The organism is Streptomyces sp. NPDC002994 (assembly GCF_040611155.1).
Taxonomy (GTDB): domain Bacteria; phylum Actinomycetota; class Actinomycetes; order Streptomycetales; family Streptomycetaceae; genus Streptomyces.
The window spans coordinates 1-115,343 of sequence record NZ_JBEXNQ010000019.1; the positions used below are offsets into that span (position 1 = coordinate 1).

The 115,343-nt window shown below is 68.4% G+C and carries 84 protein-coding genes and 10 pseudogenes (1 of these 94 running past the window's edge); 38 read left to right on the plus strand and 56 right to left on the minus strand.

The features are described 5' to 3' along the window. Window positions 1-464: 464 nt before the first annotated feature. Entirely contained in the window at window positions 465-749 is a 285-nt protein-coding gene (locus ABZX79_RS24550; protein ID WP_355261554.1) for a hypothetical protein, read from the minus strand. Window positions 750-1,184: 435 nt separating this feature from the next. Between ABZX79_RS24550 and ABZX79_RS24555 the strand changes: the two genes are divergently transcribed. Then, a complete protein-coding gene (locus ABZX79_RS24555; protein WP_355261557.1) occupies window positions 1,185-1,409 on the plus strand; it encodes a hypothetical protein in 225 nt (74 codons plus the stop codon). Between the two features lie 15 nt (window positions 1,410-1,424). Here ABZX79_RS24555 and ABZX79_RS24560 read toward each other — a convergent pair whose 3' ends face one another. From ABZX79_RS24560 to ABZX79_RS24570, 3 genes are all read right to left on the minus strand, one after another. Then, window positions 1,425-1,853: a hypothetical protein gene (locus ABZX79_RS24560; protein ID WP_355261559.1), complete on the minus strand. Its 429-nt coding sequence runs from the start codon at window positions 1,851-1,853 to the stop codon at window positions 1,425-1,427. Between the two features lie 208 nt (window positions 1,854-2,061). Then, a complete protein-coding gene (locus ABZX79_RS24565; protein WP_355261562.1) occupies window positions 2,062-2,592 on the minus strand; it encodes an ATP-dependent DNA ligase in 531 nt (176 codons plus the stop codon). 95 nt (window positions 2,593-2,687) lie between these two features. After that, window positions 2,688-2,885, minus strand: coding sequence for a hypothetical protein (locus tag ABZX79_RS24570; protein WP_355261565.1), 198 nt, complete (start codon window positions 2,883-2,885; stop codon window positions 2,688-2,690). Window positions 2,886-3,633: 748 nt separating this feature from the next. Here ABZX79_RS24570 and ABZX79_RS24575 point away from each other — a divergent pair. Beyond that, window positions 3,634-4,188 carry a hypothetical protein gene (locus tag ABZX79_RS24575; RefSeq protein WP_355261568.1) on the plus strand — a complete coding sequence of 185 codons (555 nt, stop codon included), beginning with the start codon at window positions 3,634-3,636 and terminating at the stop codon, window positions 4,186-4,188. A gap of 3 nt (window positions 4,189-4,191) precedes the next feature. Here the strand turns inward: ABZX79_RS24575 and ABZX79_RS24580 are convergent. From ABZX79_RS24580 to ABZX79_RS24610, 7 genes and pseudogenes are all read right to left on the minus strand, one after another. Continuing rightward, window positions 4,192-4,921: pseudogene (locus ABZX79_RS24580) on the minus strand (transposase); the annotation flags it as partial. 32 nt (window positions 4,922-4,953) lie between these two features. After that, window positions 4,954-5,583, minus strand: a complete 630-nt coding sequence (locus tag ABZX79_RS24585) for a hypothetical protein (protein WP_355261571.1) — start codon at window positions 5,581-5,583, stop codon at window positions 4,954-4,956. Window positions 5,584-5,594: 11 nt separating this feature from the next. Beyond that, window positions 5,595-6,017 carry a hypothetical protein gene (locus tag ABZX79_RS24590; protein ID WP_355261574.1) on the minus strand — a complete coding sequence of 141 codons (423 nt, stop codon included), beginning with the start codon at window positions 6,015-6,017 and terminating at the stop codon, window positions 5,595-5,597. A gap of 110 nt (window positions 6,018-6,127) precedes the next feature. Next, window positions 6,128-9,835, minus strand: coding sequence for a hypothetical protein (locus tag ABZX79_RS24595; protein ID WP_355261577.1), 3,708 nt, complete (start codon window positions 9,833-9,835; stop codon window positions 6,128-6,130). 649 nt (window positions 9,836-10,484) lie between these two features. Beyond that, window positions 10,485-10,967, minus strand: coding sequence for a hypothetical protein (locus ABZX79_RS24600; protein WP_355261580.1), 483 nt, complete (start codon window positions 10,965-10,967; stop codon window positions 10,485-10,487). Continuing rightward, window positions 10,964-11,776, minus strand: coding sequence for a hypothetical protein (locus tag ABZX79_RS24605; RefSeq protein WP_355261583.1), 813 nt, complete (start codon window positions 11,774-11,776; stop codon window positions 10,964-10,966). The genes ABZX79_RS24600 and ABZX79_RS24605 overlap by 4 nt, the downstream gene beginning before the upstream one ends. 324 nt (window positions 11,777-12,100) lie before the next feature. Further along, window positions 12,101-12,493, minus strand: coding sequence for a hypothetical protein (locus ABZX79_RS24610; RefSeq protein ID WP_355261873.1), 393 nt, complete (start codon window positions 12,491-12,493; stop codon window positions 12,101-12,103). A 2-nt stretch (window positions 12,494-12,495) separates the two neighbouring features. Here ABZX79_RS24610 and ABZX79_RS24615 point away from each other — a divergent pair. Continuing rightward, a pseudogene (locus ABZX79_RS24615) lies at window positions 12,496-12,853 on the plus strand (transposase); the annotation flags it as partial. On the opposite strand, the gene ABZX79_RS24620 reads toward ABZX79_RS24615, so the two are convergent. Then, entirely contained in the window at window positions 12,846-13,331 is a 486-nt protein-coding gene (locus ABZX79_RS24620) for a hypothetical protein (RefSeq protein ID WP_355261586.1), read from the minus strand. The pseudogene ABZX79_RS24615 and the gene ABZX79_RS24620 overlap by 8 nt on opposite strands. A gap of 217 nt (window positions 13,332-13,548) precedes the next feature. On the opposite strand from ABZX79_RS24620, the gene ABZX79_RS24625 reads away from it, so the two are divergent. After that, window positions 13,549-15,588 (plus strand): hypothetical protein, encoded by a 2,040-nt coding sequence (locus ABZX79_RS24625; RefSeq protein WP_355261589.1) that lies wholly within the window; start codon window positions 13,549-13,551, stop codon window positions 15,586-15,588. Between the two features lie 653 nt (window positions 15,589-16,241). On the opposite strand, the gene ABZX79_RS24630 is transcribed toward ABZX79_RS24625, so the two are convergent. From ABZX79_RS24630 to ABZX79_RS24645, 4 genes are all read right to left on the minus strand, one after another. Beyond that, on the minus strand, window positions 16,242-16,823 hold the full coding sequence (locus ABZX79_RS24630) for a hypothetical protein (RefSeq protein WP_355261592.1): 582 nt from the start codon (window positions 16,821-16,823) through the stop codon (window positions 16,242-16,244). A 676-nt stretch (window positions 16,824-17,499) separates the two neighbouring features. Further along, entirely contained in the window at window positions 17,500-19,140 is a 1,641-nt protein-coding gene (locus tag ABZX79_RS24635; RefSeq protein WP_355261594.1) for an AAA family ATPase, read from the minus strand. A 266-nt stretch (window positions 19,141-19,406) separates the two neighbouring features. Further along, window positions 19,407-20,198, minus strand: coding sequence for a hypothetical protein (locus tag ABZX79_RS24640; protein ID WP_355261597.1), 792 nt, complete (start codon window positions 20,196-20,198; stop codon window positions 19,407-19,409). A gap of 257 nt (window positions 20,199-20,455) precedes the next feature. After that, a complete protein-coding gene (locus ABZX79_RS24645) occupies window positions 20,456-20,797 on the minus strand; it encodes a hypothetical protein (protein WP_355261600.1) in 342 nt (113 codons plus the stop codon). Window positions 20,798-20,844: 47 nt separating this feature from the next. Here ABZX79_RS24645 and ABZX79_RS24650 point away from each other — a divergent pair, with 47 nt between their 5' ends. Then, window positions 20,845-20,994 (plus strand): hypothetical protein, encoded by a 150-nt coding sequence (locus tag ABZX79_RS24650; protein WP_355261603.1) that lies wholly within the window; start codon window positions 20,845-20,847, stop codon window positions 20,992-20,994. A 60-nt stretch (window positions 20,995-21,054) separates the two neighbouring features. Here the strand turns inward: ABZX79_RS24650 and ABZX79_RS24655 are convergent, their stop codons facing one another. After that, entirely contained in the window at window positions 21,055-21,489 is a 435-nt protein-coding gene (locus ABZX79_RS24655; RefSeq protein WP_355261606.1) for a hypothetical protein, read from the minus strand. Window positions 21,490-21,689: 200 nt separating this feature from the next. Continuing rightward, window positions 21,690-22,166: a DUF6879 family protein gene (locus ABZX79_RS24660; RefSeq protein WP_355261876.1), complete on the minus strand. Its 477-nt coding sequence runs from the start codon at window positions 22,164-22,166 to the stop codon at window positions 21,690-21,692. On the opposite strand from ABZX79_RS24660, the pseudogene ABZX79_RS24665 reads away from it, so the two are divergent. The 3 genes and pseudogenes from ABZX79_RS24665 to ABZX79_RS24675 form a co-directional block, all read left to right on the plus strand. Further along, window positions 22,154-23,344 (plus strand): annotated as a pseudogene (locus ABZX79_RS24665) (helicase associated domain-containing protein); the annotation flags it as partial. The gene ABZX79_RS24660 and the pseudogene ABZX79_RS24665 sit on opposite strands and share 13 nt — an antisense overlap. A gap of 532 nt (window positions 23,345-23,876) precedes the next feature. Next, a complete protein-coding gene (locus ABZX79_RS24670) occupies window positions 23,877-25,232 on the plus strand; it encodes a hypothetical protein (RefSeq protein WP_355261609.1) in 1,356 nt (451 codons plus the stop codon). Between the two features lie 335 nt (window positions 25,233-25,567). Beyond that, entirely contained in the window at window positions 25,568-25,879 is a 312-nt protein-coding gene (locus tag ABZX79_RS24675) for a hypothetical protein (protein ID WP_355261613.1), read from the plus strand. Between the two features lie 912 nt (window positions 25,880-26,791). Here ABZX79_RS24675 and ABZX79_RS24680 read toward each other — a convergent pair. The 3 genes from ABZX79_RS24680 to ABZX79_RS24690 form a co-directional block, all read right to left on the minus strand. After that, window positions 26,792-28,609 carry a thiol-activated cytolysin family protein gene (locus ABZX79_RS24680; RefSeq protein WP_355261616.1) on the minus strand — a complete coding sequence of 606 codons (1,818 nt, stop codon included), beginning with the start codon at window positions 28,607-28,609 and terminating at the stop codon, window positions 26,792-26,794. Between the two features lie 103 nt (window positions 28,610-28,712). Continuing rightward, window positions 28,713-28,940: a hypothetical protein gene (locus ABZX79_RS24685; RefSeq protein ID WP_355261619.1), complete on the minus strand. Its 228-nt coding sequence runs from the start codon at window positions 28,938-28,940 to the stop codon at window positions 28,713-28,715. A 206-nt stretch (window positions 28,941-29,146) separates the two neighbouring features. Beyond that, window positions 29,147-29,323 (minus strand): hypothetical protein, encoded by a 177-nt coding sequence (locus tag ABZX79_RS24690; protein ID WP_355261622.1) that lies wholly within the window; start codon window positions 29,321-29,323, stop codon window positions 29,147-29,149. A 426-nt stretch (window positions 29,324-29,749) separates the two neighbouring features. Between ABZX79_RS24690 and ABZX79_RS24695 the strand changes: the two genes are divergently transcribed. Further along, entirely contained in the window at window positions 29,750-30,493 is a 744-nt protein-coding gene (locus ABZX79_RS24695; protein ID WP_355261625.1) for a hypothetical protein, read from the plus strand. 332 nt (window positions 30,494-30,825) lie between these two features. On the opposite strand, the gene ABZX79_RS24700 is transcribed toward ABZX79_RS24695, so the two are convergent. Further along, window positions 30,826-31,800 (minus strand): hypothetical protein, encoded by a 975-nt coding sequence (locus ABZX79_RS24700; RefSeq protein ID WP_355261627.1) that lies wholly within the window; start codon window positions 31,798-31,800, stop codon window positions 30,826-30,828. 391 nt (window positions 31,801-32,191) lie between these two features. After that, window positions 32,192-37,998, minus strand: a pseudogene (locus ABZX79_RS24705) (DNRLRE domain-containing protein); the annotation flags it as partial. Between the two features lie 480 nt (window positions 37,999-38,478). Here ABZX79_RS24705 and ABZX79_RS24710 point away from each other — a divergent pair. The 4 genes and pseudogenes from ABZX79_RS24710 to ABZX79_RS24725 all read left to right on the plus strand — a co-directional run. Then, a pseudogene (locus ABZX79_RS24710) lies at window positions 38,479-38,859 on the plus strand (class I SAM-dependent methyltransferase); the annotation flags it as partial. A gap of 139 nt (window positions 38,860-38,998) precedes the next feature. Continuing rightward, complete coding sequence (locus ABZX79_RS24715) at window positions 38,999-40,231, plus strand: phospholipase D-like domain-containing protein (RefSeq protein ID WP_355261630.1); 1,233 nt, start codon at window positions 38,999-39,001, stop codon at window positions 40,229-40,231. Window positions 40,232-40,744: 513 nt separating this feature from the next. Beyond that, a pseudogene (locus ABZX79_RS24720) lies at window positions 40,745-40,846 on the plus strand (transposase); the annotation flags it as partial. Between the two features lie 182 nt (window positions 40,847-41,028). Further along, window positions 41,029-41,634 carry a hypothetical protein gene (locus ABZX79_RS24725; protein ID WP_355261633.1) on the plus strand — a complete coding sequence of 202 codons (606 nt, stop codon included), beginning with the start codon at window positions 41,029-41,031 and terminating at the stop codon, window positions 41,632-41,634. Window positions 41,635-41,779: 145 nt separating this feature from the next. Here the strand turns inward: ABZX79_RS24725 and ABZX79_RS24730 are convergent, their stop codons facing one another. The 7 genes from ABZX79_RS24730 to ABZX79_RS24760 form a co-directional block, all read right to left on the minus strand. Next, entirely contained in the window at window positions 41,780-42,670 is an 891-nt protein-coding gene (locus ABZX79_RS24730; RefSeq protein ID WP_355261636.1) for a DUF6397 family protein, read from the minus strand. Window positions 42,671-42,778: 108 nt separating this feature from the next. Further along, complete coding sequence (locus ABZX79_RS24735; RefSeq protein ID WP_355261639.1) at window positions 42,779-43,192, minus strand: roadblock/LC7 domain-containing protein; 414 nt, start codon at window positions 43,190-43,192, stop codon at window positions 42,779-42,781. A 93-nt stretch (window positions 43,193-43,285) separates the two neighbouring features. Further along, on the minus strand, window positions 43,286-43,891 hold the full coding sequence (locus tag ABZX79_RS24740; protein WP_355261642.1) for an ATP/GTP-binding protein: 606 nt from the start codon (window positions 43,889-43,891) through the stop codon (window positions 43,286-43,288). A gap of 70 nt (window positions 43,892-43,961) precedes the next feature. Beyond that, window positions 43,962-44,381 (minus strand): DUF742 domain-containing protein, encoded by a 420-nt coding sequence (locus ABZX79_RS24745; protein WP_355261645.1) that lies wholly within the window; start codon window positions 44,379-44,381, stop codon window positions 43,962-43,964. A 32-nt stretch (window positions 44,382-44,413) separates the two neighbouring features. Next, window positions 44,414-44,857, minus strand: coding sequence for a roadblock/LC7 domain-containing protein (locus tag ABZX79_RS24750; RefSeq protein WP_355261648.1), 444 nt, complete (start codon window positions 44,855-44,857; stop codon window positions 44,414-44,416). After that, window positions 44,854-47,400, minus strand: a complete 2,547-nt coding sequence (locus tag ABZX79_RS24755; protein WP_355261651.1) for a nitrate- and nitrite sensing domain-containing protein — start codon at window positions 47,398-47,400, stop codon at window positions 44,854-44,856. Before ABZX79_RS24755 ends, ABZX79_RS24750 begins: the two co-directional genes overlap by 4 nt. A gap of 67 nt (window positions 47,401-47,467) precedes the next feature. Continuing rightward, the gene (locus ABZX79_RS24760; RefSeq protein WP_355261654.1) at window positions 47,468-48,241 is read right to left on the minus strand and encodes an MHYT domain-containing protein; all 774 of its coding nucleotides are present in this window, start codon (window positions 48,239-48,241) and stop codon (window positions 47,468-47,470) included. Between the two features lie 168 nt (window positions 48,242-48,409). Between ABZX79_RS24760 and ABZX79_RS24765 the strand changes: the two genes are divergently transcribed. Next, the gene (locus tag ABZX79_RS24765) at window positions 48,410-49,009 is read left to right on the plus strand and encodes a class I SAM-dependent methyltransferase (RefSeq protein WP_355261657.1); all 600 of its coding nucleotides are present in this window, start codon (window positions 48,410-48,412) and stop codon (window positions 49,007-49,009) included. A gap of 26 nt (window positions 49,010-49,035) precedes the next feature. On the opposite strand, the gene ABZX79_RS24770 is transcribed toward ABZX79_RS24765, so the two are convergent. Continuing rightward, window positions 49,036-49,941 carry an oxygenase MpaB family protein gene (locus tag ABZX79_RS24770; RefSeq protein WP_355261660.1) on the minus strand — a complete coding sequence of 302 codons (906 nt, stop codon included), beginning with the start codon at window positions 49,939-49,941 and terminating at the stop codon, window positions 49,036-49,038. Between the two features lie 155 nt (window positions 49,942-50,096). Between ABZX79_RS24770 and ABZX79_RS24775 the strand changes: the two genes are divergently transcribed. The 3 genes from ABZX79_RS24775 (at window position 50,097) to ABZX79_RS24785 (ending at window position 53,402) form a co-directional block, all read left to right on the plus strand. Beyond that, on the plus strand, window positions 50,097-50,339 hold the full coding sequence (locus ABZX79_RS24775; RefSeq protein WP_355261879.1) for a hypothetical protein: 243 nt from the start codon (window positions 50,097-50,099) through the stop codon (window positions 50,337-50,339). A gap of 93 nt (window positions 50,340-50,432) precedes the next feature. Then, window positions 50,433-51,236, plus strand: coding sequence for a hypothetical protein (locus ABZX79_RS24780; protein WP_355261662.1), 804 nt, complete (start codon window positions 50,433-50,435; stop codon window positions 51,234-51,236). A gap of 795 nt (window positions 51,237-52,031) precedes the next feature. Beyond that, on the plus strand, window positions 52,032-53,402 hold the full coding sequence (locus ABZX79_RS24785) for a tannase/feruloyl esterase family alpha/beta hydrolase (protein WP_355261665.1): 1,371 nt from the start codon (window positions 52,032-52,034) through the stop codon (window positions 53,400-53,402). 8 nt (window positions 53,403-53,410) lie between these two features. Here ABZX79_RS24785 and ABZX79_RS24790 read toward each other — a convergent pair whose 3' ends face one another. The 3 genes from ABZX79_RS24790 to ABZX79_RS24800 form a co-directional block, all read right to left on the minus strand. Then, window positions 53,411-53,953, minus strand: coding sequence for an MOSC domain-containing protein (locus tag ABZX79_RS24790; protein ID WP_355261668.1), 543 nt, complete (start codon window positions 53,951-53,953; stop codon window positions 53,411-53,413). A gap of 73 nt (window positions 53,954-54,026) precedes the next feature. Beyond that, window positions 54,027-54,209: a hypothetical protein gene (locus ABZX79_RS24795; RefSeq protein WP_355261671.1), complete on the minus strand. Its 183-nt coding sequence runs from the start codon at window positions 54,207-54,209 to the stop codon at window positions 54,027-54,029. 100 nt (window positions 54,210-54,309) lie between these two features. Next, a complete protein-coding gene (locus ABZX79_RS24800) occupies window positions 54,310-55,365 on the minus strand; it encodes an acyl-CoA desaturase (protein WP_355261674.1) in 1,056 nt (351 codons plus the stop codon). Between the two features lie 204 nt (window positions 55,366-55,569). Between ABZX79_RS24800 and ABZX79_RS24805 the strand changes: the two genes are divergently transcribed. From ABZX79_RS24805 to ABZX79_RS24835, 7 genes are all read left to right on the plus strand, one after another. Continuing rightward, the gene (locus ABZX79_RS24805; protein ID WP_355261677.1) at window positions 55,570-58,431 is read left to right on the plus strand and encodes a DEAD/DEAH box helicase; all 2,862 of its coding nucleotides are present in this window, start codon (window positions 55,570-55,572) and stop codon (window positions 58,429-58,431) included. Further along, a complete protein-coding gene (locus ABZX79_RS24810) occupies window positions 58,428-59,750 on the plus strand; it encodes an SWF or SNF family helicase (RefSeq protein WP_355261680.1) in 1,323 nt (440 codons plus the stop codon). Before ABZX79_RS24805 ends, ABZX79_RS24810 begins: the two co-directional genes overlap by 4 nt. A 63-nt stretch (window positions 59,751-59,813) precedes the next feature. Continuing rightward, window positions 59,814-61,067: a GAF domain-containing protein gene (locus tag ABZX79_RS24815; protein ID WP_355261683.1), complete on the plus strand. Its 1,254-nt coding sequence runs from the start codon at window positions 59,814-59,816 to the stop codon at window positions 61,065-61,067. Window positions 61,068-61,243: 176 nt separating this feature from the next. After that, window positions 61,244-62,713 carry an aldehyde dehydrogenase family protein gene (locus ABZX79_RS24820; protein ID WP_355261686.1) on the plus strand — a complete coding sequence of 490 codons (1,470 nt, stop codon included), beginning with the start codon at window positions 61,244-61,246 and terminating at the stop codon, window positions 62,711-62,713. A gap of 10 nt (window positions 62,714-62,723) precedes the next feature. Then, complete coding sequence (locus ABZX79_RS24825) at window positions 62,724-64,322, plus strand: APC family permease (protein WP_355261689.1); 1,599 nt, start codon at window positions 62,724-62,726, stop codon at window positions 64,320-64,322. Window positions 64,323-64,392: 70 nt separating this feature from the next. Continuing rightward, window positions 64,393-65,985 carry a GMC oxidoreductase gene (locus ABZX79_RS24830; RefSeq protein ID WP_355261692.1) on the plus strand — a complete coding sequence of 531 codons (1,593 nt, stop codon included), beginning with the start codon at window positions 64,393-64,395 and terminating at the stop codon, window positions 65,983-65,985. A 129-nt stretch (window positions 65,986-66,114) separates the two neighbouring features. Then, complete coding sequence (locus ABZX79_RS24835) at window positions 66,115-67,638, plus strand: aldehyde dehydrogenase family protein (RefSeq protein ID WP_355261695.1); 1,524 nt, start codon at window positions 66,115-66,117, stop codon at window positions 67,636-67,638. 160 nt (window positions 67,639-67,798) lie between these two features. Here ABZX79_RS24835 and ABZX79_RS24840 read toward each other — a convergent pair whose 3' ends face one another. Continuing rightward, window positions 67,799-68,173, minus strand: a complete 375-nt coding sequence (locus ABZX79_RS24840; protein WP_355261698.1) for a hypothetical protein — start codon at window positions 68,171-68,173, stop codon at window positions 67,799-67,801. Between the two features lie 62 nt (window positions 68,174-68,235). Between ABZX79_RS24840 and ABZX79_RS24845 the strand changes: the two are divergent. The 5 genes and pseudogenes from ABZX79_RS24845 to ABZX79_RS24865 form a co-directional block, all read left to right on the plus strand. After that, a pseudogene (locus ABZX79_RS24845) lies at window positions 68,236-68,436 on the plus strand (transposase); the annotation flags it as partial. Window positions 68,437-68,518: 82 nt separating this feature from the next. Beyond that, window positions 68,519-69,328: a hypothetical protein gene (locus ABZX79_RS24850; RefSeq protein WP_355261701.1), complete on the plus strand. Its 810-nt coding sequence runs from the start codon at window positions 68,519-68,521 to the stop codon at window positions 69,326-69,328. Window positions 69,329-70,063: 735 nt separating this feature from the next. After that, window positions 70,064-73,033 carry an AAA family ATPase gene (locus tag ABZX79_RS24855; RefSeq protein WP_355261704.1) on the plus strand — a complete coding sequence of 990 codons (2,970 nt, stop codon included), beginning with the start codon at window positions 70,064-70,066 and terminating at the stop codon, window positions 73,031-73,033. A gap of 168 nt (window positions 73,034-73,201) precedes the next feature. After that, window positions 73,202-74,740 (plus strand): GMC family oxidoreductase N-terminal domain-containing protein, encoded by a 1,539-nt coding sequence (locus ABZX79_RS24860; protein ID WP_355261707.1) that lies wholly within the window; start codon window positions 73,202-73,204, stop codon window positions 74,738-74,740. Window positions 74,741-74,866: 126 nt separating this feature from the next. Beyond that, window positions 74,867-76,345, plus strand: coding sequence for an aldehyde dehydrogenase (locus ABZX79_RS24865; protein ID WP_355261710.1), 1,479 nt, complete (start codon window positions 74,867-74,869; stop codon window positions 76,343-76,345). Window positions 76,346-77,541: 1,196 nt separating this feature from the next. Here the strand turns inward: ABZX79_RS24865 and ABZX79_RS24870 are convergent. From ABZX79_RS24870 to ABZX79_RS24890, 5 genes are all read right to left on the minus strand, one after another. After that, entirely contained in the window at window positions 77,542-78,144 is a 603-nt protein-coding gene (locus ABZX79_RS24870; RefSeq protein ID WP_355261713.1) for a hypothetical protein, read from the minus strand. A gap of 121 nt (window positions 78,145-78,265) precedes the next feature. After that, entirely contained in the window at window positions 78,266-78,568 is a 303-nt protein-coding gene (locus tag ABZX79_RS24875; RefSeq protein WP_355261882.1) for an N-terminal phage integrase SAM-like domain-containing protein, read from the minus strand. A gap of 953 nt (window positions 78,569-79,521) precedes the next feature. Then, entirely contained in the window at window positions 79,522-79,836 is a 315-nt protein-coding gene (locus tag ABZX79_RS24880) for a hypothetical protein (protein WP_355261716.1), read from the minus strand. Between the two features lie 96 nt (window positions 79,837-79,932). After that, entirely contained in the window at window positions 79,933-81,096 is a 1,164-nt protein-coding gene (locus tag ABZX79_RS24885; protein ID WP_355261719.1) for an esterase-like activity of phytase family protein, read from the minus strand. 124 nt (window positions 81,097-81,220) lie between these two features. After that, entirely contained in the window at window positions 81,221-81,415 is a 195-nt protein-coding gene (locus ABZX79_RS24890; RefSeq protein WP_355261722.1) for a hypothetical protein, read from the minus strand. A 55-nt stretch (window positions 81,416-81,470) separates the two neighbouring features. Here ABZX79_RS24890 and ABZX79_RS24895 point away from each other — a divergent pair, with 55 nt between their 5' ends. The 9 genes and pseudogenes from ABZX79_RS24895 (at window position 81,471) to ABZX79_RS24935 (ending at window position 88,329) form a co-directional block, all read left to right on the plus strand. Next, complete coding sequence (locus ABZX79_RS24895) at window positions 81,471-81,623, plus strand: hypothetical protein (protein ID WP_355261725.1); 153 nt, start codon at window positions 81,471-81,473, stop codon at window positions 81,621-81,623. A gap of 2 nt (window positions 81,624-81,625) precedes the next feature. Beyond that, window positions 81,626-81,781 carry a hypothetical protein gene (locus ABZX79_RS24900; protein ID WP_355261893.1) on the plus strand — a complete coding sequence of 52 codons (156 nt, stop codon included), beginning with the start codon at window positions 81,626-81,628 and terminating at the stop codon, window positions 81,779-81,781. A 70-nt stretch (window positions 81,782-81,851) separates the two neighbouring features. Beyond that, window positions 81,852-83,425: pseudogene (gene metG / locus ABZX79_RS24905) on the plus strand (methionine--tRNA ligase); the annotation flags it as partial. 375 nt (window positions 83,426-83,800) lie between these two features. Continuing rightward, window positions 83,801-84,768 (plus strand): annotated as a pseudogene (locus ABZX79_RS24910) (amino acid--tRNA ligase-related protein); the annotation flags it as partial. A 244-nt stretch (window positions 84,769-85,012) separates the two neighbouring features. Continuing rightward, the gene (locus ABZX79_RS24915) at window positions 85,013-86,014 is read left to right on the plus strand and encodes a winged helix-turn-helix domain-containing protein (RefSeq protein ID WP_355261728.1); all 1,002 of its coding nucleotides are present in this window, start codon (window positions 85,013-85,015) and stop codon (window positions 86,012-86,014) included. A gap of 202 nt (window positions 86,015-86,216) precedes the next feature. Next, a complete protein-coding gene (locus tag ABZX79_RS24920) occupies window positions 86,217-86,663 on the plus strand; it encodes a hypothetical protein (protein ID WP_355261731.1) in 447 nt (148 codons plus the stop codon). Window positions 86,664-86,925: 262 nt separating this feature from the next. Beyond that, window positions 86,926-87,171 carry a hypothetical protein gene (locus ABZX79_RS24925; RefSeq protein ID WP_355261734.1) on the plus strand — a complete coding sequence of 82 codons (246 nt, stop codon included), beginning with the start codon at window positions 86,926-86,928 and terminating at the stop codon, window positions 87,169-87,171. Beyond that, complete coding sequence (locus ABZX79_RS24930) at window positions 87,168-87,569, plus strand: hypothetical protein (protein ID WP_355261737.1); 402 nt, start codon at window positions 87,168-87,170, stop codon at window positions 87,567-87,569. Before ABZX79_RS24925 ends, ABZX79_RS24930 begins: the two co-directional genes overlap by 4 nt. 376 nt (window positions 87,570-87,945) lie before the next feature. After that, window positions 87,946-88,329: a BBE domain-containing protein gene (locus ABZX79_RS24935; protein WP_355261740.1), complete on the plus strand. Its 384-nt coding sequence runs from the start codon at window positions 87,946-87,948 to the stop codon at window positions 88,327-88,329. A gap of 26 nt (window positions 88,330-88,355) precedes the next feature. Here the strand turns inward: ABZX79_RS24935 and ABZX79_RS24940 are convergent, their stop codons facing one another. From ABZX79_RS24940 to ABZX79_RS25015, 16 genes and pseudogenes are all read right to left on the minus strand, one after another. Then, window positions 88,356-89,666 (minus strand): hypothetical protein, encoded by a 1,311-nt coding sequence (locus ABZX79_RS24940; RefSeq protein ID WP_355261743.1) that lies wholly within the window; start codon window positions 89,664-89,666, stop codon window positions 88,356-88,358. Further along, on the minus strand, window positions 89,663-91,552 hold the full coding sequence (locus ABZX79_RS24945; RefSeq protein WP_355261746.1) for a caspase family protein: 1,890 nt from the start codon (window positions 91,550-91,552) through the stop codon (window positions 89,663-89,665). The genes ABZX79_RS24940 and ABZX79_RS24945 overlap by 4 nt, the downstream gene beginning before the upstream one ends. 44 nt (window positions 91,553-91,596) lie before the next feature. Then, on the minus strand, window positions 91,597-93,963 hold the full coding sequence (locus tag ABZX79_RS24950; protein ID WP_355261749.1) for a CHAT domain-containing protein: 2,367 nt from the start codon (window positions 93,961-93,963) through the stop codon (window positions 91,597-91,599). Then, window positions 93,960-95,192, minus strand: a complete 1,233-nt coding sequence (locus ABZX79_RS24955) for a hypothetical protein (RefSeq protein ID WP_355261752.1) — start codon at window positions 95,190-95,192, stop codon at window positions 93,960-93,962. Before ABZX79_RS24955 ends, ABZX79_RS24950 begins: the two co-directional genes overlap by 4 nt. Continuing rightward, window positions 95,189-96,022 (minus strand): hypothetical protein, encoded by an 834-nt coding sequence (locus tag ABZX79_RS24960; protein ID WP_355261755.1) that lies wholly within the window; start codon window positions 96,020-96,022, stop codon window positions 95,189-95,191. The genes ABZX79_RS24955 and ABZX79_RS24960 overlap by 4 nt, the downstream gene beginning before the upstream one ends. Then, window positions 96,004-97,170: a hypothetical protein gene (locus ABZX79_RS24965; protein WP_355261758.1), complete on the minus strand. Its 1,167-nt coding sequence runs from the start codon at window positions 97,168-97,170 to the stop codon at window positions 96,004-96,006. Before ABZX79_RS24965 ends, ABZX79_RS24960 begins: the two co-directional genes overlap by 19 nt. Before the next feature lie 179 nt (window positions 97,171-97,349). Further along, window positions 97,350-98,012 carry a Crp/Fnr family transcriptional regulator gene (locus tag ABZX79_RS24970; RefSeq protein ID WP_355261761.1) on the minus strand — a complete coding sequence of 221 codons (663 nt, stop codon included), beginning with the start codon at window positions 98,010-98,012 and terminating at the stop codon, window positions 97,350-97,352. Window positions 98,013-98,346: 334 nt separating this feature from the next. Beyond that, window positions 98,347-98,541, minus strand: a pseudogene (locus ABZX79_RS24975) (IS5/IS1182 family transposase); the annotation flags it as partial. A 619-nt stretch (window positions 98,542-99,160) separates the two neighbouring features. Next, window positions 99,161-101,350, minus strand: coding sequence for a xanthine dehydrogenase family protein molybdopterin-binding subunit (locus ABZX79_RS24980; protein ID WP_355261764.1), 2,190 nt, complete (start codon window positions 101,348-101,350; stop codon window positions 99,161-99,163). Beyond that, entirely contained in the window at window positions 101,347-102,327 is a 981-nt protein-coding gene (locus ABZX79_RS24985) for a xanthine dehydrogenase family protein subunit M (protein ID WP_355261767.1), read from the minus strand. The genes ABZX79_RS24980 and ABZX79_RS24985 overlap by 4 nt, the downstream gene beginning before the upstream one ends. Before the next feature lie 9 nt (window positions 102,328-102,336). Beyond that, window positions 102,337-102,978, minus strand: a complete 642-nt coding sequence (locus ABZX79_RS24990; protein WP_355261770.1) for a (2Fe-2S)-binding protein — start codon at window positions 102,976-102,978, stop codon at window positions 102,337-102,339. Window positions 102,979-103,157: 179 nt separating this feature from the next. After that, complete coding sequence (locus ABZX79_RS24995) at window positions 103,158-103,403, minus strand: DUF5132 domain-containing protein (protein ID WP_355261773.1); 246 nt, start codon at window positions 103,401-103,403, stop codon at window positions 103,158-103,160. Window positions 103,404-104,045: 642 nt separating this feature from the next. Further along, the gene (locus ABZX79_RS25000; protein WP_355261776.1) at window positions 104,046-105,164 is read right to left on the minus strand and encodes an acyl-CoA dehydrogenase; all 1,119 of its coding nucleotides are present in this window, start codon (window positions 105,162-105,164) and stop codon (window positions 104,046-104,048) included. Between the two features lie 497 nt (window positions 105,165-105,661). Beyond that, window positions 105,662-105,886, minus strand: a complete 225-nt coding sequence (locus ABZX79_RS25005) for an MbtH family protein (RefSeq protein ID WP_355261779.1) — start codon at window positions 105,884-105,886, stop codon at window positions 105,662-105,664. Between the two features lie 529 nt (window positions 105,887-106,415). Further along, complete coding sequence (locus tag ABZX79_RS25010; RefSeq protein WP_355261884.1) at window positions 106,416-108,746, minus strand: ATP-binding cassette domain-containing protein; 2,331 nt, start codon at window positions 108,744-108,746, stop codon at window positions 106,416-106,418. 260 nt (window positions 108,747-109,006) lie between these two features. Then, window positions 109,007-115,343, minus strand: the 3' portion of a protein-coding gene (locus ABZX79_RS25015; protein WP_355261782.1) for an amino acid adenylation domain-containing protein. It continues 1,208 nt past the right edge of the window; the window shows 6,337 of its 7,545 coding nt (coding positions 1,209-7,545); its start codon lies beyond the right edge, outside the window; the stop codon is at window positions 109,007-109,009.

Genomic DNA, 115,343 nt, shown 5'->3' on the forward strand with positions numbered 1-115,343 from the left:
TCTACAACACAGACCGCCGCCCGCGACCAGTACGAGCAGCCCGAAACGGAGTCACGCCACCCCGCTGACCAGCCACTTCAAGATGGCGGAGCTTCACTGACGCCAAAATGCTCGCTCACACCTATTCGACGGAGTAGACCTCCGGCTTCGGATGGCCCACGGAATGACGCCACTGGTGCCGTTGGGCGTTGCACTCCGTGTCGGCCCTGATGTCAGAGCCGCGAGACTTAAGCGCCGCACTCGCAACGCCAGCTGTAGATCATCGGATTGCCGGGGCCGTTGGACGCAGTGTCTGGCTGCTGTGATGCAGCCCTGGCGAGGGCACGCAAAATGTACTTGATCATGGTTTGTCCCCCGCTTCCCAAACCGAAAGGCCGACAGCCCGGCAACGCCGCACATGTCTGCCGACGCCCCCTGTGGCCGCTCCCGCCACCGGTCAATATAGGCCGGGCCGTCCGTTCGCTCTACTCGGCGGCCAGGCGATCGCGCCACATGTAGCACCAGCGCCCCAATTCGTCCTTCGCGGGTCGCCCGCTGCTGATCCACTGCGCCCGTACGTACATCAGGTGGGATTCCCGGACCTCGACCCAACTGGGCACGGGTGACGGCAGCGCAGTGAACTCGACAGGCTCCGAGCCTGACACGCGGCTCACCAGGAAGAAGCCCGGCGGCAGCCCGTGCGGCCGCAGCCTAGCGGCGAAAACACGACCAGCCGCGGGGCCGTCCATCATGATCGCTTCCTGACTCATGCCAACCGACCCTATCGGCCCTACAACCTGGCAATGGCCCGACTCTGGGGAGGCGACAGGCTCCCAGCGGCGTGCCGGCCCCGACCGCCCGCGAAGGCGCGCAGACAGCATCGGAAGAAGGGGTCGCCGGGCCAACTCGGATGCAATCAAACTTCGACGGCACGCGGTCAAGGTTCGCTGGCACAGGACAGTGGTCGGGGTCGCCTGTGGCGCGGCCGGGGTCATGGTCGGGGTCGCCATGGTCACCCCGACCATGGCGACCCGGCCCGCTCCGCGGTCAGCACCCGAGCGGGTGATCTGCACCGGTTGCGGCCTGAGCCCGGCTTGCGCCCCAAGTCGACGATCCGGGGCACGACCACCTCAACCTCCCAGCCGCTCCTACTGCTTGCTGAGGGCTCGGTGCTCGTCGTGTCCGGCGCTGGGATACTGCCCGTCATGGATCAGTCGAGGGGGAGCGACAGTCGGCCGAAGGGCCCGTGGTGGTACCGGGTGCCGCCGGTTGCTGTCGTGGTCATCACGTACGCCGTGACCGGGGTCGTGATCTTCACCGTGGTGTCGGAGTCGGCGATGGCATGGGCTGGCGGCGGCTTGGCCCTCGGGCTGCTGGCCGCCTTCGTCCAGGGCGCGGCCAGGGCGGCGTACGACGAACGCCACCGATAGGCGGAACCTCGGGTGTTACGCGTGGTTCTGGGCGGCTGCGGCGGCGTCGGCGGCCCCGCCGGTCAGAAGGTCGACCGCAGCGCCGGGATGGTTGCGGGCGATGCCCCGAGACATGCCGTCCCACCGCTGCCGGGGACGGTCCGCAGGGAGTCCGTCGATGTCGTCGGGCGGCACGGGCGGCCACAGCCGGGTCAGCCACAGCCACGTCGCCACCGGAGAAGCACCGGGGCCTGGTACGGCGGCTGATGGGTCGGTATCGAGGCTGTGGGCCAGATGCTCCCCCACGACGGCCGCCGCGAGGTCGCGGACATGGGCGGGGCCCTGGGCGCAGTGCTGTTCCAGTTCGTCCAGTGGTACGTCGTCGACCGCGCGGCCGCTCTGGTCGGCGAGCGCTTTAAGGACCGTAGCGAGGACGCCGCGGATGCCGACGTAGTCCCAGTACATCTCCGTGCACAGGGCGCTCGGCTGAGGACAGCAGCGATCTGCCCAGCCCGCTCCAGGGCCCGGCTCCACCCTTCGGACCTCTGCTGGGACGTCATGGAGGGGACCCTACTGGGTCGGGTGAACCCGACCCAGTAGGGCCAAACCGCCCGAGGCGCGTGGGCGCGTACTGCGTCACGTGGGACAGGCCCCGGGCGCTGACCGGGACGATTCAGCCGGCCGCGGGGGTGGTGCCCTCGCCGAAGCTGGGCACGTCGTCGACCGTAACGTCTAGGCGGAGCCGGACGAAGCGCAACAGGTGGCGCCAGGCGCCCCGGTCGATAGCCGTGTCGGCGGCCACTTCCGCTACCAGCTCCGGCCGGACGAGAACGGCATCCAGGGACTCGCGCGAGCCCCACGCAGAGGAGAAACGCACGCCGGTCCACGGATGTTCGGGGGCGGCGGGGTGCAAATGGCCGGAGAGCTGGCGGGCCACCTCCGGCCCCAGCGGCACGGTCCGGCCGACCAGGCGCAGGACTCCGTGTTCATCACGGAGTCCGAGGAGGACAAGCTGGGGACGGTGCAGGCTGCCCGTCACAGCGCCGATGATCGCTTCGGTGGTGTTGCGCCGGCGGACTTTGAACCAGCCTCTCGCCGAAGGCATGTAGCGCTGACCGAGTCCCTTGATCACCAGCCCCTCCACCCCCGGAACTTCGGTCCAGGAGGACAGCCACTCCTGAGCGACAGCCGGGTCGGTGGTCATCGGGCACAGCGTCCATGGCGCTGTCAGACCCTGGTCGGCGAACAGAGCTTCCAGAATGGCGCGGCGGCGTTCGTACGGCCCGGTCAGCAGTTCCTCTAGGCGAGGCGGGTGCGAGCGACATCGGCGAGAGCCCACGGCGTGTACTTGCGGTACGGGCTGTTCCACCAAGTGTCGCTGTGCCAGCGCGCTGAAGCCGCAGCGATGACAGGCAGCAGGGCGCTGGGACGCTGCTGCCTGACTCGCTGTACGTACTCGTGATCCGTGACCAACCGCTCGTATAGAAATGCCGCCACGGATCAAGCGTGGCTGACCAGGTGCGCCTTTGTCGCAGGGATTATGCAACTCCGGGAGGTCAAGCGGCGCTGAATCCGTGGGGCCGGGCTGCCGCGCCATTCCACCCCACTGCGGGTCGACCAGGAGCGCCTGGGGGTCGGCGACGCCGGCGCCTTCGAGGAACACGATCAGGTCGGGTCGCTGTAGACGGTGCCGAGGACCTCGTCCCGGCCATGGCTGTGCACGGTGACTCTCCGGTCGGCGCGGTCGGTTGTGCACGATGCAGCGCACTCCCCCACCGGGTGGTGCGCACCGGATGCTGTGCACTCTGCCGTCGGTGCGCACTCGGTGCCGCGCCAAGTTCGACACGTCGTTCGACGCCCGAGGTTAAAGATTAAGTTAGATGTCGTATCGAAAGGGCACGGCCGACCGGGTATACGCCATTCCGCTTACTCCACCTGCCTGCGGTCGCCGTCCGTACAAATGTTTAGCTGCAGGTCGGAGCTTGGTCGCGAATTCGCGCCAGTGTTGGAGCACCGTAGGCATTGACCCTTATCCATCCACCGTGATGCCGGATCGTTCGTTATTTACTTACGATCTCAAGGCGCGATCGAGCAGTGAGACTCAGCCAGGATGTCTACTGATGAGGTTTTGATCGCAACGTTCGTGGCTGAAAGTGTCTTCCCGCAGGACACAGCACACGTGCGTCATCCAGGACGACAGGTTGGGCGTTGCACCGAGCGATGCCCTATGACTTGAGGGGGGAATATGCGCAAGCCGACTGTAGGTGCGCTCGGCAAGCAGGCCACGTCCATTGTCATCATCTCCATTGCAATGCTGGGTCTAAGTGCACCCAGCTCTGCCGCCGCTCCAGGGACAAAATTGTGTGCAGATTCGTCGACCAACGTCCGCGACATCGATCTCCCTGGCCAGAAGCCTGACACAAAAATTGCCGCTGACGTATGCGTTTCTCTTTCCGCTAGCGGTCACATCCAGGCCAGCACGACACTCACGTGGGCAATCCTCGAAGACCAGGTGCAGGACCGCTCGAAGCGATTCACGTCGTTCACGGTCACGACGCGGGCTGAGAAGAGGCAGACGTCGGATGGAGCGGACAACGTGGTGGCCAGCACCACATGCGACTTCACCAAGCAGCTCAACGATGCATGGGCAAATGCCACGGGACTTACCTGTGCTGCCACATCCGTAGCCTTTGACCCCTCCCAGTGGTGGTCATCGGACACCACTGTTGTCTACAACGTAGAAGGCGACAACAAGGGGGCTGTCACTTGGCAGCTCGGGGGTTCCCCGCTGATTCACTAGATTTCATGACGGGCCGCCGACGGAGTCGGCGGCCCGTTGGGCGAGCCGGTCGAGGGCGGCAGTGAGGTGGCTGGTCCAGGGCCAGTGCCGGGCGAGACGGAGGATCCGTCGGCGCCCGGTGGTGACGAGCTGCCCGGCCGCGGTGAACAGGCGGAGCCACAGGCGGCGGCGTTCCCGGAGCATGGCCTTGCCGGTCAGGGCGAGCATCGACATCCAGGCCAGCAGGTCCAACGCGATCTGGACGATCTCGAGCCAGATGCGGTTCTGGGTGGTGTGATGCAGGGGCAGGTTCCGCAGCCCGGTGGCCCGGGCGGCCCGGATGCGGTCCTCGGCCTGGGCCCGCAGGCGGTGACAGAGTTGAAGGTCGGGACCAGTCGGCCGGTGGTGTTGGTGGCAAAGTAGGTCAGCCGCATGCCGTCCGCGCCGGTGAGCCTCGACTGGGCTCCTTGGTAAGGCCGTTCTTTACGTACGATCAGCCGCACGGTCGGCCGACCGGGACATCGCCGGTGAGTTCGGCGGCCCAGGCACCGTCCCGGATCTCGCCGTCCGGCTCGACGGCCAGTGTCCAGGACCTTCAGCACGCGGCTGTGGATCGCGTCGGTGATCACCATGCCGACCGAGTAGGACAGCCACCGCCCCCACTGGGCGAGCCAGGCGACGAAGTCGCAGAGTCGGCGTGGATCGGCGTCTGCCGTCCGCGCCGGTACTTCTTCGGCAGCTGAGCGAGGGCCAGGTGGGTCTATTACTACCGCGGCCGAAACTCTGTCATCGTGGGACTCGGTAGTAGTCGACCGGCGGCAGGGTCAGCGCGAACACCGTGCCGTGCCGGCGGCGGATACCGCCCACGCTCGCCGCTGGAGGCTCGCACACGAACCGGTAGGCGTTAGCTGGTTGTGCGGGCTCGGGAACCTGTGAGCCTGGGTGATCCCAGGCAAGGGTGTGCCCCGCATGCGTCAGTGCATCTCCTTTGTCCTCATGGGTGTTGTCGTGGGTGAAGGGGATGCTGGACAAGGCATGCTCGCCGGCGGCGAGGATCCCGGTGATGGTCTCAGATGGTGACAGCGGGGAACTGTAGTAGGCCGTCAGACGCATCCAGCAGGCCACCCGGTAGGCAGGCCTCACCGGATTGAACAGGTCCCAGTCGGCCATTCCGCGGGTGTAGTGGTCCTCCACGACCAGGAGACGCAACACCAAAGGCGTGCTCTCCGCGTAGGCGTGGGCGATGGCCCGCAGCCGTGTCTCAGCAGCCTGCCGAGCCTGCTGCGCGGTGTCACTGTCCGCGAGTCGGTGGGCTCTGTAGCGGCTGGTCGAGCCAACAAGCGTCCACACACGGGCCACGACATTGAACATGGCGAGGAGCGGCCACGTTGCAGCACGCAGAACGAGAATTTTCATTGGCCGCCGGGTCAGGAGGACCGCTCCTTGGGCTGTGTGCTGGCCGGCATGAGCCTGGCTTGCAGGAGCGAGGCCCCAGTCGCGGCGGCGGACTGGACGGCCACCCACAGGACGGCCTCCCACGGGCCCGGGGTGGAGTCCACGAGGTGTCCTGTGGTCATTGTGGCCCACACGAAGGTGCTGATGACGATCGCCAGATGGTTGCCGCGGACTCCGGCCAGTCTGGCGCCGGCCCACAGGGCCAAGGGCTGACAGATAATGCCTGCCGCGTTGGCGGCCAGGTAGTAGGGGATTCCCGCGAGGGGGTTGCGTGCGCTGTCGGCTTCGGTGGCGTGGTCGATCAGCGTGTACATACCGCGTATCAGCCACCATGCGACGAGCGTGGCCGCGGCAGCCATGGAAGCCGTCTTCGCAGCCCGCACTAAATACGTCATGAGCACGATCATCTACCTGTCGACTGGTGGACTGCTATCCGTACAGCTACTCAACTCGAAGTGTTCTGGGGCGCCGCATCGTACGGCGCCCCAGAACTCGTAGCCGGCTGTTACCGCGCGAGGGCGTCCTGGAACGCCTTTGCGTAGTGCGCCGTTCCGGAGACCTTGGGGTGGAACGACTTCATCGAGTTCGGCTTGGTGTCAGCCCTGGAGTGCCCGGTGAGGACGATGCCGTGAATCGTCTCCGGGTCTCCGCAGATCGCCTGCCCGGCGAACGCAGCCCGCGGGTCGGCGAACACCGCATACGAGCCGGCGTCGCTGACGGCTCCCTTCATCTCGGTGGCGACGACGTCACCCATCTCGTTCAGCCACGGCGCCTCCTCGGTACCGATGCCGAGCACGCACGAGCCGCGCTTCTCCAGGAGCCTGGGGTAGCCCATAAGCACGATTTTCGCGTTCGGCGCCTTGTCGTGAAGTGCCCTGAGTGTCTTCACCAGGCGGGGCCGGATGACGTTGTGCGCCCATGCCGGCAGCCAGTCCTTCAGCGCGGGGGTGTCGGTGTCGTATGCCTGCCCGGTGTCGGGATTGCGGGCCTTGATCGACCCGTTCTGACACACATCAGAAATGGTCGTGATGCACTTCTTGATGACGTCAGCGAACGCCATGTCGTTACCGCCGATCGCCAGGGCGACCAGGGTGGTGTGCTGGTCCAGATAGCCCTGCTGAATCTGCGGCAGCTCCCCGGAGTCCGGCGTGATGCTGAGGATGTTGTAGTGACGGGCGCCGGAGCAGGCGGCGAATTGGAAGTCCATCCTGGCGCTCCATGAGTCCGCCAGTTCCCCGACCGAGAGCTGTTCGCCGGGCAGCGCAGCGCGGCGGGACCAGGCATGCCGGGAGCGGTGGCAGGTGTTCTTCCACTTGTCACCCGACACCTTGTTGTAGTAGTCGGACTCCGGGTAGTAGTCATCGCCCTTTGTGTCGGAAGCTCCTTCACCGGAGGCGTAGGAGTCGCCCATCCCGACCACCATGTGGTTCGGCTTGCCGGGAAGGGGCTGGAAGGCGACCGCGTCCCATGCGACGTCCTCGTCGGCGGTGCCGTCGGCGGTGGCGTTGGTGAGGGTGACCGTCGGTGTTCCGGTGAAGCGGAAGGCGCCGAGGCTGACCCACCGGTTGGCACGCTGCTCGACGATGCGCGCCTTGCTGGTGGTGTCGGCGCCGCCGATCACGTACGCCGCCTGCCGGGTATGGGCTCCGGTGTCCGGGAGATGCACCAGCACGCGGGCCCATTCGATGTTCTTGTCGAGGGTCCAGGTCCCCTTGACGGTCATCAGCCCGGAGTCCCCACCGAGGTGCGCCGTGTCGCGGGTGTGGGCGTACCAGAAGTGGCCGCCCTGCCCACCGCCGATCTGGTGCAGGTCTCCCTTGGCCTGGTACGGGCCCAGGCCGGGCCCGGTCGCTGCCGGGTTGGGGTAGAAGGTGAACTGGAAGTGCCCGGCGTCGGTGCCGCTGGACCCGCAGTTGCTGTAGGTGTCGGTGTTGTCGGGCACGGATTCCACGATCAGCGCGCCGGCGGGGGCAGCGCTGCACTTCGGGGTGCCGTACTCCAACCGGTACCCGCGGCCCGGCTCCTCGCGCAGCGTGACGTACTTGATGCTCTCGTTGCCGCACTCGGCGGCGCAATCTGGCTTCCACGTCACGTTCGACCCGCGCCACCAGTACTGCTTGTAGCACTCCGCGTCGGGGCAGTCCGGCGGGCTGGCCGCGTTGCAGTTGTTGGTGGCGTTGCAGAACGCGTGCAGTGGCGGCTTCACCAGGTCACGCTGCAGCTCGTTGACCCACCAGGCGGGCCGGAACCCGACGGAGGAGTACCCGGATTCGCCGGGCCAGTCCTGCCGTCCGTCGGTGGAGTAGGAGAGGCCGGTGTCCATGGACCAGGCGGACCAGCCCATCACCTTCTCCTGGTACGGCCAGTTCTGGGGCTTCGCGGCGTCGCGCGGGTCGGTCATGAACGGGTGCCGCGACGGCGGGTAGAACGGGTTCGCGGGGTTGTTGTACCAGCCGAGGCCCCACGGCTTGCCGTCACCCTTGTTCGGGTTGAAGCCGAGGTTGTAGTTCCACAGCGCGGCGAACCAGTTCTCCGGCTTCGACGGGTCGTCGTTGTTGACGGTGATGGTCTGCCCGGCGGTGTGCACCTGGTTCCACTTGTCCGCGAGGATGTACATCGATGCGGCGATGTTGACCGCGTAGTCCAGGGCAACGGCCTTCTGCTTGACCGGAGGCAGGGACGTCTCGCCAGGCTTCTCGTGCCCGGCCAGGCGCATGCCGTCGGTGACCTGGCCCACCCCGTAACCGCAGTCCGAGTTCAGCCAGCGGATCTTCCAGTACTCCTCGGACGTCTCACCCTTGTGTCCGTAGAATCCGGCGATCGCGGCTTGCGGGTTGCCCATCTGGCCGGGGATGGCACCTCCTTCGGCCTGCCAGAGGTTCGACTCCTGCGCGAGCACACCGAGCAGCACCTGGGCGGGAATGCGCCCGCCGCCCTTCAGCGTCGGGGCAGGGAACAGGCCCTGCGGGTCGACGGTGCCCAGCCCGGCCTGAGTGCGCCATCCTCCCTGCTTGATCCACTTGGCGCGCAGCTCGCCGCGGATCGCCATGTTCACCGCCCACTCGACCTGGTTCGGGGTCGGCTGCAGGGCGAGCGCCTTGACGTCGTTGCGGGGGATGGAGCACAAGCGGTCGGTGTCGACCGGAGTGGACGCCCGTGGGTCATCGGCCGCCGCGGCCCACCCGCTCCTGCCGGGTGCCGGGCGACTCGTGCCGGTGGTGGTGGGGAGGGCGGGTGAGAAGGACTCCTTCCCCGTGGCGCTGGTCGTGTCCGCCAGCGCCTGGGTGATCTTTTGACCGGTGGCGGTCGAGGTGCTCGTGATGGTCGGCGGCCCGGCATCGTCCGCGGGGCCCTGGGCGCTGCGCCGGGCGGCCGACGGTTCGCCCTTGGTGAAACCCTTCCCGGCATTCTGGATGTTGTCGAGACCGGCCCTCACACCCGGCATGAGGACCGGGTCGACGGCCAGCCGGCCCAGACTGGACACCTCGGCCTCCGCCGGAACGTTCAGGCGGGTCATGGTACTACCCGCCGGGCGGGCGTTCTTGGCCTGCCCGGTGAGGAACAGCCGGCCCTCGGTACCTTGCTTGAGGGCGAGGTCTCCGAGCTTGCCAGACGCCAGCGTCGACGGTTTCCCGCGCTCGGTCCACAGCTTCGCGCGGGCGGTGTCACCCGTGCGATCCAGGAACGCCACCCCGTCACGTGTGGGGCGGATCTGGAACGGAACACTGTCTGCCCTGGCCAGGGTGCGGGCCTTGCCGGAGGGGCTGAGGTGAACCAGATGCCGTCCCCGTGCGGCGACAAGGCCGCCATTGACGGGCACAGCAGATGTCACCTGTCCGTCCACTGAGGCGTCCGCGATGGTCTTGCCGCTGGTCGTCACGGTGACCAGGCGGGTCTTGTTGTCGCGGAACGCGGTGAACGCGGCAGTACCGGTCTCAGGGTTGCAGGTCGGGTCGAAGTAGGCCATCGACGCGGTGAACGGAAGCTTCGTCACCGTGCCGGTTTTCACGTCGACGACGGCGGTGAACGCGCCGCCCTGCATCAGGTCTGGCTTGTTGGCGAACGTGCGCGGCGCGTAGACGGCGGCCACGTGCTCCCGGTCCATCACGCACGCGTTCCCGATCCACGCGTCCGCCGGCATGCCGGGCTCTGCGAGGGTGGTGACTGTCCTCCACTGGTAGGCGTCCTTGCTGTCTGCGACGAGGATCTTCAACCCTCCAGCATCCGCCGCAGTGGTCACCGCCCGATCAGCAGAAGCCTTCCAGTCCTTGCCGAGTCTCTTGCCTGGATCCTGTACGCGGGCAGCCAGCTCCGACGGTTCGCTGCTCTCGGGTCCGGGCGACGATGGTGTGGGGGCTGCCATGGCCGGAACAGCCTGTATGAGCCCGGTCAGGACCGCGGTGGCCGCAAGGCCAGCGATCCCGCGGGCTCGTCTGGATATTCTCAACTCACTCCTCAAGTGGCGGTTTCGGGCATGGGTGATAAGACCGCCGCAGCCCTGTATGAGGAGGAACAAAGCAGGGGTCCGGCGGTCGACAGGGGTACGCCCTGCGGTTGGAATCGCCTCCGGGACGGCTCGAGGCTCACCAGCGCGGCCACGGGCATGCCCCGCCGTCTGCACACCCCCGGAATGTCGGCTGTGACACGTCAGCGTCGCTGTGCGGCCTCGACTCGGTCTAGGGTTGGGAAATCAAGCGGCTTGTGAGCACTGCCGCACTGCGCACATCCCGTGACCAGGCGTCCTTTCGACATGACATCGCGACACGTTGCCTGCCCCATTGACAGTTTGGGTGAGCGAGGGCGCCGCATGCCGCAGTCCGTACGGGGGCACGGACTGGGCAGCGACGAGGGCCAATCGATCGTCAGCTGGTGAACTGGAACGACGCGTTGTTGTTGTAGACGTTCCGGAACTGGTCGATGTGCTGGTACGGGCCCATCACGTCCTGGGAGCCCTTGTAACCACTGTTGTAGTAGACGCGAGCCATGTACTTGTAGTGGAAGTTCTCACCCGCTGCGGCGTTATTCTTCACTCGCTGCAGCGAACCCGGCCACGGACTGCTGACACCTCCGCTGCAGTACTTCAGCGGGTGGTCAGCTCCGTCCCCGGGACGGAGCGCATCGAAGTTGTAGATCGCGTGATGCATGTTCCGGTACGCGCCGTTCTGCCCGGAGTTGTACCAAAGTGTGAACTTGAACTTCGAGTAGCCCGGCTCCTTGCAGGCTTCCATGCTCTGGAGAGTGTCCGCATCGTTGCCGGGATTCGCCGCGCTGGCTGCGCCAGCGTTCGTGACGAACAGAGCGGCGGCCATGGCCGTGAGGGCAGTTGCTCTGCCGAGAAGCCTCATCGCACAGCCTCCTCAGACGTCGAGCGGGCCTTGGCGACGGCCGACTTAATCGCATCCTTCTGCAGCTTCAGGTGATCGAGGCGTCCGGCGATGGCCTTCTGCTGGATCGCGGCTTCCGCTTCGAACCAGGTCTTCTCCACGTGGTGCTGGTCTCGGCACCCCACGTCCGCTACCGCTGTCTGCTTCTCGGCCTCGCTGATCTCATCCGAGCCGGCACTGAAGCTGTCGCTGGCATCCAGGGGCTCACGGTAGGTGTAGCCCTTTGCCTTCATGCACGCCGACCACAGCGCGAACACCTTCTTCACCGCAGCGCTTTCCGTCGACTGCTGGTAGCTGCTGCCATTGATCTGGTTCACCAGTGGAGAATGCTGAACGCTGGCGCCTGTGTCGTCCGTTTTCGAGGCGCAGCTACGCAGGATGTCCTGGTCAGCGTTCATGGACTCGTCCGAAGCGAGCGCGGCTTCGTTTGCGGCCTGCTGCTCTGAGTCCGGGTGGTATCCGTTCTGCTTGGCCAGCGCGAGATCGTGGATGCCGTAGCGCCAGTCGGTCAGCGTTGTCCCGCCGACCGTTGGCAGGTCAGGCGCCGGCTGCCAGTCCGGGAAACCGGCGTCTGCCATGCATTGCTTGATCACGTCATCGCGGGAGGATGACATGAGACGCGCCTCAGCCTTGGTGGGCAGATAGGCCTCGACAGGCAACTTCCACGTCGCCGGGTCCTCGGGATCCCCGATGTACGCCTTAGCCGCCGGCTCCTGCGCCGCAGCGGGCCGGTCGGCGGCGGCAGACTGTTTGCCGTCCGAACCTGGCATCACCGCAAAGGCTGTGCCAGCCAGGCCCGCGCTGGGTGCTCGACAGCGGTCTACGCCGGCCCCGTCGCCCGCGCTCGAGAATGGTCTAGTCCACGCTGAGCGGTCCAATCACTCTAGGCACAGGAATAACTGAGCGACAGGTGAGGTGCCCTGGCATGGCGGGAAACGGCCCGCAACCGGAACGACGCCACCGACCGAACCCCGTGGAAGTTGTGCGCAGACAATGCGAGGGTTCCGGGAGACGGAAGATGACCATGCTCACATCAATCACGCACTGCTGGCTGGTTCCGATCGCTTCAGCAGTTTGCCTGTTGCAGTGGCGCGTCATCCGGCGGCGGGGGTAATGCCCTCACCGAATCGGGGCACGTCGGCCACCGTGGCGTCCAGGCGCAGCCGGACGAATCGCATGGGGTGTCGCCAGGCGCCACGGTCGATGGCGTTGTCGGCGTCGATTTCCGCGACGAGTTCGGGGACAACAAGGGTGACGTCCAGGGGTTCGCGGCTGCCCCAGGTGGAGGAGAAGCGGGCGCCGGTCCACGGGTGGTCCGACCCGGCGGGGTGGAGGTGTTCGGCGAGCTGGCGGGCGGCGTCCGGCCGCAGCGGCACGGTGCGGCCGACGGGGCGCAACTGGCCGTCTTGGTCGTAGCGGCCGAGGACGAGGATCTGGGTGCCCGTGATGCCGCCGATGATGGCTTCGGTGGTGTGGCGGCGCCTGATTCGGCGTCAGGACCGGAGCCAGGATCCTGATTGAGGTCGGCGACGGCAGCACCTTCCCGACCGCAGGCCACCTCGCCGCCTACGCCGGACTCGCCCCGGCGACCCGCAGTTCAGGGTCATCGATCCGCGGCGAACAGCCCTCCCGAGGGGAAACAAGCAGCTCAAACGGGCCTTCTCCCTCTCCGCGTTCGCCGCCCTGGGCGACCCGGCATCACGGGCCTACTACGACAAGAAGATCGCCCAGGGGAAGCACCACACCCAGGCCCTGCTCTGCCTCGCCCACGACGAGCCGATGTCCTCTTCGCGATGCTCCGTGACGGCACCTTCTACGAGTCCCGGCCTGCGGCCGCGGTCACATGACCAGCGGTTCAGCCAGAAGGACGACGCGATCGGCCTCGACATCGAAGCCGAGCACCGGATGGCCGTAGTCGCCCTCCGGATCCATCAGGACCGGCTTGCCCAAGAGCCGCCCGACCTCCCGGAGGAAGCCGCAGAACACATCGAGTCGTTCCTGGCCCTGCAACTCCCGCAGGTCGACGTCGAAGTCGATGACCTCGTCGTCTTTGAAACGGAAGATCGCCAGCACGTCGGGAGTCGGCCAGACCCGCAGGTCCGGGCACTCAGCGTCCGCCGGGCGGGACAGCACGGTCTCCGCCCGCGGCACCGGCAGCACCGTCTCGCCTTCGGAGTACTGGCACTTCCAGCCCCTGGCCTCGACAAGATCGAGGACCGCCTGCCAGTCCTCCACCGAACAATCCGGGACACGCACGTCCGGCAGCGACCCCATCAGGTCCGGGTCGAAGAAACAGCTCACGTCATCCCACAGAAGATCAGCCACACCGCCATGCTGCCCGGCTCCCCCATCCAACGCAGCCCCGTTTCCCTTGACCAAAGAGATAGGGGCACCCCCCCCCGGCCACCTCTTTTGTAGCTAACGCCGTTCAACCCGCATCTCCAATGAGCGGAGATGTGACGAAAACTGCCTGTTGACCGCGGTCAACAGGACGAGAACACAGGGTGCCTCTCAGGGACAAACACGCTGCTGAATGTCAGTGGTGGGCGCGATGATGAGCGCGATCGCCACGTCACCGCGCCGACTTGCGGCCGAAATCGAGGAGCCGCTCATGACCGAATCACGCCACCGCTTCCGGCTGTCATTCGAGCTCATCGCTTGTCTGGGATGCGGTGTGGACCGTCTTCGAGGCCAGATCTGCGCCGACTGCGGGAAGCGCCCGGCCTCGTGGGAGGTCGATCAACGTGCCATAAACCGTCGCGCTGCGGCCGATGCAGTGGCTACCTTGCTGAACAGCGCCGAAGCAACGCCAGGCATCGGGTCCTTCGGCCACGTGGAAATGGCGCAACTTCTGTCACGGTTCGAGACGTGGCTCTCCGCCTTCCTTTCAGCGGTGCGCGCGGTCAGCGAAGCGAAGCCAGGGGCCGAAGCCCTCCTGCGATCAGCTGTGCAGGATCTGGTCACCGGCGCAGCGCTGACGGCATCAGCACCTCGCCGTCGACCGTGCATCGCAATAGTGGACACGGCCCGAGAGCTCGCGGAGCGCCTCGTCGAGATGGCTCGCGCGTACCTGAAAGCACTCAGTGCCTCGGTACCCCTGGAGGCTCAGCGCCACGCCGCGACGGCTCAGCAGCATCTGGACGCCGCTGAGATCTGCCTGAAGCAGTACAGCGTGGCCATGGACCTATTGACTGCTCTCATCTACTCAGAACGCTTGGAAGACCAAGTGGTGGTGCTGCTACAGGACTCCATGAGCCGCCTCGGAGCCGCTGACTTGGTCAACCTAAGCGCGCGAGCGGAGGTCGAATTGAGCGACGCGACCGGTGCGGCACCTGGCCCCGGGCACGGCGTCGGCCTCCACTTCGCTCTGCAGGATGCAGCAGCCTGCACGTACGGAGACAGACGTCGCTTTCGACAGGTGGTCGTTGACAGCTACCGGCTCTTCGCGAAGAACCCTCAGTTGCTGTCCGCCATGGCATCAAGCCCACACTTCGTGACTGACCTCGAAGCCGCATTGCTCGACACCTTCGACGCTTCAGCCCAGGCAGCACACGCCATCGGTAGCGGCATATCTCGCCAGGCAGCCCGGTCCATAGTCACCATTGCGTCGAGCCTGGTGGAAGGCCCAGGTCAACTGGTCGCCATCGCACTGTTCGCCGGCACGGGACGCAAGACTCGTCCCTACGAAAAGCTGCGCCAGGACGACGCTACCGGCCTGATTCGCAGCGCCCGCGGCCATGAAGACTTGGATCCGCTGCTCACCGGATTCAATCTAGACCTGCGCAACGCTCACTCTCACGGACTGGCGCGGTACCAAGAAGACGGAGTTACGGCAGACATCAAGAGCGGGCCCACGTTCCTCGGGTGGGCCGATCTGATCGACGAGGTCCTTACCGGGTGTGAAAGCGCTATGGGCTGCCTGGTCGGATTGATGCATGCACTGAGCCAACTCGGAGTATCGGTGACCCGCGCCGATGGCTACCGTGCCATGGGGATCACAACGGGCAGCCTGCTCGGTGCAGCATTCACGGTGATGGGATGCTCCGAGGTGACTCTGGACGAGCAACCGGACTCGTGGACCGTTCATCTCTCCGCACCCTCCTCTACTCAGCTGACCGTTCTGATCGTTGGAATCGCCGCGCTCGTACCAGACGGAATCTCCACGCTCACTCTGGATGCCACTCGCCCCGACGGCCGACACGTGCTGAGCGGGCCGGCGGCCCTGCTGAAGCCCTTCTCGAACGCCCAAGATCCTGACGGAGACACATACGGGATCGCGATGGCACGCCTTCAGCGGATATGGACTCATAACGGAGAACCGTGCATCGGGGAGGCCATGGTGCGATGCTGGGCCGCACGTCAGGTCGCAGCCGCCTACCTGAAAGATGAGACCCGCAGCGTCCCGCGGCTCCGCGCGCTGCGGAGCCTCGCCCGTGACGTCGGCGACGCTGATCTCACGGATTCCCTCACCGCAGCAATTCGTTCAACCCGCTTGCGCGACGATGTTGGCTCCCACACCACGGCCTTGACGGACCGACTCGCCGTGTGGGGGAGCACCTCCTTTTCATACGACCCTGTGTAGCAGGCTGTGTTCGCTCAGCAGCAAGGTTCGAACGCCGCTTCCGCAGCCACATTGGCCGTAGTGCGGTGCCAATCGTCCCGGTAGCCCTGCGCCTCAGCAGCACAAGAGCAGAAGGTGCAGGCCAGGCAAGGTCTGGTCCTGCTACGCGCAGCTAAGAGCGGCTCCGTATTAACCGCGGTCAACACGGACGGGCAGCTGGCCCTCTCGGTCGATCTCCGGGCGTTGACCGCGGTCAGTTCCTGTAGTCACTCCTGACGCACCTGCAACACCTGTGCGAGCTGGCAGCAGCTCCAGCCGGCGGTGGCGGCCTGCTGGGCCCGCGTACGTGCGAAGTGCCGCGGGCCCAGCTCTTTTACGCTGCCAGTCCTGTCAGGAGGCCCACTCACCGTATGTGCGCCGCTGTCCAGACCGATATCTGAACAGGGCAGATGAGGGATCGCGCATCCGCCACGTTGCTCAGCAGGCGCTGTAGGCATTCTCCAGAAGGCTGGCCATACGCTCCTAACTCCGTGGCAGGCACCAGGGAGCGCTGTCCAGCACCGGCCTCACCGTGTTGACCGCGGTCAACACCTTTCCCTCAGCGCTTCGCTCGCAATCCTCACTGCACCGGTGCCGTGCCGCCCTTCGAGCGGGTTCGCTTTCTCACTCGCCGCCTAGTCGTCGACGCCCAGATCGGCACGCATGGACTGCTTCAGTGCCCCCAGGTAGGGCCAGACCTCCTGGTTGAGTTCACCCTCCAGGGTCGCCAGCTCCTCCGCGTACGTGGAGGGTGCCCCTCCGTACTTCCTGAGCTTGCCGTACGCGGCGTTCAAACGCTTCTTGGCCATGCTGGCGGCGCGCAACACCGCGTCCGGAAGGACCATCTGGGCTTCCGCGTAGCTTTCCCGAAAGGCCAGCCTGCCCGCCTCCAGGTTCTTCAGGGATGTGTCGACGTCCTGGCTGCGTTGAAGCGCGTAGAGATAGTTGGTCATCTCAGTCACGTACTGGCGTGAGGCAGTGTTCAGTGTGATGTAGCAGGCGCGCCGCCGTTCAAGGCTCTCGCGCTGCCATTGCCTGGCCTGCTCCGCCTGGAGCAGCTCCTCGGCATGACCGCGTTCCTCGCGCCGTTGTTCAGTGGCGGCCTGGAGCTCCATGTGCTTGGTGCGGTCCGCACGGTTCTGTGTCAGCAATGCGGCTCCCAACGTACCCCCCACGCCCACCATTGCGATCAACAAACCCACCCAATTGGCGCCCATGTGATGCCCCCCTTTGTGAAGTTGGAAGACCTCACCCCACGGCAGGTACTCCCTCCTTTACGCCTTTGCGAAACCCTTGGATCTCCCCCAGGCCGACACCGGAAGCGCTGAGGCAGGGTCCCATGCCTCATGCCTGTCAGACGGTGGATTCAGCAGGGGAGTCGGCAGCGGCATAACGGCGCGCTACTGCTAGATGCCGGTGTGGTGCACCTGAAGGTGATCCAGAGCGATCGAGTCGGTAGCCAACGTGGTCAGCAACTCCTGTGTACTTCTCTCCAGCCTGGAATCCCGCGTGGTATCGGCAAAAATCCTGCACCTCCGAGCAGGCTTCGCAGCCCTCCCAGTCGCTGTAAGGCGCGGTCTCCGGCCCGGGACGTCGCTGGAGTGGGAGGCGGCGGGACGTGGGTGATGTTGTCGGTCTGGAACAGATCCACCCAGGAGGCACAGAGTTTGGTAGCGGTAGTCGGTGTTGCCGTAGGCGGCCGACAGCAGCCGGGAGCGCATCCGGTACAGGTCTGTGCGGCGGGTTTCCATCGCTGTTCTCCTCCGGTTGGACGTGTCGTGCCGGGTTGAGCGGGTGGTATCCGGGACGGCCGGGCAGTCGCCGGCGGCCGCCCCGGACCGTCGTGTGTCTCGGATCAGGGCTGGTGGGTGGGGGCGGTCGATGGCTCTTGCACTATGAGGTCATCGACGTCCTGGCGGTGCGGGTCGTGGTACGTGTCGACGGCGCCGAAGTCGAAGGGCACCGCTGCCACGGCTCCGGGCTCGCCCAGTTGCTGGCGCAGGCGGGCGACGTCATGGTCGGCGTGGTGGCACTGGGTATAGGGGCCGATCCGGAGCAGCGGGCGACCGGGTCGGGTGATGTGGACGGCGTAGTGAGCCGGAGGCAGCGGTTACTCGGGCAGTTCCAGACCGAACGCGGCGTGGGTGAGCGTCCGGTAAGCCGGCTGCCAGATGCCGACGACGAGGTTGGCCTCGCAGCGCAGCCAGCCGGTGCCGAACGGGCGGCCATCGTCGTCAGGGTGGCGCAGGGACACGGCGATCGCGGTAGCGCTGTGGTCGTCACCGGGCCGGGGGTGGGCCCGCTCAATGAACGGGACGAACGGTCCGCGCGTACGTCCTGGCCGCGCTTGGACAGGGCGTAGACGTGGGAGGTGATCTTCGCCCAGGTACGGTAGTTCCCCCGCGCCACCGTGGCATCCGCCCACCCCACGTCAGCCGGATCGACGCCCTCCCACACGGCATGGAACATGGCCAGCGTCTGCGTAAGCCGGTCCTGGTCCAGGCCGGGGACCTGGTGCCAAGTCAGGACCCGCGACCGCAGCGCCGGTGCCCGCGCGATCACCCGTTCCGCACCCGCCCCGCACAGCACCAGCGCCGCGGCTGTCCCCGGCTCGTCCCACAACAGCCGCAGGTAGTCCAGCAACGGAGGGGACAGGCGCTGCGCGTCATCCAGGAACAGCACCCCCGGCGTTCGCAGCGCCTCCCCCAGAGCCCGGTCCGCCGGCCCCGCACGGTGAGACAGAGACCTGGGCGGCAGCCCCAACGCCTCCAGCAGCGACGCACGCATCTGCGGGAGGCCCGGCTTCACCCCAACCACCGCCCGCCACACCGGCACCCGCGAAGGAAGCAGATGCAGCGCCTGCTGCACCGCCACCGTCTTGCCCACCCCCGGATCCCCGAACACACACCCGATCCCCCGCGCCGCCGCCGTATGCCCCACCGCCTCCACCACCGCGGCAACCGGTCCCGTGGACACCACCCGCGCACCCGGCACGAACAACCGCACCCCGCCCCGCGACGGCAAACCCTCGTCCGCGTCCGCGGCGGCCACGCCCGGATCAGTCGGGGCGGTGTCGATCACCGGCAGGCCCTCGCCCGCCCGCTGCAGCTTCAGCTCGGCCAGAACCCGGTCATAGCGGCCGACCTCGACCCGGTTGTGGGCCGGACGCGCCGCCTCCAGCACCCGACCCGCACGCAGATCCCGCTGCACCACGCGGTGCAGCGTCCCCAGCGACGGCACACTCCCCGATGAGCCGTCGCCCGTCATCCGACGGTGCAACGCCGCGACATTTCCGCCGACCTCCGCCAGGACCGCCCACAGTTCATCGTTCAACTCGAACCTGTCCTGCCGCGGCTCAGGCTCCAACCGGCCCGCCCTCGCCTCGGACAACCACCGCCACACCGTACGAGCCGTCACCCCCGCAGCCTCGGCCATCACCCGCACATGCAGCGACGACACCGACCCCGAACCCTGATCCACCGCCAACAACCGACGCACCACCACACCCCGCGCCAGCCGACCATCCTCACCCATACCCGCCAGCACACCCGAAGACAGAAACCACGCACACAGGAATGAGCAAACCCATGACAGCCACCCACCACCCTGCTAACAGACCGATGCCAGCAGCATGGTCAGCCTGCGACAGCCAAGATCACCAACCCGTGCAGCACCGATACACCACAACCCCGACTTACATGCGGCCCGCAACGCAGCCCGATCCCCAGGAACACGCTGACGACCAACCGCTGCCACCACACCACCCAGTCACAAGCCAGAACGGCCCGGGAATGAACGCCTCAGACCCCCGAGACCAGTTCGGCCAGTGGGACGAAAGCCATCGCTGCTCCCGTAAGGAACGTCGGCAAGCCCAGGACGACGCAAAAGACGGTCTTGAGCGCGGAAGCCCCCGCATGGCCGTGCACGCGTGACCGATCCGGGTGGGACGGGTCATAGGTGATCTCGACGGACTCCTCGCCACCGAACATGCCCTCGTGCCGGTGGACGGTTCCGTCCACCGCCGTGAACGTGTAGACGTACCCGACGACGTCCCCGTCCGAGTTGACCGTGCTGTCCACCAACTCACCCACCACCGTGACGCCGCGCCGCGGCAGCACCAAGGCGTCACGGACGCTCGTCCAGAGCTCCACCACGCACATGGCACCCGGCAGCACGAGCAGTGGTGCCAACAGCCACATCAAGACGTCCTCGTCCGTGTGGTCACCGTCGGCGATGACCGCCGCCAGGACCAGGGCCCAGACGGCGGCCCCGACGAGCAGCCTTCGCTGGACCGCGTCCAAGCGCTTCGGTCGCGCCGGCAGGAACTCCACGACGACACGGCGCGAGCCATCGGCCCGGGGCTCATCGGCGTCCCTGACCGGAACGGAACACGCGACCGTCGCGGCGAACGCCTCCACCGCTGAAGCGTTGCGGCTCCGGACGGCATACGTCCGCGGCGGCGTACCGTCGGACGTCAGCGTCACCACCAGGGCCGCTCCACGCGACCCTCGGGCCTCGACCTTCTCGATCGCCGCCAGCGGGATCCGCTGCCGCACCCCTCCGCCGTCCAGTACCAGTTCTCCCGAATCCAACCGTGCGCGCGTCCCACGCCCGCGCAGCACCACGTCGGTCCGAGACCGTGTCTCGCCAGGTCCCCCCACGTGACGGACGATAGCGCCTATGTCGGCTCGCGGACCATCCTTCCCGTGACGCGGGGCAGATCCTGGTAGATAAAGAACAAGATGACCCTGTGACATCACAAGATCCCCGACAGAGCCCGTAATTCCCCAGGGATAAGTTCACGTATTTCCCCAGGTGCCCGTCTGGCTGGGGCTGGTGAGTCGTCTCGTCAGAGGTCGACGCGATGTTCGGCAGCCGATGGGTCATCGACGGAGCCGTAGCGCAAGACGACGTGTGCCGGGCGGAACGGCAGGTCGTTCAGAATGGGTGCCATGACGGCGAAGAGTGCATCGGCGTCTGGTCCGTAGGCGTAGAGGGCCACCTCGCCGCCTCCGTATTCGTTTCCGTCGAACTCGCCGACGTCGGCTTGCTCGATCGCCTCGGTCAGCAGGGACTGGGCCTGGCGGACGACCTCCCGCTGGCTTGGCTCGCCGAGGCCGTCATCGGCCAGTCGATAGCGGGCGAGCACGGCGTGCTCAACGTCGGTTTCTGATTCGTCTGTGTCTGACATGCGGAAACGATCTCATCCCGGACCGACATCATCGCTGGCCAGCCGTCTTGAAAGACCTCCGCACCCTCACCGCCCGCATTCGGGCCGACGCAGAAGGCCGGTACGCCAGTACGGAGCCCGGATGGCAGGCCGGAGTCGAGTGGACGCTGCGGTGGATCGAGAACACCGCCAGCCAGCTGACCGAAGGCAGGTCGTAGCAGGCAGGACAGCATCAGCGTGCCTTCGGTGCTGGGCCTGCTCTGGCCTCGTCGTGCGGGTCAGGTGCCGCTCTGGGCGACCGCCGCGCGGAACTCCTGCGTCATCAGCGCAACCGAGCCCCGCTTCACTGGCGCTGGGGCCGGCTCGCCCCACACCTTGTGCAGCGCAGCGTGCAGCTTGTCGTTCATCGCCTCATCGACCACGGCCCGGTACTCCTCGGGCACCTCGCGGGTGTCCTGAACGCCAACCATGGTGCCGTTACGGGTGCCGGTCCACCCGATCGTGGTGACCTTCCAGCCGAGCTGCTTGGCCGCCTTGCGCATCGCGGCCCGGATCAGCTCCACCCCACCCAGCCCCACAGCCTCCTCATCGTCCAGATTCACCTGGGTGTACCCGCCGTACTCGCCGGCGCCCTGCGGGCAGGCCCGGCGCAGCAGCGGGACGAGGGCCTCCGCCATAGCGATGCAGCGCGGGTCCTTCCCATACGAGGCCATCGTCAGCTCCTTCCCGGGCCCGTGAGGTGCGGCCACAACAGCTTGAGGTCACGGGCGACACGTTCCGCCAGGACGACGGGATCGTTCGCGCTCCATTGGTGAGCTGACCCGACGGTGCTTGCGCAGGTGCTGCAACCGCACGGCGAGCGCTTCACGGGCAGCCTGCGCGCTGGAGGATGGAGAGACGGTCACCGGGCTGCTCAGGGGGCCTGGACGGTGTACTTCTCGTGCGAGATGCCACGCTCCCACACCGTCTCGAACGCCGTGGCGCACAGCGCGGCCGCGGCCGGGTCGTCAGTGCGTTCCTTCCCGTCCGTCGCCCAGTCGCCGGCGCCGGTCAAGTGGTGGAACTGCACGACGCGGCCGTCCAGGAGCCAGAAGTCGTTGCCGGGCAGCGCGACGTCGGAGGCGTGACGGCGGGGCAGCCAGCGCACGTCCTCTCCGGCCTGGAGGTTGAGCGGGGTGATGGCGTGCTCGTAGCGGATGTAGTCGGTGACCGGCTCGGAGACGATCCTCGCGCGGCGCATCACCACGCCACGGGCGACCGCGCCCTGAACGAGCGGCATCCACTGCGGCCAGAACGAGCGGGCCGGATCGAGGTTCGGGACGCCGGTACGCAGGAAGTTCTCGAAGTCGTCCGTCTCGTCGCCCACCGCGTAGACGTCGCGCATCTCCAGATGAACGACTTGTTGAGCAGCTCGCCTCCCGCGCCCTCATCAGCGGCAAGCGCAAGGTCCACGTCCGGCGTGACGAGAACGGGCACATCGTCGGGGCCAGCGGCGAAGGCGACGGCGAGGACCAGGAGGCCGACGCACAGGCCGCCGCCGAGGCCGCCCTGCTCCACTTCTCCAGCCCGCGCGACGCCGCGACCATCGCCGCGTTCCTGCGCACCCGGGTCTACCGGCCGGAGTCCCTGGTGTGGCTGGAGGGATAACAGGCCCTCATCCGGTGGCGGGCCGAAAACGAGATCACCGGCGTCTACGCCGTGCCCTACGACGTCGAGGTCGAAGTCGGGGCGACCAAGGCGTTTCCGCTTGGCCGGTGGGTGCACCAGCAGAGGAAGGCCCTGCGGGCGGGTGAGCTGGAGGAGCGGCGCAAGACCCTGCTCGACGCGCCGGAGGCCGGGATGGTCTGCGAGCCGGGCGAAGAGGCGTGGGAGAACAAGCTCGCCGCGCTCCGGTCCTACCGGCGGGTCACCGGGCATCTCGCGCCGCGTCAGGACGCAGTGTGGGGCGAAGGCGAAGCGATGATGCCCATCGGGCAGCACATGGCCAACCTCCGCCGCAAGGGCGGCCTGGGGAAGGACACGGTGCGGGCGGCGGAGCGCGCGAAGCAGCTGGCCGCGGTCGATGAGGACTGGAACTGCCCGTGACCTCTGGACTGGCAGCGGCACTACCGCGCCTCGCGTGACCTGGTCGACGCCGACGGCGTCCTGCCGGCCATCGAACCCGGGGTGCTGTTCGAGGGCGACGACCTGGGCAAGTGGCTTCAGCGGCAGAAGAACCCGGGCACCTGGGCGCAGCTGTCGACCGAGCAGCAGGAGCGGCTGTCCAAGCTGGGCGTGAAGCCCGCTGAGGTGCCGTCTCCCGCCCCGGCAGCCACCCGCGCGACGAAGCCGAACAAGGCGCAGCAGACGTTCCAGCGGGGCCTGACAGCCCTCACGCAGTGGATGGAGCGGGAAGGCGCGGACCGGCCGGTACCGCGCGGCCACAGCGAAGAGATCACAGTCGACGGCGAGACGAAGCCGGTGATCGTGAAGCTGGGCGTATGGATCTCGAACACAAAATCGAGGCGCGACAAGCTCACGGCGGAGCAGCTGGCCGCACTGCGGGAGTTGGGCGTGGGCTGGGCGTAGAGCGATACGGCCCTGGCGCGGGACATCGGGATGAGCCGAATGCGCAAGCCATACTCCCACGGTGTCCGTCGACTTCGTCAGTGGCCTCCGCAGCTCTCCAACTCCGGACTCGTTGGTTCTGTCTCCCGTCGCACTCGGCCTCCAGCATGCTCTCGTCGGGTGGGTCACCATGCCATGCAGGAACGGTACAGCGGTGAGCCATTGGGGTGATGCGGCGGCTATTGCCCAATGGCACGCACTGGGCGGGGCAGCGCCTTGCGTAGGTTGAGCGCGCTTTACCTGCCCGTGTCCTGAGAAGCCATGGGCGCGCTGCGCTCTTTCGCGCCGACGTGTCCGGGCGCCGCTGTGAAAGGCTGCCATGCCGATCTTCCCCCGCCTTCTTCCAACGCGCAGGCGTGCCAACCGCCCGCTGGCACGGCGGCCGGGCCGCCTGGGTGCCCTTGCCGTAACGGCCGGCGTTCTGGCATCAACGGTCGCGATGTCGCCATCCGCCCCGGCCGCCGCAGCCGCACCCTTGGCACACCGTCCTATCGTGTTCGTCCACGGCTGGCACTCTGGCGGCACGACCTGGGACTCCATGAGGGAGGAGGCGCGGTTGGCGGGCTACGACCCCGAAAGGGAGCTGCGCGTCTTCGACTACTCGCGCATGAGCAATACCAGCGAGTCGGCGCCGATCGAGACCATCGCCGAGGAACTGGACCGTTTCATCACGGGCCATCGGCTGGTGGAGGATTCTCCCGACGGCACCGTCGACATCGTCGCCCATTCCATGGGGAGCCTGGTGGCCCGCCACTACCTCAAGTTCGGGGACGGGGCGCTCGACAAGGTCAGCAATTATGTGTCGCTGGCCGGTCCCAACCACGGGACGCTGCTGGCGGACCAGGGGCGCGAAGTGGCAGGCACCAGGCGAATTCTCGACGTCGCCCAGGAGATCATTGGCCGGAGAATCTTCCCTCGCTGTGACTTGCAGTGCACGCAGATGTCACGCCACTCCGAGTTCCTGACGCGACTGAACGAAGGCCCTGAGACCCCGCGCTCACAGGCCCGGCCGGGCTGGCCGCGGTACACGACGTTCCGCTCGAACGTAGGGGACGAGCCGGTGATCTACGCCAACTCCCGCAACAAGGGGTTGCCCAAGCTCGGCTTGTGCGACGAGACGGTCTTCGGCGTCTCCCGGAACGGACGCCTGGTACTGAACCCCCAGGATCCCCGGCAGGGCCTGGCAGACACCACGGCCCTGCACGGAGCAAAGAACCTCACCACCGGCTGCCTGAGCCACGGCGCCATCCCTGACGACCAGTGGACCCAGGACGAAGTACTGGACACACTCGCCGCACCGACCGGCGAGTACAGGGACGTCCGGCCGCCGGGAAGGCCAGCAACCCCCGTCCGCGGTTACACCGAGTGCAACGACCTCGAGAAAACCCGCAGCGCCGGGGGCAATCCGCACGGCATGGCGTGGGTGCAGACCTGCCTGCGCGTCCACTCCAATTACCGCTCCGTCACCCCCGTGGTGCGGGTACGCGGGTGCGGGCACGTCGGCCCGAGCTGGGACAACCCGCAGGCGTTGTTCTACGCTCCCGAGGCATACGGGGACAACATCCCCTGCACGGTGAACGGCGCCTACAGCGTCCGCCATCCCAACGGCTTCATCTCCCCCGCGACCCTCAGCGGAACCCTCCAGAGCAGGGCCGGCGAAGTACAGGGCGAATTCTCGGAAGACGGCGGGCACGGCGGGTACTACCTGTCCTGGCGTGAGCCGATCAGCGTGAACCAGAGCAATCCCCCCATGGTCGCCTACGACGGCCGGGACGCGGTGGTGTACGCCAACTGCTCGCCCGTGGCTGTGGACCTGGGGTGCAAGCCTGCCCACCCGAACCGCGCCTGACAAACGATTCCCCCAAAGTGATAGAGGTCCGTGCAGCACCACACGTGCTGCACGGACCCTCTTGCGACCGGGCAGCACACGCGCACTCCTCGGCCGCGCGGCCAGCGGCGTCGGATGAAGCGACGGCTTTGCCGTTCGTGTTCCGCCTGGCGCAGCTGCTCCGCTTCCTGTTCGTCTTCAGGCGTGCGGTGTGCGCGGTTTCATGGGTCCTTCATTGCTCTCACAAGAGCACTCGAAGCACCCGTATGGGGCAGCTTTCCCCAAGGGTGGAGAGAAGTCATCCATGGTTCGGAAGGCATTCCCGCAACGGTTAGTCCGAACCACCGGAGGACCTCATGACACGCTTTACCCGGTACCTCGCCTCGGGGGCAGTAGCGGCCCTGGCCGTCGCCGGTTTCTCGCTCGGCACCGCCCTTCCTGCCCAGGCCGACCACCGCTCCTGCATCGAGGACTACTACCCGATGTCGGATGACGATGACCCCGGCCCGACCGGGGGCCAGTCCGACGAGCAAACGGCCGTGGGACAGGCGTGTCTGGCCGGGAAGCTGGGTGCGCACACCCTGTGCGTGCACACCTTCACCAGCCGGACGAGCGTCTCGGAGGCAGACGCCATCAGGTCCTGCAGGAAAGCCGCCGAGGAGGAGTAGCAGGCTCTGTCCTCGCACGGCAGCCCAGACGTCGCGCGCCATGCGCGGGACGTCCGGGTCACCTGCTCTTCGCCAGGCTGTGGCGCAGGGCCGCAGTCCGTCCGGGGGATACCTTGGCCGCACCGCCCCGTCCAGGTGACGTGCTTCCAGGACGTGTTTGCTGCAGGCGCGACCGTGAAATCAAGTCCTGCGACCGGATACGGGACATGATCCAAGCGCTGGGGAAGAACTCGCGCGCGGACAGGGACGTTGTCCCTTGCCTTCGCCCCATTGCTGAATGGCTCCGTCCCCGGTCAGCGTGCTCGCAACAAACCCCTTCTGTGACAGGAGGCCACCCCGGCCACGGCGTGCGGTCTCCAGGAAGACCGACCGCCGGAGGCCGGCGAAGCTGGGTGGCGGGCCGGAGATCTTGGATCGTTCTCAAGGTCGTCCGGGCGGCCTTGGCCAACTCCCTGCCTGTGGCCAGGCTACCGAAGCTGGCGGTCCCGGGGGTCAGAAACAGGTACTGGGGGCGGGCAGGACGCGCGGCGTGCCACCGACGGAGGGCGCGGCCTGCGACGGCCCGGTCATCGAATCCGCCGGTCAGCGGTGCGTGGCGGTAGCGCAACGGCCTCCCGGTGCCCTGGGCGGTGAGGCCCTCGGGGAGTATCGGAGCAGGCGACTTGACGAGACAGGCGGTGGAAGACTGACGGCACATCGAAGCTCCGTTGGTTCAGGGCGACTTGGCAAGGTCACCCCGTTCAACCGGAGCTTCGTTGCGTGCGTGACGGGCCCGGCCGGACTGCTCTGGCCTGCGGACTCACGTGATCACCAGGACTTTGAAACAACCCTGGCGGCGGCGGTTCGTGTAGTACCCGTTCGAGCCGTTCGCGGAGTACTGCCGGATCCGGCTGGCTGAGACCGGGATTGGCATCATGCGACGATTTTGTAGTCGAATTCGTAGTCGACAGTCCCATTTTCCACTTTGAAGACGCCGGTGTGGTTGAAGACGCCGCCACGCAGATTCTCCTCGGGGACCGTGATTTCGAAATCCCCCCAGGCTGCTGCGTCCGTGTTCGGCAAGAAGACGGTGACGGAGATCTTGTATGGCCCCGGGTCCGTGGGTGGGCTCCAGTTCCAGCCCGAGTGGGCGGGATACTCGCTGACGCTTTTCGCGATGGCGGTTCCCCTGATTTTGGATCCCTTGAACTTCAATTCGACGGGTCCGCTGTCCGCTTTGGGGTTTTGGCGCCACGTGCTCGCGAATCGGATGGGCTCGATTCTGACGCTGGCGGAGCGCACCACTTCTCGGGTCACCGTTGTGAACTTCGCTGTTTCGCCCAGGCGTGCAATGTCACCGGTAGCCAGGCTCTTGAGCGTGTAAGACATCGGGAGATACTGGTCCATGGTGGGGGGAGCTGCGAAGTAGTCGCTGACTTTGCCCGTCTTGATCATGCTAGTGATGGCTGCCGAGTCTCCTCCACGCGTGATGATCTTGTAACTGGCGCTGCGCAGGACATTCTGGTATTCCGCCGACAGCTCGCCTTTTCCTTCGCCCACGATGCCGTCGTAGGAGGCCTTGACGGCGGCCTTGGCCAGCTTCACGTCTTCAGTGGTGGTGAGGGCGAAGATCAGCGACCTGCCGTAGGTTACCTCGGAGACATACAGCGGCGGGTTTTCGACCCCAATCTTGTGGAGGCCTTCAAGCCTCTTGATCTTCCGCTTCGTCAACTTGTCGGTGAACCAGTCACTCGGTTCGTCTTTGCCGACGCAAGACGCGGTGTAGACGCTGTGCAGGAAGCACACCAGAATCGTGTGCTCCTCCGATTTAGTTTCCAGTTTGGTGTTTCCTTCGGCGCTGAAGCCCAGATAGCGCGCTGACACGTTAGCTTCCAGGAGCGCGGATTCCAGCGAGTAGGCATCAACGGCGCTGTAATACATTTGCCCGGCGGCCGGCTTCTGTCCACGGATTTTGGACGCGATGGCTTCCTGTACCTCACTGGCGTCAGGTGATTCAATCGGACCGACCTTAATGGTGGGCAGGCTCATGGCGCTCAAGGTGAGCTTGATGGGGGTGCGTTGGCTGATCGAAAGTTCGGACAGCGCCCCCGCAGAAGCCGGCAGGCCTTGAACAAACGCCCCGGGCCACAGGAGGTCTGCGTTGGGATTGGCGATGACGAGATAGGCAGGCTCTTTTGTGAGATTGTACTCTCGGGCCTTGACCAGTACCACCTTCCCCTTGTCGTCGGTTTCTCGTTTTATAGTCGGCTTTCCGGCCTCCGTCTTCTCGCCTTTGGAAGTGGCCTGCTGGGCGATGGCTTTCCAGCTCTTCAGCTTCGTGACGTATTCGGTCATGTCTTCGGGCTCGTCTTCGGCAGCATCAGCCTCGACGGTGTAGTCGGCGAGCGGCTGGATTCCCCGCAACGCCGTGATGCGGAACACGGAGCGGGGACCGGCGACATCGAAAACGGCGGCGTCGGTCACGGTCAGACTCATGGCCTGGTCGTCGGCGCCGGCTGCCGCTCGCTGAAGGGCATCGACGGTCGCCCCGGCTTGTTTCTCCTGCACCGTGCCATCGACCTCGACCTGTCGGATCTCATACCGGTCAGCATCTGGCACGGTGCGCCACCGCAGCTCCCAGCCGCTGTCGTCCTCCAGGCGTCTGGCCCCCGCGCCGAGCAGCGGATCCACCACCTCGTCGGCGTCTTCGTCGGTGTCGAGCAGGCGGGGAGCACGGGCCGCGTCGTCCATAAAGCCTCCCTGGTGCGTTCCGTCAACGGGCAGCGTCCGGCAGTCGCGTTCCATCGTGGAACAGATGGACGCCGACGATCATCGTGCCCTCGGCCACTCGGGTTCATGACTCCAAAGCCTGGCAACCCACCGAATGGACGGCTGACCGGAAGCACGGTGCCCCCGGATACCCCTTGGACTCGATCGCCACTGTGCCGATGTCCGGCCGCGACAGCGTCACCTCGTACGGCGCGATGCCGGCGGCGCGCTTGGTCACCTCGGCAACGAGCTGGTCGACCTCCGCAGAGCTCGCGCTGTCCTGAGGGCCCGCGTGCAACACGGTGATGTGCATCCACTCCGGGCGCACCGGGTACAGCCGGGCTGCTCAGCCAGGGTCCGGTAGGGCTCGTACAGCTGCTCGCGGGCGATCTCCGGTGACGGGATGATCAGCCAGTGCAGGTCTTTGCGTCCCGGTGGCCAGGCGTGGGCACGGCCTTCGACCCGTGCAAAGAAGTCCATGCCCCAACCACCCTCTCCCGTCGGCGAATCCGCGCAATGCTACCGGGCGCGGATCTTCCCCGAAGGCGTACCGGGCAACCCGGGCCGCACGTACTGGCGGAAAGCTGACAGCCGGGCGAGTTCTTCGTCGCTGACGTTGTCGAGGCTGCCGTCGAGGTTGCCGACGCGGCGGAAGGAGCCGTCGGGGCGCACCACGTAGCGCCAGGTGAACGACATGCAAGGCCCCCCTTTCGGGGTGGAGCGTGACGCGAACGGCCACGATCCGCCCGCCTGCTGATCAGCGTCAAGGGGGCTGCACACGCGCCGGTGCCGGGCAACTGCCGCCCAGCGTGAGGGCGGGGTTCTCAACGTGGTTGGAGGTTGCGACCCCCAGGGCTGTTTCAAACTGATACCACGTCTGTGTCGTCAGCCACGCCTGGTAACCGGAAGAATCGCCCGAGGGTTGTTCTCGCCGTCATGGTCAAGCCAACCTTCGGCATCTTGGGGACCAAGACAGCTGAGTACGCGCCCGTTGATTGCCTGAATCCGGCATGGAAGCACCGTGCTGACCTGCCAGTATCCCTCATGACATGGCAGGTTCCCGGCAGGGGAGGATACGCCGACAGGCCGGGATACCCGGCCTCAGAGGGCTGGGCGGGCAAGATGACCGGACTGAGGGAAGTGACGGCCTTCCGGGCCGGGGCAAGGCGGGTCCTGGGGCTGCTGATGATCGTGGTGTCCGTGGCCCTGGCGGCGGGCTGCGTCCTCGCGTTCGCTGACTGGCTGCCCGGCAACGTCGCGCGGTACGAGGAGTACCGTGCGGCCGAGCGCTGCGCGGCCGACTCGACGCCGGATGTTTCGTGGGAGGACTGCCTGCGGGAGGTCGAGCTCAACATCGTGGACACGGTGGTCGACCGCGGGGGCAGGAACAGCGAGTACCGGGCGACCGTGGACAGCGAGCGGTTCCAGGGTGAGCTGGGCTTCGGCGATCCCGGACCGCTCCTGGAGACGCTCCAGGTGGGCGACAAGGCCGTCGCCACCGTCTGGCGCGGCGACATCGTCGCGCTCACCAAGGACGGGGTCCGGCAGAAGACCTCCGACGAGCCGCGCGACGAGCCTCAGATGATTGCCGCCGGAGGCGCGGGCTTCGGTCTGCTCGCGGTGCTCGGCCTCATCTTCGGTACGGCACGCCTCGTCGCGCCACGCAACCTCGGCACCTTCACGTGGAGCAGGTCCGGCAAGGTGCTGTTCTTTACCAACCTGGCAGCCACCTTCGGCGTGGGGCTGCCCGCGGTGTGGCTCGGCATTCCCTGGCAGCTCGTGACGCCGGCGATCGTGGCGGTCGTGCTGGGTGTGGGCATCTTCCTCCTGGGCATCCAGCGATCCGCCGAGGCTGGCGCGCGGTGACCGACCGGTGGGCTACGGCCGAGAAGCCCGCCCCGACCCCACGGCGTCTCCTCACCTGGCTGTCCATCACCCTGGCACTCATCGCCACGGCGTGGGACTGACCTGGTACTCGGGTTGGGTGGTGCCCGATGGACTCCGCTTCCTGGCGGGAACCCTCCGCATCGGGGAGCTGTCAGCCGCTGGCGGGCTGGGTGCCATGTCCGAACGGCGGCACATCGGTCACCGCGACGTCCAGGCGCAGCCTTACGAAGCGCAGCGGGTGGCGCCAGGTGCCGCGGGCAAGGCCACTGATCCTGGATATCCCAAGATCCCCGACAGAGTCGCTCCCTGCCTCAGAGGAGCGAGTGGTACATCGTCCAGAGGTTCATGATTTCCTCCTGGGAACAGCCGAGTTGCTCGGCTTGTCTGATGGCGGCTGGCACGTCATTCCGCCTTCCAGCCTCCGCCAGGGTGTGTGCGAGATTCACGGCAGCCCATGCGTCTCCGGCCTCTATGCCGGCGCGCAGTTCTGCCTGCGCCTCCAGTGGCCGCCCCAGATCCTCCAGGAGGTTTGCCAGGTTTAGGTGGGCGTTGACTTCGCCATACTGGATCGCCATTTTGTACTGGCTTTCAGCCTCGTCGAAACGGCCCTCGGTCCTGAGCCAGTTGGCGAAGTGGAAATGGGCTTCACCGTCTGCGTCGATGGCGTGCCGGAACATCTCCTCGGCGCTCAGCTGCGGGTGGCGGTCGCCGAATTTCACCAGATACTGGGCGCAGGCGAGGCTGGCGTCTTCTTCGTCGTGTTCCATGGCTTCCTGCACATGCTTCCAGGCAGCCTCGCCGTCTCCCAACTCGATCTCGACTTGCGCCAGGAAGGGCAGGATGGCGGTGTGGCCCGCCGCAAGGCTCTTGCGGAGCCACGGCAGCGCCTTATTGTGCTGCCCCTCTTCCTGGTAAAACCTTCCCAGGTTGCCGTACGCCAGCGTGTCACCGGACTGAGCAGCTTGCAGAAGCAGTCGTTCGGCGTCCTCGCTCCGGTTATCGAGCAACGACAGGAAGCTGCCGTAGTCGTTCACCGCGCCGGGAATGCCCTCGTCGACGGCGGTTCGATACCAGGTCTCTGCCTCTTTCTCGTATTCCTCGTCGCCGCTTACGCCGAGGATGTCTGCGAGTGCGAGAGCCACTCCCTTGCCTCCAGCGGCAGCGCAGGAGCGTAGGACTTCAACCGCTTCTTCTTCCTTATGTTCATCCACGAGCGTTTCGGCGAGCTCCAGTCCAGCCTTGCTGTCGCCGCTTACGGCAGCCTTTCGAAGCTGGTTCCTTGTCATGTTAAACATTCCTTACGGGGACATAACGTCTGCCGCCCGACATCGCTGTCGGGCGGCAGACGTTTCCACTGTGCTGGTGTAGTTGTGTCAGTCTATAACGGTCCTGACTGACTTATTGCCTTCCTAGCAGGCCTTGCCTGCTACGAGAATCCTAGCGGTATCCGAATCGAGCCATCCGGTAAGAGCGGTTGGCATTCCACGACTTCCACCCTGACTGGGATTGCTTTTTCCAGCCACCATGCCTTCCGGCATTCTGGTGCTTGTCTCTGTTCTTTTTACTCTTACCCTTGCGGTGTTCTTTCCTGTTTTTCTGGTTGAGCTTCTTCTTGCCGCCGTTGCGCATCAACCACCTGCCGCCGACAATCGCCCCCCGGAGGAGGACGCCCCAGACGCGTCCGTCGAGGTCCCACTTGTTGATGGGGTCGCCCATCGCATATTCGTACGCGTTTGCACTTCCACCGAATACCGGGTCGCTGGAAAGGAAGCGGCCAGTGGTGGAGTCATACAGGCGTACGCCCATCAGGGTGAGGCCGGTGAGCGTGTCACCTGATCGCTGCTTGGCGCCCAACCAGCTGTAGCGGGTGGCTTCCTGTCCTGCGCGCGGGTTGCCGTACTCGTCCGAGTCCAGCACGGTGGGCGCTGTGCCGTCCAGCGGAAGTTGGAGCGTGACGTCTCCGTGGACGTTCGTCAGCTGCAGCACCGTCCCGCCGGACTTACCGGTTACCGCGGCGATGTCGCCGGAGGTGGACTCGACGTTGCGGGACAGATCGCCAGTGGCGGTGTCCTCAACGATCCAGCGAGGGTTGTCGTCATCGCTGTCGTAGTGGTTGAGCTTGGATCCGGTCTGACTCCAGGTAGAACCGCTGCCGGTTTCGGTCTTCCAGGAGCGGAAGCGCAGCGCGGAGTCGAGCTGCCAAGTCTGGCGTCGGCCGTCTGCGGTCTGCTGATACGCGAGATCGTTGGCGTAGTAGCCGAAGGTTCCGTGACCGGGCAGTGTCGTGGTACGGCCGAAGGCGTCGTAGGTGTAGCCGGTGTCGACGAGACGATCGGCGCTGTCATACGTGTGGGTGGCGGTGGTGCCGCCGCTGGTGGGGCAGTCGGCGCCGGGGGCGCCGGGGGCGGTGTTCAGGCTCTTGCGGTTGGTGCGGTTGTCGAAGACGTAGGTGCGGCGTGTACAGATGGTGTCCGCGGTGTCTTCGACGCTGGTCAACCGACCGGTGGAGTCGTAGCGGTAGTTCTGGTCGGACCAGCCGGCGTGGCTGGTGACCTGCCCGTGGGCGGATGCGGTGATGGTGTCGGACGCGACGATGGTGTTGTCGCTGTCGCGGGTGTAGGTGCGCTCGGTGGCCGAGCCGGTGGTGTCCTCATTCTGCGTGAGGGTGTAGCCACCGGGCAGCTTCTCGCTTGTCAGTGAGCCGTCGGCGTCGTAGGTGGCCTGGAAGGCGCCAGCCACGGAGTCGGTGCTCTTGGTGACCAGACCGCGGGGTTCGGCTGCGTGGTCGTAGCCGAGGGTGACCGAGGAGGGCACGTTGTCGCTGACCTTGACCGGGCGATCGAGCAGGTCGTACTGGGTGGTGGTGACGCCATCGTTGGCGTCGGTGTAGGAGATCTGGCGGCCGAGCTTGTCGTACGCCTTGGTGATCGTGCCGCCGGTCGTCGAAGTTACCTTGACCGCCTGGCCGTTGGCCGGGTCGTACGTGGTGGTCGATTCGGGCACGGCCTGGCCGACACCGCCGGTGAGTGCCACCTTGGTGACGCGGCCGGCACTGTCGTAGGTGGTGGTCGTGGTGCGGGTGGTGCCGTTGGCGGTGTCGCTGGCCTTGGCGGTGTTGCCCCACCAGTCGTACTCGGTGGTGGTGGTGGGCAGGTTCGCCGGGTTGCTGCCGCCGCCCGTGATCGCACCGGCCGGTCCGGTCGTGCACAGCAGATCGGCCCATTCCGGTCGGCCGTTGCAAGCGCCTGTGCCGGTCGCCGACCAGTAGGTGGTCACCCTTGTGCCCGCGTCGGTGCCGGTGGCACCGGGCAGCTGCTGCTTGATGATGCGGCCTTGGGCGTCGTACTGGGTGGTCTCGGTGATCGCCAGACCGCCCGGGTCCTTGACCGTCTGGGTGGGCAGGCCCTTGGCCCAGTCATAGGCGGTCTGCACTACGCGGGTCTCGCCCTGGACGCCGGGGTGCTCACGCACCTGGGCACCGGTGGTGGCCTTGGTCAGCTGGTCCTTGACCGTCGCGGTCCCGTCGGTGGGACGGCCCGCGTCGTACTCGTTGACCGTCCAGGACCGGGCGGTGACCGAGGTGCCGGCCGCCACCAGGGTGGTGGTGCTGGACTTCAGGTCGGTGGTCAGGTCGATCCGGTGCAGCGGCCCGAGCTCCTCCGTTTCCCGGGTACCGGTCTCGTTGTAGAGCGAGGTGGTGGACAGAAGGCCGGCGCGCTCGGCCGAGGGCAGCTGAGCGATGCCCAGGTCGGCCTGGGCCGCCTTGTCCTTCGCCGTCACGCCCAGGGCGAGGGCCCGATTGGCGGCCGACACCTCGCGCACCGTGTTGCCGAAGCGGTCGTACTCGCTGGTGGTGATGTGCCCGCCGGGCGTCGCAGTGTTGACCGAGCGCCCGGAGGCGCCCAGGTAGGTGACGTTGGCGCGGGTGTAGGAGGAAGCCGTCATCGCCTCGCCGGAGTGGGAGGTCGGCACGGCGTCAGCGGGGAAGACCGCGGCCGCGTCGGTCGGCGCGTCCGTCTGGCCCCAGTCCTTCACATTGGCGGCGCTCAGCGCGTAGGGGGCGTTGGCGCCCGTCAGCGGCACGTCATAGACGACCGAGGTGGAGGCGGTGCCTTCCTCGACATCCGCCGTGCCCTGCTCCAGGCCGGAACGCGATGCCTTCAACAGCATGCCCTCACCGGCGGTGGCCGCGTTGCCGGCCTTGCCGTAGGTGAACGTCCAGGGCAGCTCACCGGGCGGGGTCTGCCCGGTGACACGGCCCGCCGTGTCGTAGCTGTAGGCGGTCTTCAGCGCCGGGCTGATCTGCGGGTTCCACGTCTGGCGCAGTCGGCCGTCGGTGTCGTAGGCGTAGCTCTGTACTGCCTTGGCCGTTGCCGCGGTGGCACCGGGCTCGGTGGACCACATCCGGATCTCCTTCACCTGGCCGGTGAAGTCGCCGACGGCGGAGTCGGTGGCCGTGATGGAGGCCGCATACACGAACTCCAGCGCCCGGCACCCCTTGGTCGTCGGCGTCGCGGTGCAGGTGGCGGCGCTGGTGGCGGAGGTCGGCGCGATGACCCGCTTGGGCCGAGAGAGCTTCTTGCCGTCCACGGTCACAGTCTCGGAGACCACCGTGGTGGTGGAGTTGGCCAGGCCGTCCAGCAGGGTGCTGGAGACCTGCCAGGTGGCCACGGCCGGGTCGGGCTTGGTGAACTCGGTAACCATGCCATCGGTGTCGGTGAGCGTGAATTCGCCGCTCACGCTGCCGGTGAGGGTCAGGTCCTCGGAACCGGGCTCCGGAATCCAGCCGTTCTTGGCGGAGTTGGCGGTGAAGTGGATCGCCTCGCCCTCGGACAACACGATGTCCACCGCGGTGTCGGAGACCTTGCGCAGGTGGGAGTAGTCCGACTCGGTCGCCTCGGCGACGGTGCCCGACACCCATTCCTGACCGAAGATCGCCGCCTGGCCCTCCTGGGCCCCGCCCTTCTTCGGGTCGCGCGAGGAGGCCGTGCGGGAGACCGACAGCCCCAGCGCCGAGGCGTCGGTGGCCGACAGGGTGTAGTCGCCCGTCAGCAGGTTCACCGAGCCGGGGCCCACCTCGTCGCTCGCGGCGCCGCTCGCGTTGCGGTCGACGACCACGGTCAGCGGCTGGGTGGAACCGGCCGCTGAGTCGGGGCCGGTGAAGTCGGCCTTGATCTGAACCGTTCCATCCGGATTGACCGTGTCGGTGGTGTTCCAGACCAGCGGGGCGTTCTTCCCGCCGGTAAGCGGCACCGGCCAGGCTGCCACCGGGGTGCCGCCGGAGTTGACATCCCCTGTGGGGATCTTCACCCAGGCATCGGCCTCCGAACGCCGCCAGGAGAACGACACCTTGTCGTACTTGCTGCCGTCGGCCTCGGCGGCCAACGGCAGACGGCGCGCGGTCCGCTCGCCCTCGGTGGGCTGGACGAAGCCGCCGGGTCCGGCGTGGAAGGTGTACTCGCGGGCCTCGGACTTGTTGTCCGCCTTGTCGATGGCCCGCACCTGCAGCGTGTGGGTGCCGTCCTTGGGAGGGGTGACCGATATCGCCTTCGTGCCAGATGTGCCGCCCGTGGCGACCTTGGTCCAGGTCACCCCATCCAGAGACCACTCGAGCCAGTTGTGGTCCCCGGCCGGCGGCGTCACGTCGAACACCCCGGCCTTGCCCGCGCCCTTGACCCAGGCGGTCGACGGGTAGTCCGTCGACGTGATCCCAGTCGGGGCGGACGGCGCCGTCGTGTCGACGGTGAAGGTTTTGTATGCCGACCAGCCGACGTTGTAGTGGCTGCCATCGTAGGGCGAGGTCCGGAACTTGTACGTCTTGCCGTTGGTCAGCACCCCGGCCGGCACGGTCACCGAAGCGACCTGCCCGGAGGGCACGTACTTGGAGACGAGGACGTTACCGACCTGCGTGTCGGTGCTGTCGACGATCTGGAAGGTGCCGTTGACCTTGTCACCGTTGGCGTCGACGAATGTGTCGCGCAGCGTGGGGGTGGCGGTGTTGACAGTGTAGGCCCCGCCGTAGGAGAAGTACGGCGGACCGGCTTCCTGCTTCGTGCCGGTGCGGGGCCGGTAGTTGTAGGTCACGACCAGCTTGGGCGGGTTGGACGCGGCGTTAGCGGAGTTGACCCGCTTCCACTGCGCCAGCACGCTCTCGTCGGCGGCCCGAAGCCCCATGTGACCGCGCGTGGCCTTCGCGGAAGCCCACTCCTGCACCAGCGTAGTGACGTTAGCGTTGATCCACCCGTCGGGCTGGGTGGTGCACGAGGTGTTACCGCGCGTCTCGGTGGAGGTGGCCTTCTTCGCCGTCATCGTGGGCCGGTTCGTCCACCGGCTGGAAGTGGAAGCCGCCCCTGAGGACCAGACCTCCCACGGATAGGCCTTGCAGTCCGTGTTGTTGCCGGAGTGGAAATTCCACAGTGACAGTTTGGCGTCCGACACCAGGGCGTCCTGGATCGGTGAGGTGTTCCACGAGATGAAGGACTGCGCGGTACGGGGCGTGCCGTCGGCGTTCTTCGTGCCGGGGTTGCCCAGGTCCAGCTCGGTGTCGGCCGACCAGTCGACGGTCTCGCCCTGCTGCACGTAGGTGTCGAACACGTTCGACAGTGATGAGGTGGAGGGATCCACTGTCACCGGGTACTTGGTGGCCGGGTCGGCGAGGAACTTCGCACTCGGAGTGATCACCAGGTCGACCGAGGAGCCCTTGGTGACGACCTTCATCGCGACCGGCACACGGCGAGTGTGCTCACCGGAGCGTTTGTCGACGGTGGCGTCCCACATCACCGGCGCAGGCATGAGCGCCTGCTTTTTGTTCTTCCTGTCGGTGAACAGCACGCTGCCGTCGGCCTGCTGCTTGGCCTTCAGGCCCTTGGCCTTCAACGGCAGGGTGTAGGTGTAGGCGCCGGTGGCCGGCTTCTTCTTGATCTCGACGTACTGCTCGAACCCGGTGCGGGTCGCCTCGACGACCAAGTTCGCACCGGGAACGGCGTTGGTGTACTCGGCCCGCGTACCGTCCAGTTCCGGCGCGGGCAGCCCGCCCTTCCACTGCAGGGTGATCTGCTGGTCGCCCTCGCCGAGCGTCACCAGATCCGTGGCCTTGGAGGCTTGCGCCGACTCCAGCGAGGAGGCCCGGCGGCCGGACTTCCCCGCGATTTTCAGACCGCGCGGGTGCGCCTTGGGCTCGACGAACCGTCAGAACCGCTGACCAGATCAAGGTCCACGTCCCGCCACTGACCGGTGGCATCGTCCTCGAACCGGATGGGACCGGCAGTGAGCTCAGTGGTGAGCGAACCGTCCTTGTTGGCCCAAGTCGTGGACGTCTCCGTGCGTTCCGACAGTGCCTCGACGCGCTTGCCGGACAAGCGGGCAGCGACACGCGCGGAGGGGATGTCCGCCGCTTGAGTGGCCGCCACCTTCTTCGGCGCCTTGGGAGCCTGCGGTGAAGCAGCGATCGCCGTACTCGCGCCGTCGACCAGGGTGACTGCCAGAGCCAGAGCCAGACTGCCCGCAATGTAGCGCAGGCTCCTGCCCGACCATGGTCGCCCGCGCTCGTGATGCGCGGGTATGTGAACCGTCATCGTTCCTCGATGTCTTCATGTTCGCACCACATATGTGGTGTCGATATGAAGGTATCGAGGAGGAAAAGGGCCGAAAGTAACACGCAAGCATCCAATGGCGGCAGCGTCGCCCAGGGGTGTGACGTGAGCTGCATCACTGACTAGCCGTCAAACTAGTTTATGTGCCCCACTTTCCTTAACTAAAACCCACTATTTAGTTTCGCATGACAGTGCTGTCGGCATCCGATGTACGTTCTGGCAGAACCTGTGAAGCCGGTGTAGCCGGCGACGGCATCGGCCCGCAGGACAGTGAAGCGAGGGGTGGGGCTGCGTGAAGCGGCATCGGATATGGGGCACGGCTGCGGCCGCGGTGACCGCGCTGACCGGCGCCCTGATCTTTCAGGGGGTAACCAGGAGGAGGGCGCCTACCGCGTCGACGAGTTCATCGACGCGTACGTCTTCCCCGACGGCGAGCTCGCGCCGGTCGGCCGTACCACCGCCACTCTCGAAGACGCCGGGTTCGAGGTCCGGGACATCGAGGCCATCCGCGATCACTACGCCCTCACCCTGCGCCGGTGGGTGGCGAACCTGGAGGCCCACTGGGCCGAGGCCAAGCGCCTCACCTCGCCCGGCCGCGCCCGTATCTGGCGGCTCCACATGGCGGCGTCCGCCATCTCCTTCGAGCGCAACAGGATCGGCGTCAACCAGGTCGTGGCCGTGAAGACGCCGGAGACGGGCGAGTCGAGAATGCCGCTGCGTGCCCGCACGTGGAATGAGCCGCTCACGCGCTGATATATCTTCGCGGTTCGGGCTCGGCTCGGCGGAGCCGCCGGGGAGCAGTCCCCCCCCCCGGCGGCTCCGCCTTCGCATATCCAGCGCGGCCGCCCGATTTGTCATGCGCGCGCTATTTATATTTGTACTGGAGGTCGGTGTGCACCGCCATCGCAGAACCTGGCTACTGGGCCTGGTTGTCGCCCTTATGTCCGTCGTCGCCGTTCCCACCCCGGCCGCCGCGGTCACCGTCACAACGGGCACCATCTTCAACGACCCGTCGGGCACCGTCGCTGATCAGGACCGGATCCGCGACTATCTCGTTTCGCTGATCGACGGCGCCCCCGCGGGCAGCTCGATCCGCGTGTCGATGTACACCTTCACCGACAACCCCGTCCGGGAAGCGCTCGTCGCGGCCAACGGGCGCGGCGTCTCCGTGCAGGTGATCCTTGACCACAAGTCGTCCGAGACCGTGACCGAGCACGGCGAGTACGAGAACCTCGTCGCCTGGCTCGGCACCGACCGCACCAAGCCGTCCTGGGTCCTGGACTGCGGCAAGGACCGGGGCTGCATAGGCACCCGGGTGCTCGGCGCCAGTGACACCGCGATCAACCACAACAAGTTCTTCACCTTCTCCCACACGGGAGGGGCGGACAACGTGGTGGTGCAGACCTCGGCCAATATGTCGGGCATCCAGCGCACCAACCTCTTCAACAACGCCGTGACGATCGTCGACAAGGGCCTCTACGACATCTACCAGGAGTACTTCGCCGACCATGTCACGCACGCCGCCGGACCGGGCCTGAGCCACTACTACAAGACGCCGATCAGCACCACCAACCCGGCGTACAAGGCGTACTTCTTCCCGCGCAAAGAGACGTCCGGAACCACCTACAAGACCGACCCCTCCACCGACACGATCAAGCTGATCCTCGACAACGTCGACTGCGCGGCGGGCTCCGAGGTGCGGATCGCGGCCAACCTCTTCTACCGCGACCACATCGCCACCAAGATGGTCCAGATGGTCGACGCGGGCTGCTCTGTCATCCTGGCCCACGACGCCGACCCGAACGGCGGCGGCCCCGGGGTCAACTCCATGGGCAAGACCGTCGAGGACATCCTCTACGGACAGCTCACCCAGCGCGTTCAGTGCTGGGAGAACCCGCCCGCCGGGCGCACCGGCAACATCGGGCAGCACTCCAAGTACCTGATCGTCAACGGCAAGTACGACGGTGTCGCCGGCAAGAAGATCGTCTGGACCGGCAGCCACAATTACTCCTGGCAGGCCCTGCGGCAGAACGACGAGACGCTGCTGAAGATCGACAACGCGGCGCTCTACGACCAGTACAAGGCCAATCACGCGAAGCTGATGAGCTACTGCGCGGGCACCTGAGACAACGGATGGGCCGGGCCCCGTTCGGGAGCCCGGCCCATCCTCGTTTCCGTACCGCTACTCGGTCTTGATCGCGTTCAGCATGTTGAGGCCTACGGCCGGCACGAGGCAGTGAACGGGAGTGCGCACGCCAGGAAGCTGTTCGCCGCAGCCTTGGCGTCCGGTGCCGTCGACGAGAAGGGGTGCGAGGCGTGTCCGACGGGCCACTTGTGCACCCGCACTGAGGACAGAACAGAGTGACAGGGCCTTCAGCTCGGGGATGGGGCAAGGCTGCTCCGCGTGCCTGTCCGCGCACTTCTGATACGAGTGGAAGCGAACGGAGTAGCGTTATGGAGCCACGACAGCTCGTCGTGTTCGCGGTTGCCTGTGGGTCAATCCCAGCGGAGATGCAAACGAATTGCAGTGCGTTGCTCGCACCAGGAAGGGCAGCCTGAGGTTCCCCTCGTAGCGTGGAGTCCGTGACTGCAGGGGAAGTTGAGAGTCATGGCGGAGAAGTGACGGGCGTTCAAGCCTGAGTTCCGTGAGGGGGCTGTACGGATCGTGACGGAGACCGGGAAGCCGATCCCCGAGGTCGCACAGGACCTGGGCATCAACGAGACCACGCTGGCGAGTTGAGTCTCCATCAACGAGACCACGCTGGCGAGTTGAGTCTCGCGGGCCAAGCAGGCCGGCAACGGTGGCCGGGGCGAGAGCGAGGCCGAGGAACTGGCCCGGCTGCGGCGGGAGAACACGCAGCTGAAGAAGGATAATAAGGACGTGTCCATGGAGCGTGATGTCCTCAACCGCTGCATGGTCCTGTGGGTGAAGTAGCTGCGGCGGACCCGGCCGTCGTGGCCGGGGTGATCAGCGACCAGAGGACCGAGCACAACATCCCGCACACCGTCTCCTGCCACGCGCTGGGCGTGAGTGAGTCGTGGTTCTACAAGTGGCGCAAGGCCGAGCCGACCGGGCGTGAGCTGCGCCGGAGCCAGCTGGAGGAGGCCATAGGGCAGATCCACCGCCTGATGCAAGATGGACCGCAGCCGCTGCACCGCCTGGCCTGCCATGGCCTGCCGGCTCAGTTCTCCGCCACAGCCACCATCGCCCACACGACCGTGATCACCGCCGCGCACAGCATCACCGCCCGTCCTCGCCCCAGTGCCGCTTCCCCCACCGGCCAGACGAACGCGGATGCGGAGCTGTCCGGCTGCGGCCCGGCGTGCCCCACCACCGAGTCGCCACTCCCCCGGCCCGGGCTGTCTGCCTGCCGCAGCAGCGCACACAACACGCAGTCGTCACCGCCATGCACCGGCGCATCCAGCCAGTACACACACGCCGACAACCCCGAAGCGATCTCACCGTGGGAACCTTCCATGCCCCACCAACGCCCCGGGGCCCGCGACAGGAACGCCACTGAGCAGTAGCGCAACCTCACTGAGACGCAGCCGTTAGCAAACAGCACACACGCCGGGCATCAGTTCTGCTCAAATGTGGCCAGCCCAGGTTCTTCGCCCACCCGGGCCGGCTCACCGGGCCTTCGTACGCCCCCACCGTCGAATCGCGTGACCGTCACGACGGCGCCGGGTCGCGGGGCACCTTCCTGCGGCGCAGCCATGCGCGCAGCCCCCGGGAGGTTTCCGGGAGAGGGAGAGGCAGAGGGCGACTGGTCTCCGGGCGTGGAGCGGGACGGTGGTCGCGCGCCTCGTCGAGGAGCAGAGCGAGGCTCACCCGCTGCCAGAGGATCTCGTCCGGGTCGTCGGCCGGCAGCAGCCGGTCCATGGCCTCGCGGGCGGCGGGTGATTCACCGTGGCGCCCCACAAGCCCTGGCCTGAGCTTGTTGAGGTAGGCGCGCTCGTAGGGGTCGTCGACGACCTCCGCGAGCTGGACGGGGTCGAGCGCGGAACTGGTGACCGCCGCCTGCTCCCACGGGTCCTCGGTCTGCCGCGTCAGCAGGCCGAGTCGTCGCCCCCGCCAGTTGCGAGCCCGTCGGTCCTCCCCCGCGTCGAGCACGGCGCGCATCCTCTGCGGGGACCTGCCGGTGAGCAGACCCGGCTCGCGAGTGGCGAACTCCTGCAGCTCTTCGGCGAGATACAGCCAGACGACCGCCCGGTAGCGGTTCAAGTAGAACTTGACCGGCGTGAGGTACCCAGCGCGGGCGAGCTTGCCGAACCGGACGGCGCTGACGCCCATCAACTGCGCGCCCTCGGTGGTGCCTACCGTCCGTACCCGCTCACGCAGGGTTTCCTGATTCCGGTCCGCCGCCCGGAGCCTGTCGATCTCCTCGCGGGCAACCCGGCGGTGGCTGCCGTCGGCGTCAACCGTGGTGCGGATATGGCCGAGCAGGACGGCGAGGTCGAACTCGCTGCGCTTCAGCCCCAGTTCCTGGGTGGCCCGTGCTGCGGACAGCGGCTTGCCGGCCTGCGTCACGACGGCGGCGCGGTGTGCTTCTTGTACGGCCATGATCGTCTCCCCGTGAGATGCGAATACTCTCGGTGACGACCGTAGCCTGGATGGCCCGCCACCCGCCCGGCCTGTGGATAACTTTCCGGCCGGGCGAGTACGCGCAGGTCAGAACTCGGTTCCGGTGGCAGTTCCCGGCTGCCTAGCGGCAACGCCGAGGTGCTCACCGACGCGGTTGACGAGCAGAGTCATCTCGTACGCGATCTGCCCGATGTCGGCTTCGGCGGCGCTCAGCACGCACAGACAGCTACCGTCGCCCGCCGCCATGACGAAGAGGACCCCCTCGTCGAACTCGACCATCGTCTGACGGACTTTCCCGGCCCGGAAGTGCCGGCCCGACCCCTTCGCGAGGCTGTGCAGTCCGGACGACACTGCGGCCAGATGCTCTGCGTCCTCCCGTGCCAGCCGCGTACTCGCCCCGGTCACCAGGCCGTCGTTGGACAGCACGAGTGCGTGCCGCACGTGCTCGACCCGGTTGGTCAGGTCGTCCAGAAGCCAGTCAAGTCCTTTGTTCAGCGCCATGTCGCGGCCCTCCCCGTTAATTTGTTCCCCGTTGCCCTGATCGAGGTCAACCCTTCCCCACTGACGTCGTCGCGGCAAGCACGTGTTCCGGGGTCAGCCGACGGTGTCGAGCAGCCGGGCGGTATGCATCCTTCCCGCGTACTCGACGAGACGTACCAGAACTTCCTTTCCCGAATCGCGGTCCCTCGCGTCACAGAGCACCACCGGTGTCCCCCGGTCGAGGTCGAGAGCACGCGATACGTCGTGCGCGCCGTAGGTCCGTGACCCGGCGAAGCAGTTGACCGCCACGACGAAGGGGATGTGGCGGTGCTCGAAGTAGTCCACGGCCGGGAAACAGTCCTCCAGGCGGCGGGTGTCCGCGAGGACAACGGCGCCCAGGGCGCCCTGGGACAGTTCGTCCCACAGGAACCAGAACCGGTCCTGTCCCGGCGTACCGAACAGATACAGCGACAGTCCGGACCGGATGGTGATGCGGCCGAAGTCCATGGCGACGGTCGTGGTGGTCTTCTGGTCGACGCCTCCGGTGTCGTCGACCGTCTGACCGGCCTCGCTGAGCTGTTCCTCGGTACGCAGCGGGCGGATCTCGCTGACGGCGCCGACAAGGGTGGTCTTACCGACGCCGAAGCCGCCGGCAACCAGAATTTTCAACGCGAGGGCGGCCGTCTGGTCGGCCTCGTCGTCAGAGCGCTCGTAGCCCATCGATCACTTCTCTCAGGAGACTGGGTAGTCGGCGGCAGTCGGGGCAGCGGGACGGTCGGGGCAATCAGCGCTAGAGCGCTCTCAGGCCCTCGATCACCTCTTTCAGGATCCGCTCGTCGGGCAGCTGCGCGGGCGGTACCGGCCTGCTGACCTTGACGTAGCCGGATTCGAGGAGGTCCCCGAGGAGTACGCGGACCACGCCGACCGGCAGGTCGGCGCCGGCCGACAGTTCGGCGACGGACTGGGTCTCCAGGCGGCACAGCGCCACCAGGGCGCGGTGTTCTGGGCCGAGCAGCGACTCCTCGGCGCTGCCCGGCGCGTTCTCGGCGAGGTCGACGAGCGCGATGAAGTCGAACCGTGCCCCGCTGGGCCCCGGTTCGGTCCTGCCGCCGGTCATCGCGTACGGGCGTACCAGGGGGCCTGCTTCGGCGTCGTACCAGTGGCTGCCCTGATGGGTGGGGTCGATGTCGGTGTCCCTGCCCTCGGTCATGTGCGGTGCCCGCCTTCTGTGCGGTCGTACGGTCAGCCCGCGGCCGGTGGCTGCGCGGAGAAGCGTGGCGGCGTGTACAGGTGCTCGCCCACCCGCTTGACCAGCCGGGCCATTTCGTAGGCGATCAGGCCGATGTCCGCCGTGGCGGAGCTCAGGACGGCGAGGCAGGAACCGTCGCCGGCCGCGGCGACGAACAGGAAGCCGTCGTCCATCTCCACCAGCGTCTGGCGTACGTCACCGACGCGGAAGTGGCGTCCCGCGCCCTTGGCCAGGCTGTGGAAGCCGGATGCGACGGCCGCCAGGTGCTCGGCGTCCTCGCGGTTCAGCGCGCTCGACGCGCCGACGGCCAGGCCGTCGTTCGACAGCACGACCGCGTGCCGCACGTCGCCCACCCTGCTCACCAGGTCGTCGAGCAGCCAGTCGAGTTCGCCGGATCCCGAACCGTGGGCGGTGCTGGCCCTCTCGTGCTCGATCATTCGTGGTCTCCTTCTCTGCCGCGGGTCCATCCGCTGCGGTAGGCCGTCATGCGGTCCCTCGCCTGTTCCGGGGTACGCCCTTGTGCGGCTCCGCCGGAGGAGGCCCCCGGCGGCGGAGTGGGCGGGTCGGGTGGTGCGGGTGCTTCGCGCAGTTGCGGAACGAGGCTGGCCTGCCGGACCCTTCGCGGGAGCCCGCCTTCGTCGTTCCCGCGACCGCCCGGTTCCGCGGTGCGGTTGTGCGGTCGCAGAGCGGTGACCCCCGCGGGCTGCTGCGACCGTTCCTTCGGCGGCGGCTGGGCCGCGAGAGCCGGGCGCGGCGCCTGCGCGGCGAAGGCGGTGGCGTTCGTACGGGAAGGGCGTGGTCCGGGCACGAGAGCGGGCCCGGACGGTGGTGCGGTTTCATCGCTCTTCGGCGGGCCGTCCTGGCGTTGCGCGCGGACCGCTGTCCGCTGTGCGCCTTCTCCCTTGGTGACGGCGCTCTGGAGCAGCGGAACGGGCAGGAGGACGACAGCTGTTGTCCCGCCGTACGGCGAGGTGCGCAGGTGGACTTTGATGTTGTGCCGGGCGGCGAGTCGGCTGACCACGAAGAGGCCGAGCCTGTCGCTGTCGAAGAGGTCCAGCGCTTCGGACTGTTCGATCCTCCGGTTCGCCTCGGACAGGGACTCCTTGCCCATGCCGAGTCCGCGGTCCTCGATCTCCAGGGCGTAGCCGTTGCCGACGGGCTCACCGGTGACGCGCACCTTGGTGTGCGGCGGCGAGAACTGGGCGGCGTTCTCGACAAGTTCGGCAAGGAGGTGCGTGAGGTCGGCGACGGCGCTGCCCGCGACGGCCGCTTCGGGCAGGTGGCGTACCTCCACGCGCGCGTAGTCCTCGATTTCGGACACGGCGGCGCGTACGACATTGGTCAGCGGTACGGGCATGCGCCAGGCGCGGCCGGGAGCCGCTCCGGACAGGATGATCAGGCTTTCCGCGTGCCTGCGCATCCGGGTGGTGAGGTGGTCGAGGCGGAAGAGGTCACCGAGTTCGCCCGGGTCGTCCGCGCGGCGTTCCATGCTGTCGAGCAGGTTGAGCTGGCGGTGGACGAGGACCTGGCTGCGCCTGGCGAGGTTGACGAAGATCCCTGACACGCCGCTGGCCAGTTCGGCGCGTTCCACGGCGGCGCTGACAGCTGCGCGGTGCACGGTGGCGAGGGCTTCGCCGACCTGGCCGATCTCGTCGTCGGCGGGCGGTCCCGGGGGAGCTTCCGTGTGGATGTCGATCTCTTCCCCGGCGCGGAGCCTGTCCATGGCGTGGGGCAGCTTGCGCCGGGCGATCTCCAGGGCGCCGTTGCGCAGGCTGATGAGTTCGACGACGAGTCCGCGGCCGATCCGTACGGAGATGACGAGGGAGGCCGCCACAGCCGCGAGTCCCAGGAGCACGGCGGCTCCCGCGGGCGTGAGCACGCCGCGGGCGAGTGGGGCGGCGCGGTCTGCGGCGTTCCTGTCGGCCTGCGTCTCGATGGCGCGCACGGAGCGCTGTACGGCGGTGTGCGCGGGCTCCCACTTGGCCGCGGTGACGGCTTGGGCGGCCTTCTTGCCGGGCTGCGCGGTGATCACCTTGTCCTCGGCGGCGAGTACGTCGTCGTACGCGCTCTTGCCGGTGAGTGCGCGCCAGGCATCGCGCTCGGAGTCCGGCAGGTCGACAACCGAGGATTCGGTCAGGGTCCTGCGAGTCTGTGCCGCTCCGGCGAACAGCCGTTGGCGCCGTACGTCGAAGGTGCGGCTGAGCTGCGCGGAGGAGAGCAACGCGTCCTCGCGTGCCAGCATTTCGCCGGCCCGGGCGAATTCGAGCAGGACGCGTGCGTCGGATCCGAGGCGGGCGTCCTGGATGCCGGTGAGCGCGCCTGTGACGGCGAACGCGTCCTGGATGGTCCGGGTGTACTGCTCGTACGTCTTGTCCCAGTCGGCGGTGCGGTCCAGGACGCCGGTGCGCAGGGTGGTCAGTCCGTCCGTGCCGGATACGAAGGTGCGGAGCCTGGTCGCCACTGTGTCCGGGAGGTCCGCGCCGTCGGCGACGGTGTGCTCGTCGTCGAGCCGGAGTGCGTCGGCCGCGCTGTCGGTGCGTTTGGCCTGCTGTTCCAGTGCGTCCGCGCGGTCGTCGTCGGGGGACGCGAGGTAGCGGACGGCGGCGCGGCGTTCGGCCTGGAGTTCGGCGACGGTGGTGGTGACGGGTATGCGTACCTCTTCGTCGACGCGTTGGAGCTGCTGCTGTCGGGCCACGTCCTGTGCCGTGGTGACGGTGGCGAAGGCCCAGAGTGCGAGCAGTGAGACGACGGGCACCATCAGCAGCGAGACGATCTTCGCCCGTACCGTTCTCGGGCGCAGCCGCCACCGTTCCCGTGGGGCGGCTGCGGGGCGCTCTCGGGTGCCGGCGCGTGGTTCCCGCCGGAGAGGCGCGTCGGTGTTCTCGTGGGCGGGGGGACCTGCGTGCGCCCGCCGTCCACGCGTCGGCGGCGCGGACCGGGTTGGTGTTTCTGCGCCCGGGGTCCTGCGGGGTTTGCGCATGGCCTCCTCGTTCCGGATTCGGGTCTGCTGCCTGAGTGGTGCGGTACGGCGGGCGGCCGGCGCTGTTCTAGGGAACGGCCGTTTCCGTCAGCCGCTCCGCGGAGGCGTAGGCGGCGCGCTCACGCGCCGTGGGTGAGAGGGCGACGAAGGCGGCGGTGAGGAAGAGGTACGACCCCAGGCCCACGGCAAGGGGGAAGATGAACTGCATGGCCGTGGCTCCGGGGAGTTCGCTGCCCGATGGACTGACCCGCACGCTGACGGCGGCCATTCCCGTGTAGTGCATGCTGCTGACCGCCACTCCCATGACGAGAGAGGCGACGGCGACAGCAACCGGCGATTTGATGTTCAGCGCTGCCCACAGTGCGGCGGTCGCGGCGACGACCGCGATGGCGACGGACAGGCCGACGAGCAGCGGGTCGTAGGAGACGGTGCCGTTGAGGCGCAGTGCGGCCATGCCGAGGTAGTGCATGCTCGCCACGCCAAGGCCCGTGGTGAGGCCGCCGAGGAGCAGCGCCCTGCCGCGGTCGCGGCCGTAGCCGACGGCGAACACGCCGGCGCCGACGACGAGCATCGCGACGATCAGGCTGAGGACGGTCAGTGGCACGTTGTAGTGGATTTCGGTTCCGGTGACGCCGAAACCGAGCATCGCGACGAAGTGCATCGTCCAGATGCCGGTGCCGAGGGCGGACGCGGCCGTGATCAGCCAATTGCGGCGGGAACGTCCGCTCGCTCCCAGCGCTCGTACGGTGCAGCGCAGGGCGAGGGCGGCGCCGATGGCGGCCATCGCGTACGACAGCACGGGTGTCAGCCAGCCGAAGGTGGCGTGGTCCAGGTGTCCCATGGCCCAGGGACGCTAGTCCCGAAGGGGGCGCACACTGGGAGCGCATTTCGAAAGCTGCCGGAATATGACAGAGATACGCTTCCGAACGACCGGACCGCGCTCGAACATGCGCACCGCACATGCTTGGGAGTCGCCGGAGTTTCGAAGAATCTGGGGGACGATGTGCGTATGGCCGATGACCACACGCACGTTCAGGAGTTCTTCACGGCTCGGGCCGCGGACTGGGACGCCCGTTTCCCGGACGACGGACCGGCCTACGCCGCCGCGGTGGCGGCCCTCGGGCTGCGGGCGGGTGACGCCGTGCTCGACGCGGGCTGCGGCACCGGGCGCGCACTGCCGTTCCTGCGTGACGCCGTGGGCCCGAAGGGCTCGGTGCTGGGTGCCGACGTGACGCCGGCGATGCTGGAGGCGGCGGTGCACGCGGGCCGCCATCGCGCGGCGCGGCTGCTGGTAGCCGATGTCGCCCGGCTGCCTGTACGGACGGGCGCCCTCGACGCCGTGTTCGCGGCCGGGCTGATCGCTCATCTCCCGCGACCGGCGGACAATCTGCGCGAACTGGCCAGAGTGGTGCGGCCCGGCGGTCTGCTGGCGCTGTTCCATCCCGTCGGCCGCGCTGCCCTCGCGGCCCGCCAGGGCCGGCAGATCACCCCGGACGATCTGCGGGCCGAGCCCAACCTCCGGCCGCTGCTGGCTGGTTCGGGGTGGCGGATGACGTCGTACGCCGACGAGAACGACCGGTTCCTGGCGCTGGCCGTCCGCCAGGACTGAGCCGGGAACCGTGCCGCCCGATCAGGTCACTCGGTGGCGGCCGCCGCCGGGCGCTCCGCGTGCGGAACCGGGCACCCACCCGTGCCGGGAGTCGGGAACGTCCCCAGGTTCGCGACCGTGTAGCCGCCGGGATAGCCCTTGATCTCGGGATTCTGCCGTGCGTAGTGCGGCCTGCTGCGCGGTGGCAGCAGGCGCACGGCGCGGGCGCGCAGCCGCAGGGCTCCCCTGACCAGCGCCCGCGCGACGGGCGCCGGGGTGTCGTAGCGGAAGGCTCGCAGGAGCGCGTCGTCGAGGAGCGCGAGGCTCGCGCCGCGCACCAGCGGTGCGAGGGGGCGCGGATACCAGGACGCCATGAGCGCGAGCGTCGCGTCCGAGACCTTACGCGCCCCCTCGTCCCAGCCGAACTGCTCGGCCTCGTACGTGTCGAGACAGCGCTCGAACTCCTCGAAGGACTGCGGAATGTCCTTGATACCCATGTGCGTGCCGAGGTGCAGGTAGTACGCGGAAGACGCCCGGAGTTCGTGGTCGGACAGCCGTCGCCAGCCGTAGGAGTCGATCCAGCGCTTCGGCATGACGACGAACGTGCACAGCACGTAGCGCATGTCCTCGTTGCTGATCTCGTAGCTGCGGTGCATCTGGTTGATGCGGCGGATGGCGGTGCGGCCGTCCTCGGTGTCGAAGCCGTGCTCCACGACGGTGTCCAGGAGCAGCGCGGTGTCGTCGTAGCGCTTCTGGGAGCGGTCCGTCAGCTCTGCCGTTTCGGCAAGGAGGCGGCCGATGCTGGGCACCGCGTACGTGCGATAGAGGGCCAGTTCCAGTGCACGTGTGTAGTCCCAGGGGAACTCGTACGTCGCGGTGAGCCGGTAGATCGTCAGGAAGTCCTTCTCCGGGTCCAGCCGCTGGATCTCCCGCAGCCGGTCGTAACGCTTCAACGCACCGTCCCCCTTCTGTCGCCCGGCGTCCAACTCTACGTTGGGAGTGCACACATGAAGGATCCGTGATCGAACCACTCAGGGGGAAGGTGGCCCACGTGTCGGACAGCGTATGGGACAGACTCCGGAAGCTCTTCGGGCCGCGTCCGGGCGGTGTGCCGCGGGCACACCCACAAACGCGGCAGCACAACATCTTCGAGGCCGCCGCGGCCTACGTGTCCGCGTGCGCGGAGGACGACGAGTCCCGTATCGAGGAGGCGGCCGGCTGGGTCTCGCCGGAGGCGCTCTCCTTCGGTGTCAATGAACTGGCCTGCCGGGCGGTCATCGCGCTGGCGCGGGAGCGCGGCGAGTCACCGCACAGCGTGGCCCGTGGCCTCCTCGGTCTCCCGGCAGCGTGACGTCGCGTTCTTTCGCCCCGTGGACCTCGACGACGGGGTTACTCACTGGTTAGGGTGCGCCGACAACCGATCCGATGGGATGAGGAGGGCGCCGTGACCGGGCCGGACACTGCCGAGGACGCCGAGGACGCACTGTTCGTGCTGACCGCGGTGCTGCTGACGCCCGCGCAGTTCCCGAGCGTGCTCGGTGACGACTATCCCGAGGCCTGTGCGGCGCTCGGTCTGGAACCGTACGCCGACGGGTACGGGCTGGTGCTCGGCCAGGACGGCACGGGCGCACGGTGGACCGTCGTGATCGACGACGTGTCGCTGGTGGCGGTCGCCATCGCGTCCTGGGACTGCGGTATGGAGTACGACCTGTCGCCCGACGAGCGCACAGTCGTCGCCGGTCTGCCGGGCTGGCCGCTCGCGCTCGCGGTGGCCGCTCCCGGCATACCGGAACCGCACGACCCCCTTCCCGAGAACGGACCTGACGGCGCGAGCGGGCCGTCGCCTCTCGCGCCGCCCGACACCGACGGATGGGGGCCCGCCCAGCGGCGGCTCGGTGCCGACGAGATCGCGCTCCAGTGGGCGACCTGGCGCGAGCAGATCGACGACGAGGAGACTTTCGTGGCTCCGGGTGACAAGCCGCATTCCGGTGTGCGGCGTGTGATCAAGGAGCTGCACGGCTATGTCGACGCCCCACCGCCGCCCGGACGGGTGCGCTCGACCTTCGCGTCAGGCGACGCCCGCACGCTGCGCGCCGACGGTCCCGGCTGGTCCGTTGTGGCCAGGACCGACGACATCGCTTTTGTGCTGTTGGACGAGGAACCGGGCGAGGTTCTTCCGGTCGGCCGGGGTCCCGAGCTGCCCAGTCTGCTGGAGGCCCTAGACAAGATGGCCGTACGGCCTGCCTGAGGGCCGCCCCTGCCGCTCAGTACACGTATCCCCGGATCGATGCTGCCAGGCCGTCGTACGCCCCGCTGCGCACACCAGGGCCAGGGCGAGTTGTCCGGCCGCTCCCGATCCGTGGCCACGCAGGAGGCGTGAAACGTCGAGGGCCGCAGCCGAGCAGTCCGGGCGCTGGGCATCGAGGTGGAACGAGCCGGGCCGCTTCTGGACCGCCGTGGCGCTCGCGCACTGACCGCATCAGCGAATCGGCGAGTGCGGTGCGACGTCCGGACCTGAGCACGCGATACGTCTCGTGGCGTACGACGCTGGTGTCGTGCAGTGCGAGTGCGGTCAGGGCCTGTTCGTGGAGCGGCAGGCGAATGGCGGCGGAGAGCGCACGGCGGCGCAGGAGGGGGTCTGCGAGGGCCCGGGAGACGGTGTCGATGTCGCGCGGCACGCGACGGCGAGGAACAGGGCCGTGTGGCGTTCCTCGGGGTCCCCGGCGTCGAGCGTGGAGTGCGGTGCCGCGTATGCGTCCGGGGCCAGTGCCCGGCCGTACCGGGCCAGAGCGCCCCTACGGGAGGGGAACGGCAGGGAGTCGAAGTGAGCACTCAGCCAGCCGGGAGAAGGATCGTGAGGCCCCCTTTCCGGTCTTCATGCGGCCATCGTCACAGCGAACTGATCTACGGGCAGGCGGTTTCGTGGACGGCACCCATGTGGGGGCCCCGCGCCGTGTGGGCCGGGCCCATGGCCGGACCGGGCGCTGCCACAGCACGATGTGGCGCTGCGCCCTTCTTCCCGCAGCGAACCCGGAGGTTTCCCATGCGCCCGTCCAGAGGCGTCCCGCTCGTCGCCGCACTTCTCATGGTGCTGACCACCGTCGGCTCCGCCGGCGCGGCAGCCCCTGCTCCCGCGTCCGGTTCCTGCGCGGGGAAGGACCGTCCGGCCGTGCCGGGAGCGGAACGTCAACGCGTGGCCTGTCTGCCGGACTTGACCACCACGGGGCTGGCCGGCACGGCGTACACCGACACCGCCGATCAGGTGGGGCTGTCCGCGAAGGGCACCAAGAACCCTTCCGGGGTGCCGGGCCTGCAGATCGACGGCTACTTCCCCGATGATTCGCGCTTCAACGCCACCCACGGGTGGCGGCACGACGCCCAGTTCGTCATCCGGATGCCCGATCGCTGGAACGGCGGTCTTGTCGTCACGGGTGCGCCCGGCACGCGCAAGCAGTACGCGACCGACGCCCTCATCTCCGACCAGGTGCTCGCTCAGGGCTACGCGTACGCGGCGACCGACAAGGGGAACAGTGGCCCCGACTTCTTCACGGACGGCAAAAGGCCCGGCGACGCGGTGGCGGAGTGGAACCGGCGTACCACGGAGCTGACGCGTGCGGCTCGCAGGACCGTCGCGCGGTGGTACGGGCACGCGCCCCGCCGGACGTACATGACGGGCATCTCCAACGGCGGCTATCTGACCCGCTGGCAGCTCGAGAACCATCCCGGGCTCTACGACGGCGGGGTGGACTGGGAGGGCGCTCTGTGGACCGCCGACGGCGGGGGGCTTTTGGGCTCCCTGCCGGTCGCCGTCGCCCGGAGCCTGGGCCGGGCAGAGGACGAGGATCTTCTGAAGGCGGGCTTCGCGCCGGGGTCGCGGTTCCTGTGGCCGTACCACGAGAAGGCGTACTGGGGGCTGACCCAGAAGATCTACCGCGCCGAGTTCGATCCGTCGTACGACCCGGCCTGCCCAGGGTCATCGGCCGGTACGACGCTGCCGGAGATCCTTGCGCCCTGTGCGTCGGACGCGGAGTACGACTACGCCGCGCGCCCCGACGCCGTACACCGGGCCGTTGGGCGGGTCGCGCTGACGGGGCGGATCGGCAAACCGCTGATCACGTTGCACGGTGATCTGGACACGCTGCTGCCGATCGCCACCGACTCCGACGTGTACGAGCGGATGGTGGCAGGACGGGGTCGCGACCGGCTGCACCGCTACTACACCGTCGAGGGCGGCACCCATGTCGACTCGCTCTACGACACGTATCCGCAGCGGCTGCGGCCGGTCCTGCCTTGCTATCGCTCCGCGTTCACGGCGCTCGCGGCGTGGGTGGAGGACGGCAGCGCCCCGCCCACGGACCGGACGATCCCCAGGCCCGCGAGCGGTGATGTGGTCAACTCCTGCGCACTGGGCTGAGCCGGGGCTCAGACGCGCTCCAGGGGGCGGTGCGGCTGTGCCGGCAGTACGGCTTCGATCCGGTCGCCGGGCCGTACCACCCCGCCCGCCCTGACGACGCTCATGATCCCGGCCTTGCGCACGATGCTGCCCGCCGCGTCCCGGCCGACGACCTGCTTGAGGAGACCGTCCTGGAAGGCGTCGATCTGCAGGCACGGGTTGCGCAGGCCGGTTACTTCGACCACCGCTTCCTCACCGATGTGCAGGAGGGTGCCTTCGGGGAGCCCGAGAAGGTCGATTCCGCTGGTGGTGATGTTCTCGCCGAGCTGGCCCGGCTCGACGGTGAAACCCTCCTGGAGCAGGTCACCGAAAAGTTCCGCGTGTATGAGGTGCACCTGGCGCAGGTTCGGCTGGGTGGGGTCCTGCGCGACCCGGGAACGGTGCTTTACCGTCGTCCCCGCGTGCACGTCGCCTTCCACGCCGAGCCCTGCCAGCAGTGTGATGCTGTCGCGGTTCGGCTTGGTGAACGCGTACTCGCCGTTGCTGCTGACCGCCGTAACTGTGCCGCCCATGGTGCGGAGCTCCCCTCGTCCGTGCCGGTACTTGATCCTTTAAGACCCTATCCCGGCACGGTTTGAGGCAGGCTCAGCGGCCGATCTGCTTGCGTGAGACACTGCGCAGCCTGCGGCGCTGCGAGGTGTCCAGCATCAGATAGGCCGCGACGGGCACACCGATCATGATCAGCAGGCCGGGCCAGAACCCGACCAGCCACATGAGGGCGATCCCCACCACCACTCCACCGGTGGCGACCTTCGCGCTCTTCGACATCTTCGACGCCTCCTTCGCGGCTGTTGCCGCTTCATGCTCCGGTAACGTGCGCGCCCGCGCCACAGTTCCGCCGCGCGGGCGCTGGACGGCAGCGTTCGGGTCAGCCCCCGTCGCCGGTCCTGTCGGTCCTGAGAGGCGCGCCGACCTCGTGCATGTGCGTCAGCGCCTGCCGGTACGAGTCGATCAGTCCGGTCTCCGCGTACGACACACCCACCGCCTTGCAGTGCGCACGCACCAGCGGCTGTACGAGCCGCAGATTCGGGCGCGCCATGCTCGGGAAGAGGTGGTGCTCTATCTGGTAGTTCAGGCCGCCGAGGAACCAGTCGGTGAGTATCCCGCCGCGCACGTTGCGTGAAGTGACGACCTGCCGGCGCAGGTGGCCCCAGCGCTCGCCGTCGGGGTCGGGCATTTCCATCCCCTTGTGGTTGGGCGCGAACGCCATTCCCAGGTGGAGGCCGAAGAGCGCGTGGTGCACGAGCGCGAACACCACCGCCTTGCCGGGCGACATGACGGTGAGCAGGAAGGCGAAGTATCCGACAAGGTGGGCCACGAGCAGCGAGCCTTCCAGCGCGCGCTCACGCGCCGGCTGCCGGCGCAGGTACTGGAAGCCGTAGATCTTCAGGGCGATGCCTTCGAGCAGCAGCATCGGGAAGAACAAGCGCGCCTGGTTGCGGGTGAGCCAGCGGGCGAAACCTTCACGCTGTTCGGCCTGTTTCTGCGTCCAGACCAGTGCCCCCACGCCGACGTCGGGGTCCTTGTCGATGTGGTTCGGGTTGGCGTGGTGGCGTACGTGTTTGTCGTTCCACCACGCCTGATTCATACCGAGCAGCAGATTGCTGTGGACGAGGCTGATCGCCAGGCTCACCTTGCGATTGCCGGTTATCTGCGCGTGTCCCGCGTCGTGACCGACGAAGGCGGTGCGGGCCCACAGCACGGTCAGGGGCAGCGCGAGCGGGAGCGCCCACCAGGAGTCACCGATGAGCACGAGTCCGGCGACGACGGCGGCCATGGCGAGCAGGTTGGCCACGATTCCCAGCGCGTACCAGCCGGTGCGTCGCTCGAGGAGGCCCTGCTCCCTGGCGCTTCGCAGGAGCGGGGCGAAATCGCTCCCCGAGGTGCCTGTCGTGGGTTCCGCGACAGTGGCGGCCTGGGGCATAAGGGTCTCCGGATCTGTAGGACCTGCTCTGACCTGATGAAACTACGCACCAGGACCCTTGATGACCATGGCGTCAGCCCCCGGGTTTCGGTGGTGCCAGCCCCAGTTCGTCACGGAGGGGCTGGGTGCACCTTCGTCGGCCGGATGCTGTACTCTCGGCGTCTTCGAAAGGGACTAGTCAAATTTGAGGACTTCACCATCGCTGTGCACCGGCCTCCTGCGGCAACGCTCTCCGAGATCTCCGAACTCACCCGATGTTCCGTGGTGTTCCTGCCCGCGGATCCGGCGCGCACCGGCAAGGTGGCCTTCTGGCGCTCCGACGGAAGCGGGCTCCCCTCCGCCCCTGGCGTGGTGGAGGAACTGGCCGTCGTCACGGACGGCGCCACGGCTCACACCGTACGAGCCCTTTTGCTGCCTGTACGGGACGCTCTGCCGGTCCTGACCAGGGCCCGCGCGTCCGCGGAAGCCGACCCTTCCGCCGCCTTCTGGGGTGCGGCCGCGCTCGTCGCCCTCCAGCTGGCCGCTCGCGGACTGCTCCTGCCGGGACTCAGCGCCACCGATCACGACGCCTGGCGGGCCGGACCGCTCACCACCGCGGACCAGGAACGGGTGCGCGAGCTGGCGGCCTCCATGCCACCCGCAGCACACGCCGTACCCCTCGATGCCGCGGAACGGCCGCTACGGCTGCCCGCTCCCGAGAAGCTTCTGCGCGCGTTCCTCGACGCGGTCGCCGACGGGCTGCCGCGTACGCCCGCCGCGGCGACGGCCGCCGCCGGTCCCGCGTACGCCGGCGCCGAGCCGCAGCGGCTTCCCGAGCAGCGTGCCTGGGCGGCGGATGTCGCCGCCGGGCACGACGCGGGCGTACGCATCTCCCTGAGGGTCGAGCTGTCCGTTGAGGCGGGGCCCGCCTTCCGTGTCGTTCTCCAGATGCACAGTGTCAGCGACCCTTCGCTGGTCGCTGACGCCGCGGAGGTGTGGGCCGGCGCCGCCCACACCGGTCCGGCGTTCGGACCGCGCGCCCGTATGGACGCGTTGCTGGCCCTGCGCCGCGCCGCCCGCGCGTGGCCACCGCTCGCGCCACTTCTGTCGGCTGCCGTGCCCGACGCGATCGAGCCGGCGGACGAGGAGCTCACCGAGCTGCTCGGTGAGGCCGCCCGGGCACTCGCGGCCACCGGAGTTCAGGTGCACTGGCCGAAGGAACTGGCACGCGAACTGACGGCACGCGCGGTCGTGGGGCCGCCCGACGAGGGCAGGAGTCCGCACGATCCGGAGAATGCGCGGCAGACGCAGTCCGGCATGCCGTCCTACCTGTCGCCCGACGCTCTGCTCGCCTTCAACTGGCGTTTCGCCCTTGGGGATCAGCAGCTTTCCCGGGAGGAGCTCGACCGGCTGGCTGAGGCCACCAGGCCGGTCGTGCGCCTGCGCGACCAGTGGGTCCTCATCGATCCCGAGGAGGCCCGCCGCGCGCGGGAGACGCAGGATCGCAAGGTCACCGCGATCGATGCGCTCAGTGCCGCGCTGACAGGCCGCACGGAGCTGGACGGCCGGCAGGTCGACGTACAGGCATCGGGGTGGCTGGCGGGGCTGCGAGAGCGGATCGCCGATCCCGAGGGGCCGGGGCACGGGGAGGTTCCGCAACCGGCCGCGCTCGCGGCGACCTTGCGCGACTACCAGCTGCGCGGCCTCAACTGGCTGCACCACATGACGTCCCTCGGGCTCGGCGGCTGCCTCGCCGACGACATGGGCCTCGGCAAGACCATCACGCTCATCGCCCTCCATCTGCACCGGCAGACGAATGAGCGGACGGCGGGTCCCACGCTGGTGGTCTGCCCCACGTCCCTGATGGGCAACTGGCAGCGTGAGATCGAGAAGTTCACTCCCGGGACCGCCGTACGCCGGTTCCACGGCGCCTCCCGCAGCCTGGACGCCCTGGCCGACGGGGAGTTCGTCCTCACGACGTACGGCACCATGCGGCTCGACGCCGCGCGGCTCGCCCGGACCGAGCCGTGGGGCATGGTCGTCATCGACGAGGCTCAGCACGTCAAGAACCCGTATTCGGCGACCGCCAGGCAACTGCGCACCCTTGACGCCCACGCGCGCGTGGCGCTCACCGGCACACCCGTGGAGAACAACCTCTCCGAGCTGTGGGCGATCCTCGACTGGACGACACCGGGGCTGCTGGGCCGGCTCGGAACGTTCCGCAGGCACTACGCACAGTCGGTCGAGGGCGGCAACGACCCCGCCGCCGCCGAGCGTCTCTCCACGTTGGTACGGCCGTTCCTTCTGCGGCGCCGGAAGTCCGACCCCGGGATCGCTCCGGAACTGCCGCCGAAGACGGAGACCGACCATGCCGTGTCACTCACCGCGGAACAGGCCGGTCTGTACGAGGCGGTGGTCCGCGAGACGCTCGCCGAGATCTCGGCGGCCGACGGGTTCGCCCGGCGCGGGCTTGTGGTGAAGCTGCTCACCGCGCTGAAGCAGATCTGCAATCACCCGGCGCAGTACATGAAGGAGGAGCGGCCCAGGATCGCGGGCCGCTCCGGGAAGCTGGAACTGCTGGACGAGCTGCTGGACACCATTCTGGCCGAGGAGGCGAGTGTGCTGGTGTTCACGCAGTACGTGCAGATGGCGCGGCTGCTGGAGAAGCACCTCGCGGCGCGTGGCACAAGCACCCAGTTCCTGCACGGGGGTACGCCCGTGCCGGAGCGTGAGGCCATGGTCCAGCGGTTCCAGGACGGTGAGGTCCCGGTCTTCCTGCTGTCGTTGAAGGCTGCGGGCACGGGGCTCAATCTCACGAGGGCCGCCCATGTCGTGCATTACGACCGCTGGTGGAACCCGGCGGTCGAGGCTCAGGCCACGGACCGGGCGTACCGCATCGGGCAGACCCAGCCGGTGCAGGTGCACCGGCTGATCGCCGAGGGAACCATCGAGGACCAGATCGCCGGAATGCTCGCCCGCAAGAAGGAGCTCGCGGATGCCGTTCTCGGGAACGGCGAGTCCGCGCTGACCGAACTGACCGACGCGGAACTGGCGGACCTGGTGGAGCTGCGAGGGGGCACACGATGAGCGACTGGGACAAGACAGGTGAGCCGGAGGAAACGGAGCGCACCTTCGCTGCACTGCCTCCCGCGCGGGGGCGTGGTTTCGCGCAGACGTGGTGGGGCCGGGCGTGGATCAAGGCGCTGGAGGACACCGCCCTCGACGGCGAACAGCTCAGAAGGGGCCGCAGATACGCGCGTGAGGGAGCGGTCGGCGCCGTGTCAGTACGTCCCGGCCGGATCACGGCGGTGGTACGGGAGAAGGACGGTTCGGCGTACCGCGGTGATGTGCTGTTGCAGCGGTTGAGCGGCGAGGAGTGGGACCGCTTCCTCGACATGGCGGTCGAGCGGGCGGGGCACATAGCGGCGCTCCTTGACCGGGAGATGCCGCCCCATCTGGTGGAGGACGCGGCGGCTGCGGGAGCGGAACTCCTGCCGGGCATCGGCGATCTGGAGCCGGAGTGCTCTTGCGACGCGTGGGATCACTGTGCGCACACGGCGGCGCTCTGTTATCAGGTGGCGCGCCTGCTGGACCAGGACCCCTTCGTCCTGCTGCTGATGCGGGGACGCGGTGAACGGGAACTGCTCGACGAGTTGCAGGCACGCAGCGCCGCCCTCGCCTCACCGCAGGAGACACCGGAAGGGGACGGCGGCGAGGCTGAGCCGGAGGGGGTGCGGGCCGACGAGGCGTTCGCGGCACGGGACATGCTGCCACCCCTGCCGGCTCCTCCGCCGCTCCCTGGAGAGCCTGGCCGGCCGCCGGCTCTCGACACGGAGGCGGGGCCGGCGCCGGGGATCGATGTCGCGGCGCTGGAGTTCCTGGCGGCGGACGCGGCCGGGCGTGCTCATCGTCTCCTGGCCGAAGCGCTGGCGGACGGGCATGAACAGCAGCCGGTGGAAGAGCGACCGACGCTGGAGGAGGACGCGGTGCGGCTGGCTGCCGGCGGGCCCGGACCGCGGATCGCCGCGCGTCTCGCGTCGGGTTCCGGACGGGAACAGGCCGAACTCGCCCTGGCCGTACGGGCATGGCAGTACGGGAGGCGTGCCGCGCTCGCCGTGCTGGAGGAGGAGTGGTCGCCGGAGCAGGAGGCCCTCGCACGCGCCCGTACGCGGCTGGCTGAGGCGTGGGAGGAGGATGAGCGTCCGCAGTTGCGTGCCCGGCACAACCGGCGGACCGTCGTTGGTGCGGATGCCCAGCTGCGGTTTGGTCGAGACGGACGCTGGTGGCCGTACCGCAAGGAGGGCGGGCGGTGGACGCCTGCCGGTCCGGCCGATCAGGATCCGGCGGCGGCACTCGCCGCCGTCCTCCCGAACCCTTCGCACCCTTCGAACCCTTCGAACCCCTGACAGCGCAACGGTGCGTGCTTGCCGGGTCACCGCGCCTCCGTCACGATGGCCCGGGAGGCCGAAGTGAGCGATGCATGGGTGGCCCTGGAATCCGGCGCCGATCCTGGGAAGCGGATCGGCGAACTGCGCCGGGCGCACGAGGTGTTCACCACGGCGGGGCGGCTGGAGCGGCGCGTAAGGGCCGTGGTCGGTGAGTCCTGGCGGCGGTCCGCGCGGGCGCGCGTCAGTCCCGATTCGACGGCCCAGGTGGAGCTGACCGACGGTGATCTGGGCTCGTACCGCGACGAGCATCCGCTGGCCCGGGTGATGCCACTGCTGCGCGAGCTGACGGGCACCTATGCGAGCGAGGGGGAGCATCTGCTCGCGGTGTGCGACGCGCAGAGCCGGCTGCTGTGGGTCGAGGGACACCCGGGGACCCGGCGTCGCGCCGGACGGCTGAACTTCGTGCCGGGCGCCCGCTGGTCCGAGTCCGCGATGGGAACGAACGCACCGGGTACGGCCATCGCCCTCGACCGGCCCGTGCAGGTCTTCGCCACCGAGCACTTCAGCAGGCCGGTGCAGCCCTGGACCTGTGCCGCCGCCCCCGTGCACGATCCGCACACCGGACGGCTCCTGGGAGCCGTCGACATCACCGGTGGGAACGGGCTCGCGCATCCGCACAGCCTGGCGTTCGTCCAGGCGGTGGCGTGTGCGGCCGAGTCCAGGCTCGCGCTCCTCGCACCGCCCGACCGCTCCCCCGTCCAGCTCGGGGCCCTGGGCAGGGACGAGGCGCTGCTCGTCGTAGAGGGCCGCAAAGTACGTCTCAGCCGCCGCCACAGCGAGATCCTGGTCCTGCTCGCCCGTCACCCCGAGGGCCTCACCGGCGACGAGCTGCTCATCGCCCTGTACGAGAACGAATCGGTCACCCCTGTCACCCTGCGCGCCGAGCTCTCCCGGTTACGCCATCTGCTCGGCCCCGCGCTGCTCCTCTCCCGCCCCTACCGGCTCGCCACTGCCGTCGACACGGACTTCGACACCGTCGCCAGGCGCCTGGCGTCCGGCGCGACGACCGCGGCCATGAGCGGGTACGCCGGCCCGCTGCTGCCCGCCTCCCAGGCCCCTGGGGTGGTATGTCTGCGACGGCGCCTGGAGGACCAGTTACGGAACGCCGTGATAGCCCGCGCCGATCCCGGGCTGCTCGCGGACTGGGCGTACAGCCCGTGGGGGCAGGACGATCTGAGCGTCTGGCAGGCACTCGCATCCGTACTCCCCCGGGAACAGCGGCCGGCCGCGCTCACACGCGTACGCGAACTCGACTCCTGGCAGGGCGGCGGGTGACCGGCGCCCCCAGGACCGACTCCCCTTCCGCCGGATGACGGCTCCCACACTGCGAACACGGACGGGCCTCCTTAGGGTCGTTCCACGGAGCGCTCTTTTCTGGTGAAGCACCGCAGAAGCGCGTCCGGACGGGGCGCCACCCGGGTGCCCACCCATCCGAACCCGGAGGAGCCCCCATGCCGGAGCTGTTCATCGGTGGCAAATGGACCGCCGCCGTCGACGGGCAGGTTCGCGAGATCCGCTGCCCCGCCGACGGCACCCTGGTGGCAACCGTCGACGAGGCGGGCCCCAAGGACGTCTCGGCGGCGATCTCGGCGGCCCGTGACGCCTTCGACCGCGGCCCCTGGCCGACGGCCCCCGCCGACAAGCGCGGCGGGCTGCTCCTGCGCGTCGCGGAACTGCTGGAACGCGACAAGGACGCGTTCGCGCGAGCCGAATCCCTGGACACCGGGAAGCGGCTCGTCGAGAGCCAGTACGACATGGACGACATCGCCCACTGTTTCCGCTACTTCGGCAACCTGACGGCCTCCGGCGGCTCGGACCGGATCGTCGATACGGGCAACACGGACGTGGACAGCAGGGTGGTGCACGAACCCGTGGGGGTCTGCGCGCTGATCACCCCATGGAACTATCCGCTCCTTCAGACAGCCTGGAAGGTCGCTCCCGCCATCGGGGCGGGCAACACGTTCGTACTCAAGCCCAGCGAGCTGACCCCGCACACCGCCATCATGCTGATGAAGCTGCTGGCCGAGGCCGGACTGCCCGACGGCGTCGCCAACCTCGTGCTGGGCGCCGGACCGATCGTGGGCGCACCGCTGAGCGAGGACCCGCGGGTCGACATGGTGTCGTTCACCGGCGGGCTCGTCACCGGACGCCGCATCATGGCTGCCGCCGCTCCGACCGTGAAGAAGGTCGCCCTGGAACTGGGCGGCAAGAACCCCAACATCGTCTTCGCCGACGCCGACTTCGAGGCCGCGGTCGACTACGCCCTGATGGCGATCTTCCTGCATTCCGGCCAGGTCTGTTCGGCCGGGGCCCGGCTGCTGGTCCAGGACGAACTGCACGACGCGTTCGTCACAGAGCTGGCGAAGCGCGCACGGGCGATCCCCCTCGGTGGCCCCTTCGATGAGAACGCCCGCACCGGACCACTGATCTCCGCCGCGCATCGCGACAAGGTCGAGGCGTACGTGGCGGCCGGGCTGGCAGAAGGCGCAGTGCTGCGCTGTGGCGGCACCCGACCCGACGACCCGGCCCTGCGGGACGGCTTCTACTACTTGCCGACCGTGCTCGACGGCTGCACACCCGGGATGTCGGTCGTACGGGACGAGTCCTTCGGCCCGGTGCTCACCGTCGAGACGTTCCACGACGAGGCCGAGGCCGTCGCGCTCGCCAACGACACCTTCTACGGGCTGACCGGCGCGGTCTGGACCGAGGACGTGGCGCGCGGCCAGCGGGTGGCCTCCCGCGTGCGGGCCGGGACCGTATGGATCAATGACTTCCACCCGTACGTGCCCCAGGCGGAATGGGGCGGAATGAAGCAGTCCGGCTTTGGCCGTGAACTGGGCCCGGCCGGACTGGCGGAGTACCAGGAGGCCAAACACATCTGGCGCAATCTCGCGCCGAGTCCGCTGAGGTGGTTCGAATGAGGTGGTTCGAATGACTACGAACGCCGCCGGAAAGGGACCAGGAGATCCGGAACCGGAAGTTGCGCCCCGGACCCAGACCCAGCACGACGACGACGCCCTGGGCGAGCTCGGCTACCGCCCGGAGCTCGTGCGCACGCTCGGCAACTTCCACACCTTCGCCGCCGGCGTCAGCTACATCTCGATCCTCACCGGCACCTTCCAGCTCTTCTACTTCGGTGTGAGCTTCGGCGGCCCCGCCTACTGGTGGTCATGGCCGATGGTCTTCGCCGGCCAGCTGATGGTCGCCCTGTGCTTCTGCGAGCTGGCCGCCCGATACCCGGTCGCAGGCTCGGTCTACAACTGGGCGAAGACCATGGGCGGCCCGCACATCGGCTGGCTCGGCGGCTGGATGATGATGACGGCCACCATGGTGACGCTGGCGGCCGTGGCCCTCGCCTACCAGATCACGCTGCCTCAGATCGACGACTGGTTCCAGTTCGTCGGCGACGGCACCGGCAAGACCGACGCGGCCGCCAACGCCGTACTCCTCGGCTCGGTGCTCGTCCTCTTCTCCACCCTCGTCAACGCCTTCGGCGTCAAACTCATGGCACGGATCAACTCCGCCGGAGTGTTCATCGAGCTGATCGCCGCCGTCGCCCTGATCATCTTCCTCGCGGCGCACATCACCCGCGGCCCGGCCACCGCCCTGACGGAGACGTACGGCCTCGGAAGCGGTCAGAACCTCGGCTACTTCGGGGTCTTCCTGACCGCCTCACTGGCTTCCGCGTACGTCATGTACGGCTTCGACACGGCGTCATCACTCGGCGAGGAGTCGCACAACCCCGGACGCAACGCGCCCCACGCCATCCTGCGGGCTCTCGTCGCGTCCTTCCTCATCGGCGGGTTCATCCTGCTCTTCGCCCTGATGGCGGTGCCGGATCTGGCCGCGAAGGAGATGTCCACGGGCGGTCTGCAGTACGTCGTACTGGAAACCCTCGGTTCGACCATCGGCGAGATGTTCCTGTGGGCCGTGGTCATCGCGATCACGGTCTGCGTACTCGCCGTACATGCCGCCGGCATCCGGCTGATGTTCGCCATGGCACGGGACAACAACCTGCCGGCGGGCTCGGTGCTCGCCCGGGTCAGCCCCCGCTTCCACACGCCCGTGGTGCCCGCCGTCGTGATCGGCGTGGTGGCCGTCGTCATCCTCGTCATCAACATCAATCAGCCGCAGATCTTCTCCGTGATCACGAGCATCGCCATCATCATGATCTACGTGGCCTATCTGATGGTCACCGTGCCCATGCTGATCAAGCGGCTCCGCGGCGACTGGCAGCCCGTCGAAGGCAACTTCTCGCTCGGCAGGTTCGGCCTGCCGGTCAACATCGTCGCCGTGGTGTGGGGCGCGGCCATGTCGATCAACCTCGCGTGGCCGCGCGCGGAGGTGTACAACGCGACAGGGCCGCAGCACTGGTATCTGCGGTGGGGTGCGTTCCTCTTCATCGGCATCGTCGCGCTCGGCGGTTTCGCCTACTACTGGTTCGTGCAGCGGCACAGGACCGGCGTACTGGACGAGCACCGCTTCGAGGCGGCGGACGCTCCGCCACCGCCTGCGTCCGCCGCCCCCTGAACCCACCGAAACTTCCTGCCCGCCTGCCTGCCCGCCTGCCTGCCTGCCTGCCTGCCTGCCTGGAGAAGCGATGCCCGCAGAGAGCGCCCTGGCCGAATACGACTATGTCGTGGTCGGCGGTGGTACAGCCGGCGCCGTGGTCGCCGCGCGCCTGACCGAGGACCCGGACGTCACGGTCTGCGTGGTGGAGGCCGGCCCTTCGGACGTCGGCGACGACAACATCCTGCGGCTGGACCGCTGGATGGCCCTGCTGGAGTCCGGTTACGACTGGGACTATCCGGTGGAGCCCCAGGAGAACGGCAACAGCTACATGCGGCACGCCCGCGCCAAGGTGCTGGGCGGCTGCTCCTCGCACAACTCCTGCATCGCTTTCTGGGCACCGGCCGAGGACCTCGACGAGTGGGACGCGCTGGGCTGTACGGGCTGGAGCGCGGCGGACTGTTTCCCCCTCTACCGGCGCCTGGAGACCAACGACGCGCCCGGGGACCACCACGGCCGCTCCGGGCCGGTGACCATCCGTACGGTCCCTCCGAAAGACCCGTGCGGAGCCGCTTTGCTCGAGGCCTGCACGGCCGTCGGCATCCCCACCACACCGTTCAACACCGGCACCACGGTGGTGCGCGGCGCCCATTGGTTCCAGATCAACTCGCGGGCCGACGGAACTCGTTCGTCCGCCTCCGTCTCGTACCTCCACCCGGTCCTCGGCAAGCGGCCGAATCTGGAGGTACGTACCGGACTCTTGGCCAGGCGGCTCCTCTTCGACGACGACGCCGGCCGCGGCGGCGGCACCAGCGGCGGCCGGCGCTGCACAGGCGTCGAGTACCTCCAGCCCGACACCATTCACACCGGTACGGTCGCGGCCCGGCGCGAGGTGATCGTGGCCTGCGGGGCCATCGACTCGCCGAAGCTGCTCATGCTGTCCGGCATCGGGCCCGCCGACCACCTGAGGGACTGTGGCGTGGAGGTACGGGTGGACTCCCCCGGAGTCGGCTCCCATCTCCAGGACCACCCGGAGGGCGTGATCATGTGGGAGGCGAAGCAGCCCATGGTGACCTCCTCCACCCAGTGGTGGGAGATCGGCATCTTCGCGGACACCGAACCGGGCCTGGACCGGCCGGACCTGATGTTCCACTACGGCTCGGTGCCATTCGACCTGAACACGTACCGGCGCGGCTATCCGACGACGGACAACGCCTTCTGTCTGACGCCGAACATCACCCGGGCACGCTCCACGGGAACGGTCCGGCTGCGCACCCGCGACTACCGGGACAAGCCGAAGGTCGACCCGCGCTACTTCACACACGAGCACGACATCCGCGTCATGACGTACGGGCTGCGCCTGGCCCGCGAGATCGCCGCCCAGGCGCCGATGACCGACTGGGCCGGCGCCGAGCTCGCGCCCGGCCCGGACGCCACGACCGACGAGGAGCTGTTCGCGTACATCCGCGAGACCCACAACACCGTCTACCACCCGGCGGGCACCGTGCGGATGGGCCCGGCGGACGACGCCGGCTCGCCGCTCGATCCGCAGCTGCGGGTCAAGGGCGTGACGGGGCTGAGAGTGGCCGACGCGTCCGTGATGCCGTTCCTGACGGCGGTCAACCCGTGCATCACGACGATGATGATCGGTGAGAAGTGCGCCGACATGCTCAAGGCGACCTGAACCGCCAGGGATGGCGCCCCTGAACCGCCAGGCCCCGACACGCCCCGCAACCTGGTCGCAACGTACGGACTCCTAGCCTCACGCCGAGCGCCGCCCAACGGCGGGCGGCGCCAGAGGGAGGCCACGGAGATGACCCGTTACGCTGCGCCCGGTACCGACGGCGCGATCGTCTCGTACCAGCCCCGTTACGACAACTGGATCGGCGGCGAGTACGTCGCGCCGGTCCGCGGCCAGTACTTCGAGAACCCGAGCCCGGTCAACGGCCGCCCCTTCACCGAGATCGCCCGCGGCACGGCCGAGGACGTCGAGCGCGCCCTGGACGCGGCGCACACCGCCGCTCCCGCGTGGGGACGTACGGCGGCAGGTGACCGCGCGAACATCCTGCTGAAGATCGCCGACCGTATGGAAGCGCATCTGGAGGAGCTCGCGGTCGCGGAGAGCTGGGAGAACGGCAAGCCGATCCGCGAGACCCTGGCCGCCGACATCCCTCTCGCCATCGACCATTTCCGCTACTTCGCGGGTGCGCTCAGGGCGCAGGAGGGTTCGCTCAGCGAAGTCGACGACGACACCGTCGCGTACCACTTCCACGAGCCCCTCGGTGTGGTCGCGCAGATCATCCCTTGGAACTTCCCCATCCTCATGGCGACCTGGAAGCTGGCGCCCGCACTGGCGGCCGGAAACGCGGTCGTCCTGAAACCGGCCGAACAGACGCCGGCGTCCATCCACTATTGGATGAGCCTGGTGGCCGACCTGCTGCCCCCTGGTGTCGTCAACATCGTGAACGGCTTCGGCGTGGAGGCCGGGAAGCCGCTCGCGTCCAGCCCGCGTGTCGCGAAGATCGCGTTCACGGGTGAGACCACGACGGGGCGGCTGATCATGCAGTACGCCTCCGAGAACATCAAGCCGGTGACCCTGGAGCTGGGCGGCAAGAGCCCCAACATCTTCTTCGACGACGTCTGGAACGCCGATGACGACCTGCGCGACAAGGCGCTCGAAGGCTTCACGATGTTCGCGCTCAACCAGGGCGAGGTGTGCACCTGTCCGTCACGCGCGCTGATCCAGCGCGGCCACTACAGCGAGTTCCTGGAGGCGGCGATCGCCCGTACGGAACAGATCGCCGCGGGCCACCCGCTGGACACCGACACAATGATCGGCGCCCAGGCCTCCAACGACCAGCTCCAGAAGATCCTCTCGTACCTGGACATCGGGCAGCAGGAGGGCGCCAAGGTCCTCACGGGTGGTCAGCAGCTGGAGTACGACGGCGACATGGCCGGCGGCTACTACGTGCAGCCCACCATCTTCGAGGGCGACAACCGCATGCGGGTCTTCCAGGAGGAGATCTTCGGCCCGGTCGTCGCGGTGACGTCCTTCGCGGGCTTCGACGACGCGATCAGGACGGCGAACGACACGCTGTACGGCCTCGGAGCCGGCGTATGGACGCGCGACATCAACACGGCGTACCGCGCGGGCCGTGCGATCCAGGCGGGCCGCGTCTGGACGAACTGCTACCACGCCTACCCGGCGCACGCGGCCTTCGGCGGCTACAAGCAGTCAGGCATCGGCCGCGAGAACCACAAGATGATGCTGGAGCACTACCAGCAGACGAAGAACCTGCTGGTGTCCTACTCGCCGAAGAAGCTCGGCTTCTTCTAGACACCAAAAAAGGGCGCCTGACGAGGGTATTTACCCGTCAGGCGCCCTTCGAGGAACGCATCTAAGCAGTGAGTCGACATGCACCTCTGCTCCCAATATTTCCCACTGCTATCCCACCTGTGACCAGCTGTTCCGGGCCATGCACGGGCCAAGGTCCCGCTTACACGCCTTTCACGTCGCCCATCGGCTCCTCCCACCGCCGCATCGATTGCTCTGTCAGGCTGTTGGCGTGGTTCCGCGCCTCGGCCAGGAACTTCGCGTAGTAGCGGAAGAGGACCTGGATGCTCTGCCCGGCCCTGCGCGCGCACTCTGCGGGGTCGACGCCGGATGCAAGCCAGAACGAGATTCCCGCGTGGCGCAGGTCGTAAGGGCGCTTCGCCAGCTCGAGGGCATGCTCGTCGCGGGTGAGAGCCGCCTCACGCGCCCGTCCCCACGTGATGCCGTACGCCGAAGGATCAATGTAATTACCCGCGGCATTGCGGAACACGCGACCGTCTGGTGTGACGCCGAAGCATTCGATGTGCTCGCGCAGCATGCGGACGAGCAGCGGCGGGATGGGCACCGGTCGCGTCGCTTTGGCTGCTCGTCGTATCTTCGCGTGGCATCCGCCATCGCATCGCCCGCAAGGGAATCGAGTCCTCCCAGCGGCTGGGCCGGCACCGGTGGGTCGTAGAGCGGACGATGTCCTGGCTGGGCTGTCGGCGTCTCCACCGCCGCTACGAACGCAAACCCGAACACTTCCTTGCCTTCACCGCCATCGCAGCAACCCTCATATGCCACCGCAGACTCGCTGAATGAAATGACGTCCCACCGCCCGGATTGACGTCAGATACGTCTGCGGGCAGGTCCGCTGTCCGCGCGGTGCGCTTCACTGTCCGCCATGGACCTCACGCAATCGACGCTCAACGACCTGCTGGCCCGGCTCACCGCACCGGGCGGGTCTCTACATCTGCCTCTGGACATCGACCCGCACAGGCTGGTCGAGTTGCTGGCTGATCGTCACGGGGCCCCGCGCACCCTTGTCCTGGACGGCTTCACGGACCCGACCGTGGACGAGTCCTGCGGTGCGGCTCTTCTCGCCCTACTCAAAGGCCAGGGCGTGACGATACGAGCATGGGCGTACGGGAATCAGTGGATCGGCGCCGGAACCGCGCGGGACGCGGAAGGCATCGCCCGGCCGGTGCTGGCGACCGCGCCGCGGCAGACGCAGGCGCCGCAGGCCAAGCCGCCTGCGGGGGCGCTCAGCCAGGACGAGGACTGGGTCGAGCGGCTCATCGGCATCACCGGCTGGACACTGCCCCCGCGACGGCCAGACGTTGACTGGGCGCAGGCCGAGACGCGCCTGGGCACGCACCTTCCCGGGGACTACAAACGCATGGTGGAGACCTTCGGGGAGGGCGCCTTCGACGCTTACCTGGACCTGAACCAGGAGCCGTGGACCCACCTCAGGGAGGACGGCCTGCTCATCTGGGCGAGTACCGAGCACAAGGACCTGTACTGCTGGCAGACCGACGACGGCGACCCCGACCGCTGGCCCGTCGCGGTCCAGACCTTCGACGGCCAGGTCGTCCCCTTCGACTGTCCGGCCGCGGAGTTCGTCAGTCGCATCCTCCTCGACCCGCACCACCCGTTCACGATGGCCCGCTACTTCGACACCCACTGGTTCATGAACTACCAGGAGAGCGAGTGACCGAACCCCGCCGCCAACGGCATCCGCAGCCCACTTGGCGACGCCTGCGGAGAGCAAGGCAGCAACCCTCTGGCACCGCGGACACGGCACATGAAATGAGGTCTTACACCCAGTGTTGTGTCGGTGGACGGTACACCAGCTCGGACCATGCGGTGCTACGCCGTTTTGAGGCGTGGGGTGGCTGATAGAACGTGATTCAGACGTGGGTGTCGGTGCCGACGGAGTAGTGGAAGGCCGGGGTAGTTACGACACCGAGCTGGATGGGCGTTTGCTGCTGGAGGGGGCAGCAGCAAACGGGCCCCGGCTGCAACAGCCGTCCACACGAGTGGACGCATATGGGCCCAGACAGCTTGGAAGCGGAGCAACATAGCGCGGGATCGCCGGATAGCCAAACCGGCGACCCCACGGATCATTGTTGGTCCACCGCCACTACCTGCCCCCACGTCCGGCTGTCCGGGCGCGGTCAGCAGTGTGCTGACCTGTGGTTCGACGGTTCGCGTCCAGGCTGCGGACTGAGCTGGACGAAGGTGAACGCAACCAAGGTGCAACCAGAGTCTGGGCTCGTTCTCCCTGCTCAGCGCTGTATCCAGCGATGACCAACGGGGCCCTTCCGGCATCCCTCGCGCTGTCCGCATCGCTCTGCATGGAGCCCGGCCAGCCCGTGGCCGTACGGTGAAAGGGGTGCATGGCGGGCGGCTGGGACCGCCGCCCGGAGACCGAGAGAAAGCCTTCGCCATGGTGAAACCGCCCGGCCGCGAACGCGAACGCGACACCGAAGCCGGCCATCGCCCGGCGGTGACTGACGGACTCGATCGGGCCGGTGCCGGGCAGCTGCTGCTGGAGCGTGAGGACGAGCTGCGGCGTCTCGGGGCGGCGATCTCCAGAGCGGAGGCCGGCGCGGGCATGGTCGTGGCGGTGGAGGGCTCGGCGGGGATCGGCAAGACCCGCCTGCTGCGGGCGGCGATGGAGCGTGCGGCAGAGAGCGGCATGGCCGTCGTCAGCGCTCGCGGCGGGCAGATGGAGACCGAGTTCGCGTTCGGCGTCGCCAGGCAGCTGTTCGAGCCGGTACTGACCGCCACGGAGACCAGCGAGCGTGAGGTGCTGCTGGAGGGAGCGGCCGCTCCCGCCGCGTGGCTACTCGGCGGCGGCCCGGCCGATCGCCTCGGTGAACCGTTCGGCGGCGATCGCAGCTTCGCCACGCTGCATGGCCTCTACGGGCTGACCGCGAAGCTGGCGGCGCGCACGCCGCTGCTGATGGTGGTCGACGACGCGCACTGGGCCGATGCGCCGTCGCTGCGGTTCCTCGGCTATCTGGCTCGGCGCGTGTACGGCCTGCCCGTACTGCTGCTCGTGGCCGTGCGCCCGGAGGATCCTGGCGCCCATGGACTGCTGCTCACGGAGCTGGTCGCGGGCCCGGAGGTCGACGTCGTCAGGCCGGGGCCGTTCACGCTCGACGCGGTACGAACCCTGGTACAAGACACCTTCGCGGCAGTGCCCCTCGACTCGGGGTTCGTCCGTGGTTGTTGGACGACGACGGGCGGCAACCCGTTCCTGGTCACGCAACTGATCGATACCCTGCGTAGCCGGGGCGCGCAGCCGGCCTCGGCGGCGGTCGAGCAGGTCGGCGAGCTGGGCCTGGAGACGGTGTCGCGGTGGATCACCCTGCGTCTGGCGGGCCTGCGGCCGTCGGCCACGGCGCTGGCCGCGGCCGTGGCGGTGCTGGGCGACGGAGCCGATGTCGCGCAGGTCGCCGGTCTGGCCGGGCTCGATCCGGCGGAGTGCGACGAGGCCGTGGACGGACTCATCTCAATAAATATCCTGCGCGACGCCGACCATCCGGCGTTCGTCCACCCGCTCGTGCGCTGGGCGATCTATGCCCAGCTTCCCCCGCGGAGGCGGGCGCGAGGGCACCGGGACGCCGCCCGGCTGCTGTGGCACACGGGAGCCGCGGTCGAGCGCGTGGCGTCGCACCTGCTGGCAGCCGCCCCGGCCGGCGACGAGGAGGTGATCGAAATCCTGCTCGACGCCGCCCGTTCGGCGAGCCGCAAGGGCGCGCCCGACCTCGCGGTGCGCTACCTCAAGCGGGCACTTGCGGAGCCGGCCCCTGATACGTCGAGGCCCGAGCTGCTGCGCGAGCTCGGTGCAGCGGAGCAGAGCGCCGGCCAGTTCGCGGATGCCTCGCAGGACCTACGGCGCGCCCTGGAATGCACCGACGACATGGCGGCGAAGATCGAGATTGCGTTTCGCCTGCGCACCGCGCTGGTGTGGTCGGACCGCGCGCACGAGGTCGCGCCCGCCTTGGGCGGCCTCATCGCCGAGGCCGCCGAGCGCGACTCGCAGGGCGCCCTGCTCCTGGAGGCAGCGGTGGCCGGGGCCCTGCAAGTGGACCTCTCGACACCGCGTGAGCTGCGCGAGCGCGTCCGGCAGGTCGTAGCGCCGGCCCTCGCCGGCGAACCCGTCCCTGCCCACATCGCCAGTCTGGCGGCGGTCGAGGCACTCTTGGCGAACGAACCGGCTGCACGGGTTGTCCGCCTGGCCGAGGAGGCGACCCGCGGCTGGTACCAGGTGCCCGAGTTCGCACGTGGGCCGATGAGGGCCCAGCTCCTCGTGGCGCTGATATTCGCCGATGGCGACGCGCTCGCCCGGCGGCTGCTCGACGACGAGGTCGAGGATGCACACCACCACGGGTCGGCGGCGCAGTTCTTGAACGCGGCTGTGCTCCGCTCGACGCTTTTCCACCGCCTGGGCATGCTGGCCGAGGCCGAGGCGGATGCTCGCGCCGCGCTTGAGGCGGCGCACCTCCAGTCGGGGCGGGGGCGGTCGGGCAGCGTGCGGTCGGCTCATTCCCTGCATGCTCCGATGGCGGTCGCTGTGCTGGTGGACAGTCTGATCGAACGCGGGAACGTAGGGGACGCCGAGCAGTTGCTGGCGGAGACCGGCCTGGCCGATGCCGACAGTCCGCTGCTGCTCTTCACCTTGCTGATCGGCGCCCGCGCCCGGCTGCGGGCCGCCCAGGGCCGGACGTCGGAAGCGGTCAATGAGCTCATGGCCCTGGGGGCCCGGATGGAGAGCGCGATTGTGACCCCCGCGCTGGTGCCCTGGCGGTCGCAAGCGGCGCATGCCCTCGTAGCAGCGGATGCCGATGCGGCACGTCGGCTGGCCCGCGAGGAGCTCGGTCTCGCCCGCGTGTTCGGTGCACCGCGAACGCTCGGGGTGGCGCTGCGTGCGGCCGCCCTCACGGGCCGTGGGGACGAGCGGGTGCACCTGCTGCGCGAAGCGGTCGCGGTGCTGGAGGACTCGCCGGCACGTCTGGAGCAGGCGCGCTCACTCGTCGAGTTGGGCGCCGTGTTGCGGCGCCAGGGCCACCGCCTTGAGGCACGGACCGCGCTGGAGCGCGGGATGGATGGCGCGTGGTCCTGCGGGGCTACTGTGCTGGCACAGCGGGCGCGCGAGGAGCTTCGGGTCGGCGGTGCGCGGCCCCGCCGACTGGCGCTCAGCGGGGTCGACGCGCTCACCGGCGCGGAGCGCCGTGTCGCCGACCTCGCCGCCCGGGGCTCCACCAACCGGCAGATAGCACAAGCGCTCGTCATCAGTCCGGCCACCGTCGAGACCCACCTGCGACACGTCTTCCGGAAGCTCGACATCGCCTCGCGCAAGCAGCTCGTCCAGCATCTCGGCGGGTGGCACGAGCCCGGAGCCCGGTAGGCGGAATTCTCAGGGTCCCGGCCGGAAAATGTCAGCGTCGGTTCGTCGACGCGAAGGCGCCCGCCGATCGCCGACGATCGTTTCAGACAACGATCGCTTCTGAGAACGGACAGACCCGGGAGCCACCGCGACAGTTCGGGGCCGGCGACCGCGGGGAGGCGAAACGACATGGCTGCACAGCAGGAGAGCCATCACGACTACGTGATCGTCGGAGCGGGCACGGCCGGTTGCGTGCTCGCGGCGCGGCTGTCGGAGCGCGACGGTGCACGCGTGCTGCTGCTGGAGGCGGGAGGTCCTGCGACCCTCGACCTGCTCGCGGTCCCGCAGGCGTGGCCGGCGCTGATGAGGACCGAGGTCGACTGGTGCTACGCGACCGTACCCCAGGCCGGCACGGCCCACCGCGAACACATCATGCCCCTCGGCAGGGTGCTCGGCGGCTCCAGCGCGATCAACGCCATGGCCCACATCCGCGGGCACCGGGCCAACTTCGATCGCTGGGCACGCGAGGGCGCGACCGGTTGGGAGTACGACAGCGTGCTGCCGTACTTCAAACGCTCGGAGCACGCCGAGGGACGCCACCCGGCCTACCGCGGTGTCGGCGGACCGCTGCGCGTCGCACCGGCGCACCACCGCCATCCGCTCTCCCGGGCACTGTTCAACGCCGCACTCGAGGTGGGAATCCCCGCGACCGAGGACAGCAACGGTGAGCAGCCTGAGGGCGTCTGCTGGCATGAGCTCAACATCGTTGACGGCGCGCGCCAGAGCGCGGCCACCGCCTATCTTGAGCCGAGCTCCCGCCGCCCGGGCCTCACCATCGAGACCGGAGCGCTCGCGCTGCGCGTGCTGCTCGACGGCGATCGCTGCGTCGGCGTCGAGTACGCCGTCGACGGCCACACGCGTCGAGCCCGGGCGGCGGAGGAGGTCGTGCTCGCCGCTGGTGCGGTCGGCTCGCCGAAGTTGCTCATGCTGTCCGGGCTCGGTCCCGAGTGGCATCTGCGCGAGCTCGGCATCGACGTCGTCGAAGACCTCCCGGGCGTCGGCGCGAACCTCCATGACCATCCGCTCGCCGGCATCACCTACGAGGCGCGCCGTCCGGTCGAGCCCGGCGCCAATCAGCACGGCGAAGTCAGCGCGCTCCAGCGCACGGGGCGGGACGGTCAGGACATGGACGAGCCCGACCTCCAGTTCGTCTTCATCGACGTGCCCTTCCATCCACCGGACCTCCAAGGCCCCGCCAACGGCTACACCATCGGCTTCGCGGTCATGACGCCCGTCTCGCGCGGCACGCTGAGGCTGGCCGGCCCGGATCCGGCGCAGGCGCCGCGGATCGACCCCGGCTACCTGGCCGAGCCGCAGGACGTACGCCGCATGCTGGTCGGATTCCAGCGGGCGCGGGAGATCGGCGCGGCGTCCGCCCTGGCCGAGTGGCGCGATCGGCAGGTGCTGCCTGAGCCCGAGGTCATCGACGGTGCCGCCGCGCGCGACTACCTGGCGCGCTGCACAGGCACCTACTTCCACCTCGTCGGAACCTGCGCGATCGGCCGGGTCGTCGACCCGCAACTGCGCGTGCACGGCATCGACGGCCTGCGCGTCGCCGATGCGTCGGTGATGCCCTCGATCGTCTCGGCGAACACGAACGCGACCACGGTGATGATCGGCGAGCGGGCCGCCGCACTCATCGCCGGACATCAGGGTTATCAGCGGTAAAGCTCAGTGCCGGCCCCATGATGCGTAGTCACCTCACGGATGCCCACGATGGGACCGACGACGAAGGGCGGGCAAGGGCTGTGGTGCCCGTACCCCACCGACGACAAGACGACAAGGAGGCTGACGATGTCTTCGCACGCGATCATCCAAGCCCCGGACCTGGTCCGGGAGCGGCTCTTCATCGGCGGCGACATGGTCGAGCCGGAGGCCGACGACCTGCTGGAGGTCATCTCTCCGGCCACCGAGGAGAGGATCGGTTCCGCTCCTTCCTCGACGCCCGCCGACATCGCCCGGGCTGTCCACTCGGCCCGTGCCGCCTTCGATTACGGACCGTGGCCGCGCATGTCCCCGGCGGAACGAGCGGACGCGCTGGGGCCCTTCACCGACCATCTCCGGACGCGCATCCCGCAGATCGCTCAGCTCATCACCGAGGAGATGGGCTCGCCGATCACCTTCTCGAACCGCCTCCAGGCACCTGTTCCCGTGATGCTCCTCGACTACTTCCGAGAACTCGCCATGACGTTCCCGTTCGAGGAGGACCGCGCGGGGCTGACTGGACCGGCCCGGATCCTTCGGGAGCCGGTCGGCGTCGTCGGGCAGATCGTCCCGTGGAACGCCCCGCTCATCCTCACGATGGTCAGCCTCGCCCCGGCTCTGCTCGCGGGCTGCACCGTGGTGCTCAAGCCCGCGCCCGAGACGCCGCTGGACGCGTACCTGCTCGCCGACGCCGCGTTGGAGGCCGGGCTGCCTGCGGGCGTCCTGAACATTGTGCCCGCCGACCGCGCGAACAGCGAGGCGCTTGTGCGTCACCCGCTGGTCGACAAGATCAGTTTCACCGGTAGCTCGGCAACTGGACGACGCGTCGCCACCCTCTGCGGCGAGCAGTTCAAGCGAGTCACGCTCGAGTGCGGCGGGAAGTCGCCCGCCATCATCCTGGAGGACGCCGACCTCGACACCGTCGTGCCTGCCCTCATGCCGTACGCGATCATGATGTCCGGCCAGCACTGCCTGGCGCAGACCCGGATCCTCGCGCATCGCAGCCAGTACCGGCAGACGGTCGACGCGATCTCCCAGGCGGCGTCCGCGCTGAGGGTCGGTGATCCGCACGATCCCGCCACTGAGGTCGGCCCCCTGGTGGCGGAACGCCAGCGGCGCCGGGTCGAGGACTACATCGCCAGCGGGCGGCAGGAAGGCGCGGTGGTCACCGTGGGCGGCGGCCGGCCCTCTGGCCGGCCGAAGGGCTGGTACGTCGAGCCGACGGTCTTCGCCGACGTCGAGAGCCAGATGCGCATCGCCCAGGACGAGATCTTCGGCCCCGTGCTCGTCGTGATCCCGTTCGACGACGACAACGACGCCGTCCGTATCGCCAACGACTCCAAGTACGGCCTCTCAGGCAGCGTGTGGACCCCTGACCAGGACCGTGCCCTGTCGATCGCCCGTCGCGTCCGCACGGGAACCCTGACGGTCAACGGGTACCGCATCGAGTTCGGCGCCCCCTTCGGCGGCTACAAGGAATCCGGGATCGGCCGCGAATTCGGGCCCGAGGGACTCGGTTCCTTCCTTGAATACAAGACGATCAACCTCCCCAATGGCACGGCCCACTGACGGGCAGACCGGGCAGGACTCGCTGAATGGGGGTACGCAGTCACCAGACTGAGACGGCAACGAGACCGAGCATGACGATGGTCGGGACCACAGCGGGTCCGGACCATCGTTTGCCCTGTGGGCAGAGGCAGAGGAAACAAGATTCGAACTCGTGAGGGGTTGCCTCCCCGCTGCCAGTTCCACCCGCGCCGTCGACGCCGCACAGCTGGTACTCCGGTGCGGGTGCCACCACAAGCGTACGGACCGGGTCGTGGCACCGCGAATACCGGAAGGCGCCGACCGTCAGCGGCGGCCCATGGTGCACCTCAGGGCCGTGAAGTCGAACGCGGAGGCGGTGGAGCCAGGACAGCGGCACCGCCACCCCAAGCCCCGCCGCGGTCACCGGCCATCCCCCGGGCGCCCAGGATCAGTGCCGCAGGACGCCCCTCGAGGCGTCAGCGCCCGTCTTCGATCGCGGCACGCGAACAGCTGTTGCGCGCATCCGCCTTCGGGTCGAGCTGGGTGACCGCCCCGACTGCCGCACCGGATCACCTGACCACAGCCCCTCACGCCGATGCGGTTCGACACCGACTGCTCGACGTCGCCAGCCTCACCAAGATCCGGACCATACACGGTCCAACACCCCAAGGTCTGCTCCAGAGAGCACTATTCGTGCTGGTCAGAGGGACGCGGTCGCTGTACCACCAGCAGACGAAGAACCTCCTGGTCAGCTACTCGCCGAAGGAGCTGGGCTTCTTCTAGACGCAGAAGGCCGCGGGGCGAATTACGAAGCTACTCCCGATATCCCCCATCGCTATCCCACCTCTGACCAGCTGTTCCGGTGCATTTCCGGGCCAAGGACCGGCCAAGGCACCCTACGCACCGCTCTCCGGTTCATCCCACCGCCGCATCGACTCCTCTATCAAGTGATTGGCGTGGTTCCGTGCCTCGGCCAGGAACTTGGCGTAGTAACGGAAAAGGACCTGGATGCTCTGTCCGGCTCGGCGCGCACACTCCGCAGGGTCGACGCCGGATGCAAGCCAGAACGAGATTCCTGCGTGGCGTAGGCCGTAGGGGCGCTTCGCCGTAGTTTCCCGCTGCGTTGCGGAACAGACGTCCGTCGGGTGCGACACCGAAGCGTTCTATGTGCTCGCGCAGCATGCGGACGAGTACGGGCGGGATGGGCACCGTCCGCGTGGCTTTGGCTGCTCGCCGTTTCAGTGAGTGGATCTCGTGGACGGCGCCGTCATTCGTCCACTCTTCCCGGCCGTCACGATCCCGCCCTTGAGGCTGAGGAGTCCCCATCCACTCTCTGGCAGGCGGCACTGAGGCTTCTGCAGGTGGATGACCTCAGCGGGACGCATGGCGGCGTAGTACATGCAGCCGAAGAAGGCGTACAGGCGCGGGCCGCGACCAGGCTGGCCCTTGACCGCGGCAAGCAGGCGGGCCACCTGAGCCGGGTTGGGCACGCAGTCTGGGTCGACTTCGTCGGCGACTTCTGGCGCAGACCAGCGAAGGCCGTTCAGGGGGTTCTGGTTGAAGTACCCGCGTTCCACTGCTACCCCGAACACCTCGTTGACCGCAGCTTTCTTGCGTTTCGCGGTCTTTGCGGCAGCGGCTGTCCCGTCGACCTTGCGGCAAAGGGCGCCGAGTCCCCGGCGCAGCACGTCGGGCTCCTCCAATTCGCTGACTGGCAGCGATTGACGCAGCAGCCAGTCGAGTGTGACCTGCCACTCCTCGGGCGGGTCAGCCTTCCAGGCGCTCTTGTTGAATGCCCATGAGTACAGCGCCCGCCGCAGTTCACGAGGCGCCCGGGACACGAGTTCTGGCTCAACAACGGCTGGGGTGATGGTCGCGAGGGCGTCGGCAAGCGTGCGGCGTGTATTTCCTGGTGTGCGATCCCACCGCTGCTCGATGTACTCCCTCGCCAGGACGTACCACTTAGTGCGCTGCTTCAGGGTCCGGAGCTCGGAGGCCGGCAGACCTGTCCGTGCGTCGAATCAGGATGCCCTCGACGGTGGACACGGCCAGCCCCGTACCGGGCTCACCGCCCTTCCGCCGACCACTCCTCATGAGTCCGTCGATGAAGTCCTGTACGTGATCCTCGGTGAGGTCCTGGAGCCGGATTTGTCCAAGCTCGTCGTGGACGTGCACCAAGGCGAGCTGATACGTCCGGATGGTGGTCGCCTCGACGTCGCGGGCCTTCCGCTTCAGCCACTCGTCGAGCCATTCCCCCAGCGAGATCTTGTTCGGGGTTACGAAATTGCCAGCGCTCGCTGCGAATGCCCGCTAGTTCGGCGCGGGCCTCCTTTAGAGTGTCCTTGGCCCCTTCGCGTTCGCCGGAAGCTTCTTAATCGGATCAGACAAAAGCACTCGCTCTCTTTGAAGGCGTGGAAAGTCCGAGGAAACGGAGGCGCCACTACGTTCAGCGAAAGGAGCACGGGTGCCGCTCTCTTGCTCCTCGGATTGACCGCGCTCTCCACTGCTTCCGATACGGCTCTACCGCCAAGCACAACCGAATGCGAACAGCCTCAATGGGTCACCATGATCGCCGGTTTGGCTAACCGGCGAACGTGGGCTACATTCCGCTCGCGCTCAGCCCCTATCCACCCTGGGTGACCAACCATGGCACCAGTCGGCACGCCCTCAAGTGCCCGCCTTGCTGGTCCGCAACCAGCAGCTCCGCCTCGCAGAGGTGTCGGATTCTCGCGGTAACAACACGTTTCGCAACGCCGACCTGCGCCGCGCAGACGCGGTTAAGCACGCCCGAGACGAAGAGGACAGGGGCGGCCAGCCGGACAGATCGGGGCGCGTGCATCGATAGAAGAGACTCCTCGTCGGGTCACCCGGTAGGCCGCTCACCAGCCCTGTGCTTCCGAGGTGTTGTACGTTGACATAGCTCCGGAGGGGGTTCCAGTCCTTTGCGGTTCTTTCTCGTCTGCCGTGGGCGAAGACCAGTGCAAGTGCCCGAGAAACCGCATGCCGGGCACCCGCTTGCCTGAGATGTAGTACCGGCTTCGCCGCCAAGGCAGCCGATCTCGAGGACGAATCCGATCGCAGGCTGTCCCTCGTGCCCCATCCGGACGGCAAGACGCAGACACATAACGGTGATGCCGAAGCCAAGTCTCGATACGGTTCAATTTTCCTTACGCATAGTGGAGTTGCGGCCGTGAGTGACACATCCATGACGGTGTTGATCAGTTCGGACAGCTCGCGCGACATCCGGTAATGGGCCCTGCGGAGTTGGGCCGCCTGGCTCGGGTCGAGATCAGGGTCAGCGTCGGCAGGGAGTCCTCGGCGGGCGCCTGGGACTTCGACAGGTCGTACAGCAGCCCCTCCTTCGGGCTTCCGCCCGCGCTGCGTAGGCCCGTGGGACCAGCCTCGGGCATACGGTTGCTGTGCCGGGCCGCGACGGCCGGCTCAGGCATGGGCGCCGTGCCGGGCGGCTTCATAGAAGGGGGGCGTTCGGCGAATGCAGCGGCCTCGACGGCCCGCGGCATGAAGATGCTCATGCCGCGGGCCGCCCGGGACCAGACGACCCACTGACGGCATTCGAAACCCGCGCTCGGGAACGGACCACACAGCCCTGTCTGTTCCCATCCGTTCGTTCAGCGGAGCGCGAGCGCGACGATCTGCGTGACCGCGTCCTTGTCGAAGTTGTCGTCGCTGACGAGGACCAGCGACCGCTCGCCGGACGGCAGGACGGGACCCCAGGTCATGCCTTCGGTGTTGTCGACGGTGGACAGCCCGAGGGTGTGGAAGTCCGCGACGAGCTTCTTGCGCATGGGAACAACGTGCCGTCCGGCCAGGGAGTCCACCGCCCGTACGTCCGTGGCGCCCCGTGTGGTGGCGTCGTACAGGCGGATCTTGTATCCGGAGCCGGCGACCCAGGTGCGTTCGAGCACGAGGTAGCGGTCGGGGTCGTCCGGGAAGGCGAGGAGGGACGGAACGCCAGTGTCGGGGCCCCAAGGGCTGTCCGGGTCGGATTCGGCGAAGATCTTCTCGATGGGGTACGCGAACTGTCCGAGCACACGGCCGCCGCGGGTCTGCTGCGTGATGCGGACGAGCGCACCGTGCGTCAGGTCCGGCACCGGGCCGTCCTGGAGCAGCGGGCCCTCGACTGCGCTGGTGACCAGCCTGCCCCGGGCACCGAAGGTGAGCGCCTCGACGGCCTGGTTCCGGCGCGGTCCGCGCTCCGCCGTGATCGTGTAGTTCTCCGGCAGCCGCAGGCTGCCGCGGTGGGTGCCGTCCGGGTCGGAGATCTCGATGGACGGCTGGATCACCGGCGGCCCGGCCACGGCGGGCCGGTCGCCCTCCTGCCCCCACCAGTAACGGCAGTCAAGCGGGTCGACGCGGATCTCCTCCGGGTCGACGGCCTTGCCGTCTCCGAGGGCGGGCGAGGGGTAGACCGACCCGTCCGCCTGACGGAGGGGTCGGGTTCCAGTGAAGTCGACGGAGTGCACGCCGTCGGCGTCGACGTCCAGCTTCGCGGTGTAGAAGCGGGCGGGCTGGAGGAAGGAGCGGTCGTCGCTGATGAACACGTACTCGCCGGTGCACCGGTCGCGGTCGACGCCGGAAAGGCCACCGACCGTGGTGTCCTGGAAGTCGAGCTTGTACGGAACAATCTTCTCGCCGAGCAGGCGGGCCTGCACCGCGCGCCCCGACTCCGGCGCCGGGCCGCCGGGTTGGGGGGCGGCAGTCACCGCAGGAGCCAGCGTGGACGTCATAAGCAGTGCCGCGGCACAGGCGCGGTAGATCAGGGAGGCACTCATGCTGGTGATCATGGCCCGCCCGCTCCCGTCCCGCAGTCACCCACACGGGTATTCCTCCCCTGGGCCATCAGTCGGATGCTCGGCCCGGCCGTGATCCGCCGACGGCCAGGTGCTCCCCGCCACCTCACCTCCCGGCTGCCGGGGCCCGCTGCTCCTCGAACGCCACCACGCGCCCGGTGAGGACGTCCTCGGAGTGCGGCGCCGTGCCCGCCGGGGTGGAGGCGCCCGCACCGGCGCGGTCGCCCCGCGCCCCGTACACCACACCACTCGCGGCGTCCCCAAGCCCTGGGGCGAAAACACCGGCACAGGTACAGCGCACGCCACCACCGTCGCCCCGCCGCGCCACGAAGCCTCCCTCGGATCCTGGCCTGCGGGTGCTCCACTACGCGGACTTGGTGGGGCGGGTCGTCGGGGACGGCGGCCCGATGGCGCCGCCGGCACTCCACCCTGTTCCCGGCCCCCGGATGCTTTACGACACCTCGGACGCCGTCAATCCGCAGGCGGAGGTCGTGATCCGGGTCGGCTGATCATGGAGGCGCTCGGGTACCCGTACTCGCCTGAGATCCGGGGCAACATCGGGATCTTCCTCGTCGATGCTGAAGACGTTCCAGTGGACATGCCGGCGACGCTGCGCGACCGGATTCAGGAGGAGGCCAACCGCGCACGATCCACCCTTCGCCAGTGAACCGTCGAGCCAGTCTGGCGTTACCTCTGACTCCAGATGCGGCGTTCAACCCCGCACGGGGCCACCAGGGCACGGCACGCCGGCCGAGCTGGCCGCCAAGGAGGCCGGGCTGTCGGTCGCCGAGTTCTGCGCGCAGGCGCACGACGCGCAGAAGGCCGTGTACGACGGGTTCGAGCTGGCCTTCGACTACTTCGGCCGCAGCTCCTCGCAGCAGAACGTCGAGATCACCCAGCACTTCGCGCGCAGGCTGAACGAGAACGGCTTCATCGAGGAGCGGGCGATCCGCCAGGTGTACTCGCCGGTCGACGGCCGTTTCCTTCCTGACCGGTACGTCGAGGGCACGTGTCCGCACTGCGCGTACAACAAGGCCCGCGGTGACGAGTGCGAGAACTGCACGCGCGTCCTCGACCCGACCGACCTGATCGAGCCGCGCTCGGCGGTCAGCGGTTCCACGGACCTGGAGGTCCGCGAGACCAAGCATCTCTTCCTGCTGCAGTCCAAGCTCCAGCACGAGGTCGAGGAGTGGATCGCCACCGTCAGCGCCGAGTGGCCGCACCTGTCCACCTCCATCGCCCGCAAGTGGCTGACCGAGGGCCTCAACGACCGCGCCATCACCCGCGACCTGGACTGGGGCGTGCCCGTCCCGGCCGACACCTGGCCCGAGCTCGCGGCCGAGGGCAAGGTCTTCTACGTCTGGTTCGACGCCCCGATCGAATACATCGGCGCGACGAAGGAGTGGGCGGACGCCGCCTCCGACGGCGAGACCCGCGACTGGAAGTCGTGGTGGTACGAGGCCGACGACACCGTCCGCTACACGCAGTTCATGGCCAAGGACAACGTCCCCTTCCACACGGTGATGTTCCCGGCCACCGAACTCGGCGTGCGCGAGCCCTGGAAGAAGGTCGACGTCGTCAAGGGCTTCAACTGGCTGACCTTCTACGGCGGCAAGTTCTCCACCTCCCAGAAGCGCGGAGTCTTCACCGACGCGGCCCTGGAGATCCTGCCCGGCGACTACTGGCGTTACTTCCTGATCGCCAACGCCCCCGAGTCGGACGACTCCTCGTTCACCTGGGAGCACTTCACCGGCACGGTCAACAAGGACCTGGCGGACACCCTCGGCAACTTCGTCAACCGCGTGCTGTCGTTCTCCCGCAAGCGGTTCGGCAACGAGGTCACGCCGGTCGTGCCGCCGGCGAGGCGGAGGTGAAGCTGGGCGAGGAGATCGCACGGCTGCTCGGCGAGTACGAGGAGCAGATGGAGGCGCTCCAGTTCCGCAAGGCCGCCGCTGCCCTGCGTGCGCTGTGGTCCGCGGGCAACTCCTACCTGGAGGAGAAGGCCCCCTGGCTGGAGATCAAGACAGATGCCGACGGCGCCGCGCTGACGCTCAGTACCGCGATGAACCTGATCCACCTGTACGCGGTCGTCTCCGAGCCGTTCATCCCGACCTCGACCGCCGCCATGCGCGGGGCCTTCGCTCTGAAGAATGACACGGCGATCTGGGTGACCGCCGACCAGGCCAAGGCCCTGGACACCGTCCCGGCCGACACCGCCTTCACGGTGCCGCCGGTGCTCTTCGCGAAGATCACGGAGGAGGACCTGGAGTCCTACCGTGAGCGCTTCGGCGGCGCCGACACCGCCTTTTAAGACTCTCGCCTCTCGCGCCCGTACTGCCCTCCTCGTCATCGGGCGGTGCGGGCCGCGAGCGTCATTTGACCGACTGTCGCGCCACCGTCGTGAATCGCGTTGCAGCGGTCTTGTGCGCTCCCTATCCTCGTGGGCAACGCGTTGACGGAGACGAGTAGCCAAGGATCACGCGAGCAGAGAGAGCCGCCGACAGCTGGGAAGGCGGACTCGCGCCCGGGGTGAAGACCCTCCCGAGCGCGGGGAGGAAAGGCCGGAAGGCCCAATGCCCCGCCGGTTCGCCCCCGTCACAGGGCTGAACGAGGCCGTGCCCTCCGGGTGGCGGCGAAAGTGCGGTGGTACGGCGAGTTCCCTTCTCGCCCGCACTCCCAAGGGATCATGACAACGCCCCTGGAGGGCCACCTCGACCAGGCTGTCTCCGTCTCCGGCTGGGTGAACGCGCTCCGACTGCAACGCAAGATGCAGTTCGTCATCCTGGGCGACCACTCCAGCATGGTCCAGGTGACGCACAAGCGCGACGGCGGCCCGCTGGAAACCGTGCTCGAATCCCTCACCCCGGAGTCCGCCGTGCGGATCACCGGACGCGTCGTGGACGCGCCCCAGGTCAAACTCGGCGGCCTGGAGATCGTCCCGGAGACGGTCGAGGTTCTGAACCTGGCGGAAACGCCGCTGCCGATCGACGAGCAGACCGGCCCCGAGCACCGGCTCGACTGGCGCTTCCTCGATGTGCGAAAGCGCCCCGCCGCCCAGTTGGTGTTCGCCGTGCAGACGACCCTGGAGCAGGGACTGCGCGAGTACGCCGTGGAGCACGGCTGCACCGAGATGCACACGCCGAAACTGATGGGCACAGCCTCGGAGTCCGGGGCCGAGGTGTTCAAGCTCGGGTACTTCGACCGGTCGGCGTATCTGGCGCAGTCGCCACAGTTCTACAAGCAGATGGCGGTGGCGGCCGGCATCGACCGGGCCTTCGAGATCGGCCCCGTCTTCCGGGCCGAGCCGTCGTTCACCTCGCGCCACGCGACCGAGTTCACCGGCGTGGACGTGGAGCTGTCGTGGTCGACGACGTCGAGGACGTGATGATCTTCGAGGAGCGGTTGCTCGCCCACGCCATCGCCAAGGTCGCCGAGGTCGCCGAGGTCGCCGAGGTCCATGGTGAGGAGATCCGGGAGGTCTTCGGGATCGAGGTGGCGGTGCCGGCGCTGCCGTTCCCGCGGATCACTATGGCGGAGGCGCAGGTGGTCCTGCGGGCCGGCGGCTGGGACCCGGAGGGGCTGAAGGAGGACCTGAACCCGGACGGTGAGCGCCGGATCGCCACGCACATGAAGGAGCGCACGGGCCACGAGTTCGAAGCCAGCCGGTATGAGCGCAGGGCCGGGGTTGCGCCGTCCGTGACTAGCACCAGCAGACCGTCATCCGTGAGGCGGTCAAGATTTCGCGCTGCGACCCGCTCGGGAGCCCCAACAGCTCCGGCCACGTTATGCGCCGTCAGGAATCGGCCTGCCTACGCCTGAATGCCGGATCGGGCGCGGCGGGTTGGGGCATGCTGGGGGTGCGCTCACGCGCTCTACTTCGGTGGCAGGGGGCCGGTCGGTGTTACGCATTCACTTCACGACGGAAGACCTCGCCCGGACACGGGTGGCCGCAACAATCGGCGTCGCAGCGGAGGTCTACTACAGCCTGGAGCTGCTGAGAGAGACCCGGGAGCTTCCTCACTTCCGCACGTGGCGGTCAGCGGTCGCGGGCCGGATGGGAGCCGACACGCGCCCCCTGACGTCCCTGGTTCCGGTGCGCGGTCCCGGACTTGATCTGCTGGCCCTGATGGGCGATGTGCCCTCTCTGGACCACGCCGTGGACAACCTGCTGCACGCCCCGGTGTCCCGGCTGCGACGCGAGTTCGAGGGTCTCGACTTCCACCCCGGACACCTGCCATGGGCCAGACGGGTGTCCGAGGGCGACCGCGACGCGCGGCGGGAGCTCGCCGAGGCCGTGCGCGCCTGCCATCGGCTGACCGTGGAGCCCTACTGGGATCGAGGACGGTCCGAACTGGTCGCGCTGTCCACCCGTTGCGCGAACCTGGTGCTGGAGGGAGGCATCGATCTGCTGCTGCGTTCGATCTGCGCACCACTGGTCCGCTGGCGTCCGCCGGTGCTCGAAGCTCCCTACCCGCGCCAAGTTGAGGTGCGTCTCCAGGGAAGGGGACTGATCATCACGCCCACGCTCTTCTCGAAGCGCCCGGTGAGCTTTCTGTGGGACCCGCTCGATACCGCCCAGCCACCCCGACTGACCGTGCCGGCTCTCCGCCGGCCGCTGACCGGTACCGGACCGGCAGAAGCGGACGGCTCCACCGTGCGGAACCTGGAGTCTCTGCTCGGCCGCACGCGAGCTGCCGCCCTGCTTGTGACAGCAGAAGGCTGCACGACGAGCGAACTGGCCCGCCGCCTCAACGTCACTGCCGCAGCGGCCAGTCAGCACGCCACCGTGCTGCGGAACACGGACCTCATCACCACCAGCCGCCGAGGCGGGTCCGTGCTGCACCTCATCACCCCCCTCGGGCTGGCCCTGCTGCGGACCGGTGCCCTGACGGAACCGTGAGGCCCGAGGGCACGGCGGCGTCAGACCGGTGAGCGCAGCGCCGCCCTGCGCGGGTGCCACCGGACACTCGTGCCGAGGTGCGCGAGGCGCCGCGCCTGCCGTCCCGCCCCCCCTTTAAGCCGTGACTTAAGAGGTAGGCCGCAGGTGGCCGACCTGCCCAGGATGTGAAGCCGCAACCGGCTCATCCCATCCTGGAGATCGCATGAAGACTCATTTCGCCGCCGCCCTCGGTTCCGTCGTGCTGACCGCGGGCACCTTGCTGGGCGCTCCCGCCGCCGGCGCGCAGACCGCGGCCGTGACCGCCTATCCCACCAGCGACTTCAACATCAACTTCGGTGCCACGTGGACCAGGGGAACCGTCACTTGGTACAACCGGTCAGTCCGAATCGTTGGGCAGCACAGGTCCGCGGTGGCGGACAGTCCGCTCACGTGCCGGACCACGTGGGCTTACACCCTCCAAGCGGACCGTGCCGTGATCGACCAGGGCGGCGGCTATCCGATCGCCTGCGGCAACATCAGGTCCTACGACTTCGTCGTTCCCGCGGACCAGCCGGGCGGTGCCGCGTACGTCAGGGTCTGTCTCGATGACGAGAACCTCAAGGACCTCGCGTGCAAGCTCATCGCCAGGCCGCTTCAGTCCGCGAGCTGAGGCCAGCTGGAACCCCCGGTCCCAGCTGCTCGGGACCCGTACCTGGCGGGTGCCGGCGCGGCCGTCGCCTGGGTCAGTGAGCCTGCGAACCGCAGGTACCTCACCCCTTGTCCAGCAGGTCACAGCGCTGCCATCGTGCCATCGCCCCGACGTCGCGGAGAACTCCGAAGAGAACCCGAAACGGAGCTCCGAACGGAGGCCCGAACAGAAGCCGAGAGGGGACCAGAGCCGCGGCCAGGCCAACGGCGAGGAGGACCAGGCCGTGCGGGGCCTGCCCGGTGACACAGGAGACCCCGGACAGGCCCCTGCCCTGGTCGACACCCTTGCCGACATCTGGGCCGATGCCCACTCCAAACTCGTCAATACCCCCGGCGCCGCCAGCGACGGGCTCTCGGTTCCTGCCCTGCGCCGCCAGATCACCGGACACCTCAAGTACGAAGGCTTCACCCTGGTCTGCGCCCTACGCGGGCAAAACGAACCGGCTCATCCCATCCTGGAGATCGCATGAAGACTCATTTCGCCGCCGCCCTCGGTTCGGTCGTGCTGACCGCGGGCACGTTGCTGGGCGCTCCCGCCGCCGGCGCGCAGACGGCCGCCTACCCGACCACCCCTTTCGACGTTACATTCGGTGCCAGCTACGTCCGCGGCACCCTGACTTGGTACAACCGGTCGGTCGGAGTCGATGGAACACTCCGTGCCGTCGGCTGCCACAGCGCGTGGTTCGGCACGTACGGTGCCTCTGGCAACGAGCTCGGCGCCTGGAGCACCGGCACTAAATGCGACGTGACGTACCGGTTCAAGACTGAAATCCCTGCGGATGCGCCCGGCGGGGCCGCGTACGTCAGGGTCTGTATTCACGATGCGAACGCGAATTCATCCAAGTGCATCAAGTACACCCGCCCCTGACCCATCCGACCGGCCGGAAAGTGGCGTTGCCACACCAGCCCCGGGGCGGAACAACACCCGACGCCCCGGAGGCTCATCTCGCCGCCCCACGAGGCAACGATTCCTGCCACCGACGGCCAGGCACCCAAAGCCAGTGACCGACCGCGCTACCGGTACGGTCATGAGCCGATGCGCCAGCCGCTGCCGCATACAGCAGCGCAGAACTGACGTGGGCACAGGAGCCAAAGCCGCTGTCCATCAATGTGCCCTGGCAAGCCGTGTGACGGCCTGCCAGGGCTCGGGTGTGCCCCCGAGCCTCTCGGAGGGCAAGCTGCGCGTGGGGGGCGTTCCCTCGCCGACGTGAAACAGGCCGTTCGGATTGTCCTCCAGGAGGAGGATGTCTTCCCGCTCGGCCACGTCGAGGAGCTCGCGCCGCGCGGCCAGGTCCAGGCTGGCGCCGGACGAGTTGGCGCACTCGTTGCGGATCGCCTCGCCGCTCTCGACCTGTGGGATCTTCCACCTCGGTGGTGCCGTCGCCCGCGTAGGCGAGGACGAGACCGCCGACGGCTTCACCGAGGAGCGCCAGCGGGTACGCGACTCCTCGTCCGCGCTGGAGCCGTACCACGCCGGTGTCTACGTCAACTTCCTCATGGACGATGGCGCGGAGCGCGTCCGGCAGGCGTACGGAGAGGGCAAGCTCCGCCGGCTGCGCGCGCTCAAGCAGCACTACGACCCAGCCAACGTCTTCCGCTCCAACCAGAGAATCACTCCGGACAGCTGACGGGTACCACCGCGTCGGCCCACCGGTCAACGCCCTTCGCGACAGCGGCCAGTGCAGGGGTGGGCGCGTATCCAGGCTATGCCTGTGAACTTCTTGACCGTCACCTCCAGCTGCTTGAAGCCGGCCGGTGACAGGCCTTCGTACCCGTGGACCGCGAGGTCCTGGTACAGCCGGTCGGAGAAGGCGATCACGAGGTCGGTGGCATGCTCGTCGGTCAGGAGTGCGCGAAGGGGATCGGAGTCCAGCAGGCGGAACAGTTCCACGACTGCGGAGCCCGCGTATCCGCTGTCCGCCTCGTGAACGATTCCGTGATGGAAGGCCGCCCGCATGCGGGTGCGCAAGTACGGCCCGTCCGGGGCGTTTCCGCTCTGTTCCCGGTTCACCACGGCCAGGGCGTCGGCGAGGCCGTCCATCAGGTGGGGAACGGCTCTCGTCTCGTCGGTGTCCGGGGGCAGCACCAGCAGATAGCCGTCTCCCTGTGCCTGGCGGCCGCAGCTGTACCAGTCGACCGCCGCTCGGGCACAGGCGGCGCGCATGACGCGCAGCAGAGCACGCTGCAGGCGGATCATGTCCACGTTGTGGCGTGCGCTGTACTTCTCGATGTCGACCGCCAGACACACCTGCTGGCGCCCGGGCGGCAGTTGGCCGTCCCGGATGCCCGGGTCCTCGAAGCCGGCGAGCGCCAGGGCACCCGGCTGCGGAGCCTGTCGCCCGAGTGGCGCCCCGGTCCAGGCGTCCGCTCGGGACACCCGGAACGGCACCTCGTCGCGTGTGTGAACCTCGCTTTCGGCCCGCGTACCGCTCAGCAGAGGGTGCTCGATCACGCCCCGCACCCCGAGGCGACCGGACACCTCGGAGAAGAACGACGGCAGTCGCAGGACGGCCTGCGTCCAGCGGCCGTCCGGGCGCAGCGTTCCGCCGGCCTCGGGCGCCCGGAAGACCCAGCGCAGCCGGTTGCGGCCGAGGCCGAAGACCGCGACCCGCGCTCCGTCGGTGTCCCCCCACCCGGGCCCCGGGTGCAGCTCCAGGGCCCGCACGTCTGCGTCGTCGAAGGTGACGGCCAGCTCGATCTGCCGGTAGCCGCACCCTCCGGGCAGTTCCTCCAGGTCGAAGGGGAAGCACAGCAGCACTGTCCCCAGTGTGTCGGCCGCCGCGGGAGCGCCGCCGGTCGCATCGCGGAGCACGTAGGCCAGGGGCCGGCCAAGTGAGACACCGCCACTCGGCGGTTCGCCCCTGGGCGTCAGTTCGCCGCTGAACACCAGGTCGGTGGTGGCCAGAAGGTCGTGCGGCACCTCGCTGTGGGCGCCGTCGTACCGGCCATGTCCGTTGCGGTTCACTGAGTTGTTCCTCCCACAGCAGGGGGTTCGACGGTGGTGTGCCAGCTGAACACCCGGTACCGCAGGGCCTCGGCGGTGGTCCGCCGTGAGTCCCGTACGCCGTCGCAGACTTCGTCCAGCAGCGCGCTCAAAGCAGTGGGCTCCGCCCGGCGGTTGCGTACGGCGGCGACGAGAGGGCTGAGGTCCATCTGACGGTCGCCCACCAGCACAAGCACGCTCTCCCGCCGACTTCCCTCGGCCGGTACATCATCGGGCCACCAGATGTCCACCGGTCCGGAGTCCCACATGACCACGTCGGGGTCGTGAGCGGTGTCGGGCACGGCAGCGGGTTCCAGCCGGATGCCGCTGGGCTGGTCGTGGGTCACCAGGCTGGTGCGGCCGCTCAGCCCCACGCCGAGCACCCAGACGTACAGCTCATCGTGCACGCCGCCGGCCACCGAGATCCGGTAGCGGTCCCCGGCCCGCAGTCCGTCGTCGCCGGTCGGGAAATCCCGGTAGACGCAACTGCCCGGCGCCGTCTCCACCTCCATACGGACCGTCAGGTCCACCCCCAGCCGGCCGGCGCCCTTGGGATTCTCCAGCCGCCGTAGCCGCTCTCCCCGGGCGATCGTCTCCAGCAGTGCGACGATCTTCCCGGCTCGCGCGGACGGTGCCGCCGGCCCGCTGTCGAGTGCCTCGTCCGGATGCCGGTAGGGGAGCCCCTTCCCGTCGACCACTTCGGGCGTCCCCTTGCGCATCCGCACGGAGGCCAGGGCCTCGTCCTCCTGTACGGCCTCGATCAGGTGGGACGAGGACGCGACACGCGTGCGCAGGGCTTCAACGAAGGGTCCGCTCATCGCGATGTGTACAGGGTGGCGGGTATGAACCCGCACAGGCAGCGCGTACGAACCGGCCGGCAGCGGTGCGGGGAGCGGGACGGGCGGCGGATCCAGCAGTGCGTCGGAGACCTCGACCGCCACCACCTCCGTCTCCGCCGTGGTCTCGGCTCGTGATCCGTCGGCGGGCAGCACCAGCCGTACGCGGTCCCTGGCGCCGAGGCCGAACAGGACTCCGCCGGGGACACACAGCCGTCCGTCATGTAACGCGAGCGGCAGCCGCTCCGGCTGGCCGGGTACGTCGAGCGAGAACGGCAGACGACCGGAAGGACCGCCGGCGTCCGGCCGTTGCAGTACCGCGCGGGTCTGGATGCGGTCGCGGATCCGGGGGATCAGGACCGCCCAGGGGACGGGACGGTCGCGGAAGTCCTCCAGCGCCTTGGCCAGGCCGGCGGTGAACAGGCCCTGCCGTTTGTCCTCGTACGCGAAACCGTGCCGCTGGCACGCCACCAGCCGCACGACATGGGGGTCGGGCTGCCGTGGTCCGGCCGCGAGCGCGAGCGACCTGGTGAGACCGGCCTCGACGGGCACCTCGGACGGCACGGATTTGATCCGCCACCCGCCCGGGTCGCGCACCATTGCGCCGGAGTGGCAGCAGTCGAGTACGCAGGTGACGTTGCGGGTGATTGCCGTGATCCGGCGGAGCACCGTGGTGAGTTCCTCCGCCAGGTAGCCGCGGAAGTCGTCGGCGGTGCTGTGCAGGTGGTCGACCGGCACCAGGTACTGGAGGTGATGTGGGCTGCCGGGGAGGCGGCTGCGAGTGGCCGGGGGTACGGGGAGAAGCGAGCCGTGGCCGGAGTAGTAGACGACGACCGCGTCGCCCTCCTTCGTGTCGTTCGCCAGTGTCGTCAACGCCTCGGCCATGCCGCGGTAGTTCGCGTCTCCGCCGATGCGGACACGCAGGTCCGTGAAGCCTCGGTCGGCCAGGACCCGTTCCATGGCGGCCACATCGGCGTGTACGCCGTTCAAGTCGTACGACTGGGCGCCGATCAGCAGAGCACGCTTCGTCATGCCGGTTTTCTCACTTCTCTCGTACGGGACTCGCCGGCGGCGCCTCATGCGCCCACGTGGATGAAGGGCGCCCAGTGGAAGGGGTGCCGGCTCGTGGCGGGTGGAGTCGGGCGGGGGCCGCTGTCTCGTGCCCGTATCCGTGGGCCGGTGGGGTGCGGCGGAACAGCGGCCCGGTCGGCGAGCCGTGCGTACTCCTCGTCCCGCTCGTCCTGGGACAGGTCCCGTATCTCGCGCTGTGCGATGGCGAGGGCGGTGCCGACGGGCGGGCGTGCTCTGGACACCAGGTGCTGGTACATGCCGGTGATCACGAGACATCCGGTGATGTCGTCGACCGGCCACAGCGACACCACTGCGTGGCGGGCGCCGCTGATGACGGCCGCCCGGGTGAGCCCGAGCACATCGCCGCCCGCGGTGGCGGTACCGCGTCCGGTGTCGCAGGCGGACAGCACCACGAGTTCGGGGGTCAGGTCGGGGCCCATGAGGTCGTCCAGGCCCAGGTGGTCGCGGCCAGCGAGCGCGAGCCGACTGAGGTGGGGAGCCAGCTCCGGTACGTCCCCGTGTGTCGCCAGATGCAGGATGCCGCACCCGGCCGCCTGTTTCAGCACCTCCGCTCGGCCTGCTTTACGCCCGGTCACCACCCGGCAGCGGGGCAGCAGGCGTTCGATGGTGGCGACTTCCGTCGCGGTGCCGGGCAGGTGCGCCAGGCCGCGTTCGGGCGCGCTGGCCGGCGCACCGACCAGCAGCGCCGTGGCAGCCGTCCAGTCCGGCTCCGGCGACCGGGAGCGGGAGCGGGAGCCGGGCCGGGTGAGCAGGGAGGCCGCGGGCAGGTAGGACACCTCGTGTGTGAGGCCGAGGACCGTACCGGCCCAGGGAAGGGCGTGGAAGGGGACCAGAGAGAGCTGTGCCGGGGGTACGACCACGATCCTCCGGTGACCGGCGAGCAGCGGGGAGCAAAAACCCAGCAGGGCACCGGCGAGCAGCCTTCCCGGCTCCTCCACGTCGCCGCCCCCCGCGCACGCGGTATGGAAACGACGGCCCGTCGCCACCAGGTCGTGCGCCGACCGGTCCTGACGCTCCACCAGCAGCTTGTCGTGGGTCACCGCCCAGCAGACGAGGTCCTGATCGTAAAGGTGGTACTGGAGGAGCAGAGTGCCCGGTGGCAGTACGCGCGCCACGGCGGCCGCGCCGGGCGCCGCGCCGGCACCCCGCCGAGAGGTGAGCGTGCGCGGGGCGAGCCGGCGCACCTGGTCCTCGGCCTCGCCGAGGGCCCGTTCCGCTTCGGTGATCCGGCGCTGCGTGGATTGGTCGTCGGCCGCGCTCCCCGGCCGAGGGGCCTGCTGGGCGGCCTGTGCCTCCTCGCCACCACGCAGGGTCGCCGCCGCCTCCTCGAAGCGCGCGGCCCAGCGGGTCTCCGCCTGGAACCAGCCTCGTACCGCCCGTACCGCGTCGGGTTGTCCGGCGGCGCTGTCGAGAGCGTGTACGGCGTCGAGGAAGCCGGAACGGCTGCGCTCCGCACAGGCGAACGCCGCGGACTTCCCGCCGGGCAGCGCCCAGTGGGACAGCACGGCGGTGTGATAGGCGCGGGCCACCACGGGGTCGTCGGCCGATGCGGCCCGCAGGGTGTCCCGAGCCATCCTCAGGCGGTGCTCCTCATAGGCGGTGACGGCCTCGATGGCCCGGTCGGCGGCTGCCCGTGAGTCGCCCAGGGCGAGCAGCGCCTCCGCCGCTATCGCAGGCCGTTCCCAGGGCTTGCCCGGTTCGGTGCCGTCCTCCCCGATGCGCCGTTCCGCCTCGGCGGCACGCTCGGGCTGGCGCAGTCGCAGCCGCAGCGCCGCCGACTGCAGGGCGCTGAGGGACCCCCGTACCTCCAGCGCGTCGGCCTCCGCCCTCGCGTCCGCAAGCATCCCCAGCTCAACCAGGAGCGCACAGCGCGCCACGGAGGGCTGCATACGCCCTGCCGGCGCCCACGCCTTGCGGGCGGACTTCTCGGCATCGACGGCCAGACCTGCCGCCCTGTGCCGGCGCAGTCGGTGCAGCGCCTCGATGGCCTCTGTCGCCCGCTGGCCGGCCGACAGCGATTCCAGGGAGGCGTCCAGCGGTCCACCCGGGGGTCCGCCCTGCCTGCGGAGCAGGCGCGTACCGAGGTCGATCACCCGCGCGAGCCGGGGCCGTACGGCGGCGATGAGGTCCGGGTCGCCCAGCTCCACCGCCTCGTGGCGGAAGAGTTCGGCCGCGACCGCGGTTGACAGCCACTCGTTGAGTTCTGCCGCCGTGACATCGCCGTCCTGGTCCTTCAGCCGCCGCACGCGCGCGTGCAGGCCGATGTCGGCGTACACGAGGGAGGCCAGTCGGTGGCGGGCGTGGTGGTACGCCTCCAGCGGTCCGGTGATCGCGCCCTTGCTCACGCTCACAGCACCCCGCCCTGCCCAACCGGCGCGCCCATCAGCCGCTCCGCCAGGTCGCCCGCCTGCCGGCCCCGGACGATGTCCCCCCGCCGGGTCCAGTCGCCGGCCCGGGCGGCGACCAGGTCGGCCATGCCCCTGAGCCAGGAGCCACTGCCCACGGTCGACGCCCAGCGGCGGACCGGCTCGACGTCCTGGAGGGCCATCGGCCGCCCGGCTTCGATGACGTCCAGCATGCGGTGCACCTTCACCAGCACCGCACACGCCCCGTCGCCGGCAGTCTCGGCCAGCGCCAGGGCACGGCCGAGAAACACGGTGGTGTCGTCCGGCTTCCGGCGCAGCCGGGCGATGTGCGCCAGTCGCAGCGCGGCCGCTGCCCGGCCTCGCGCGGTGCCGGCCTTCCGGAACAGCGCGTCGGCCTTCGTGTAGTGCCTGGCCGCACGATGATGTGTGTGCCGGTCGGCGGGGACCGGCACACAGCGTTCCGCCGCGCCGGGCACCACGAGCTCCACGTCGCCCGCCAGCAGCGCCGACATCCCGGCGAAGGCCGGGTCTGCGGGCACGTGACGGAGCGCTTCGCGCCGTAACGCCTCTGCCCGGCGACGGTCGGCCGCCCGGGCCCGCACGTCCGACGCGACCAGCAGGTGGTAGGCGACCGGCGCCGCGAGGCCGCCCTCGGCGATCTCCCGCGGCAGGTCGTCGAACCACCGCACCGCCTCACGGGCGTCCTCGAACCCTCCGACCGCTTCCACCACTTCGGCCGACTGCGCGCCGATGACGTCCGCGTTGCCCTGGATGGCGCGGGCCGAGAGCAGGTCGGGCAGGTACCGGCCCGCGAGGAAGGCCGCGAGCCGCAGCCCGGGGTCCCTGGCAAGGATGGCCAGCCGGGCGTGCGTTCCGTCCAGGGCCTGGAGCAGGGCCGCTTCGTCATCGGGCGGCAGGGCCCAGCCGATCAGACCGCCGGGAGCCCAGTTGACATCCATGGCGACGGCGGCGGTCCGCAGGGTCCGCGTCACCAGGTCGTCGTACGTCTCCTCCGGTACGGGGTCGCCCAGCACGGCCAGCGCCCGCTTGGCCTCACCGGCGGCGAGGGCGGCCGCTGCCGCCAGCCAGCCCCGTACCGGCTCGGCCCAGCATTCCGGCCTGACCGCCGCGGGATCGACGCCCCGCTGCTCGGTCAGGAGGAGGAGTACGAGAAGGCGGATGCCGTGCGCCGTGTGCCGGCCCTGGTACGTCACTTGAGCTTCCTGATGACGAAGACGATCAGCAGTGCGAGCACGATCACTCCGGCGATCCTGCCCAGTCGTCGGCGCCAGGATCCTCCAGCCTGTCCGGGCTGTCCGGTTTCGCTGCTGCTCTGCGGTCGATCACGTCCTGCAGCCATTCGCCCAGGACCATCCACAGGCACCCGAGCACGACGTCCAGCGGGCCTCGGCCGAGTGCATCGGCCGAGGGCCGAGAAGACGACTGACCGGAGCGTTGTGGCAGAGGAACGGCGATTGGTACCCGATGGGCGACGGCCGTCAAAGGCGACCGTCGGAGAACTCCCTTCCGCCAGGTACGGCTTCTGTTCCACGGTCGTCATGAACCGGCCGGTCGCCGGGGGGCTGAGTGCCTGGGAGCGGCTCACCGGATGCGTGGCGATGTCCGCCTCGAAGAACGCCTGTACGGCCTCTCCACAGGTGCGGTGGACGTCGGCGAAGAGTTCCTCCGTGGCGAGCGTCGTGGGCTGCTCCGGCTGCCTCCGGCAGACAACTCCCTCGATCAGGGGTGTCCGCCGCGGCCCGCTCATCGCGTACTCGCCGTCCAGGCCCACATCGGACGCTTTGAGATACACGACCCGGTACAGCAGCCACAGCCGCTGGGAGCCCCGCCCCCGGTACTCGCGTACGTAGACGACGTCGTCGGAGGTGTCGCCGTCCGCCACGTCGTGGAGCAGGAACTGCCTGTCGTCGTCCATCAGGAAGTCCGGGGCGACCACGATCCGGAAGCCGGTGTTGACGGAGCGCGTGAGGGCGAACGGCCAGACCTTCTGGGATGCGGCGTGCGTCATGTCGTCGTCGTCCATGGCGTTCCCCCCTCAATGAGGTGCGAGCCCGGGTGCTCGGCCTCGAACTCGGCGAGCTTGGCGTCGAACAGCGCCACCAGAGCGGTCAGCGCGTCCTTCTGGGAAGCGACTTGGAGCATCCGGCCGCGTAACCGGGCGATGTCACGCTCGACACGCTCGCTGTATACGGCCACCTTCCTCTCTGCATAGGCCGCAAGAGCGTCCACCATGTGGTCAGGCACCATGCGCAACATGGGTGACTTGGCTGCCGCGGTCCGCAGGACCGCCTGTACCAGCGGCAGCTTGTCCTTGGCCATACGAACCCACTTCAGCGTCTGGCTGCGCTGGGCGATCCACTGCGCTTCGGGCGCCGCCCGTTTCTCCATCTCCTTGAGCCGGGCATTGAACAGATCCACCAGCACGGCCATGAAGGGGACTTCGACGTTGAGCGGTGTCGGGAACGCGCCCTTCTTGATCATCGTCCGGCCGTCCGGACCGAGAGCGGCGAAGTCCAGCCCCACGGAACTCACGGGAATGAAGCGGACCCCTCCCGAGACGGGATTGTTCCGCAGCTGGGTCCCGACGCCGTCCTTGAAGTCCGGGTGCTTCATGAGGCAGTCCACGACCGTCTGCAGCGTGTGCCCGGCCGCCGCGAGAACGTCCCACTTGGTGATCACGAAGTGCACGATCGCCTCGCTCTTCATCATGTGACTGAAGACGAGGAGCAGGTCGTCGGCCAGCCGGAAGTCCCCGTCGAAGAAGCGCAGAACCTTGGCCCCGTCCACCAGCACGAGGAGGAACTCGGACTCCACGATCCGGCTGTAGACGCGTTTGGCTCCTTCCACCCGCTCGTCCAACTCGGTCAGGTGCTCACCGGAGTAGTCCAGATACCTGATGGAGAAGGGGCTGAAGGTCTGGTTCCTGGCGGTGCGGACTGAGCAGGTGAATTCCCACTCGGATATGGCGGCCGTCTTGGTGGGGTCCGGCCATATGTCGGGGCTCGCGATCTGTTGGTAGATCCTGTTCAGCAGGGTGGACTGCTCCGGTGGCAGCTGAACGTGGAATCCGATGTCCGGTCGCGGGATGGCAAGTCTGCGGAACAGACTGGCGAGATAGACGGTCTTCCCGGACTCGGCTGGTCCGAGCACGGTGACTGGAATTGCCGGCATGCAGTGCCTCGCATTGGGCTCACGTGGTGGTGATCCTGGCGCACAAGCGAGCTCGGCGAACCCCGCGCGACGGGCCTGCCGTTCTCCTGCCGGTAGTAGAGCGGGTCGCAGGACCTCGGAACCGGTCGCAGTGCGGGTTCGGGAGAACCAGCGGAACAAAAAGCGATTCGGCTTGCCGCTCACTGGTCGGCGGCGAACTCCCGCAGGGCGGAAACGGAGTGCACGGTGATGCGGCAGCGACCGTAGCTGACGACGTGCGCGGCCGACAGCTCCTGCAACGCGTGCTGCACGCGCCGCTCCCGGGCCCCGATGAGCTCGCCCCACTCGGCGTGAGTGAGCCCGGGCCGGACCGACAGCCCTTGTGGTGTCGGCTTCCCGTACTGCCCTGTGAGATCCAGTACCGCGCGGCAGAGGCGGGTGATGACCGGACCGCGCGCGAACTGGGTGCGGCGGCGGACCGAGGTACGGCTGCGATGCGCCAGGCTCCGGCTGACGGCCAGTCCTGCGGCCTGATACCGGACCATCCAGCGCAGCCACTCGTCCTGCGAGATCCGCCGGACGGACACCTGCTGAGCTGCCGTGACCGTTGCGGAACGGGGCTCGTTGTCGAAGGCCGCCGTCTCGCCGACGACATCGCCGCCCGCGCGGATGTCCACCAGCACGGTCGCGTCGAGGTCGTCGGACGTCGTGACCTTGGCGAAACCGTTCAACAGCAGCAGTACGTGCCTGTCCGTGGCACCCGCCAGCAGCATGATCTCGCCTTGCTTGTACGTGTGCGCCGTGCCGACCCGCATCAGGGCGGACCGCGCTCGGCACACCGCATCGGCTTCCGCCCCGCTCACGTCGGCCAGCTCCGACAACAGGGTCCCCCGCGGGTAGGTACCACGCGCCGAATCCGACCCGTCTTCCCCACCCGATGTCCCGCGACTCAGCACACCGCTCCCCCTTCCGGATGCCGACTGTCGCCAACATATTCAGCCAGTTCGGCCCGCGGCACAAGGCGTGAACTGATGTGCGGAGCTGGGGCGTTGAGTGCCTGAGCGACACTTCGTACGGGATGGCGACCGACCCGTACGGGGGGACGGGCAAGGAGGGGGACATGGGCGCGAACACAATGAGTACGCCGGGACCGGCGGGCGGCTCGGGAACGGCTCGGAGAGCGACTTGGACGGTGTCCTACATGGTGAGGTTGCGGAGGCGTTTGTAGCAGCGGATCGCGGCTGTCAGTCCGAGAAAGGTCAGGTAGTTGCCCGGGTGTTGCTCGTAGCGGTGGTTGAGTCTGCGGTACGCGGTCAGCCAGGAAATGCTGCGTTCGAACCAACGGTGTCGGCTGAGGCGTTCGCTGGACTCGATGCCTTTGCGAGTGATGCGGACGCCGGCCCCGCTGGCCGCGCCCTGCGCGGCGCGGCGTTCGATCCCTTGCGGAAGCGGACGGTCCCCTTTGGTGGCTGGGCCGCGGGCGGCGCATTCCAGAGGGCGGAGAGGTGGGAATACGACGGCCAGGAGTGGAGGAAAACCGCTGACAGCGGCCCCGCTCCGCGTGCCGAGCCCGCCCTGGCATTCGATCCCGTCGCGCAGCGGGTGGTGCTGTTCGGCGGGTTCACCGCCTCCGGGGTCGCCCGCGGACACCTGGGCCTGGGACGGCGCGCGGTGGACCCGAGTCGCCGACAGCGGGCCGGGGCCACGCAGCGGCAGAGGAATGGGCCGTGATCCAGCTTCCCGCAAGGTCGTGGTGGGACTGGGACATTGTTGCCCGGGACCCCGGCCGGCTGCGTCTGGGCGCCGGGCACGACATCTCGTATGCCCACGGCCTGGAGCTGGTGTTCAGTGACCCGGTCTTCGCCATGTACCCGGCGTGCTGGTCGCTGTCGAGGCCAATGCGGGCCGGCCAAGCCTCGCCTCCGGCCTGGTCACCGCGGGGCAGCTCGACATCGTCCTGGTAGGCGGCCATCTGACGGACCCGTCAGAGAGCACTTCGTGTGCCAAGCGGTCAGAGCAAAGCCTGGGCCCTGATGGGCAGTTCGCGGATGCGGCGCCCGGTGGCGTTGAAGACCGCGTTGGCGATGGCGGGTGCCACGCCGACGTGAACGACCTCGCCGAGGCCCTTGACACCGAGAGGGCCGGCCTCCTGGTCCTGCCCTTCCAGGTAGATCGCCCGCAGGTCGGGGATGTCCGCGTTGACCGGGAGCAGGTAGTCCGTGAGGTTGGCGTTGACGATCCGTCCGTCGCGGAAGTCGGTGACCGTGTGTTCCAGCAGGGCGGATCCGATGCCGCCCACCATGCCACCGAGCGCCTGGCTGTCGGCCAGCTTGGGGCTGATGATGCGGCCCGCGTCGTACACGCCAAGCATGCGCCGCACCCGCACCAGGCCCAACCGCCGGTCGACGGCGACCTCGGCGAACGTCACGCCGTAGGCGTACATCGAGAAGCGTGCCTTGCCCGGCGTGTAGGACCCGTTCGCTTCCAGGCGGGCGCGTTTGTTGCGGGTCAGCAGTTGCCGGTACGTCTCCCCGCGCGTGAGGTCATCCTTCACGTGCAGCCGGCCACTCCGCACGACGATCTCGCCCGCGTCGACGCCGAACAGCGGCGAGTCCTCGTCATCAACGGCGAGCCGGACCGCCTGCCGCCGCAGCTTGTCGCAGCCGTCCTGAACGGCGGAGCCGACGCTGGCCATGGTCATGGAACCACCGTGCGCCGGGGCGGGCGGCATGGTGGAGTCGCCGAGCCGGAAGGTGACGTCGCAGACCCTGAGACCGAGGGCATCGGCGGCGAGTTGAGTCATGGACGTGTAGGTGCCCGGGCCCATGTCGCTGGACGCCGACCGGACCAGGGCGGTGCCGTCCGCCTCCAGCCCGACCCACGCCTGCGTCGCCGCCCGGGCGGTGGGGTAGACGCCGCTGGCCATGCCTGTGCCGATCAGCCAGTCGCCGTGACGGGTGGAGCGCGGCCTGGCATCGCGGCGGGCCCAGCCGAACTCGCGGGCCCCGACCGTGAGGCACTCGCGCAGCCGCCGGGTGGAGAACGGCCGCCTGTTGGAGGGGTCTTCCTGCGGCTCGTTTCGCAGCCGCAGCTCGATCGGGTCGACGCGCAGTTCATACGCCAGCTCGTCGACGGCCGACTCGATGGCGAAGGCCGCGGTGGAGAAGCCGGGGCCTCTCATCCAGGTCGGCGTGTTCACGTCCAGTGGCACGGAGTGGTGCGTCTGGCGGACGTGGGGCGTGTTGTAGAGCATCTGGCCGAAGGCCAGGGTGGCTTCGCCGTGCGTCTCGTAGGAGGAAGTCTCCGACCGCAGGTCGTGGACCATCGCGGTCAGCCGCCCGCGCCGGTCACTGCCCAGCCGGATCCGGTACTCGTACCTGGGCCGGAAGCCCACTCCGAAGTACAACTGCCGGCGGCTCAGGGCGAGCTTGACGGGGCGCCCCACCTCTCGCGCGGCGAGCGCGGCGACGACGGAGTGCACCCAGACGCGCATCGAGTTGCCGAAAGCACCGCCGACGAAGGGCGAGATGACGCGTACCGACTCCACCGGGATGCCGAACGCGGCAGCGTACTCGTTCCGCGCGCCGAGCACCCACTGGCTCTTGTCCCACACAGTGAGCCGGTCGCCGTCCCAGTGGGCGATGGTGGCATGCGGCTCCATCGCGTTGTGGTGGTTGCGGGCGGTCCGATAGGTCATCTGGAGGCATACCGCGGCGGAGGACAGAGCCGCGTCCGCGTCGCCGCGCTCGTAGCTCCGCGGCACGCCGGGCGGCGCGTCGGACAGTTCGGTCGAAGGCTGTTGGGCGTCGTAGTCCACCTTCACCAGGCTCGCGGCGTGCTCGGCGGCCTCCAGGCTCGTGGCCACGACGACGGCGACCGGCTGCCCGTAGAACCTGATGCGGTCGTCCTGGAACGCCTTCAGCAGCGCACCCGGCGGATTGGAGGAATCCGGATCGTTGCGGTACGCCAGCCGGGGGGCGTTGCGGTGAGTGATCACCTTCAGGACGCCGGGCCGGCCCTGGGCTTCACGGGTGTCGAGGCCGGTGATGCGGCCCCGGCCGACGCCGCTGTCGACGATCACGGCGTGCACGATTCCGTCGATGTCGTGGTCGGCGGCGTATTTCGCCGCCCCGGTGACCTTGAGGTGTCCGTCCACGCGGGACATCGGCGCGCCGACCGCTGCCTGCGGCTGCGGACTCACTGGTCACCTCCCACGATGCGCAGCTGGCGTTCAACGGTCCGCTTGAGCAACTCGACCTTGAAGCGGTTGTGCCGGAGAGGGCGGGCACCGTCCGCCGCGCGTTCGGCTGCCTCGGCCCACAGCCGCTGCGAAGGGCGTTCGCCGATGAGGTGCCGCTCGACAGCGGGCAGCTTCCACGGCACCGTGCCGACGCCTCCGGCCGCGACCTTCGCCTCGCGGATCACCCCGTCCCGGATGTGCAGGGCAACCGCGGTGGAGGTGAGGGCGAACTCGTACGACTGCCGGTCGCGCACCTTGAGATAGCCGGACTTCAGCGGGCGCGGGTGGCCCGGAATCTCCACGGCCGTGATCAACTCACCCTGCCTGATGGCCTGCTCGCTGTTCGGGGTGGTGCCGGGCAGCAGCAGGAAGTCGGCGAGGGACACGGTGCGCGGGCCGTCCGCGCCCGTCAGGTGAAGCCTCGCCTCCAATGCCGCGAACGCCACGGCCACGTCGGAAGGATGAGTGGCGACGCACGCGTCGGAGGTGCCGAGAATCGCGTGCGTGCGGTTGAAGCCCTCCTGGGCCGCGCAGCCGGAGCCCGGCTCGCGTTTGTTGCAGGCAGCCATGACGTCACGGAAGTACGCGCACCGGGTGCGCTGCATGAGGTTGCCGCCGATGGTCGCCATGTTGCGCAGTTGGGCCGACGCGCTCAGCTCCAGCGCCTGGGAGATGACCTGGTAGGCGATACGGACCTTGGGGTGGGCGGCGGCCTCCGCCATCCGCACCAGGGCGCCGATGCGCAGTCCGCCGTGCTCGGTGACGGTGACCTCGCGCAGGGGCAGGGCATCGATGTCGACCAGGGTTTCGGGGCGTTCGACGGTCTCACGCATCAGATCGACGAGCGTGGTACCGCCGGCGATGTAACGTCCGCCGCGCTGACCGGCGTTGACTGCCTCACGGGTGTCGGAGACGCGTGTGTAGGTGAAGGGGTGCATGACCGCGCCTCACCTCCGGCCCGCGGCTTGCTCGACCGCGCGCACGATTTTCACGTAAGAGCCACAGCGGCAGATGTTGCCGCTCATCCACTCCCGGATCTCCTCCGCCGAGCCGGTGTGCCCCTCCCGGATGCAGCCGACTGCGGACATGATCTGCCCCGGAGTGCAGAAACCGCACTGGAATGCGTCCTGGTCGACGAACGCCTGCTGCAGTGGATGCAGCCGATCGCCGTCGGCCAGACCCTCGATCGTGGTGACCTCGGCGCCCTCGAGCCGTACCGCCAGCGTCAGGCACGAGGTGACCCGCCGCCCGTCGACCAGCACCGTGCACGTCCCGCAGGCACCGGCGTTGCAGCCCTTCTTCGAGCCGGTGAGCCTGAGGTGCTCACGCAGCAGGTCCAGCAGCGAAGTCCGGTTGTCGACCGTGACGGTGTACCGCTCGCCGTTGACGCTCAGCGAGACCCGGCTGCTGGGTGGCGGATCGGCGGCGGCCGCATCATCGGCGCCGAAAGGAACCGCGTCTGCCATGAGGCCGCCGACGACGACCACGCCACCGATGGTGGAAGCTGTCGCGATGAAGGTACGCCGGGAAGGCTTGGACAGGGGGTCTTCCGGCGGAACGGCAGGCACGTCGGGAAGTTCGGTTGTCAACAGGCGCTCTCTCGAATCGGCGTAAGCGGTGAGGAGCAAGATGAGCAAGGCCATCCTGCTGTTCGACGACCTCAGCGGAGTCGAGACTTCAGCTTCCTGAACAGCCGCAGCGGCATGCTGGTCGCCACTCGGGAGGGCCCTGATCGGATTATGGCGGTCTACCCCAACGGACTACCGACTTACGCGGTCGCGGTACTCGAGCGTGCCTTCTTGACGCTCTGACGCGGCACCTCCGACCCTTCCTGAAGATCGGCGGCGAACACCTCAGCGGTCGCCTCAGCAGCAATGTCGCTCAGATCTTCGTTGATCTCGTGGGCGACTCGCTTGGCGTCCAGCACCAATTTCACGGACGACTTAACAGTCCCCCGCGCGATCTTCTTGATGAGGGGCGCTGAAATGGCTCCAACCAAGAAGACAGGAATCAAAGGAAGCATAGTCTGTGCAGCCCTTCTCGCAGCCTGTCGGGTTTTCCGACAGTGTCCTCAGAATCCAACCCTAACGCCCTAAGAGGTTGCTCCACCAGGATGATCCATGATGTTCACCCTTTCGGGTGCATACTTGCTTTAATTGATCTTTTCCATCTACACCTGACCTAGCGTGCAGCATGGGCAAGCTGTAGGTATCAAAGTTTAAATTGAGTCAGGAGTTACTGTGGAGGCATCCGCGCCCGGTGAGTCCGCCACTGCGGCCGAAACCGCAATGGAGGAAGTTCTGTATTCCGCTGAAGTGCGCCACACAAAAGGGAAATGCACGCTAATTATCAGCGACCACCTACACGGCAACGTGGAAGTTTACGTGGTGCCAAAGACGGCTGTAAAGAAACTCCCATTTTATCTTGCAATGCTCAGGAATAAACTCTCTTGAGCAGCCCGTACACCTTCGAGTAGCCAAGCAGAGCGACCCATGCCCCTCCCAAGGCGGTTCCCCCGCACGCGCTGCCGCGACCAGCCCGCGCCATGGCGGGGCCTCGCCGCCCGCTACGACAAAACCCGCGCGTCGTAGCGGGTCACTCGCGTCGTAGCGGTGCGGTCTCGCCGCCTGGAGTGATCGACACGGCGAGCCGCCGGTCATGCTCGGCGCTGAGCCACCAGGGGCACGGTAGGTCGGGAACCCGCAAGCAGGGACTGGGCCAGAACGCTGTACAGGGTGTCGTTGGGCCCGTCGGCGATGCGGAGTCCCCGGATGTCCCGAAGGCGCTTCTCCATGGGGGTGTAACAGGTGTATCCCTCGCTGCCGTGCAGCTGGAGTGCGATGTCGACGGCACGGTAGGACGCGTCCGTAGCGAGGGCCTTGGCGGCGGAGCAGGCCGCCACGTCGACGCCGTCTTCGTTCTGCCCGATCCGCTCCAGGAGGGAGAAGCACCACGCAGTGGCTGCTTGGACCTCGGCTGCCGCAGTGCCGAGCCGGGACGCGACAGAGGGAACGTTCGCCAGGGACGTCCGGCCGACACTGCGTCGGCAGGCACGGGCCATCGTCTCCTCGATCGCGGCGGTCGCCGCGCCCAGGCAAACCAGTGCCATCATCAGACGCCAGTTGGAGAAGTGCATGTCAAAGATCCAGCGGCCGTCGCCGGGTGCCCCGAGCAGAAGATCCTTGCCGACGCGTACGCGGTCGAAGTGCAGATGGCCCATGCTCCAACCCCGCAGGCCCAAGGGAGCGGTGGTGTCGGTGAAGATGCCGGCGGTCGCCGTCGGCACCCAGAGCGCTGACAGCGGCACCTCGCGCAGCCACGCGCTGTCGGTGTCATGCGCGGCAGCCTGCTCCGGCCCGATCACCTTGCAGAAGACGACGAATCCCGTGGCCTCTTCCACCCGGCTGACCAGGCCCTTAGTACCGGAGAGCAGCAGATGATCGCCATGGTCGACCGCTACGGTCCGCAAGCCGCGCAGGTCCGACCCGGAGTGTGGTTCGCTCGACGCCACGCCCGCCAGCTCGCCGCAGTCGACCACACGGTCGCGGACTTCCTGCACGACGATGGGCGTGCCGTACCGCAGGGCCATGGCGCCGTGTCCCGAGCTGAAGATCTCCCGCGCGTCGCAGTCCCGTCGCCCGGCCAGGAACATCGCCAGCCCTTGCGCCACTCGCCCGAGGCCCGGGGGAACGACCGCATCCGCGTCCTGGCCGCCCGCCGGGCCACGGCCGTTACCCGGCTCGACCGGTACGCGCGCGAGGTCGAACCCTGTCAAGCCGGCTTGGGCGGCGCGCTTGCGCAGATCGAGCCAAGGTGGCCGAGCTGCCTCCTCTGTGACGGGATCGGGCAGGTTCGTGTCGAGAAAGCCGGTGACTCGGGAAGTGAAGTCCTCCAGAGCAGGGTGGCGGGAAAGAGCGGCACAGGATTCTGAGAAAAACACGGCGGCGTCCTAGGTTGCTTGAGGAATGAGCGGATACAACCGAGGCGAAGACCTCACGGGGCTCGCCAATCGTTCACTGCGCGGAAACGGACACGGTTGTTGGCCGGTAGCCCAGCGGCGCCCGTGAACTTCAGCTTGTCGTGCTTTTCAGCAGGGCCGGAGAGCCGGGCACTGGGCAGTCGGTACGCAGGACAGACCGAGGTACCGGACCGCCGGGGAACTCGGCGCCCCTTGCCCCGGCGCCCTACTGCCCGGGCGTCGGCGCAGCAGCGCGCCGATGAACGGCGAGTGGAGCGTTGGCCGTTGCTCACCGGCCGCCGCTGCCGACAACCTCACCGTCCGCCGTCCATGGCCTCGGCAAGACTGCGTGGCCGCATGTCGGTCCACACCCTGCCGATGTAGTCGAGGCACGCCTGCCGGGTCTCCTCCGGATGGGCGACGATCCAGCCGTCGGGTACATCGGCGAAGGTCGGCCACAGCGAGTGCTGGCCCGCTTCATTGACGAGCACCAGAAAACAGGCTTCATCGTCCTCGAACGGATTGGTTGCGTGCGTCATGTCAGCTCTCCTGGTTTTCCGCACCGGTCCCCGGTGAGCGGGGCGTTGGCAGAGGTCAGCAGCGTGATCGGAAGGACGGGCATGAGCGTGTCCGGCTCGCGGTTCCGGGGCTTCCGCGCTCGTCGAGCAGCACCGGCACTTGACCGCCCGACATTCGGTCGCCCGCGCATCACCGGTGCCGAGTGACCGGTTGCTGCTCGTTGGCGGACCGGCGATCGAAGCGAGACAAGTGGCAACCTCCTGGGTGTTCGTGACTCTTCGCCTGACGCTCGGCGTGGCCGCCCTCCCGGCACGCCCAACGGCACAGCAATTGCTCGTGCCCTTCCCGGGTGGACGGAGGGGTCGGCGCTGCGATGAACTGCACGACCAGGGCTTGCTTCAGACAGCCATCATGCAAGGTCAGCGGCTGTTTTCTGGCTGCTGTGAGCCGCAGCCACCCGAACGAATGACGAGCTTCTTGGCATGCCCGCAGGTGCACGAAACCCGCGACGTACTTCTCCCGATCTCCTCCCTGCCGCGGGCCCCGGCGTCAGACAAGTGCCGGTTTGCCGGCCTGCAGCTTCCACAGGGTGGTGTAGGTGCCGCCGCGCGTCACAAGCTCCTCGTGCGTACCTTGTTCGGCCACCAGTCCGGCAGGCCCCATGACGTAAATCCGGTCGGCGCTTTGGACGGTGGACAGCCGGTGGGCGATGACGATCATCGTGCGGTCCGTCCCGAACACCTGGAGGGCCTGCTGAATGACAGCCTCGGTCTCGTTGTCGACGGCGGAGGTGGCCTCATCGAGGATGATGACCGGTGGATCGCTCAGGACGGTACGGGCCAGCGCGATGCGCTGTTTCTGCCCGCCGGACAGTGCGGCGCCGCGTTCACCGACCCGCGTGGCGTAGCCGTCAGGCAGGGTGTCGATGAAGGCGTCGGCCCCGGCGGTGCGGGCGGCGGCGACCAGTTGATCGTCAGTAGCGTGGAAAGTGCCGTAGCGGATGTTCTCCGCGATCGTCGCGTCGAAGAGGAACGGTTCCTGGGTGACGTATCCGATCGCGCGGCGCAGGTCGGGCAGGGCAAGGGTGCGTACGTCGGCACCGTCGAGCAGTACCTGCCCACGGTCGGGATGGTGGAAGCGCATGAGCAATTTGGCGATGGTGGTCTTGCCTGCGCCGCTGGTGCCGACGATGCCGGTGGTGCGGCCGGGAGGAATGACCAGGGAGGTGCCGCGGAGTACCGGTGACCGACCCGGGTAGGCGAAGGACACCTTCCGCATTTCGATCTCCCCTTTCACCTGTTGGGCCGGCAACCGGCGGCCTCCCTCGACGGGTTCGACAGGGAGGTCGTGCAGACGCTCCACCCGGTGCAGGGCGGTGACGGTGCGCTGATACTGGTCGGTGGTGCTCCCCAATCGGGACAGCCGCAGCATGGCGATGCCCGGCATTTCGATCAGCGGGCCGAAGGCCGCGGTCGACAGCGTGCCCCGGAGCACGGACCGGCCGCCCAGGAGCACCGTGCCGACCAGAGCCGAACCACCGGCCAGTCGCAGGATCTGAGGCGGAATCGCCGCACTGCGTCCGGTCGAGCGATTGGCCTCGCTGCATTTTCGATTCAGGTCGGCGATGCGTGCGATCTCGTGCTCTTCGGTGACCGCGGATTTGATGGTGGTGTGAGCATGGAGGTTCTCGGTCACCCGGCTGTTCATCCGTGCTCGCTGCTCGTCGGAGGTGGCCTGGCCGGCGAGCGCACGCTCGTGAAAGCGGAAGGACAACCAGGCGATGAGCGGGATCGGCGCGAAGGCGATCCAGGCGATCTGCGGAGCGAGCAGCAGGAACGCCGGAATCAGCAAAGCGAGGCTCGTACCCATCTGAACGACGTCGTGCATGCTCGAACCGACGAAGGCACCGATCTGACCGATGTCCTCGGTCAGGACAGTGTTGACCCGGCTGACGCGCTCGTTCTCCAAGTCGGCCGGCGCCACCTGCTGGACGTGCTCGTAAGTGCGGGTGCGCCAGTCGTCCTCGATGTCCTGCGCCAGCTGGCGCCAGACGACGCTGGCACCGTAGCCAGAAGCCGCCATGACGAGGCAGGCCGCCCCGGCGACACCGACGAGAAGCGACAACTGGGCGGTGACGCCGGCTACACCCAGCCCGGCCAGGGTGGCGCTCCCACCCTTGGCGAGCAACAGCACGATCGAAGGGCTCAAGGCGAACAGCGCCATCTCCCCCACCTGCGAGAGCCCGGACAACATCGCTGCCAAGCCGAACTTCCGCTTGTGCGGGCCGATGATGCGCCGTAAGGCACGGCGGCCAGGAGCGGATTCGTCGGACTGCTGTCGTGCGCTTTCCGATCTGCGCCACGCTCGCCGGACGACGGCTGCCGTCGCCGCGGCTGCCAGTCCGAGAGTAAGCAGCGGGCGACTGAGTAGCTTCAGGAGAAAGGGCCCACCAGCAACGGCCGCTGCTGCCACACCTCCGGCCCCGATCACCCTCGGAAGCCAGCGTCCGGCGCCGTCTCTGTCCGTGCGGTGTCGCGTTCTGGGGCTGTTGTCGGGATCGGTGCGCGAGTGACGTGTTGCCGTCCCGTCAGTTTCCGCTGACTGTAGGGCGGAGTTGCGGCCCAGCTTGTCCGCTGCGGTCCGACGCAAGGCTGCCAGCGTCCGGTCGACTGCCCGGTGCATCAACTGGGCGACCTCCCGCGGACTGATGGTGCGGTCGTGCCGCACCAGCACCCGGCCGGTGACCGGGTTGACGCGCACCTCCTCGATGCCCGGAGCCTGGAGGAGTGATGCCTCGGTCAGCCGCGCCACGGCGGGTCTGCCGCGGACATGGTCGACTTCCCAGCGTTGGCGACCGGGGACGATCGAGCGCGGCCGCATCTTCACTCTCGTACGAGCACAATGTGTCATCGGGGGGTCAGCGGGTGGGCTTCCAAGCAAGGCCATCGCCACAATCACTGGTTCTCGGCGGTCATGCCGCCCTCGGCGTACTTTGCTGTTGCTTCAACGAATTCGCCCGGGGTGCGCGGTGGTGGCCCGGCGGTGACTCGGGCCCCTGCCACCGCCCGTGGACGTCGTAGACCAATGGATCTCGCGGTGGCGGCCGAGGCGATGCCGTGGCCGGCTCCCGGCAGCTCGCCTCACCGTTCAACGAAGCCCCAGAAGTTGGAGACCGCAGCGTCGTCGATCTCAGGGATCGCGACTCCCAGCCTCCGCAACCGACGGACCGTCTTGTCGTTCTCGAACTTCAGGGTCGGCTGCTGACCGGCTTGTGCTTCCTTGGCGTGCTCCTCGAGATACGCCTGGTAGGGCAGGATCGGCAAGTCCTGCCCTCGCTCGCTCGCGCGGCGCAGGCGTTCCAGCCATACGGTCAGCGGAACCTCTTCAGAACACGTCCCGTGCATCCGGTCGTAACCGGCCATGAAGGCACCCGGTCCCATGCTGCATGGGTGGTGAAGGTGGTGTACGAGGTCGGCTGTGTCGCCCTTGCGCAGTAGCTCGACGAGGGCGCCGGCGAGGACATCGACGGGAAGGACGGCTTCCTGGAACTCAGGTTCCGCCGGATAGCAGCCGAGCGCCGCGCAGCTGGTGAGCAACCGGGAGAACATGTCGTCCGGATTGACGGCACCGGTCGAGGTGTGAGCCCAGATGCGGCCGAGCCGGTAGATGCCACCACTCGCTCCCCGCTCGAACGCACGCTCCACCAGCCGGTCGGCAACCCACTTGCTTGCTGCGTACCCCCTCCCGAACGGGTGTCGTTCACCGTCGATCGGCGAATCCTCGGTGACCAGCCGGGAGGAGTCCTGGCCAGGCCGGAACACACCGAGGGTCGAGAGGTGGTGGAACGCCTTCGGTCGCCCTTCGCCCGTCAGGCGCAGCAGGGTTCGGGTGCCCTCCACATTGGCAGGCTTCAGCCGTGCGTACGGCGAGAGGTGATGTACGTGCGCGCCGCTGTGGACGATCGTGTCGATCGTCTCGCGCAGCCGTGCCCAGCATGCCGGGTCGACGCCGAGACCGACGGCAGTCAGGTCTCCCCGGACGATGCTCAGCCGTGGATCGTCCAGCGTTGCCTCAAGGCCGTACGTCCGCATGGTCTCGGCCAGCCGCTCACGCGCCTGGGCGTCGGTCCGCGCACGGACGAGGCAGTGGACCCGGGCCGCTGTCCTGTGCAGCAGCTCGGACAGGATGAAGGCTCCGACGAACCCGGTGGCCCCGGTCAGCAGAATGTCGCGCGGGTCACCGACTGGCTGCGCAACGGAGGCGAAACGCAGGGCAGGGCTCAGTTCCGCTTCCGAATCCGGCACCCACGACGACACGGCGTGAGGATCGTCCGCACTCAGGCGCCGGGCCAGTCCCGCCGGGGTCGGTGCCTCAAGGAGCGCCGACAGGCTGAAGGGGACGGCCAAAGTCTCACCGATCCGGCTTGCCAGGCGGGTGGCGAGCAGGGAGTGACCGCCCAGAGCGAAAAAGTCGTCGTCGACGCCGACCGCGGGCACGTCCAGTACCTCGGCGAACAGTTCGCACAGGGCCCGCTCCTCGGATGTGCGCGGGGTACGGCCGCTTTTGGCGGTCGTGGTGTAGTCCGGCGCGGGCAGGGCATCACGGTCGAGCTTGCCGTTGGGAGTCAGGGGCAGGGCGTCCAACGCCACGAAAGCGGACGGCACCATGTAGGCGGGGAGGCGTTCTCGGAGGAAGGAGCGCATGTCGGCCGGGTCGACCTCGGTCCCGGCGACGGGCACCGCGTAGGCGACCAGGCGGGTCTCTCCGAGGCGGTCGTCGCGGGCGGTCACTGCGACGTGGCCGATGCGGGGGTGGGAGGAGAGGACGGCTTCGACCTCGCCGGGTTCGATGCGGTGGCCACGGACCTTGACCTGATCGTCCGCCCGTCCGGCGAAGACGAGTTGTCCGTCGGCACGCCGGCGGGCCAGGTCGCCGGTGCGGTACATCCTCGTCCCCGGCGGGCCGTACGGATCGGCCACGAACCGCTGCGCCGTCATGCCCGGACGCCGCAGGTAACCGCGCGCCAAGCCGGCACCGGCCACATACAGCTCACCGGTCACGCCGGGCGGCACCGGCCGCAACGCGGCATCCAGTACGTAGGCACGGGTGCCGGGGATCGGCTGTCCGAGGACCGGGGTCACTTCGGTCTCCAGCCTCGCCTGTACCGCGTCGACGGTGCATTCGGTCGGCCCGTACATGTTGTAGGCCGCCAGCCCGTCCACCGCCCGTAGTTCTGCCCACAGCCGGTCCGGCAGCTCCTCGCCGCCGAGCACGGCCACGCTCGGCCGCCACCGCTCGTTCGTGAACAAGCTACGGTCGGACAGGATGCGCATGTACGAAGGTGTGGCGTCGACCGTGTCGATCCGGTGGTGGATCAGCCACGCCACGAACCGGTCCGCGTCCGCCCAGGTGGCGGCGTCGGGCACGTGCAGCTCATGGCCGTCCAGCAGGGCCGCCAGTTGGCCCCAGGAGGCGTCGAAGGACACCGAAGCGGTCAGGGCGACCCGCAAGCCTCGGCCTCCCATGAGCTCGGCCGCAGGTCCGAACACCTGGTTCCGGTACTGGACGGCCACGTTGACCACACTCGCGTGGCGGGCGACGACTCCCTTGGGTGTGCCGGTCGATCCCGAGGTGTAGATAACGTACGCCGCATGGTCGGGCGATACCCCCGTCACCGGCTCGTCGTCCGGCAGCCCCTGCAACAGCTTCTTGGTCTCCGGTGTGTCCAGCAGCAGACGCGGAGTGCCCGTACCGAGGTCGCCGGCCGCGGCGGTGGTCGTGTCCGTGAGCAGCAGCGCGGGCCGTGCGTCCGCGAACATGGCAGCGATGCGCGGGGCCGGGTACTCCGGGTCCAGCGGCAGGTAGGCGGCCCCCGCTTTGAGCACGGCGAGCACAGCCACGACAAGGTCACCCGAACGCGGCAGCGCGAGGGCGACGACGTCCTCGACTCCGACGCCGCGAGCGGTCAGTGCGTGCGCGAGCCGGTTCGCCCGGGCGTTCAACTGGGCGTAGGTCAGTGTCGTGTCGTCTGCCACAACGGCGACCGCGTCCGGGGTGGCGCGGACCTGCGTGCGGAACAGCTCGGGAATCGTGTTCGCGGGCAGGCGCGCCGTCGCGCCCTGGCCGGTGTCTCCGAGAAAGAGGCGGCGCTCGCCGTCGGACAGTACGTCGATGCGACTGACCGGACGGTCCGGGTCCTTGACGACCGCTTCCAGCAGCCGCACCCAACGCGCGGCCAGGTCCTGGACCGTGCCGTGGTCGAACAGGTCGGTGGCGTAGTCGATGGTTCCGTGCAGGCCGAGGCACTCGCCCTTCTCGGAGCGCTGTTCGTAGACGCCGATGTCCAGATCGAACTTGGCGGTCTCGGTCGACACCGGAATCCTGGTCGTTCGCAGGCCCGGGAGCGCGAACGCCGTGGCTTCGTCGGCGTCGAGGGAGAGCGCGACCTGGAAGAGGGGGTGGCGGGCCGGTGACCGGGTCGGGTTCAGCCTCTCCACGAGCCGCTCGAAGGGCGCCTCCTGGTGCGCATAGGCCGCCAGTGCGGTACTGCGGACACGGGCCAGCAGCTCAGTGAAGGCGGGATCGCCGGAGGTGTCGGTACGCAGCACCAACGTATTGACGAAGAATCCCACCAGATCGTCCAGGGCCTGATCGGTGCGACCTGCGATCACACTGCCGACAGGGACGTCGGTGCCCGCACCCAACTTGGTCAGGAGTGCCGCCAGACCCGCGTGCAGCACCATGAAGAGGCTCGCTCCGGACCGGCGCGCCAGCTCTGTCAGCGCTGCGTGCAGTTCGGCGTCGATACGCAGAGGGACTCGGGCGCCGCGGTATGACGCGACGGCAGGGCGGGAACGGTCGTATGGAAGTGGGAGTTCGGCGGGCAGGTCCGCCAACGCGGATGTCCAGTAGGCGAGTTGTCGGTTCAGAAGCCCGTCGGGGTCACTGGGTTCGCCCAGGAGCCGGCGCTGCCACAAGGTGTAGTCGGTGTACCGCGCCGGCAGTGGTTCCCAGGTCGGCTCCCGGCCCTGGCAGCGGGCGGCGTAGGCGGTTGCCAGGTCGCGGGTCAGAGGCGCCATGGACCAGCCGTCGGCGGCGATGTGGTGGACGACGATGGCCAGGACGTGTTCGGCGGGGCCCAGTACGAACAGGTCCGCGCGCAGGGGTGGCTCGATCGCCAGGTCGAGCGGGTAACGGGCGGCTTCCCGCAGCCGCGACTGCAGCGACTCCTCGTCCTCCACCTCGGTGACGGGCAGCGACGGACGCGCTGCGGACGCGTCGATGATCCGGTTGAAGGGCTCACCGCCGACGTCCGGGAAGACCGTGCGCAGGCTTTCGTGCCGACCCACCACATCGCCCAGCGCCCTCTCCAGCGCCCCCCGGTCGAGCTCGCCGGCCAGACGATGCACCAGAGAAATGTTGTACGTGGCACTCGGGCCGAGCGCACGGTGCAGGAACCACAGCCGTTGCTGGGCGAATGACAGCGGGGCGGGGTCCGGTTGTTCCTGGACGGTCAGTGCCGGGCGTTCCTGCCGGTCCGCGCCGTCCAGCCGGGCTGCCAAGCGGGCCACCGTGGGCGCTTCGAACAGCACGTTCAGGTTCAGGTCCACGCCCAGGACGGCTCGGATCCGGGACGCCAGGCGGATCGCCAGCAGCGAGTGCCCGCCCGCTTCGAAGAAGTCCGAGTCCATGCCGACCTGCCGGAGACCGAGCACCTCGGCGAACAGCTCGCACAGTAGCTGTTCGCGAGGGGTCCGCGGTGGCCGTACGACGGACGCACCGGGCTCGTCGCCGGGCTCCGGCAGGGCGTCCCGGTCCAGCTTTCCGTTAGGGGTCACCGGCAGCTCGTCGAGCATGACGAACGCCGAGGGCACCATGTAACCGGGCAGTCGCTCGCGCAGTCGCTCGCGCAGCAGCTGCGGCCGTGTCCCGTCCTCACCGGCCACGACGTAGGCGACGAGCCGGACTTCATCCCGCTGCCGGTCCGGGCGGGCGAGCACCGCGGCCTGCGCCACACCCGGGCACGCCGTCAGCGCGGCCTCGACCTCTCCGAGCTCGATGCGGAACCCGCGGACCTTGACCTGGTGGTCAGCACGGCCGACGTACTCCAACTCGCCGTCCGCCAGCCACCGCACCACGTCGCCCGTCCGGTACATCCGTGTCCCGGGAGGGCCGTACGGGTCGGCCACGAACCGCTCGGCGGTCAGCGCCGGCCGGCGCAGATAGCCGCGGGCCAGGGAGGCACCGGCGACATACAGCTCGCCGGCAGTTCCCCATGGCACCGGTTGCAGCGTGCCGTTCAGCACGTAGACGCGGCTGCCGGGGGTGGGGTGTCCGATCGGCGGCGCCGAGTCCGACGGCATCAGCGGCTTGCTCAAGGACGCCATGACCGTGGTTTCCGTCGGCCCGTAGGCGTTCAGCATGCGCCGATGAGGCGCCCACCGCGCCACCAACCCCGGCGGACATGACTCTCCAGCCACCACCAGCGTCGGAACACGCACGTCCGTCTCGGACACCACGGCCAGTGCCGACGGCGGCACGACCGCATGCGTGACGTGCGTACCGGGGTCGGTGAGAACCGACAGGGGGTCGGCCGTAGGGGCGAGAAGCAGCGCGGCCCCGTTCAGCAGGGCGGCGCACAGTTCCCACGTGGAGGCGTCGAAGCTGGGTGAGGCGAACTGCAGCACCCTGCTGTCGGAGGTGATCTCCAGGCGCTTCGCCTGACACATCACCAGGGAGGCGATGCCCGTGTGGGTCACCATCACCCCCTTGGGCCGCCCGGTCGAACCCGAGGTGTAGATCACGTACGCCGGGTGCCGCGGGTCCATGGCGATTCCCGGATCTGTGTCCGGCTGTCCCTCCGACAGCTCGGCCACCGCCTGCGGATCGTCGATCACCAGGGCCGGGCGGGCGTCGGCGAGCATGTACTCTCTCCGCGCCGCCGGATACGCCGGGTCCACCGGCAGGTAGGCGGCGCCGGCCTTGAGCACGGCGAGCACAGCCACGACAAGGTCGATCGAACGCGGCAGGGCGAGGGCGACGACATCCTCGACGCCGACACCCTGAGCGGTCAGGGCGTGCGCGAGTCGGTTCGCGCGCGCGTTCAACTCCCTGTACGTCAGCGTCGTGTCGTCGGCCACCACCGCGTCGGCATCCGGCGTGCGGCGTACCTGGTCCTCGAACATCCTCGGCAAGGGAACGGCGGGGACGCCTGCCGCGGAGGCGTCCCCCTTGTCCAGCAGGCTCTGTCGCTCGTCTTCCGGCAGTACGTCGAGCATGCCGACCGGGAGACCGGGGTCGAAGTCCGCCATGTTCGCCAGGAAGTGCAGCAGACGCCGCTGGGAGTCAGCGAGGTCGGACTCGCCGTACGCTCCGGGCGCCGCGTGCAGTCTCATGTGCGGGCCGGTGCCGTCCCGGCGGTCCCACACCATGATCATCAGGTCGCTGCCCAGCGGGAAGGAGAGGTTGTGCGGGATG

Coding starts and splice junctions, on each gene's coding strand:
- ABZX79_RS24550 (WP_355261554.1), bottom strand. CDS start 749: ATGAGTCAGGAAGCGATCATGATGGACGGCCCCGCGGCTGGTCGTGTT.
- ABZX79_RS24555 (WP_355261557.1), top strand. CDS start 1,185: ATGGATCAGTCGAGGGGGAGCGACAGTCGGCCGAAGGGCCCGTGGTGG.
- ABZX79_RS24560 (WP_355261559.1), bottom strand. CDS start 1,853: ATGTACTGGGACTACGTCGGCATCCGCGGCGTCCTCGCTACGGTCCTT.
- ABZX79_RS24565 (WP_355261562.1), bottom strand. CDS start 2,592: ATGACCACCGACCCGGCTGTCGCTCAGGAGTGGCTGTCCTCCTGGACC.
- ABZX79_RS24575 (WP_355261568.1), top strand. CDS start 3,634: ATGCGCAAGCCGACTGTAGGTGCGCTCGGCAAGCAGGCCACGTCCATT.
- ABZX79_RS24585 (WP_355261571.1), bottom strand. CDS start 5,583: ATGAAAATTCTCGTTCTGCGTGCTGCAACGTGGCCGCTCCTCGCCATG.
- ABZX79_RS24590 (WP_355261574.1), bottom strand. CDS start 6,017: ATGACGTATTTAGTGCGGGCTGCGAAGACGGCTTCCATGGCTGCCGCG.
- ABZX79_RS24600 (WP_355261580.1), bottom strand. CDS start 10,967: ATGAGGCTTCTCGGCAGAGCAACTGCCCTCACGGCCATGGCCGCCGCT.
- ABZX79_RS24605 (WP_355261583.1), bottom strand. CDS start 11,776: ATGCCAGGTTCGGACGGCAAACAGTCTGCCGCCGCCGACCGGCCCGCT.
- ABZX79_RS24630 (WP_355261592.1), bottom strand. CDS start 16,823: ATGGGCGCCAATTGGGTGGGTTTGTTGATCGCAATGGTGGGCGTGGGG.
- ABZX79_RS24635 (WP_355261594.1), bottom strand. CDS start 19,140: ATGGGTGAGGATGGTCGGCTGGCGCGGGGTGTGGTGGTGCGTCGGTTG.
- ABZX79_RS24645 (WP_355261600.1), bottom strand. CDS start 20,797: ATGTCAGACACAGACGAATCAGAAACCGACGTTGAGCACGCCGTGCTC.
- ABZX79_RS24655 (WP_355261606.1), bottom strand. CDS start 21,489: ATGGCCTCGTATGGGAAGGACCCGCGCTGCATCGCTATGGCGGAGGCC.
- ABZX79_RS24675 (WP_355261613.1), top strand. CDS start 25,568: ATGACACGCTTTACCCGGTACCTCGCCTCGGGGGCAGTAGCGGCCCTG.
- ABZX79_RS24680 (WP_355261616.1), bottom strand. CDS start 28,609: ATGGACGACGCGGCCCGTGCTCCCCGCCTGCTCGACACCGACGAAGAC.
- ABZX79_RS24685 (WP_355261619.1), bottom strand. CDS start 28,940: ATGCACATCACCGTGTTGCACGCGGGCCCTCAGGACAGCGCGAGCTCT.
- ABZX79_RS24690 (WP_355261622.1), bottom strand. CDS start 29,323: ATGTCGTTCACCTGGCGCTACGTGGTGCGCCCCGACGGCTCCTTCCGC.
- ABZX79_RS24695 (WP_355261625.1), top strand. CDS start 29,750: ATGACCGGACTGAGGGAAGTGACGGCCTTCCGGGCCGGGGCAAGGCGG.
- ABZX79_RS24700 (WP_355261627.1), bottom strand. CDS start 31,800: ATGACAAGGAACCAGCTTCGAAAGGCTGCCGTAAGCGGCGACAGCAAG.
- ABZX79_RS24730 (WP_355261636.1), bottom strand. CDS start 42,670: ATGGCCGTACAAGAAGCACACCGCGCCGCCGTCGTGACGCAGGCCGGC.
- ABZX79_RS24735 (WP_355261639.1), bottom strand. CDS start 43,192: ATGGCGCTGAACAAAGGACTTGACTGGCTTCTGGACGACCTGACCAAC.
- ABZX79_RS24740 (WP_355261642.1), bottom strand. CDS start 43,891: ATGGGCTACGAGCGCTCTGACGACGAGGCCGACCAGACGGCCGCCCTC.
- ABZX79_RS24745 (WP_355261645.1), bottom strand. CDS start 44,381: ATGACCGAGGGCAGGGACACCGACATCGACCCCACCCATCAGGGCAGC.
- ABZX79_RS24750 (WP_355261648.1), bottom strand. CDS start 44,857: ATGATCGAGCACGAGAGGGCCAGCACCGCCCACGGTTCGGGATCCGGC.
- ABZX79_RS24755 (WP_355261651.1), bottom strand. CDS start 47,400: ATGCGCAAACCCCGCAGGACCCCGGGCGCAGAAACACCAACCCGGTCC.
- ABZX79_RS24760 (WP_355261654.1), bottom strand. CDS start 48,241: ATGGGACACCTGGACCACGCCACCTTCGGCTGGCTGACACCCGTGCTG.
- ABZX79_RS24765 (WP_355261657.1), top strand. CDS start 48,410: ATGGCCGATGACCACACGCACGTTCAGGAGTTCTTCACGGCTCGGGCC.
- ABZX79_RS24785 (WP_355261665.1), top strand. CDS start 52,032: ATGCGCCCGTCCAGAGGCGTCCCGCTCGTCGCCGCACTTCTCATGGTG.
- ABZX79_RS24790 (WP_355261668.1), bottom strand. CDS start 53,953: ATGGGCGGCACAGTTACGGCGGTCAGCAGCAACGGCGAGTACGCGTTC.
- ABZX79_RS24795 (WP_355261671.1), bottom strand. CDS start 54,209: ATGTCGAAGAGCGCGAAGGTCGCCACCGGTGGAGTGGTGGTGGGGATC.
- ABZX79_RS24800 (WP_355261674.1), bottom strand. CDS start 55,365: ATGCCCCAGGCCGCCACTGTCGCGGAACCCACGACAGGCACCTCGGGG.
- ABZX79_RS24810 (WP_355261680.1), top strand. CDS start 58,428: ATGAGCGACTGGGACAAGACAGGTGAGCCGGAGGAAACGGAGCGCACC.
- ABZX79_RS24820 (WP_355261686.1), top strand. CDS start 61,244: ATGCCGGAGCTGTTCATCGGTGGCAAATGGACCGCCGCCGTCGACGGG.
- ABZX79_RS24825 (WP_355261689.1), top strand. CDS start 62,724: ATGACTACGAACGCCGCCGGAAAGGGACCAGGAGATCCGGAACCGGAA.
- ABZX79_RS24830 (WP_355261692.1), top strand. CDS start 64,393: ATGCCCGCAGAGAGCGCCCTGGCCGAATACGACTATGTCGTGGTCGGC.
- ABZX79_RS24835 (WP_355261695.1), top strand. CDS start 66,115: ATGACCCGTTACGCTGCGCCCGGTACCGACGGCGCGATCGTCTCGTAC.
- ABZX79_RS24840 (WP_355261698.1), bottom strand. CDS start 68,173: ATGCTGCGCGAGCACATCGAATGCTTCGGCGTCACACCAGACGGTCGC.
- ABZX79_RS24850 (WP_355261701.1), top strand. CDS start 68,519: ATGGACCTCACGCAATCGACGCTCAACGACCTGCTGGCCCGGCTCACC.
- ABZX79_RS24855 (WP_355261704.1), top strand. CDS start 70,064: ATGGTGAAACCGCCCGGCCGCGAACGCGAACGCGACACCGAAGCCGGC.
- ABZX79_RS24860 (WP_355261707.1), top strand. CDS start 73,202: ATGGCTGCACAGCAGGAGAGCCATCACGACTACGTGATCGTCGGAGCG.
- ABZX79_RS24865 (WP_355261710.1), top strand. CDS start 74,867: ATGTCTTCGCACGCGATCATCCAAGCCCCGGACCTGGTCCGGGAGCGG.
- ABZX79_RS24880 (WP_355261716.1), bottom strand. CDS start 79,836: ATGAGCATCTTCATGCCGCGGGCCGTCGAGGCCGCTGCATTCGCCGAA.
- ABZX79_RS24885 (WP_355261719.1), bottom strand. CDS start 81,096: ATGAGTGCCTCCCTGATCTACCGCGCCTGTGCCGCGGCACTGCTTATG.
- ABZX79_RS24900 (WP_355261893.1), top strand. CDS start 81,626: ATGGAGGCGCTCGGGTACCCGTACTCGCCTGAGATCCGGGGCAACATC.
- ABZX79_RS24920 (WP_355261731.1), top strand. CDS start 86,217: ATGAAGACTCATTTCGCCGCCGCCCTCGGTTCCGTCGTGCTGACCGCG.
- ABZX79_RS24930 (WP_355261737.1), top strand. CDS start 87,168: ATGAAGACTCATTTCGCCGCCGCCCTCGGTTCGGTCGTGCTGACCGCG.
- ABZX79_RS24935 (WP_355261740.1), top strand. CDS start 87,946: ATGTCTTCCCGCTCGGCCACGTCGAGGAGCTCGCGCCGCGCGGCCAGG.
- ABZX79_RS24945 (WP_355261746.1), bottom strand. CDS start 91,552: ATGACGAAGCGTGCTCTGCTGATCGGCGCCCAGTCGTACGACTTGAAC.
- ABZX79_RS24960 (WP_355261755.1), bottom strand. CDS start 96,022: ATGGACGACGACGACATGACGCACGCCGCATCCCAGAAGGTCTGGCCG.
- ABZX79_RS24965 (WP_355261758.1), bottom strand. CDS start 97,170: ATGCCGGCAATTCCAGTCACCGTGCTCGGACCAGCCGAGTCCGGGAAG.
- ABZX79_RS24985 (WP_355261767.1), bottom strand. CDS start 102,327: ATGCACCCCTTCACCTACACACGCGTCTCCGACACCCGTGAGGCAGTC.
- ABZX79_RS25005 (WP_355261779.1), bottom strand. CDS start 105,886: ATGACGCACGCAACCAATCCGTTCGAGGACGATGAAGCCTGTTTTCTG.
- ABZX79_RS25010 (WP_355261884.1), bottom strand. CDS start 108,746: ATGCGGCCGCGCTCGATCGTCCCCGGTCGCCAACGCTGGGAAGTCGAC.